Below are 115343 nucleotides of genomic sequence, written 5' to 3' on the forward strand. Positions count from 1 at the left end.
GCTCTTCAACTTTATTCTTAATACGACTCACTCGTTTTTTAGCCGTTCTGAAGTAATAAATCAGTAAATAGACGGTGTATACGAAAAAAATAAACCACATGAGCCAAATAATGGCTTTACTGATTGATTCGTCTGGATTCAGGGCAGTCCAAACACTCTGGATAGAAAATAAATCACCCATCTATGCGCATACCTTTAATTAAAGTTAAGACTTGGCGTTATGGTACTACATCGTCTTCAAAACAAGAGACATTCTCTTTTAGCCTATCTACAATGCTAGTAGGATGAATAGCAAAAGCAATTATTATAGAGGAAAGTATTAATGGCCATCGCAGATCGTTTGCCGTCACGTAGCAAACTCCTACGAATTGTCGAACACCCCGCCGTCAAAATTATCATGCCATTAATCATTGGTGTGATTGCTTTTTTTGTACTTCACAAACTAGCAAGTCATGTGAAATGGCAAGACGTTAAAACCGATCTGGCTGACACCCCTTTAAGTGCTCTACTGTTAGCACTACTGTGCACCTTACTCAGTTTTGTGGGTATCTCTTTCTATGATGCATTAGCCGTTCGATCGGTGGCGCCCGGAAAGGTACCGCCTCGTATTGCGGCGTTAGCCGGTGCAGCCGGTTATGGCGTCTCGGGATTACTCGGTTTTTCTTATCTAACTGGGACCTCCATTCGTTATCGCATTTACTCCTCTTTTGGTCTGGATCTAGCGGTGATTGCTGGTGTTATCGCGGTGTCATGGACGGGTTTTCTGTCTGGCATGATGTTCATTTTTGGTGGTTTACTTAGTTTTCACCCACGTGAGCAAGGCACAATGCTACCCATTTCGCCAAGTGTTGAAATAGCTCTAGGTATTTTACTTTTAGGGGCATTGCTGGTTTATTTTGTTTGGCTAGCCACAGGTTCACGCAGTGTCAAAGCGGGCGGTTTTCAGCTTTCCATGCCCAGCCTAAAAAACGGCGTTGCGCTAACGGGCGCTGGACTGCTTGATCTCACGGCCGCCGCCACCACACTGTATGTGCTTTTACCTGGCGATGTGGCGCAAAACCTGCCTTATTTCTTTACTGTTTATTTTGGTGCTATTGCTTTAGGCATCCTGAGTCACTCCCCTGGTGGCTTAGGGGTGTTTGAGGCCACGATGATTGCCGGCTTAGGCGCTGCTGGCCGCTCAGACGTGCTAGCCGCTCTACTCATCTACCGCGTAATTTACACCATACTGCCGTTTTTAGTAGCCACTGTTGGTCTCAGTGTGATGATGGCCCTCAGACGACGCGATACGCTGACAGGCGGTGCACAAGTGCTATGGCGTGCTTTCCGTCCAGTGATTTCACCGGTGGCAGCAGGCATAGCTCTGTTGGCAGGGGTGTTTTTACTAATTTCAGGTAATTTACCGGCTGAACAATCACACCTGCACCTGTTACGCGGCATGCTACCTCTTTCTTTCATTGAAGCCTCTCACTTAGTGAGCAGCATTGCCGGGCTACTATTAATTGTGATAGCTCGCGGTCTCTATAGAAAACTCCACCGCGCATGGGTGGTGGCGATGGCACTGATGGCGACTGGCTTTTTCGTCTCTCTACTAAAAGGGCTAGATTGGCAAGAATCTTTAATGATGTTAACTACACTCGCGATATTAGGCGTATTTCGTCCAGCTTTTTATAGAGTAGACAGCACCTCGATATTTCGACTAAACACAGCTTGGATTATTAGCCTTATTGTGCTTATGGTGGCGATATTTTGGATTGGCCTTTTTGCCTATTCCCATGTGCCATATCGTAATGAACTGTGGTGGGATTTCACTTGGCACGGCGATGCATCACGTTATTTACGCGCCAGTCTTGCGGTTGCCATTATCCTAGCGGTAATCGCTTTTAATTCCATCATAAGTAATAATAAATCCAGAACCAAGCCGCCTAAGGTAATTCCCGAAGCCGTAAGAAAACTGGTTGCAAGCAGTGAGTATGCAGAAGCCGGTATTGCTTTAACCGGAGATAAAACCTTTCTCATCGCTGAAGATGAAAGTGCTTTCATTGCATATGCTGATACCGGACGCTCATTGATTACTAAGGGAGATCCCGTAGGTAATCCCAAAGCAGGTCAAAAACTGATTTGGCAATTACGTGAATTAGCGGATCAACAGGGTAAACGCTGTGCTTTTTACGCGGTTTCATCTGACTATCTCCCCACTTTTCTGGATTTGGGCTTATCCATCCTCAAAATAGGGGAAGTAGCCAGAGTTAACTTGCAAGGTTTTACGTTAGATGGACCCAGCAAAAAAGATTTACGCCAAGCCCGAAATAGAGCTGCACGTGACGGCTATCAATTCGAACTGATTCCAGCGGCAGAACTAAACAGTACGATCATGCAAGAGCTACGCACCATTTCTGATGCTTGGTTAATCAACAAACACGGGGCAGAAAAAGGTTTTTCACTAGGCGCTTTTACTGAAGATTACCTCGCTAATTTCGATATTGCTGTCTTGCGCAGTAATATGGGCGAAATCGTCGCCTTCGCCAATCTTTTTAAAGGTGCTAATCAGCACGAACTGTCTCTGGATTTAATGCGCTATCGCCCCGGAGGGGCTAGCTTTGCCATGGATGCTTTGTTTGCAGAGCTCATGCTCTACGGTACTGAACAAGGCTATCAATGGTTCTCTTTGGGGGCAGCACCGTTTTCTGGCATAGAAAATCGCCAGCATGCCTCCCTCTGGAATCGCATTGGCGGCTTTGTGTACGAACACGGTGAACATTTCTATAACTTCGAAGGTTTGCGGGCCTTCAAAGAAAAAATGGGACCTGAGTGGACTCCCCATTACTTGGCCTGCCCTGGAGGCTTAGCCGCGCCGCAAATTCTTTATGAGGTCAATGTCTTGGTATCTGGCGGAATCCGCGGCTTAGCAAAATAGGATATAAATGAACCATGGTGATTTTACGCCTGCGGTTTACCGTCATCTTTCTCATAGTGATGTTAGCTGCTAATTTGCTGGCCGCTGGCCTAGGACAAGATTTACCGCATACCATGCTCAGAGACTGGGGAATAGGACATAATTCCCTACTTTCAGGGGAGGTCTTCAGGCTCCTCACCGGTACTTTTTTATCACATGATGCGGGAATGCTCCTGCGGCAATTTGTTTTTGCTGCTGTAGTAATAGGCTACACAGAATGGATGCGAGGCAGCATTCAAACCGCTCTGCTGTTTTTTGGGCTTGATATTGTAGGAACGCTATTACTTCTGGCGTGCGTAGGCTTAGCACAAGGAACGGGGCTGATAGACATTACAGCAATGAATGATGTGGGTATGTCTATAGGAGGTTTTGGACTAATTGGGCTAGCCATTACTAGATGGCGAAAAAAGTGGTTGCTATTGATCGTTATATTAGTAGCAATTACAGCCAAACTACTCATTGCACCTCATCTGCTGGCTGATGGCGGTCATGCGTTAGCAGTGGTTCTGGGTTTTGCTCTAGGAAATGCCAAATACGCGAACACTGACACCTTTTGATTTAGAAACAAAAACGCCACCTAAAGAGGTGGCGCTAAGCAGTTGATTTAACTAGATAATCTTGGTGGGCCCAGCTGGACTTGAACCAGCGACCAACGGATTATGAGTCCGCTGCTCTAACCAACTGAGCTATAGGCCCTACCCATTTTCTTAGCAAAGTCTAAACTTTGAAGCTAAGTAAAGAATATTATTATACCCTATAAATTATATTTTTGGCTAGTCATTTTTTATGACTTAAGAAAAAGCGCAGCATTTCCTGACTCGCGTCAGGACCTTTACCATCCGTATAACTACCTTGACTACTACCGCCTGACCACGCATGACCTGCACCATGAATTAGCCAGCTCTCTGCCAAGACCTTACCTTCTGTATCTGTAAAAATAGCTTGAGTATAATTATGACCATTTGAGACTGTATCCTGTCTAATTTCAGATGAAATAGCTTCTGGCGTATTTTCTTGCATGACCTGTTCTGCATTACTGGGGTGCACTGTACTGTCTTTATCCCCATGAAAAACAATAATAGGTATGGCATCTACACGTGCATTACGAACACTATATGGCTCTTTGGCACTCTTAGTATTGCCACTCATCGCGGCTAAAGCTGAAGGTAGATCGTGAGCGGCTTCATGAGGCAGACCGGAATGCACACCTACTGCAGCGTATAAATCAGGGTAAAGTGTAGCCATAATCACTGCCATGGCGCCCCCCGCTGATAAACCTGCCACATAAACACGACTCTCATCGACCGCGTATGTCTGTGTGATCTCATGAGTAATACCTGCAATAATGGAAGGTTCGCCTTGATCACGTTGCTGATCTATAGCGCTAAACCAATTCCAACACTTATTAACATTAGACATCTGTGACTGAGCAGGATATGCCACTAAGCAATTTTGCTCTTCTGCTAAGGAGTTCATACGCGTGCCAGCCGCAAAATCATCGGGATTTTGTGTGCAACCATGCAACATAACAATTAATGGCAAGGGCTGGCCTACATAACCACTTGGTACATAAAGCTTGTAATCCCTATTCCCAGCTTTGTTACTGTAAGACTTAGTTATAAATTGTCCAGTAGGTTCAGTGGTGGTATTTATCACTTTCGCTTCAACTTCAATTACATCCTCTACATCTACATCGGCATTTTTTTGTGATGTAACATTTTGGGGCTGCAAAGCCTCTTGAATGGCTGCGGTTGCCGCAGCTGGGCCTTGTGACATAAGCGTTTGAGTAGCTTCATGCATTTTTTTGAGCATTGATTCATTTATTTTCATGGAAAATATCCTTGAATGCTTAAGTGATGCGTCCTATTAAGGCAGCTTTCACTGCCGAGCTCGCGCGTAATGCTCCTAACACAGTCACCGACTCAATGGTAGCCATTGCTAAGGCCGGTGATACTTCTGGATCTATAGATGCTAAACCTAATACTTGGATCTGCAAACGTTCACCCGCAGCTTGTACCGCTTCTAAGTCTGCACGTGAATAATAGTGCATACCAAGCACTAAGCTTTTTCGAGCCACCGTTTGCCTCAGTTCTTCTGTGTGCTGATTTAACTGATTACGTATGGCGGTACGGATTAAATCTGTACGATTAGAATAAAAGCCTTCTTGAACAAGTAGATCAATATGCCCTAGATCAATGACTCCAACATTAATAGTGACTTTTTCACTATCACTCACTTTAAGCCTATTTTTTACTGTAGTCATTGCTTTTAGATCCTTTAATCCAGTCTGAAACCATCTATCTACCATCCATATGGAGTATCTTACTCCTAGTTCCGTTTAAAAGATAGGCGTTTTTTAAGCTCCGCTGCCATCATCTTAATATCCATCTCTTTACCCGGATTTTTCAAAGCAAACTCATACAAAATAGACACGTAGGCATTACCTAAGGCTTTGGTGATTGTCCCGGCCGTAGCTGCCGCAATGGTGCCGCCCGCTACTGAACCTATCCCCGGTATCATTTTCAACACCCCTGAAACAATGGTTCTGCCTACTACTGTGGCTCCTGAAGCCCCTATGGCAGACGTGACTAAGGTAGTTAAAGAATTAGTAGTAAACTCCATGCCAAAGGTAGAACCTATTTTCGCTATCATCGCCACCTGTATAGGCACTAAAGTGACAGCATCAGAAAAAGGAATAGGTGTAGCTGCAGCGGCGCTGGCTAAACTCATAGCTACATTAACTTCTTTTTGCGCTTGGTTTTTTTTTACTTCTAAGGCTTGTTTATGTTTAGTTGATAAGGCATTCGCATAGGCTTTTTGTTTAGCTTCCGGAACCACTTTACTCGTTTCAACAATAAGCGTATCAATACCCATAATGGGTAAAGTCTGATCAAACTCTTCGTAATATTCTTCTATAGCTCGTACCCGTACCACAGCACTCACTTGGGCGCCTAATTCGTCTTTGGTTTGCTCAAAGAAATCTCGATTTTGCTGTGTAAGCTGAAACTTAGTGAGCACTACGACTGTAGGAATATTGTGTTGCCTGAGTAATTTCAATAAATTTACTTCGGCCTCTTCTATGCGTAGTCCTTCAGCACTAATACACACCCACGCCACATGAATGTGCTCATCGGAATCAATAGAGCTATTTTTCTCATTCATGAGTGTTGTTAGCTCAGCTAAGACAGCGCTGTAATCTTCTAGTTCTAGCCCTTTAGTATCATAAATAGCTAAGGGCATGCCCTCTTTAGTGATTTTCTCTACGCCTTGGGTCACGGGCCGACCATGTCCCACCTTTGCTAACTCACTTCTAAAAACGGTATTGATCAGCGTACTTTTGCCTACACCGGTTTTACCTGCAATTAATATATTAATCTTACCCATACCTTTGAAATTGCTTTCAAGAGCTTGCTCAACTATATTGCTTAGGTCTTGATTTGCCATATTCATTATTTTCCCAAAAAAGAGACTCGGAGACTTATATGCCCATTCCCCTCATCATCATAGGCTTAGTACTTGCTATTGGCTCCCTCACTGGCGCTTATTGGATTGCAGAACTTGCTTGCGGCATGAACCCCACAGGTTGCACTACTGATGGTTTTACACTTTTTATTGATCTAATGACTTCTAAAGAAGGCTTGCTATTTTGGGCTCCAGCAGCTGCAGGTCTGGTATTTTTTCTCATGGGGCTTAGAGCCCGCACCACCTCTTGAAACACGTATAATACTGGTTGGCTTGGGCTCTAGCTCTATGTCAATTTAGTTATTAGGTTCTTTTCATTATACGACTATTGCTGCTTTAGACTGTATTTCTACTGGTGGCATGAGGATTGATCTATGCTTCGCGCTTTTTGGCTCGCCGCCTTTGTGGGCAATGTGTTGCTGGCTAATCTATTTTTAGACCATTTTATTGCTCTACCTTGGTTTGGTCTGTTTAGTGTGGGCTCTATTTTTTTTGCGGCCGCCTTCACGCTACGGGATCGCTTACACACCTATGGCTTGAGCACCGTCTATTTGGGTATTACCTTCGCTTTGATAATAAACACCATCTATGGAAAATGGATTGCCGAAATCAATTACCGGTTTATTTTAGCTTCATTTATCGCTATTTTAGGGAGTGAGCTGACTGACACGGCTATCTTTCAACGCCTACGTAATCATCATTGGGCCACACGCGTGTTTGGTAGCCATGCCATCAGCGTACCCGTAGACAGTGCGGCTTTCACCTTATTAGCATTTACCGGCATAATGAGCAGCTACGACATGGGACAAATTATTTTTGCCGACGTGATGGGTAAATACCTCATCATTATTTTAATCGCATGGCTCCCATACTTGGCTATTTTCTCTAAAAACACCCCTCAATATGACTAATTCAGACCACACTCAAGTCCCTATTAATGCCAAGCAACATACCTCACCCTATACCGGTGCAGTGCTTAAAGCCATTAATAATCCCAATCCCAGCATGCAAACGTGGCAAGAGCATCTAATTACCCTGCCAGAACTGTGTCCTGCATCAAAAAATCCGGGCTCAGGCTCCACGCTATTAATTAGCTACTACGCCCAACAGTTATTTCTGGAAGTCTTTTCCTTAAAAGATTATATTGATGCTTTCATTGGCCATTTGACTGTGCGCGATGTAGAGCAATTAACTCAAGCTGTTGCCGATGATTGTAGGCAACTCTTGCAACATGACGTTATTGTTAGAGGCAGCTTTGAGCTTCCTGCATTAGGACAACGTGTTAGCACTGAAGTGCGTACAGCTCAAAGTTCTTCTTAATTAGCCTTATTTATTTAGAATTTTTCACCATCACTTTGGAGTATTCGTTGATAACTTTAAGTCCGTTAAAACGACGTCTTTTATACGTTGTTGTGTTTGAGATTTTCGCTATTTTGTTTTCCACCTTAGTGCTTATGGTATTAAGCGGTGGTGACGCACAGGACTCCTTACCAGTAGCGATTATTATATCTACGGCCGCTGTGGCCTGGAATTATATTTATAATACGGGCTTTGAGTCGTGGGAGCGCCGCAAACAGATCATGACGCGCACCTTGCGTATACGTAGCCTTCACGCATTAGGCTTTGAGCTGGGGCTTTTTCTCTTTTGTTTACCTACTTATATGCTGTGGTATGGCGTGGGTGTGTGGGAGGCCATCTCTATGCAAATCGCTCTGCTTATCTTCTTTTTAATTTACACCTTTGTGTTTACGCTTATTTTCGATAAGATTTTCACTTTGCAGCACCAAGATCCCAACTTTTCTTAACAAGCTGAGATTAAAAATTACGATTTCCTTATTCTAATTACATATGATGAATAAACAAGTTTAGGAGAATAAGATGAAATCGAAATCAATCCGTTATTTAATAACTATTGCCATGATGCCTTTGGCTTTGTTAATGGGTGAAGCCGCTATAGCCGCTTCAGATAATACGACTAAAGCCAAAAGACCTTCTGAAGAAATGGCTAACAGCGGTGAGCAAAACAAAGATGCTTTTGAACAAGCCAGTGGCATGGAGCGTGACCAGCCTACCGGCCCAGACCCCACTCCAGGCGAAATGAAACAACAACAACCACACAACTCCAACATAGAGCAAGAAGTTAAAGAAGCTAAAAAGAAAGAAATGCAAGACCAAAAGTCTGAAGAAACCCCTCAGACTAAAGAAGAGGTTGAAAAGAAGTTGCAGGAAGAAGGAATTCCCCCTACAACGTCTAAGTAATCACTAACTCACTGTACTTCTTTGATCCATTCTCCGTAGCCAGCTTGCTCCATTTCAGCCAAAGGAATGAACCGCAAGCTGGCGCCGTTAATACAGTAGCGCAAACCTCCTCTATCTTGCGGGCCATCAGTAAACACATGACCTAAATGTGAATCTGCCCCTTGGCTGCGCACTTCTACCCGGCGCATATTAAAGCTGGTATCTATTTTTTCTGTAACGGCGCTGGAGACAATAGGCTGGACAAAACTTGGCCAACCGCACCCCGATTGATATTTGTCTCTAGAGCTAAATAAAGGCTCACCACTAACCACATCCACATATAGACCTGGCTCAAAGAGCTCGTCATATTCGTGGCTAAAGGCGCGCTCCGTGCCGTCTTGCTGTGTGACTTGATATTGCAAAGGACTCAGACTTTGCTTTAGAGTAGCTTCATCTGGCTTTTGATCTTTTGATACGATTTTTTTGCTTTTTCAGGCAAAGGCTCATCGGCTTTGCTTAGGTCTACATGGCAATAGCCGTTAGGGTTTTTCGCTAAATAATCTTGGTGGTATTCTTCAGCCACATAAAAATTGGCTAAGGGTTCATTTTCTACCACTATGGGCTTTTTATAGCTTTCTTGTAATTTAGCTAAAGCGGCTGCCACTATTTTTTGCTCTTCAGCATCAGTGGTGTACACGCCCGCTCTGTACTGTGTACCCCTATCATTACCCTGCTTATTTAAACTAGTAGGATCAATAATGCGGAAATAATACTGCAATAGATCGTCTAAGCTGATTTTATCAGGATTATAAGTCACTTTTACGGTTTCAGCATGTCCCGTATCCCTATAGATTACATCCTCATAACTCGGATTTGCCGTACGACCATTAGCGTAACCTGATACGGCATTTACAACGCCATCAATGCGTTCAAAATAGGCTTCTACGCCCCAAAAACAGCCACCCGCTAAATAAATAGTACGGCTATCTATAGGTATAGCGTCTTGGTTTGCTTTGGGCTGATAAAAAGTGCCTTTATATGTATTCAAATCGACCTCCGGATTTTCAATTAAAGCTAGGGCTTGTGCTTCATTTATGCTGCCTTTAATGACACGAGCTAAATTACCTTTGGCATCTAACAGGGCCCAACTCGGATAGGCCTTCACGCCTAAGGCTTTAACAATTTCCCCACTAGGATCAAGCAATACCGGTAGTTGCGGATAATCTAGGCCCGCGTACCACGCTTTAAAATCGGCTAAAGGCTGCTCACCTAATACACCCGGTGAAGCCAATGTGATTAAATTTATATCTTTAAACTTATTGCTTTGTACCCAGTCTTCTGTCTGAGCCAGCTCAGACAAACATAAAGGACACCAACTGGCCCACAGTTTGACCAGAGTGATTTTATTTTCATCTAAAACTCCAACTTTATCAATACCTTGAACGCTCTGCAGACGTTGGATCTGTTGATGCAAACTAGGTGTAGCTGCATAGGTTTTTACCCACGCATTTAGCAGTAAAGCCAGCATTACCGTCAACAGTACCATCATAGGCCAGCGCATAAATCGCAACATTATTTTCCCCTTGGTTCCTAGGATTATCTATTTATTATGACATGAGCCATCCACAGAACCAGAAATTTTCTGCTAACTGATATTACAATAGGTATACCACCTAACAAATAGTAATAGAGTAGCAAGGCAATGACACTTTCCGTTATACAAAATAAAGAACAGCAACGGCTACAGGCCTTGTGGGATTTAGAAATTCTTGACACACCCACTGACCCAACCTTTGACAATCTCACGCAGATTGCGCAAAGCCTATTTGAAGTTCCTATAGTACTTGTGTCTTTAGTAGATCAAAATAGACAATGGTTTAAATCTCACGTAGGGATAGATGCGTGTGAACTTTCCTTAGATGGCGCATTTTGTCCGCATGCACTGCAAGCCAACCAGCTATTTGTTGTTGAGGACGCCTTGCTTGATGCTCGATTCAAAAACAGTGTTTTGGTCACAGGAGCGCCCTATATTCGATTTTATGCTGGCGCCCCCTTACATACTGAATGCGGTTTAACCATAGGTACCTTATGCCTTATAGATACCAAACCTCGCCAGCTTAACGCTGTAGATAAACAGCGTCTCTCATTATTAGCACGTCAAGTAGAACAATTAATTTATTTGCATTTTCGTACCAAAGAGTTAGCCAAGCAAACCAAAAAAAGCGCCACCACTAACGCACGCTATGCCGCCATTATTGAAGGCGCAGCCGCTGGCATTGTGCGTATTGATGGTCACGGCACCATCTTGCAAGTAAATAACTCCGCTCTCACCATGATAGGCTACCAGCGCGAAGAGTTGCTTGGCCAAAACGTTAAAATCATCATGCCGGCCCGTTGGGGCAATCACCACGATGGGTATCTGGCGGCTTATCAAAAAACCGGAGAAAAGCGCATCATAGGCACAGGTCGTGAAGTGGAGGCTCTGCATAAAGATGGCACCCATATTCCCGTCCATTTGGCGGTGAGCGAAGTACTGTATGATGATAAACGCATTAGTCCTGAGAATCGTGAGTTTATTGGTATTTTATCTGACTTACGTGCCGTGGCATCCGCCCGCGAACGTGAGGCCCAAGAGCGCGCTTTATTAGAAGTACTACACCGGGGTTTAACTGATTATCATGCCCTATTGTCGGGTAATACACTTTGGGTATTTTTAAAAGAAGCGCTAAAAAACCTCACCAAAAGCGAATATGCGCTAATTGGTGAGGTTATCTGTAAAAACAACTCTTCTGTGTTGATGGTGCATGCGATCAGTGATTTATTTTGGCATCAACCGGCTAATCACACACATAAAGAACAGCTGGTTTTAACTTCTTCTACAGATCTATTAGGGCAAGTCTTTACCGCTGGGAAGGTGATTATTAATAATGCCATGACAGCCGACTTACAACCACAATCACTTCCGGCCAGTAGCCCTCCCTTAAGCCGTTACTTAGGTGTGCCAATTATTGATAGGGGCGAGGTAATTGGCATGTACGCCATTGCTAATGCGAATGAAGACTATGATGAGGAGCTCGTGCAATGGCTAAAACCTTTTACCTCTACCTGCGCCTTACTCATCAACCTCTACAGACAACTTAACGAGCAAAAACGCTTTACTGAAGAATTAAAAATTGCCCGTGATCAGGCTGAACAATCAAGCCAAGCCAAGACCGACTTTTTATCTTCTATGAGTCATGAGTTACGCACACCGCTCAACGCGATCTTAGGTTTTGCCCAGCTTTTATCCAATAGTAAACAAGGCTTAACGGAACGCCAACAACGTCAAGCGGGTCAAATCCTACGCAGTGGTACTCATTTACTCAATTTAATTAATGAGGTCTTAGATTTAGCCCGTATTGAATCTGGCCACACTCAAGTCTCTTTGGAAGAGGTGAACTTAAAAGAAATTATTGATGAAAGTCTAGAAATCATTAGCCCTTTAGCAACGGCACAAGAGTTACAACTTGAAGTAACTATTGATGAAAATCAAATCCATTTTGTACAAGCTGACTATACTCGATTAAAACAAATACTTATTAACCTTCTAAGCAACGCGGTTAAATATAATCGGCCACAAGGCAAGATATTCCTACGCTGTGAAGCCGAACAACACATTATGCACATTAGTGTGACTGATACAGGCATGGGTATAGAAAGCAGCCAGTTAAATGATTTATTCGAGCCATTTAATCGCTTAGGGGCTGAAGGCAGTGGTATTGAGGGCGCCGGAGTGGGTTTAGCACTGACTCGTAAATTAGCTAGACTTATGCATACTGATATTTCTGTTAAGTCCACTGTGGGTGAAGGCAGTTGTTTTACTTTCTCTTTGCCTATTATTACTACCCAAGCAGTGGGTTCGGAGTCTGCTTTTGTCAGCCAAAACATCTCCTCCTCCGAGTCTGCTTTACGCCATAAATATCAGGTCCTTTATATTGAAGACAACCCTGAAAACCAACGCTTAATGCAAGAAATATGTGATGAGTTTCCAGAAATTAACTTGCAATGTGTGAATAATGCGGAGGAAGGCTTTGAGATGGCTTGCTCTACCCCACCCCACCTCATTTTAATGGATATAGATTTACCCGGCATGAGCGGCTTTCAAGCCAAACGGCTGCTGCAACAAAACCCGCTCACCTCACATATACCGGTATTAGCTATCTCTGCTAGCTCAACCACTGATGAGTTACAACAAGCCAAAACATTGGGCTTTGTGGATTTTTATACCAAACCCTTTAACCTAGAAACCCTAGCCAAGCATATTAAACAAATTTTAATCAAACAGGACACCACTCCATGATAGCTCAAACCTTTCTATTTACTGATGCCGACATCTTGGTAGTAGATGATAATCCGGTCAATGTGGAGCTACTAATGGACTTATTAGAAGATGAGGGTTACACCCAAGTTGAAGGAATGACGGACCCGCTTCAAGTCACAGACCGAGTCTTAGCTAAGCAACCTGATCTGATTTTACTTGATATACGTATGCCAGGAATGAATGGTTTAGAGCTATTAGAAAAATTACACCGTGAGTTTGCAGAGCGCACCCCAGCCGTCATTGTATTAACCGCTCAAATTGATGAAGAGACACGCCATCAAGCATTGCGCTTAGGCGCTCAAGATTTCCTCACTAAACCGTTTAATCACACAGAAGCATTGCAACGCATAAACAATACTCTGCAATTACAACGTTTGATTAGTGACCGCACTCAACGTGCAGATTTGTTAGAAGAATTAGTTAAACAGCGCACCAAAGAGCTCGCTACGCTATCACGTCAAGACCCGGTGACCTCACTGCCTAATCGACACGTAATTATAGAAAAGCTCACACAATTAAAAAAAGAAAAAAAAGATACATTGGTCTTTTTTATTGCCCTAGAAGGTTTAGACGAAATTAGCCGACTGCACGATTACCGCATTACTGACCAGGTATTATGTGAGTTAGCTAAAAAAGTAGCTAAAAATACCTCTATTCCTTTGCACTTACTGGGCGTATGGAGTAGCAATAGGTGGGTGATTTTATGCGAAAGTGCGATTACAGAAGACCAAGCCGATGAGATTGCTCAAAAGCTATTAACCCTTATTGAAGCCCCTTTACACATAGACCAACTGCTACTCTATGTAAGAGCTCGTATAGGCATTAGCGCCACCTTAGGCGAGCGCTGTGCGGAGCAGATTATTCGCATGGCTGCGGTAGCGCTGCCAACTGCACACAGCTTATGGCAAGGCTACAGTCAAGAGTTGGAAAACATCCTTACACGCAGAATTCAAGTACGTGATGCCTTGCATCTAGCGGTAGACAGAAATGAATTTCATTTACTTTATCAACCTAAAATAGAAATTGCTACAGGAAGAATATGCGGGGCTGAGGCCTTATTGCGTTGGGAAAGTCCCACCTTGGGCCGCGTGATGCCCATGGAGTTTATTCCAGTAGCCGAAGCCAATGGCGACATTATCGCTATAGGAAAATGGGTGATTAGCCAAACTATTGCCGATCTCTTAGAGTGGCGCCGTCAAGAGCTAGTAGATCTTGATTTTTCGGTGGCCGTTAATGTGGCCAGCAAGCAGCTGATGCAACCCGACTTTGCTAGTTGGCTAATAAGCACGGTAGAAACAGCGGATTTAGAACCACAAGCCTTAGAAATTGAAGTCACTGAATCCGGAGTGATGACAGATATGCAGCTAGCAAAACATCAGCTGCAACATTTATCAGCTGCTGGTTTTAAAATCGCCATTGATGATTTTGGCACTGGTTACTCCTCTTTGGCTTATTTACGTACATTACCCATTTCCATCTTAAAAATAGACAGAGAGTTTATTCGTGAAATGCATAACAACTGCCAAGACCAACGCTTAACCAGTACTATTATTGATATGGCTAGACACTTTGAATTTAAAACCGTGGCCGAAGGCGTAGAAGAACCTGCGCAATTAGAACTGTTACGTACTATGGGCTGCGATAAAGTACAAGGCTTTATGTTTGCCCCTCCTGTAGATAAAAACACGCTTATGGGCCTCGTGAGCACAGGATTTCCCGCTTATGAAGGCATAGTTTAATATGCATTCCTCTTACCAAAACTCTAAATTTCATCCTCGTAACCTCCATACCGGTCAGTATGATTTTGAACGCTTGTACGCCGCTTACCCAGAACTTAAGCGCTATACGCGCCTCAACCCGGCTGGCCACTACACCATTGATTTCACCAACTCTACTGCAGTGAAGCTACTAAATGCCGCCATCTTAAAAACGGATTACGGCGTGAATTTCTGGGATATTCCACCTAATTATCTCTGCCCGCCTATCCCAGGTCGCGCTGATTATATTCATGTGGTAGCCGATATACTTGCCGACTTAAATCAAGGAACTATCCCCACAGGGCCCGCGTTACGTGTACTAGACATAGGTGTAGGTGCAAATGCTATTTACCCTTTATTGGGTCAAGCCGAGTATCAGTGGTCGTTTGTGGGCACAGACATTGATCTACAAGCCATTAAATCAGCACAGCAAATAATTAACAAAAATCAATTAAATCATGCTATTACTGTGCGTCATCAACCTCAAACGAAGCAGCTCTTTAGTCAGGTGATACTCCCTCAGGAGCATTTTGCCATTTCCATGTGCAACCCGCCCTTTTTTAGCTCTGCAGCACAAGCACAACAGCAAAATCAACGTAAATGGAAAAACTTAGGCAAAACTACTAAAGCGCGGAATTTTGGTGGTCAAAGCAATGAGCTATGGTGTGAAGGAGGTGAGGTAGCGTTTATTTGCCGTATGATTCAACAAAGCCGAAATACACCCCAAATAGCCTGCTTTACTACCTTAGTCTCGCGTGAAGCCAGCCTACGTGCTATTTATGCCGAATTAAAACGCATGGGTGCGAAGAAAGTACGCACCATAGATATGGCCCAAGGGCAGAAAAAAAGCCGCTGTGTAAGCTGGCAATTTATTTAATCAGATACGCTACGACCCGTGCCGTTGACCTTAAAGAGGGAAACAAGGCTTGCCCCATTAAAACCGGCCAACTCATACTGCGCCATCCATCAAAACTAAGTAGATTAAAACTGTCCTGATACTGTAAATTTGGGTGCCACCGTTCAAAAACCCTATCGTTATCTACACCAAACTTAAAATCTGCATGCGTAAAACGTACTGAATCATGCAAATACGTATGCTGGCTTAACCAAGAGCCAATCACATCAAAATGAATTTCAGCTCCAGAAAAACGAGCAGCTATGTCCTCAAATAGCTGTTTATTTTCTGCATAAGAAAAGTACATAAGCACCCCTTCTATAATAAATATAAAAGTGGCCTTAGGATGGTTTTTCAGCAATGTGTCCATCCACTCTGTGCTAAACATACAAGCAGGCAATAAATGTTCATTGCTTTCAGGATTTAATAAACCCTTTCTAAAAGCAATGACCTCAGGCACATCGATTTGATAAAAATGCGCTTTTTCTGCTTGAGCACCTAAACGCTGCCTGCGGGTATCTAAACCACAACCCAAATGAACGATAACGGGCTCACTATGCTGCTCTATGAACTGCCGCACAATGGCATCAAAATAAGAAGCGCGTATCACCACGCCTGTCATACTCATGGGCGCCAATTCAAATTTCTGAAAATCGTAATCAATACGTTGCACCAACTGTGCTGCACTTTTATCAATCAACAATGGCGGCACTTGTTGCTGTTCTCGTGCTCTAGCATAAAGCGGAATTAATAAGGTTTCACTCACCCTGTTTTCTGCTATGAGTAGCTTTTTTTGCTTCATATGTCTGTCTCCTCACACATACTGTCACACGCTTTACATTAAGCCAGCATGTTAAAATGTTGCTTTTGGTTTTATAATTAGGCAACTCGTATGTACACCCTTGCACTCCTACAAAAATCCGTACAAAAAAAACCGTATTTATGGGTTTGCTTTGCCATGATTGTAGGGGTAATGGGCACGGCTTTAGCTAGCCCTTTATATCCACTCTATCAGCAAGCATGGCAGTTAAATGCGGGTGATATAACTTTATTATACGTGGTATATATGGCTTCTGCCTTGAGCAGTCTCTTATTCTTAGGCCGTATTAGTGATCAGCAAGGTTTTGTTATTGTATTGCGCGGTGGTCTTATCGTGGTGAGTATTGGAATTTTATTTTCCGCCATCGCGTGGAGTTATTGGTCTTTTATGCTAAGCCGAGTTCTTATAGGCCTAGCCTCTAGCCTAATTGTTACCTCCGCCTCTATAGGTCTAAACAAATTAAATCGCTCCAAGGATTTGCAACGTGCCGCTGCTACCACCAGTTTACTCATTGCTTTTGGTTTTGGACTGGGCCCCCTATTAGGTGGGCTCATTGCGCAATGGGCAACCGCTCCTTTACGCAGCAGCTATTTGCCTTCAATTGTAATGGGTGTGCTTGCGATTTACTCAATGTTTATGTTGCCAGCTAAGGCCCATCGGCCGGAAACAAGCTCTAAAAGCACGACACCTAAGGCTTTTTGGCGCCCTAGTGTGCACATACCTACCGCTATGGCACGCGCTCCTTTTTTATTGGCTGCTGCCTCCGCTTTTACGGCTTTTGCCATGTTTAGCTTATTTGCTTCACTAGCACCTAGTTTTATGCATGATATGGTGCCTTGGCATGGCCCGGCTATAAGCGGTGTATCCATTAGCGTGATTTTATTTATGTCTTCTGCTTTTCAGCTGTTGGCTAGACGCTGGTCATTGAAATACAGTTTGATACTCGGCCTGTTGGCGTTTACTTTAAGCTGTATTTTATTAATCGCGAATTTACAGCATGCTTCGGTATGGATATTTAGCAGTGCCGTTTTATCTTTAGCTTTTGGACATGGCTTATGTTTAATTGCCGGTATGGGCATAGTAAATCGCGTCGCTTTGCCCGAACATCGATCAGCTACCACTTCAAGCTATTTAATCGTGGCCTATTTAGGCGCCATCTTACCTATTATTACCACTGGTTTTTTAGCAAACCAGCTTGGCCTACAAACGGCGTTAATTATATTTTGTATTACTCTGAGTTTACTGTGTATGACGTTAGTGTTTGTGGCTTGGTTAAAAGTGAAATTTCCTCCCTAAAAAACCGATTTTGCTAATAACTATACAAAGAACCTCAGTGGCGCTATTAGCGCGGCATAGGACAAGATATCAACAGCTTATTCACAAGGTTATCCACAGCTTTTGGGGATAACTTTAATGGCCATTTTAAGCCTAGTAAAAACCCTACATATCACATAATTAAAACCTTAAAAACAACCGGTTTTTTACTATTTAGGCGAATAAACCTCCACAAAAAACAAAAAAACCTATTTATAATCAATGTCTTACACAAAACACCACGATTTACAACTTGCAATGATTTATTTTTTGAAAATATGGAATGAAAATGTAATTACAATCAACAAAACAACTTGACAAAAAAGATATCCACTACTTTTCAACAAGTTAGCATGCGAATGTAAATTAACGACAAATACGATCAATTAAACTCGGCTCAGAGATAAATGGGTTTACGTTCCCTTGTACAGCTGCAATGCGTTGATTACGTACTTGTTCCCAACGATCTGGTGGATAAGTCTTCGCCCATACGCAGTACAATCTACGCTCTTGATTGCTAAGATTTAGATCATATTCATTAACCATATAGAAGGTTATACGGGCAATTTTACCGCGTACGTTTTCTGGTGGTTGCACTTTGCGGCCTTTGAAATCCACCAACATTTGACACTTGCCATACATGCTTTTATCTGGACCGGGATTACGTGTCCACACACTAAAACGGTAATTACTGCGGTCATTGTTTATTTCTCCAATGGCAGGCGTGAGATTATGCAGATCCCCTTCAGCTTTCGCATAAACGGGATCCGTTTTAGAGCAATTAGAGCGGCCGCCATTTTGCCAACATTGGCGCTGATGCCCAATGGCCCAAGCCGGGACCACATGCTCCCACTCAATGCGCCCAGCACGGCGTGGATCTTTACGTATACGGTAACCACAGGCGTTTAAATTCACCTTTTTACCTTCATAAGGACAACCACAATAAAAGGTAGTATTTAAACCATTGAAAATATCAGGCAAGACCTTTTTTGCCTGATAGAAATTACGATGCCCTACCTCGTTTTTTCGGCTAACGAGCTCAGAAGCAGAGCTAGAAAAAGCAAGCAGGGATAAAAAAGACAGAAAAAAAACAGATACAAGGCGTTTCATGGCCTATAGTGTAGCTCTAATTTTGATTAATGACGATATTTTGAACCCAATATTTATGTCCTCTTCTAAACAACTAGGCGCGATAGATACCATAGAGCCATTAATAACCCCTTACTTAGAAAAGGGACAAATAGATCCCATTATCATCCATCATAATGACACACCTTATGTAGTGAAATTTGCCCGTAAAGAAAAAGGCAGGCTGTGGCGTGAATGGAGCAGTGCCGCCGCTTGCTTTATTTTCTTTGGCGTTAGAGTTAGGCCACGCCTCTTACGTACAGGCGATATTCATTTCGAAGCTGAGCGTTTGCGTACTTTAAAAAATGTTGGTTTGCATGTGCCTAGCGTGTACACAGAAACAGCACAATATATGGTGATGGAGCATTGTGGTGAATCTATAGCACATGTATTAAAGCACACACCACACAACACCAAACGCCTCTATCAGATAATAGATAGCTTAATTGCGCTACACCTAGCTGGCCAATGGCATGGCGGAGCACAGATGCGTAATCTCACCATAAAAAACAATATAATTTACCGTATTGATTTTGAGGAGAACACAGGCAATGCTATGCCGTTAGCTATGGCACAAGCTTACGATGTGCTGCAATGCTTTAACTCTATTGCCCTACTTCTTAATGAAGATCTAGAGCTAGGTAGCACGTTACTTTGTTACTATTTTAAAAAAACACAAAATCCAGAAATAATGCGTTATTTAGAACGTACTAATCGCTGCTTTCAGGTGTTGCGTAAAGCCACGGTACTACTCAGTAAAAGACGAAAAAAATCTAAAGATGTACACCGTATTTTATATTTTGCGGATATTTTAACGATGAGCTTAGCCGCTACTACGACCACCCGCTGAATGATGCAAAAATAATAATAGTGGCTTTGCTTCATCTAATGCTGCCGCCATATCGTGCAAGGCATTTATAAGGAGCCTGTCTGCTACACGATCAGCCATTTGCACTAAAACGCGTTGGCATTGATCCGGGTAAAGATCAAAATCCATTAGCTCTTGCTGTATTTGCAAGCCTAACTGTTCATTTGCTGAGCCAACCGCAGTCAAACGGTGCCAAGCTATCACGCTGTAACCAAAATTAATCAATGCCAATAAGCCTTTGGGCGTTTGCGCCCCCATCCATTGCCAAAGACCTAGAGCATAACGCGCCATACGTGCACGCCAACGCGACACTTCTCGAGGGGGCCGTTGTTTAATGACACCATACACCTCATTCACTAGCTGCTGCAGCAACACCCGCGCCCACGGCTCTAAATGACGCGTTAACAGCACAAAACTAAGACCTATGAGGGCAGCACCTATAATAAAAGCCAGTGAACCTTGAACCACAGCCCCTAAAGATACTGCTGGCATACCGAACTGGCTAGCTAATAAAAAACACATGGTGCCATCTAAGGCTGGAATTTCTGTTTTAGGATGCGTGCGAGCTATACCACCTAGCACCATAAAAGGCAGGAGACTCCAAACCATCCAAACCGAATCCTGCAAATAAGGTTGTAGGCTAAGTCGATATAACCCTGCTAGCACGGAGCCTACCGCTACCCCTACAAGTAAATGACGTACATGTAAGTGCGGCTTCGGTAAAGAGCTAACAATTAACGAAAAAATACAAACCCCTGTAGCAGCTAACTCAACAGCTGTGCTTTGACTTAAATAGGTAGCTAAACCAGCACCAAAACCTAATGAGGCACATAAATAAGCATTGCGTTTAGCTGTAACCCAATCTCTGGCTGGTTTAAAGCGCCGTAAAGGCAACCCGCTGCGCCAAAAGGGGTATTTATTTGTAAATAATGCCTCTTCAGCCCGTTTCATCTGCCCTAATGCACGACGTAAACGCGCTAAGCTCACTTTATTGGGGAGGTCTTCGGGATCTTGTCTACGCAAACCTTCTATCGCTACGCCTTGCTTAAACTGCGCGCTAAAAGTTTGTAATTGTTTAATGGTGTGAGAGGAGATCTGTCTGCCGCGCTGTAATTGCGCTTTTAACTGGGCTGCCGCCGCAATGGTTTCTAAAGCAGAAAAAAGTAAAGCTTCTACATACGCATTGCGTTTATAACCATCAACCGAACCTGCTGCTGTGTACTCTGCTTGTGCCTCTAACTCTGCAATACGCATACTAAGCACTCGCAACATTTTTTCAATTTTAGGCTGCTTTTGTTCTGTTAAAAATAACACCGCCGTTTGTACGGTATCAGCCGCTACCTGTCTTACTTGCTGATAAAACTGCTGCCGTGGGTTTTTAGGCGTGCCCAAGCCAGTCAATACGGTACCCACTACGACCCCAATAAAGGTACTTTGAATACGTGCCCAAGCTAGCTCTAAACCCTGATCGGGTGATAGGAGTGCTGGCAAAACCACAACGGCTACGGTAATGCCTGATAACAGCACCATATAGCTACGCACACCTTGTATTACTTGTAGACTTCCTGCACTAATAAAAATGATAAGCGTCATGAGTAGCAGTTGCCATACTGCATGATCGGTGAGCAAAATCAACAAGCCCACCGCTGCCCCTATCACCGTACCCATAACACGATAAATGGCACGTTCAAGCAACAGACCACGCGTGGATTGCGCAATAACCCATACAGGCATAGCGGCCCAATAGGGATTATCCACACCCAATAACACAGCTAAGACAAAAGAAATCCAAGCAGAAAAAGCGAGCAATAAGGCGCGTTGTATGTTTGCTTTATGCTGTTGAAGAAACGCCATTTGTTAAATATTCATCCTTTAATTTCACGTAATTAGCCGCCGTATAAGTGAAATAGGATTTCTCTTTATCTGTTAGAGCTCGTACGGCTTTCACTGGGCTACCCACGTATAAATAACCACTTGCTAAGGTTTTACCGGGGGGTACTAAACTACCGGCACCAATAATAACTTCATCTTCTACTACCACGCCATCCATGATAATGGCGCCCATACCAACGAGAATACGACTACCTAGCGTGCAGCCATGCAATATGACTTTATGCCCCACAGTGACATCATCACCTAGAGTTAAAGGGAAACCGTCAGGACTAAATGGACCCGCATGCGTAATATGCAACACACTACCATCTTGAATGCTGCAACGCTGACCAATACGAATCCTATGCATATCGCCGCGAACCACAGCAGTTGGCCAAATGGAGCTATCATCACCTATTTGAACATCCCCAATCACCACGGCGGACGGATCAACCCAAACCTTATTGCCTAATTGGGGAGTATGTTTTCTAAAAGTACGTATATTTGACATCTATTACTCCTTTATCACCTTTACTTTAAAACCCATGGTATCCACAGCGACAATGCGCACCGCTTGCGATGCTTTGATAACCTCATCGCTATAAGCGCTAAAAGAGCTGTCTTCTAAGCGTATACGACCCTGACCCTGCACAAAATCTTCACTCGCCATAGCGGGGCGACCTACATAGCTTTCCAAACCTTGATTTAATGCGTGGGGATTTTTCTGACGACTTTGCTTTTGCCATGTGGCACCCAACAACACGGCAGCCGTTACACTAATGGCTAAAGCAATCAACTGCCAAGCTAAAGCGGCCCCAGGGAATACAAATAAAAACACCCCTACTCCCGCGGCACCCAAACCTATCCACATTAAAAAAGCGCCCGGTATTAAAATCTCTAATAACAGCAATAATAATGCTGCACTGAACCAATACCAATAAGAGTCAAAAACAGCACTGAATGTCATAAGGTTTAATAATTAAAAGATTAAGATTTAACTTGTGTGGCTTTAAGCAGCTCACTAATACCGGCTACAGCACCAGTAACTCCAGATGCTTCTAAGGGCATCAACACAAGTTTACTGTTTTCAGATTGGCCAATTTCTTGTAGCGCCTCTATGTATTTAACCCCAAGGAAATATTGTATGGCTTGCACATCCCCCGCTTGTATAGCTTCAGACACATCACGGGTAGCACGCGCCTCCGCTTCTGCTTGACGCTCACGGGCTTCAGCATTAAGAATGGCAGCTTGTTTCTCGCCTTCCGCTCTTAATACGGCAGCTTGGCGTGAACCTTCAGCTTGTAGAATCTCCGCTTCTTTATCGCCATTGGCCTTAGTGACCACAGCACGTCTATGGCGTTCAGCGGTCATTTGTAAATTCATGGCCTCTTGCAGCTCAATAGACATATTTAAATCGCGTATTTCAATGCGGGTGATTTTAATACCCCACGGCGAGGTAGCGGCATCAACAGCAACTAATAAGCGATCATTAATTTGTTCACGATTTGAAAGCATGTGGTCTAGTTCCATAGAACCTAATACAGAACGCAGATTCGTCGTAGTTAGGTTGACGATGGCATGCGTAAGATTATTTACCTGATAGGCGGCCTTAGGGGCATCTATGATGCGATAAAACACCACGCCATCAGCTGTAACTGCGGCATTATCTTTTGAAATAACCGTTTGGGCGGGCACATCTAAAACTGATTCCATCATAGAAAGTTTACTGCCTACCCTATCCATAAAAGGAATAATCAATCCCAACCCCGGCTCCAGGGTGCGGGTGTAACGCCCAAAACGCTCTATGGTCCATTGCTGCCCCTGTGGCACCACTTTGATACCAGCAAACACGATGGCAATAACAACTATGACCAATATGCCTGTAAACGACAATAATGCTTCCATGACTGAGCTTCCTTATCAAATATAGGCCAAAAAAGAGGCCGATAATAGATGGCTATTATCGGCCTATTCCTTATGAATTGCTATCTATTTAGAATCGATAAATAGATGCTAAACCAGAATCAGTAGGCATATATGAGCTAGGAATTACCATCACCTTACCGCCACGACGCAATGTCATTTCTGCTAAATCATCTAAAACATCCTCAGCATCCGGCGCTGAAAAGTCTTCTAGTAATTCAACCTGACGATTTTCACGATCTACGCGACCCGCAATGCGTTTGTCGGCATCAACTAGCAGCGTTGCTACACGTCCATCTAAAATAGCACCTAAAGTACGCTCTAGATCAGAGTTGGCAAGACCGGTACCATGTGCTTGATGAAAATCTGCCACAGCATCTTGTACACGTTTAGCTGCCACCGGCTCCATGAGTTCCCACGTTCTTTGACGCAATTGATCTACTGTCAACGAAGTAGGGTCAATACTCAAACCTTCTTCCACTAGGAAGTTATTATTTGACAGTTTGCGGAAAACCCCTTGGTACTCAGAAAGGGTCACCAGAATTAAAGGCAACTGACTGTGTTTACTTACGCGTTCGTGCACCGTTTTATCTATCACACGGAAAAAACGTTCTATATCAATTTCTACAGCATCACTTTTCCCACCATGACCATGATGCATAGCCATACCGGGTCTAGCAGCTGGCCCTAAGCCATAATTACCCACTTGCTGAAAAGGCTCTGTGAGTTCAGTGCCAATGGCTTTTTCTGCTGTATCTGGGAAGTCTGAACCAAAAACCATATGGTCTAAAGAATCACGATTACCTTCATAAAGCTGAATCTCAGAACGAGTTAGGCACAGTACTTGGTAACGATCTTCAGTTTGTGTTTGACGTAATAAAGGCTTGAGATGCCAAGAATCTGCTACCACAGCAAAGTCTGGTGTGGGACGTTGTAAATGATAGATTTTAAATTCGTCTTTATTCGTTAATATGGCAATACCATCTAAAGTATGCTGCCAAAAATCGGTATTTTCAGCTAAATCATGAAAAGGCTTGAGCAAAGACTCATATTCTTTAGCAGGATAAGTGCTCTGTAATGACGTCTCTAATTTTTTAACTAAGTTTTTATAACGAATGGGATCTTGGGCATTTTCGGGATGACTACGATGTGTAGACTGATACAAAGATAAACAAGGACCCTCTTGTTTATCTAATAATTTCTGAAAATCCTGAGGATTTAATTGATGCATAGTATCTCCTGCTTCATGTAAATATTATTTTTCGTGCGCTTTCGCGATGGCGGTAGTTAACACTCTATTTAACTGACGTACTGCTTCCGTAATGGCTAAATTAATATCATCCGCTCGATGTTCTGCACTAAGAGGTTTTAATCCGGCTGGACGGCCTTCAACCAAGCAGCGTTTATCTTTAGCGCCAGATTTGCCACTATTTAAATCTGAAAGATGAAGCTCTACTCGGGTTAAATGCTGACGCTGATGCTTAAGCTCTCGATTAACCACCTCTTCAGTACGCTCACGCAAAGCTGCTGTGTTTTCAATGTGATTGTCTGTATTTATTTGAATTTGCATACTGCACCTTTATTTATTAACGAATTAATCACATGACAGACTAGTGAGTAATTATTTACTGTCTGCTCTATCTATAAGCATACTACATGCATTTAATTTTTGTTTTGCGCTAGATCGTTATTTATTTGAATTTACCTTATTTGCCCTTAGCTTTCGATCATGAAGAAAATACTTTATATACTAGTAAAAACCCTAGTTGTATGTTACAATTAAGGATTAACCCAAATAAATAATAATTATAGGAGTTTAATTAGTATGTTTAAAAACATGTTGCCTCAAGAGGCCCAAGTATCACGCCGCAGCCCTTCACAAATGGATTCACATTTACGTGGCTCGGCATTTGCCCCTTTAGCAGTTGCTCTGCACTTAGCCAGTTTACGTTTAAAAAAATTAATTAATAAGCGCGCTAAGGCCTTGAAATCTAAAAATCTAGCTTAATATAGTAAAGACATACATCTGCTCTCCCTTTAAACGTCGCACTGCCCACTGCGACGTTTTTCTTTGGCTACTTCTAACTAAAAGGTATATTCGTTATGTCACAACCTACCGATAACTTTTGGCATCAACGCTTTAATCAAGACACCTACTTTTACGGCACTGAGCCTAATGATTTTTTACGCGAAAATATAACGGTACTGCCATCGCAAGGGCGTATTTTATCTATAGGGGAAGGTGAAGGTAGAAATGCTGTGTTTTTAGCTCAACACGGCTTTGAGGTGACGGCCATTGATGGCGCAGCATCTGGTTTAGAGAAAGCCAAAAAACTAGCAGAAAAACGCGGTGTGAGTATCAACACTCAATGCCTAGACTTAAAGGATTATGTTTTTGAAGAAGAAAAGTGGGATGGTATTATTGCTATTTTCTGCCATCTACCGCCGCTTTTACGCCAACAAGTGCACAAGCAAATCATAAAGGCCTTGAAGCCAAACGGTATTTTTTTACTTGAAGCATATCATCCACAGCAACTCAGTCTTAAAACCGGTGGCCCGGGAAATGTAGAGCTACTCTATGAGGTGAGCACTCTGCAGCAAGACTTCGAAGGGCTAAAGTTTTTATACGCCGAAGAAAAGCAACGCCCTATCAATGAGGGCGAAGGTCACAACGGCATTTCAGCCGTTGTACAGCTTATTGCAAAAAAGTAACTTATTGCCCTTGTATACGCTGTTGAACTTGTTGTTGTAGCGCCTGATCTTGCTGAATGGCCATGCTAATGCCGTTGTATTCTTCTACGCTAAGACCACCTGACTCTACAGCAGAAACCATTTTTTCATCCGCCTCACGCATGATGTTTTGACGTGCCGCATCGTCTTTTGCAGCCTGAAGTTTAGGCTGATAATCTGCTGCCACCAAAGCAACTTGTTGTGCCACCTTGGCATATTGATCTAATTGCTGAGAGCTAGGAGCTATCACTTGTGCGCCTGCAGAAGGTGTAGATTGCGTACTTTGGGCGTGTGCAATAGGGGCTGCTAAACCAAAACTAATGGCCAAAACTAATGGCTGCAGCGGCGATAAATGCTTTCATATTTTGGGGCATTCCAAGCCTCCTTATTAACAACTTCAAAGAACCTTCATCATCGGCAATTCTGAGCACGATCTCAAGTTTCATTCTGTTAGTTATTATGAAAGCCGAGGATTTAATTATAAAGAAACAGCCACACCTCAAGCCTAAGTGCTTGATGGGTGGCTGTTTTTATTACTTCGTGATTTATTAATAACTGATTACAAGTTATTTAATCTTCGGTTTTTTTATTACCGCTGAAATCACGTGGACGTAAAATATCAGGCTTTAAAAAGTCTTTATGACCCACGTTGTCGTGATCGCCTAAGATTTTGCCATTGTATTCTTGACCGTACATGCTGTGTTTATAGAAAGTGTCATTATAGAGCTGACGCGTTTCTTCTATATCACCTGTGTAACGCACGTCTTGAGGGCGCTCTTGGCTGTTTACGTATTGAGCAATATCCCAAGCGTCTTGCTCAGAAATGCTGTTGGGCTGACCCAAAGGCATATTGTGTCTAGTGAAAGACGCTAAGGTGTAAACACGGGAAATACCCGCCCCCCAATTATAAGAGTCATCACCCCACAGTGCAGGGAAAATCACCTCGCCATCGGTTACCTTACCGCCACCGTCTTCATTATGACAAACAGCACAGTTCGCTTCATAAGCCACTTTACCGCGGGCCGCATCTGGCTTTTCTGCCGGATCAGCTAAACGCGGGTAACCGCGACCATAGATTTTTTCTTTTGGAAACATAGGTACGCCAGTGGCTAACCATTGGTGATATAGCGTAAGTGCCAACATATCATCACTACCGTAGGCAGGCGGCTTACCATTCATGGAGTAAGTAAAGCACCCCACTAAACGCTCTTCGAGATTATTAACATGGCCGTTTTTACCACGATAAGCGGGTAAATCAACGGCTGCAGGCCATACTGGACCCGCAAAAGGCAGACGCCCTTCACCCATGTGACAGCTAGCACAGTTCATGTTGTTAAACACGTTTTCACCGCGTAACTGCTGAGTATTAATGAATAAATCATGGCCACGACGAATGGCTTCTTTCATCTTAGGATGCAAATCAGAAGCTTCTAAGTCTTCCATGGTCGGTGGTATATGAACGAGCTCATCATCTTTGGGAGCAGGTGCACCCGGAGCCATTTCGCTGATCTTAATACGCTCCTCTTCGGTAAGATCTGCACCCATCTTTGTTAGTTGAGCGTGCGCTCCAGTCGTGCCAAATAAAAAAGCACCAGAAATTGCTACCGGCAATAATTTTTTAAAAATTGTTTTCATTCCTAATCCCTTTATTTCTGATCTTGATCTACAGCAGGCTGTGAGGCCAACCATGCGGAAACCGCTTCGATATCACGATCGTCTAGACGGTCAGCAATCACTTTCATTAAGTTTTGCGGATCATTAGTGCGGGTGCCATTTTGCCAAGCAGTAATTTGTTGCGCAATATAACCAGGATGCTGACCAGCCAGCTCAGGGAAGGTGGATCCATTACCCTGGCTATCAATACCATGACAGGCATTACACGACACAATGTAACGATCCCAATCACCAACTAAGGCCAATTTCTTACCGTGCTCAAGCATTTCTTCACTTACATCAATGGGTGCAGCTTGGGTGGGTGTTAGGCTAGCGTAATAACTAGCGACATCAACGGTTTGCTCGTCATTAAGCATATTAGCAAAAGGCAGCATGGATGCGTTTTCACGCGTGCCGTTTTTAAATGCTGTTAATTGTGCAACGATGTAATCACGATCTAAACCCGCTAAACGTGGCCAGGACTCACCGCCTGGGATATTCATACCACTACCGTCTGCCTGATGACAGGCCACACAGGTAACAGCTGCGGTTTTACCGCGCTCAATTGCCTCAGGGTCTAGCTCTGTGGCGACTGCTGTTGACATGGCCGTAGAAAGACCAACCGCAGCCAACATACCGGCTAACGGTAACCGAGTAAAAAGAGTACGAGTCATAATAGATAAACTCTCAAAAGATAGCCAAAAAAACGCTAAATCGCGCCCCCTATAGCCCTAAATTCTATATGGTTATGAACAAATAACCAAATATTACATAGAATAAGGTGGTTTTTTTTGACTTTACTTCTCTTTTGAAGACTTTTCTATCCCCTTTTACTTATTTTTGTATTAATTCTCGTAATATTTCAATTTTGCTATCTACCCAATCAACCTCTTCACCCGTAGCACCTAATTGTTCTTTAAGTGACTCTAATAAAACTAAGCCTTGAGTGTAATTCTCTTTTTCTACAGCTGATTCGGCCATCAACATCAGCACATCTAGGTTGTTGGCTTCTAGTGCTTGCGCTTGTAACAAGAGCTCGTCGGGCTTACCCATAAGCAATTACCGCATCGGCATGACGCCCCATTACCCTATAACTACGCGCTAACATAAGCTGCTGTATTAGATTATCTGGCTCAGCTTGAGCTTTGGCTTCTAAGCTTTGAATTTGATCTAAAAACTGCCCTACATCACCCGTTTTCATTAAATTTTGAGCCGGATCAGGTACAGACTGGCCTAAATAAAAATACATACCAGCCGCTAACAACGGCACGACCAGCAACAGAGCTGTCCAGTGTTTAGCTTGTCGTTTAGCTACGGGCTTTGCGTGGGATCTTCACCTAAGTCTGCCATTTCTTGCACTAAGCGCTGATTAAGTTGTTGTAATTCCCATTCATACGTTTCTGTATCGATTTCATCACGCTCTTTGGCCTGCGACAACTCTACTAGAGCATGCTCATGCAACTGATAACGTTTTTGCCGTGCGTTTATACCGGCTTTTGTCTGCGCCGTTTGCGCGCGGGTTAAAAAATAAGCCATCACAGCAAGCACTGCCAACACAATGACAGCCATGTAAAAATACAACATTACTCTTGCTCCTGTTCAAACTCTTTTTTAATTTTCGCTAGCTCTTTTTCATAAGCCCTACTTACACTGGATGCTGTATCATCCTGAGTTGAGGTTTTCATTTTTTGTTTACGCACTAATTGCCACACCAACCAGCCACCTAAGCCAAATAAAATTAAAAAAGGCGCAATCCATAATAATAAGGTACGCCCTATGAAGGGTGGCTTATAAAGAATGAAATAGCCGTATCTATCGACCAAATAGCTTTTGATTTCTTCATCGGTTTTACCGGTATTAATTTGCGCGCGCACTTCTTGGCGTAAATCATCGGCTAGGCCCGCGGGCGACTCCGCTAAGGATTCGTTTTGACACACTAAACAACGCAACTCTTTACTGAGACGATTAAAACGTTGCTCAGCTTCTTGCGTGCTTATGCTTATTTCTGCTTGTACGGCAAATACAGGAAATAACAATAAAAAACTTAGTAATACTAAAGACATTGAACGAGACATGGTTTTCATTACTCCGCCCTCTCACGCTGCAACAAAGGCTTTAATGTCTTATTCACATCATCCATGGTTAGCGCTCCAGCAAAACGATGCAAAATTCGGTTATCGGCACTAATAATAAACGTTTCAGGCACCCCATACATGCCTAAATCTATACCAAACTTCCCTGGCCTATCTACCACCACCGTTTGATACGGACTGCCCCCTAATTTTCTAAGCCACTGTCTAGCCTCTAGGGGGTCATCTTTGTAATTTAATCCCACTAAGCGCAACTCGGGATCCGTACGCTGCCAATCAAGCAGCACGCCGTGCTCAGCCACACATGCCGTGCACCATGAAGCCCACACATTTAATACCCACGGCTCACCCGCGAGCTGTTCAGAGGTAATTTGCTCGGTGGGTTTTGCTAAATTAGGCAAAGAAAAGGCCGGCAGTGATTTATCAATTAACGCCGAGGGCAATTTACCCGGATCGCGGGTGAGGCCTATGCCTAAAAAAACCAATAGTACTAAAAGAAGAAGTAATGGAATAAAGCGCTTCATACTTGAACTGCCTTTTTATTCTTTATCTTTTTCTTTGAAGATAAGCGTGATCTATAACGGCGATCTGTCATGGACAAAAAAGCACCGAAGGCCATCAAAATAGAGCCATACCAAACCCAACCCATTAACGGCCTATAATAAAAACGTATAAGCCATGGACTGGTATTCAGATCATCGCCTAGCATTTCACCCATAGACACATACACATCCTCAAAAGGCGTGTGATAGAGCGAGGCTTCAGTCATGGGTAATTCACTAGAAACGTATTTACGTTTTTCAGGTTTAAGCCAATAAATGGCTTTACCGTTTTTGGTCACTAAAAAATGTGCCATTAAACTTTGATAATTTGGCCCTTGAATGGCTTCCAAATTTTTAAAAGTCAATTCATATCCGGCCACAGTAACGGTTTCATTCGGTGCCACTTTACGGTGCTCTTCACTGGCATACCCCGAAGCCCAGGCAGCGCCTAGTACAAATACACCCACACCTATGTGTGCGATATGCATACCTAGACAAGAGCGTGGCTGTTTGCGCAACGTGGTAAACCAACTGTGCTTATTACGCGTCAGCTTTACCCGTTTGAGTACATCATTTAAGGAGGTGAAAATAACCCAAAAAGCTAAGGCCGAAGCCACTGCCACCCCCCAACGCCATTCGGACATAATGAAAGGTAATACTGCACCCAACGCAATGGCAAGGAAGATTAAGATAAATAGACCACGCCCCGGATCAGTAGCAAAAGAATGCACCGAGGTAAGCACGCCGGAGCGCACAATAAACATGCCTAATAACGATAAGGAAAAAGTCAGAATCGCCAGCAATACCGTCCAACGTTTAAAACTACCGCGTTTTTCTGTAACGGCTAAAGAGTGCATTAGCGCTGTACCCATAACGCCACCTCTATTTATTTAACAGAGATGGCGTTATGTTTACAGCGCAAAGGCTGGTCTATGGTAATGGAATTTACTTACCTTCTAAGAAGGATTTGAGCTTATCAGCACGGCTTGGATGACGCAGCTTACGCAACGCTTTAGCTTCTATTTGACGAATACGCTCACGGGTAACATCAAACTGTTTACCCACTTCCTCTAGGGTTTGGTCTGTGCTCATTTCAATACCAAAGCGCATGCGCAACACTTTAGCCTCACGTGGTGTTAAGGAGTCCAGCACGTCTTTGACTACATCACGCATGGAGCCATGTAGAGCCGAATCAGAAGGTGAAACGGTATTCATGTCTTCAATAAAATCACCTAAATGGGAATCATCATCGTCACCGATGGGGGTTTCCATAGAAATAGGCTCTTTAGCAATTTTAAGTATATTACGTACGCGGTCTTCGGGCAGATCCATTTTTTGCGCTAAGGTAGCGGGATCGGGTTCTTCACCCGTTTCTTGCAAGATTTGACGATTAATACGATTAAGTTTATTAATGGTCTCAATCATATGCACGGGGATACGTATAGTACGTGCTTGGTCTGCAATAGAGCGCGTAATCGCTTGACGAATCCACCACGTGGCATACGTAGAGAATTTATACCCACGACGATACTCAAACTTGTCTACTGCTTTCATCAAACCAATATTACCTTCTTGAATAAGATCCAAGAACTGTAAACCACGGTTGGTGTATTTTTTAGCAATAGAAATCACCAAGCGTAAGTTGGCTTCCGTCATATCACGTTTAGCTTGACGTGCTTTGGCTTCACCATTAAGCATGCGTTTATTGGCTTCTTTTAAGTCAGGCAAGGGTAAAACGACGCTAGCTTGAATTTCTAATAGCTTTTCTTGAATTTCTTGAATAGCGGGCACATAGCGCTCTAGGGTTTCAGCATAAGGCGGATTAGCAGCTAATTCATCAAGCACCCAGTTTAAGTTGGTTTCATTACCTGGGAAGCTCTTAATAAAATGCGAGCGCGGCATCTTAATACGACGCACACAAATTTGCATAATCTCACGCTCTAAAGCGCGTACACCCGCCACACGCTCACGCATGGTATCAGCCAGCTTCTCTACCATTTTAGCGGTGAAGCGAATGCCGATGAACTCATCGTGAATGTTTTTCTTGGCCTCTATATATCCCGGACTGCGGTAGCCTTCAGATTCAAAAGCAACGCGCATTTTATCAAACCACTCTTGGATGATGTCGAACTTTTTCAGTGATTTGATGCGTAGGTTTTCAATTTGCTTGCTGCTCATGGCGCCAGCAGGACCTTCATCATCTTCGTCTCTGACACCTGATCCAGCGTAATCTTCACCTTCATCATCAATCAGGCCATCAACCACATCATCAATTTCCATGGTGCCTTCACGCACCTCATTGATATAGGCTAGCACCTCATTCACTGTAGTAGGACAAGCCGAAATTGCCATTACCATGGCTTTAAGGCCATCTTCAATACGCTTGGCAATTTCAATCTCACCCTCACGCGTGAGCAAATCTACCGTCCCCATTTCACGCATGTACATACGCACCGGGTCAGTAGTACGGCCAAAATCAGAATCCACCGTAGTTAGCGCCGCTTCAGCCTCATCCTCAACGTCATCATCAGCAGATGCCAAGGGAGCATTTTCACTCATGAGTAAAGTTTCAGCATCGGGCGCCTGGTCGTAAACCATAATTCCCATATCAGTGAAAGTACCAATAATGGTTTCTATGGCTTCAGCATCGACTAAATCGTCTGGTAAGTGGTCATTAATTTCACTATAGGTTAAGTAACCACGCCCTTTACCCAGTTTAATTAAGGCTTTTAAGCGCTCACGACGTGCTTCTTGCTCGTCAGGCGTTAACTGACCACGACCTCCAAATACATCCCGAGCTCCACCGCGTTTGCTACCTTTTTTTGCCGGTTTAATCTCTGGGATGTACTCCTCGTTATCATGATTTTCATCGTCATCAAAAGCGCTGGTCTTGGCTGGACGCCCACGACGTGCAACGGGGACTGCTTTCTTCGCCGCTTTTTTGACAGCCTTTTTAGCCACAGCCTTTTTAGCAGCTTTCTTTGCTGCCTTTTTGGCTGCCTTCTTCGCTACGGCTGCAGACTCTTCTTCACTTGCTTCAGCCGCCACTTTTTTCACGGCTTTTTTCGCCACCGCTTTTTTTACCACGGTTTTTTTGGCGGCGGCTTTTTTAGCCACCACTTTTTTGGCGGCTTTTTTGACGGTTTTTTTCACTGATTTTTTTGCTGCTGTGGTTGTGCTCGTTTTTGATTCCGTGGCATCAATGCTTACAGAAGTGCTGTCTGCATCATCTGCAGAGGCAGCCATCGTCACAGAACGAGTTGTAGTATTATTGCCAGTCGATTGAGTCATATTGAATCCCATGGACCTAAACACCATAACGGTGTAAATAGAGATAAATGCTACAGCAATATTGCTTTCAATAAAAAAATGAGCCGATACAGCGATGTTGACGTTATATAGATTTAATCCTTGGTATGTTCAACAAGGCCGCAATAGTAACAACACGCATGTACCAGCAGGTATTTATCATTTATTTATTAAAGCTTGCTGTGAGCATTCCTTAAAATGAAATATTTTACTGCAGTTAAGACGAAGGCGCAGCAGTTAACTGCGCCATGCGCCGAGTTAGATCTTGATAGCGCTGCCTAGAGGCGGCATCAGGTAACCCGGCAGCAATTAAACTGGATTGCTCTTGTTTAATTGCCTCTAACTGTATTTTTCGCAGCGCATCATCCCACTCCCCTTTAGGGTTTGGGAGCTCTTCTTGCTGCAGTAACTCCGTTGAGAGCCCTTCTAACACGTGAGCTAAATCGGAATCAGAGTCTACCACTTCTAGCAACGCCCCAATATGTTGAGATTGCGTATCATTAGCCAAAGCAATTAACTCTTGTACTAATACTAAGGTGGGGCTTTGTACGATAATTTCAAGCGCTTCATGATCTAAGTCTTGTGCTAGATGTGGATAAGCCGCTAATAATTTAAGCAACTGCTTTGCTATAGGCGTTACTGTGTGCGCTTTATTTGTCTTTTTGGTAGGGGCGTACGTCTGCTCGTAATCAGCCGGTGGCATTGCCACATCCCAAGGGGGCGGCTCTGGCATAGTCGCTGCTACCCGTGCTTGCACAGGCTCTGCTGATGCTGCATATTTTTTTTGTGCTGCACTGGCTTGCATCAGCCGCAGCTGCAGTTCGTCATACGTTAAACGTACTAATTGCGCAAACTCTTGCTCTATCTGGAAGCTTAAGGTGCAATCTGGTAAGCTTTGTAGTAACGGTATGGCCTCATGCACACAGGCTGCACGTCCTTCGGCTTCATTCATAGCATGACGTGAAGCCAGCTCATCAAGCATAAAACGCGACAAAGCGGCCGACTCTTTAGCTTGCTGTCTAAACGCATCTGCGCCAAACTCTGCCACATAGGAATCCGGGTCATGCTCAGCGGGTAAAAACAAAAACCGCATAGACACATCATCACGCAGTTGTGGCAAACACGTAGTGAGTGCTCGCCAAGCGGCGCGGCGCCCAGCGGCATCTCCATCAAAACAAAACACAATGCGATCACTAGCGCGCATTAAATGGCGAATATGAAACTCGGTGGTTGCCGTACCTAAGGTGGCTACTGCATTATTTAACCCTTGATTGGCCAGCGCCACCACGTCCATATAACCTTCTACTACCGTTACAAACCCTTCGCTACGTATGCCTTGTCGGTTTTCCCATAAGCCATATAACTCATGGCTTTTAGAAAACAATGGCGTCTCAGGTGAATTAAGGTATTTGGGTTCACCCGCCCCAATAAGACGGCCGCCAAAACCCACCACCTCCCCTTTACGGCTGCGGATAGGAAACATCAAACGCGCTCTGAATCGATCGTAACGGCGGCCGTCATCGGCTTCAATCACTAAGCCAGATTCCACTAACACCGCTTCTTCATAATTGGGAAATACGCGTTTGAGGTCGTGACGATCCGCATTAGCCCAACCTAAGCCAAAACGACTTGCTGTTTGAGCTGATAGACCACGTTGAGTAATGTAATTTTGAGCCGGTTCGTAGCGTGCCAGCTGACGCAAATAATGTTCTTGCGCGGTGTCTAGAATCTGCTGATGTATAGAGCGCTGCTCTTTACGTTGCTGATCTTGTTCACGCTGACGAGGAGACCGATTGGATTCAGGAACCGTTAAGCCAACTTCATTTGCTAAGGAGCGAACGGCTTCAGGAAAAGTGGCACCTGTATGCGCCATCAAAAAGCTAATGGCACTACCATGCGCACTGCAGCCAAAGCAATGATAAAACTGCTTAGATGGGCTGACGGTAAAAGAAGGAGATTTCTCGTTATGAAAGGGACATAGGCCAATGAGATTGGCCCCACCCTTGCGTAACTGTACGTAGCGCCCTACGACATCTGCGATATCTACACGCGCTAGTAACTCCTGAATAAAAGATTCAGGTATCAATACATACGCGGAGGCAATTGCTGGCTACGGATACGCTTATAGTGACGTTTTACCGCGGCAGCGTGTTTACGTTTGCGCTCAGCAGTGGGCTTCTCGTAGAATTCACGTGAACGTAATTCTGTTAAAAGACCGGTTTTTTCAATGGTGCGCTTAAAGCGACGCATTGCGACCTCAAAAGGTTCGTTTTCTTTCAGGCGAACAGTTGTCATATAAATCAATTACCTTTTATTTGCAATTACAATGGTATGGTATTAAACCATAAATAGTAGCATGAATTAGCCTGCTTAGTCAAAATAAACACGGCAATCAGCTACTATTCTGAGGTTTTTCCTTTACGAATCCACGCCTCTAATTGATGCGGACGCAAGCTGTCATACTCTTCAAAAGGCTGATGAATCCAAGGATTTGTAGGTAATTGATCTACGTAATAGTCAGGTTCTACTTCCGAGTGCCCTTTCCACCACAGTACGCCAGTGCGCAATTCAGTAATAGCAGGAAATTGCGTGCGTAAATGATCTCGTACCCGCTTAAAAGTTAAGCCGGTATCCACCATATCATCGAGCAATAACACATTCCCATCTAAGGTGCCGCGCGTAATGGTTATAAACTGCGCAATGTCTAAAGCGCCTTGTTGCGTGCCTGCGGCTTCGCGATAGCTGCTGGTAGCTAATATGCCTAAAGGCACATCATAAATGCGTGAAATCACATCACCTACTCGCATGCCACCACGAGCCAAACACACGATCTTATCAAATTTCCAACCGGACTCGTGTATTTGCCATGCTAAACGCTCGATGAGCTCGTTGTATTCTTGCCAGTTAACCCAGAGGTCGCTGTCTGTATTTGAAGGTAGGTTCATAGCGATTTAAACGATTAATTATTTACTAAAAGGGTCACGCAACACAATGGTTTCGTTACGATCAGGACCTGTGGATACCATATCAATAGGCACCTCACAAACCTCAGCAATGCGCTCTAAGTAGCGACGGGCATTAATGGGCAGCTTATCGTACTCAGTGACGCCTACGGTGGAATCTGTCCAGCCGGGCATTTCCTCTAGCACGGGCTCCGCCTCAGCCACGGCATGCGCGCCGGGAGGCAACACATCAAGGAATTGACCTTTATAACGATAACCCACACCAATTTTAATGGTATCTAAGCCATCAAGCACATCAAGTTTAGTTACACATAACCCATTGATACCATTTAACATGACGGAACGCTTCATGGCCGCGCCATCAAACCAACCACAACGACGCGCCCTGCCTGTAACCGAACCAAACTCTTTACCTACTTCAGCTAAACGCGCCCCGGTCTCATCATGTAACTCTGTAGGGAATGGACCTGCACCCACACGGGTAATGTAACACTTAGCAATACCCAATACGTAGCTTAACTGCTGGGGGCCAACCCCTGCACCCGCCGAAGCCGCGCCCGCAATACAGTTGCTACTGGTCACGAAAGGATAGGTGCCGTGATCGATGTCTAGAAGTGCCCCTTGAGCCCCTTCAAACAGTAATTTATGCTCGGCCTTCGCTGCTTGATAAAGTTTATTGCTCACATCAGCCACCATGGGTTTCAGCTCTTCAGCGAAAACAGCGGCTTGCTCTAGTACCGTATCAGCACACACGGGCTCAGCATCTAAATACTGCGTAAGCACAAAGTTATGATAATCCAATATCTCGAGGAGCTTTTCTTTGAACACATCCATATCGTATAAATCTTGGACGCGTAAAGCACGACGAGCTACTTTATCTTCATAAGCAGGGCCAATGCCACGACCCGTAGTACCGATGCGTTTATCATCACTTTTTTTGGCCTCACGCGCCTGATCTAAGGCAATGTGATAGGGCAAAATAAGCGGACAGGCTTCAGAAATCTTGAGACGCTCGCGTACATTAATACCCACGCTCTCTAACTCTTTAATTTCAGAAAGTAAGGCCTCAGGCGATAGCACTACGCCGTTACCTATATAGCAGGTGACGTGATCATGCATAATTCCAGAAGGAATTAAACGTAGTACTGTTTTTTGACCGTTTATCCATAAGGTATGACCTGCATTATGACCGCCTTGAAAGCGTACTACGCCTTGGGCAGACTCTGCGAGCCAATCAACGATCTTTCCTTTACCTTCGTCACCCCACTGGGTGCCGATCACCACAATGTTTTTATTCATGTTACGTATCAATTTAATAAGGGCCGCATGTATCTGGCCTGTTAGTAGCTAAAAACTCGAAAAATGTAAAAATACACTACCACTATACAGTCAATGACTGCACTTGCCATTCACCATTCTGTAGTACCAGTTCCCTATCTATATGGAACTCGTCTAGCTCTGGAGATTGACCAGGTAGCATTTGAATTACGATCTCACCAGACTCACGCAAACTGTGTAACTTAGTTTGTAAAGCAACGTCAGTGCCCCAAGGGGCTCGTATAGCGCGGATGGTTTGTGCTGCTGCTAAACCTGCTGACAACTTGCGCAGGTCCATACTAAAACCCGTAGCTGGCCTATCACGGCCATAGGCTTTACCTACACCATCATAACGCCCACCACGTACTAAAGCGTCATGCCAACCATCAGCATAAATGCAAAAGACCACACCTGTATGATAACTTGAGCTACCACCCATATCAGCTAAATCTATGGTTAATACTGGCACATCCAGGTAATCAACTACCGTTTGTAATTGATCTAGGGCCTGCGTAATGGTGTCTAAACTGGGTAAAACTTGTCTGGCTTTGGCGATCACTTCGGTGGCATCGCCATACAAGGTGCAAAGCGTCAGTAATGCTTGGATACTTTTGGGCTCACAGCCTTGTACTTTTTGCTGCAACTCGCGCAAACTTGGAATATCTTTAGCGCTGAGCAAATCAAAAATGTCTTCGGTATACGGTATTAAGGCCGCATCCGCTTGAATAATGGCATGCCCAATAGCAGGCAGATTTAAATCTAAACGCGTTTTATTTACACCTACCTTACGGATACTGGCTAAGGCTAGTTGGATAATTTCTATATCAGCCTCTACCCCTGCATAACCAAAAATCTCAGCGCCTATTTGCAATAACTCACGGTCTGCCAATAGACCCTGCGGACGAGCATGCAGCACCGAACCACAGTAACACAGGCGCGTAACGGTATGGCGATTGAGTAGATGCGCATCAATACGCGCTACTTGCGGTGTCATGTCTGCGCGTACACCCATGGTGCGGCCAGACAGCTGATCTACCACCTTAGTGGTACGTAAATTTAGCTTAGAGCCAGAAACGGCCTGCAAAGATTCTAAGTACTCAACTAATGGAGGGGCCACTAACTCGAACCCATACGTACGGTATAGATCAAGCAAGTAACGGCGCAGCTCTTCAATACGACGAGCCTCGGCAGGCAAAATATCTGCCAAGCTTTCTGGTAGTAACCAATTAGACATACAAATAGCTTCGTTTTTCTCTAGGTAAAGGCAGTGCAATAAAAAAGCGACTTGGGGCGTAAGCCCACCAAGCCGCTTGCGATATGGAGTAAAAACTTACACGTTAGTATAAACGAATCAAGGTGAAATGACCATCACCCTGACTCGTAATTGCTACTAATCTATTTTATTCCAGTAATTAAAGAAGTCAGACTCTGGGCTAATAACAAGAATGTCATTGTCAGACTTAAATGCATTACGGTACGCCTCTAAGCTACGGTAAAAACGATAAAATTCGGGGTTTTTACTATACGCTTGGGCATAAATATCCGCGGCTTGAGCTTCACCCACACCTCGAATGCCTTCGGCCTCAGCGTAAGCGTTAGCAATCAACTCAGAACGTTCGCGGTCAGCTTCAGCGCGAATACGCTCGCTTTCAGCCGCACCCGTAGCACGCAAACGATTGGCTTCTTGTTTACGCTCAGCTTCCATGCGTCTATAAACGGATTCAGAAATCTCAGGAGTGAAGTCAATACGGCGTAAGCGCACATCAACCACGGCCACACCTAAAGACTTAGCACGTTTTTGAACGGACTCTAACACTTCACGCATAATTTCATCACGTTCATCAGACACCACTTCTTTTACGGTACGCACGTTAACAGCGGCGTTTAAAGCATCGCGAATTTGCGCTTGTAAACGCTCAATCGCACCGCGATCAGAGGCCCCAAAGGTAACGTAAAACAAGCGCGGATCATCAATACGCCACTTGACGTACGAGTCAATCAGCAGATTTTTCTTCTCTGCCGTTTGAATACGTTCTGGATCTTTGGCCTCAATGGTTTGTAGACGCTTATCTAAAAACACCACGTTTTGAAAAGGTGGCGGCAATTTAAAATGCAGACCAGGCTCACTAATACTTTCTTTAACCTCACCCAAAGCAAACACCAGCGCGAAATCACGCTCTTTAACCTCAAATAAGGTAGTAGACAATACCGCTAGAGCAATAGCTAAAGCGATCAGAGCAGGAAACAGACGTTGCATCATGACCTCCTAGCGGGCATAAGGTGAATAAGGGTTAGACAAATTACCCACATCACTACTGCTAGGGATGGTGGTAGGCGCATTAGTACGTGAGCTGGTAGACGAAGACTTAGCTGCTGACTCAGAGGCTGCGGATGTGGCGGCAGCATGAGGGGCTTCAGAGCTCGTGTTTTGACTACGTCCACTCACAGTTTTAGACACCTGATCTAAGGGTAGGTACAACATATTGTTATTCTTACTATCAACCAATACTTTACTGGTGTTAGCTAAAATTTCCTCAAAAGTGGTGATATACAAGCGATCACGCATCAACTCTGGGGCCTTCACGTACTCAGCAACGATGCTATCAAAACGCGCACCATCACCCGTGGCATCACCCACCACCTTGGCTTTATACCCTTCGGCTTGCTGTATCATACGTGCCACTTGACCTTGGGCTTCAGGCAATATCTTATTCGCATAAGCATTCCCTTCGTTAATTTGACGCTCACGGTCTTGCCCAGCCTTAACGGCATCATCAAAGGCTGCTTGTACTTGCTCTGGGGGTTGCACGTTTTGAATAGCAACCGTGCTAATTTGAATACCGGTTTTATAGCGATCAAGAATACTTTGTGCCAACTGATGCACCTCAGAGGCTACTTCTGTACGCCCCGAATACAGCACGAAATCCATGGGTTTTCTACCCACAATTTCACGCATAGCGGTTTCAGCCGACTGGCGTACGGATTCGTCTGGGTCTACCGTATTAAAGAGATAATCAGGTGCGCCCGTTTGCAGTAAACGATACTGCACAACGTATTGCACTTCTACAATACTTTCATCTGCCGTAAGCATTAAGGCTTCGGTAGGCACTTTATTGCGAGAATTACCACGGTAACCCACTTCAAAAGTACGTAACTGTGCAATGTTTACGTCTTCATTGGCCTCAATAGGCGCGGGTAAACGCCACTGCAGACCTGGATTTAAGGTTTTAGTGTATGCGCCAAAACGAGTCACTACAGATACCTGCCCTTCTTGGACAATCATAAAACCCGTAGAAAGCCAAAAGCCCACTATGAGTATTAACAATCCTAGAAAGAGCTTGGGTGATCCTTTGGGTAGTTTTACTGGCGGCCGCCCACCACCTGTGGGCGGCCGTTGACCACCCCCTTTATTGCCTTTATTACCAAACATGGCACCCAAGCGTTTATTGAAGTCGCTCCATACCTCATCGAGGTCTGGGGGCCCATCTTGATTTTCGGGACGACGGGGCGGTTGATTTTTATCACCACTACTTTTATTGCCGTCTCGACCCCAACCGGGATCATTTAAATTATAAATTCTCGTCATGGAACGTATTACTTTCCAGTGTTTGACTTGACTCAACAATAGCTGTGCGTAAGTCATCTAAACCGGCTCTATCTAGAGCACTGACAAAGACTCGCACCACGTGACCTTTTTCATCGCGCTCTATACGGGGCGAAAGGCCTGCAGAGTCAATCTTATTGTAGACCAAAATAGTCGGAACCTGATCTGCGCCTATATCAGCGAGGACCTTGTTGACTTCGTGAACTTGTTCATCTTTTTGCGGACTAGATGCATCCACCACATGCAAGAGCAAATCGGCATGCACCGTCTCTTCAAGTGTAGCGCGGAATGCAGCAATCAGTGTAGGGGGTAAATCACGGATAAACCCAACGGTGTCCGAAATAACCACTTGCCCCGTACCTTCTATCCAAACACGACGTGTGGTGGTGTCTAAGGTAGCAAACAATTGATCAGCTATATAGGCTTCTGCGCGTGTTAAGGCATTAAATAACGTGGATTTACCGGCGTTAGTATAACCAACCAAAGAGACGTTTAATGTATTACCACGCATGCGTGCTCTGCGTTGAGTTTGGCGTTGGCGATTAAGCTTGGCTAAGCGCTCACGTAGTTTACGTACTCTAGAGCCTATAACCCGCCTATCTAATTCTAGCTGCGACTCACCTGGCCCGCGTACCCCTATTCCACCCTGCTGCTGCTCTAAGTCTGTCCACATACGCGTTAAACGTGAAGACAAATGCTGCAATTGAGCTAACTCTACTTGAACCTTACCTTCATGACTTTGTGCACGCAAAGCAAAAATATCAAGTATGAGTAAAACGCGATCTACTACTCTGCACTTAAACTCACGCTCTAAGTTGCGTTGCTGGGCGGGACTTAAAGGCTGATCAAAAAGCACAATATCCACCTCATGCTCTTGCGCTATAAGCACTGCCTCTTGGAGCTTACCTTTACCAATAAATAACGCGGCATCAGGTCTATCACGATTCACCACCACGGTATCGACGATTTGGGCACCAGCACCTTGCGCTAGCATCTGAAACTCTTCTGCATGCGCCGCGTAGTCTAAGCTGCCCATATTTACGCTAATAATTAACGCTTTCATAGGCAACCCAAACGTAAAAAGAAATGCCCGCTAGACATATAAAATGTCTGAGCGGGTGCTGTATGCAAAGAGATAATTGACAATTTATTCAGTGTCTTCGTCCGATTTTAAATTGACAGGACGTGCTGGTACTACCGTGGAAATAGCGTGCTTATACACCATTTGGGTAACGGTGTTACGTAGTAAGACAACGTACTGATCAAAAGATTCAATTTGGCCCTGCAATTTAATACCGTTCACAAGGTATATAGAAACAGGGATATGTTCCTTGCGTAGGGCGTTTAAAAACGGGTCTTGTAATATCTGCCCTTTGTTACTCATTGGCGAGACTCCAAATATGTTGTTATGTTATTTAAATTTATAGCTTTTTTATTTTAATCTATTAAATCTATTTTACTAGATATAACGCGTAATGCTGCTACTAGTGTAGCGCATTGTTCAGGTGTACCTACGGTTATACGTAAAAATTGCTCAATTCTGGGTTGCTGAAAATGACGAACTAACACCCCGCGCTCTCTCAACCCTTGATATATATCAATTCCAGCCAGTGTTTTATGACGTGCAAAAACAAAATTTGTTTTCGATGGTAAAACCATAAAACCCAGGTCTTGTAAGTCTTTTGTCAGCTTTTCACGACTTTGCATAATAGCATGGCGCTTCGCATCAAAATACGACTGGTCTTGGATCGCGGCTAAAGCCCCTGCTTGAGCTAAGGTATCCAAAGGATAAGAGTTAAAGCTGTCTTTGACACGTTGTAAACCTGCCACAATTTCTGCACTAGCCACCGCATAACCCACTCTTAAACCTGCCAACGCATACGACTTTGACAAGGTGCGTATAACTACAATGTTGTTATAGTCATTAAGCAGTGCCAAAGCAGAATCCGCACCAAAATCTACGTAAGCCTCATCAACCACTACTGCGGAATCAGGATTCGCTTCGGCAATAGTGGCAATGTCTGCTAAACACAAAGCCAGACCAGTAGGCGCATTGGGATTAGCAAAAATGATCGCCGCTGGTGCAATGGCACGTGGCTTGGTGTAATCCGCCACCTTAATGCTGAAGTCTTCAGACAAAGGCTGAATTTCTACCGGCACTTTGAAAAAGGCGCTGTAGGTATTATAGAAACTATAGCTAATGTCTGGCATTAATACGGGACGACCTGCCCGTAAAAATAGCGTATTAAATATATGCGCTAATACCTCGTCTGAGCCATTTCCTAAAAATACTTGATTTGTATTTACACCGTGTAGCTTAGCTATGGCTTGAGCTAATACACCGCTATCTGCGGCTGGATATAAACGTAAACTATCATTATTTACAGCTGTGATGGCTTCAAACACCTTAGGTGACGGCCCATAAGCATGCTCATTTGTATTGAGCTTTAGTAGCTTTTCAGTGGGTTGCTCACCCGGTACGTAAGGCTGCAATGCCTGAATATGATCACTCCAAAATCGACTCAAAGAGCTCTCCTAAACATAGGGGTTATGTGATGACTTTAACTCTACGCGCAAGGGCGTACCTTCTAAATCAAAGGCCTCACGCACTTGCCCTTCTAAATAGCGCTTATAACTGGCAGACACCCCATCTAAGCCTGAGCCATGCACAATCACAATAGGCGGATTTTGACCACCTTGGTGCGCATAACGCATTCTGGGTCTAAATATACCTTGACGTGGAGGCTGTTGCTGTTCAACGGCATCGTGAATAACACGCGTGAGTTTAGGCGTAGACATACGTCTAAAGGCGGCTGCATGCGCACTTTTCACTGCGCGCATAACGTGATTAATGCCTTGACCTTTTAAAGCAGAAATAGTTTGCACTTTAGCAAAATCCAAAAAGCGTAATTTACGTGCATATTCGCGCTTGGCCCATTCACGTTTGTAGCTGTCTAGGTCATCCCATTTATTAATCGCTACCACCACGGCACGGCCTGTTTCTAAAACAAAACCGGCAATACTGGCATCTTGATCGGAAATCTCTGTAGACGCATCTAGCATTAAAAGCACTACGTTTGCCGCCTCAATAGCCTGCAAGGTTTTAATGACAGAAAATTTCTCAATAGTTTCAAATACTCTACCACGCTTACGTAGACCTGCCGTATCAATTAAGGTATAAGGCGTACCCTTGTAATCAAACTCAATCTCAATGGCATCACGTGTGGTGCCAGGCTTATCAAAGGCAATGACGCGCTCTTCTCCCATAAGGGAGTTAATAAAAGTGGACTTACCTACATTTGGGCGTCCTACTACGGCTAGTTTAATACGGTGCTCGTGTGCTGCTTCTGGAGCCTCCGGATCAAACTCAAGCGTTTCTTCGGGCTCGCTTTCAGGGATATGAGCCAAAGCCGCCTCAATGAGCTCTCCTACACCATCACCATGGGAGGCAGATATTAAAAAGGACTCACCTAAGCCTAACTCATGAAACTCTAGACCAGCCGTGCCATAACGCATACCTTCGGCTTTGTTAATAGCTAGCAACACGGGCTGACCGCTACGACGCAATAAATTAGCGATGTCGTAATCAAGACGATTTAAACCTTCACGGGCATCTACAAGGAAAATAATCACGTCAGACTCGGCAATTGCTTGTTCCGTTTGACGTGCCATTTCACGCACTATGCCCTCTTTTACTACCGGCTCAAAACCTCCGGTATCTACCACCAGATAAGGACGCCCTCCCATGCGACCTTCACCGTAATGGCGGTCACGCGTTAAGCCGGGCAAATCGGCCACAAGGGCTTGCCTAGAGCGAGTTAAACGATTAAATAAGGTGGACTTCCCCACATTGGCACGGCCAACAATGGTAACCACTGGTTTAAAAGCAAAGCTTGTCAATTGATATCAACCAATACTAAATTGCCATTACCGCTTTGAGCTAACACCCCATACTGGGTGGCAACTAATGGCGAAACAACAGCACCCGAACCGATACGTACACGCCCTAAAAGGCGGCCGTCGCTGCGGGAAAGAAAATGAATATACCCTTCGTAATCGCCTACCGCTAGTTGATTACTAATGGCTGCCGGACCAGACAATTTGCGGTTCCGTAAACCTTCTTGCGACCAAATGGTAGCCCCATCACTTAAAGAAAAGGCTGTCACCACATCACGTTGATTAGAGCCAAATAGCAGCTGACCATCTGTGGTTATACCGGTGGTAGTAGAGTAATCTTGCGCCCAAACAGGAAAGCCCCCTTGGCTTACGTCAAAACACACAATACGCCCTTGATAGGAAGAGCCACATAATAAAGGACCAGCTGCTACTGGGGCGCCCACCACATCATTAATACGCTCTAGATCCGTGGCACCTCTAGACTGCGACACGATGCCTTCCCATTGCACAGCACCCGTTTGTCCATCAATAATCATTAGACGGCCATTGGGCATACCTGCAATCACCATGCCATCAAAGATTTCCATCTTGATATTGGTCTTTAATGCTAACGCAGGACCTGGACGTTGCAAACTCCAAATAATCTCACCATTCCGAGCATCAAAAGCTTGGATACGGTAATCAGAGCTACGCACAACTACAATGCCATCGCTTACTGCTGGTGGCACATTAATTTCACTACTAGCTTGCGCCTCCCACAGCTTATTCCCTGCATTATCATAGGCAATCAACGAGCCATCGGGGCTTGCTACTGCTATCACATTCCCATCTGTACCTACCCCTGCTGATAATCGTTTGGCTACGGTTTTAGACCAGCTCACCTGACCTGTTTGTAAATTAATTTTGCTAAGCTGACCAGATGGGGTGGCGGCATAAGCACTCTCTCCGGCTACAGCTGGGATAAAGGCAAAGCCTGACCCTTTACCTATTGAAGTAGACCAGCGTACCTTAGCATTGGTTTGTGCTTCGTACTCAGCTAAGGGCTCGGGCTCAAAGCGCGGGTTTTTATCTGCAAACAAAGAGCAAGCACTAAGCGCTGCTAAACTGAAAGCAGCTACAGCAAGTTTAAGGGATTGTTTATTCAGTAGCAGGGCCATGTGTTACTCCTTAGTTATTTTATCTGCGCTTAGAGCATCTAGTTTTAACTGCACGATTTGAGTATAAGCCAAGCCATTTAGTGCGACTAAGGCTTGCTGCCACTCGGTCTGCGCCTGATCAAGCTCACCTTGGGCATAGTAAATATCCCCCCGTCTATCGGCATACAAGCCTTTAAAGGCGGCACTAGGTGCTTGAATTTGCTCAAGGGCATTTTTATAATCCGCCTGCTCAAGCAATACGCCGGCTAAACGTAACTTCGCCACATCTGTAATAGCAGACTCCGTACTGTTTTTTACTAACCATTGCAGTTGTTCTTTTGCTGCTTCTAAATCACCTTGCTGCATAAGCGCTTGAGCAGCAATCAGCACCGCACGATTTGTATAGGCCGATTGGCGGTAATCGGTGCGTAAAACCTCACTAGCTGCCAGTATGCGCGTCTTAGATTCCTCTGAGTTTTGTGTGGCTGCAACTTCTAAGGCCTCAAAATACCCCATGGCTTTGGTGGCTTGATGCTGCTCATACCATTGATAGCCCCGCCAACCCAACACTGACACCGCAAACAACACAGCTAAAACTATAATTTTGGTGCCGTTTTTATCCCACCAATCTTTAATGGCGTCTAGCTTTTCCTGTTCTTCTACATCATATGCCATAGTAATTATTAAACCTTTGATTGCAAATAGGTAGCCAGTTGATCAAATGCGATGCTTTGCTGTGGCTGCTCAGCATCATCGGCACGCAGCCATTTCACACTAGCAGAACGCGCTTGGATTTCATTCTCGCCTAAAATAACAGCTACTACGGCACCACTGGCATCCGCACGCCTGAACTGTGACTTAAAACCCCTAGAACCTGCATGCACTAACACATCTAAGCCTGCGTCGCGTAACTGCTCTGCCAAAATCATGGCTTGACGTTGAGCTGCATCACCTTGATGCGTCATATATACCTGACATTCAGGCACCGGATCCGGCTCTTGGTCTTGCTGGCAAAGATCTAAAAGACGCTCTATACCAATAGCAAAACCCGTGGCTGGTGCTGGCTTACCTCCCAACACTTCCATCAAGCCATCATAACGGCCACCGCCACATACTGTGCCTTGAGCACCAAGGCGATCTGTAACCCACTCAAATACTGTGAGATTATAGTAATCCAACCCCCGCACCATACGAGGATTTAAGGTGTAGCTAATTCCCGCATCATCTAATCGTGCACATACACCTTCATAGTGAGCTAAGGATTCAGCACCTAAATAATCAAAAAGTTTAGGCGCATTATTTGCCATCTCTTGCATAGCAGGATTTTTCGTATCTAAAACGCGTAATGGGTTCACATACATACGACGTTTGGCTTCTTCATCTAATACATCTGTATGTTGCTCTAAATACGTAATTAACGCCTCACGATGCGCAGCACGCTCATCCGGTTGACCTAAAGAGTTAATTTCTAAGCGTATATCATTTAGACGGAGTATTTTCCATAAACGTGCCAGCATAATAATATGCTCAGCGTCTATATCTGGACCTGGCAAACCTAGTGCTTCTACGTCTATTTGGTGAAACTGTCTAAATCTGCCGCGCTGCGGTCTTTCATGTCTAAACACCGGACCAATACTATAAACGCGATGCGGTCTATCATAAAGCATATTATGCTCTATACAAGCGCGTACTATGCCCGCAGTAAACTCTGGGCGCATGGTGAGTTTGTCATCATTTAACGCATCGGTAAAAGAGTACATTTCTTTTTCTACAATATCGGTAACCTCACCAATGCCACGCGCAAATAACTGCGTGTATTCCAACACCGGGGTACGCATATTGCGGTAACCATAACTGGCCACCCATTGACGCACGACTTGTTCTAACTGCTCCCACTGGGCACTTTCCCCGGGAAGTATATCCTTCATGCCTGTTAGGCCACGAAGTTTTTGCACAGACTTCGACTTCGACATATCTATCTCTTCTTAACTAGGAAGCGTACCGTTTTTGTACGTAATCGAGCACCATTTGTTGAAACTCTTGAGCAATGGTCTCGCCTTTTAAGGTCACCACACGCTCACCATCCACATAGACCGGAGCGGCTGGGGTTTCACCTGTGCCAGGCAAACTAATACCTATATCAGCATGACGGCTTTCACCAGGACCATTAACCACACAGCCCATGACCGCCACATTCATATTTTCTACGCCCGGATATTGATCACGCCATGTAGGCATTTGCTCACGTAAATAGGCTTGAATATCATTGGCTAACTCTTGAAATACCGTGCTGCTGGTACGACCACAACCCGGACAAGCCACCACCATAGGGGTAAAGGCTCGTAACCCCATGGTTTGTAGAATCTCTTGAGCCACCACCACTTCTTGACGTCTATCTCCACCGGGCTCCGGTGTCAAGGAAATACGTATAGTATCGCCAATCCCTTGCTGTAACAATACGGACAAGGCCGCCGTGGAAGCCACTATGCCTTTACTACCCATACCTGCCTCTGTAAGCCCTAGATGTAAGGGATAATCACAACGAGCAGATAAATCTTGGTACACCGTGATGAGGTCTTGTACATGACTGACTTTGCAGGACAAAACAATGGCATTGGGATCTAAGCCTAACTGTTCAGCACGTTGCGCATTACTAATAGCGGAGACCACTAAGGCTTCACGCATAACGGCTTGCGCTTCCCATGGCTGACTACGTGCGGCATTTTGATCCATCATCTTTGCCATCAGCTCATGGTCTAGGCTGCCCCAGTTTACCCCTATACGTACGGGTTTATTGTATTTAGCGGCCACGGCAATCATTTGCGCGAAATTATCATCTCTACGTTTACCGCCCCCCATATTACCGGGATTAATGCGGTACTTAGACAGGGCTTGCGCGCATTCAGGATAATCAGTCAGCAATTTATGGCCGTTATAGTGGAAATCGCCCACCAAGGGTACATCCACCCCCATACGATCTAATTGCTCACGGATCAACGGTACTTCTTTGGCTGCAGCCGGTGTATTAACAGTAATACGCACTAACTCCGACCCTGCCTGTGCCAGCGCTTTAACCTGAATCGCCGTATCAATAGCTAGCTCGGTATCTGTGTTTGTCATGGATTGCACCACTACCGGGGCGCCACCACCTATGAGCACTCGATTAGCGCCCCAACTAACGGCTACGCTACGAGTTGGCTTACGGTTTGCTGCCCCTACGGGCAGTGCTGCACGACCAGAAGCCGCAAAATCAAATAAGTCACTCATGATCAAAACTCTTTTAGCCAATCAAAAATCAACCAGTTTTCGGGAATCCACCCCTGATCTAATGCATAAAACAAGGCGACGAACAACAAGGCGGCAATAACAATAAGCCAGCCCCAAGAACGGGGTGCTGTATCAGAATATAAAGGCATATCGGTATCACTCCAGTCCGCGCCTTTGCGTACATCTCTATTTACACTGCTGGGGGGGCGTGAGCCTTGATTTGCAGCCTCTAGCATGTCTAACAGGACGTTTTCATCGGTTTCTAAATAACGCGCATAGCTTTGCACCATCCAGCGCAAAGGCACTCCACTAGGCAAGGCCGCCCAGTCTTCTTGCTCTAAAGCTTTCAGCTGTAATACGGAGTATTTAATACGAGCGGACACATCGTTATAACTTAAACCGCGTGCTTGGCGTAACTCGGCGACAAAAACACCTATCTGACTGGATGGATTGGAGGGGGTAGACTCTAGCTCTGCACTAGAGGGAGATGAACTCATGCTCGCTCCGGTTGAATCATTATGGTTCCCTGCTGAGGTAGGCGTTCGCGAATACGGGTACGGTCTCGAATATCACCCGCTAACTGACCACAAGCGGCGTCAATATCGTCACCGCGCGTTTTACGTACTGTAGTTACCACACCACCATCTTGTAGACGTTGGGCAAAATCACGCACCACATTTTGTGGTGAACGTTTTAAGCCTGATTGAGGGAAAGGGTTAAAAGGAATAAGGTTGAATTTACACCGCACCTGCTTAGCAATTTCAAGTAACTGCGCAGCATGCTCAGGCTGGTCATTAATACCATCGAGCATAATATATTCAAAAGTGATGAAATCACGAGGCGCATGCTGCAAATAATTATTACATGATGCAATTAACTCGCGTAAAGGATGTTTGCGGTTTAAAGGCACTAATTGATCGCGCAGCTCATCATTAGGCGCATGCAGTGAGACCGCTAATGCCACCGGGCAGTCTCGCGCTAAACGGTCCATCATGGGTACTACCCCGGAGGTAGAAACTGTGACACGCCTTCTGGATAAGCCATAAGCATTATCGTCCAGCATTAAGCGCAATGACGTGAGAACCTGATCGTAATTTAACAATGGCTCACCCATGCCCATAAACACCACGTTAGTCACATAACGGTCATCAATAATGGGCTGAGGATTATCACCTACTCGTGCTGCGGTTGGGTCCTTACGAAGCTCATCACGAGCGAACCACAACTGGCCTATAATTTCTGCGGCAGTTAAATTACGATTAAAGCCTTGGTAGCCCGTAGAACAAAATGGACACGCCACGGTACACCCTGCTTGGCTAGATATACATAAAGTGCCGCGCTCCTCTTCGGGAATATACACGGCCTCTACGGAATTATTTTGGCCTACATCAAATAGCCACTTACGGGTTCCGTCCGCAGAGCGTTGCTCAAGATGCGCGCTAGGGGCGCAAATTGAGCAACGCTCTGCCAACTGCTCTCTAAAGCCACGCGCCAAATCGGTCATGGCCTCGAAATCAGCCTCCCCCCGTTGGTGAATCCAACGTTGAAGCTGCTTAGCGCGAAAAGGCTTGTTTCCCCATTGGGCAACAAGCTCTATTAGCTGTTCGGGCGTGTAACCCATGATATTCGTACGAGTTTCTGACATAATGATTTGATGTGCTTTGAGAGCAATTAGGAATTAGCGGCTGTGAACTTCTGTTTCAGCAAAGAAATAGGCAATTTCAGCAGCAGCTGTTTCAGGTGCATCGGATCCGTGTACGGCATTGGCATCAATGCTTTCAGCAAAATCTGCACGAATGGTACCGGCTTCGGCTTCTTTGGGGTTTGTGGCCCCCATGAGCTCACGGTTTTTAGCGATAGCGTTTTCGCCCTCTAGCACTTGTACAAATACCGGACCGGAGATCATGAACTCCACTAGATCGTTAAAGAAAGGACGCTCTTTGTGTACGGCGTAGAAACCTTCAGCTTCAGCGCGTGATAGCTGCACTAAACGGGCCGCAGCAATAGTTAGACCAGCTGCCTCGAAGCGGGCAACAATTTGACCGATAGCGTTTTTAGCAACCGCATCAGGTTTAATAATAGATAGAGTACGTTCAATAGCCATGTAAAATCCTAGTATAAACAAAAATGGTGTTGTGATTGCCTCAGGCATCACAACAATGACAAAACGGGTTTGATATTTTTTACTTAGCCAAGTATTTTAACATGCCTACAGCTTCGTGCTGCACGTTAAGATATTGCTTTTCAACTTATAATTTTTAAATGACCAATTCTTCCAACACCACCCAACTCGATCAGCTTGCAAAAAGCTTTGAACCGCAAGATATTGAAAACCAGCGTTATGCTCAGTGGGAGCAAGCTGGCCTTTTTTCTAGTGGCCAGCATGTAACGGCTGCAGATGGTTCTAGTTCGCCTTTTGTCATCCAGTGCCCCCCACCTAATGTCACGGGCACGCTACATATGGGTCACGCCTTTAACCAAACCATTATGGATGGTTTAGCGCGCTACCATCGCATGAAAGGCTATGATACGGCATTTATTCCTGGCACAGACCACGCTGGCATTGCCACGCAAATTGTGGTGGAACGCCAGCTAGAAGAACAAAACGTTTCCCGCCATGATTTAGGCCGTGAACGCTTTGTGGAAAAAGTGTGGGAATGGAAAGAAGAGTCCGGCAATGCCATTACCCAACAAGTCCGCCGCCTAGGCTCATCGTGTGACTGGGAGCGTGAATATTTCACCATGGATAAAAACCTGAGCCGTGGCGTAGCGGAAAGCTTTGTGCGCCTCTACGAGCAAGGGTTAATTTATCGTGGTAAGCGTTTGGTTAACTGGGACCCAGTACTAGGTACGGCAGTATCCGACTTAGAAGTGGAAAGCACCGAAGAGCAAGGCCATCTTTGGGAGATTCGCTACCCCTTAACGGAAGCCAGCGGCGACTTAACGCACTTGGTAGTCGCCACCACTCGTCCTGAAACCATGTTGGGTGATGTGGCCTTAATGGTACACCCTGAAGACGAGCGTTACAAACATCTGATTGGTAAAACCGCCACCCTACCCCTAGTAGGCCGGGAGATACCTATTATTGCTGATGATTACGTAGATCAAGAATTTGGTACTGGCGTAGTAAAAGTCACACCTGCCCATGATTTTAATGACTATGCCGTAGGCGAGCGCCATGGCTTAGAGAAAATCAGCATTCTGAGTTTAGATGCCAAAATCAATGACAATGCGCCTGAGAAATACCGAGGCATGGATAGATTCGATGCGCGTAAACAAATCGTCACAGACTTAGAAGCCATCGATGCCCTGCAAAGCATTAAACCCCACACTTTAATGGTGCCACGGGGCGATCGCACTAATACGGTGATTGAACCCATGCTGACAGACCAGTGGTTTGTGGCTATGAGTAAACCGGCTCCTGCAGACAGTTTAAATCCAGGCAAAAGCATTACCGAAGTGGCCTTAGAGGTAGTAGCGAATGGCCAAGTTAAATTTGTACCGGAAAACTGGACCACCACTTACAATCAGTGGCTGAACAACATTCAGGACTGGTGTATTTCCCGTCAACTGTGGTGGGGGCATCAAATCCCTGCCTGGTACGCAGAAAACGGTGAAATCATTGTGGCGCGTAATGAAGCTGAAGCTCAAGAAAAAGCCGCTGCCGCGGGTATTACTGGGCCACTGCGCCGCGATGAAGATGTCTTAGACACGTGGTTTTCTTCCGCCTTAGTGCCTTTTACCGATTTAGGCTGGCCAGAAAAAACACCTGATCTTGCCAAATATTTACCCTCCAGTGTGCTGGTAACTGGTTTTGATATTATTTTCTTCTGGGTAGCCCGTATGGTGATGATGAGTATGCACATGACCGGCCAAATCCCTTTCCATACCGTTTATGTACACGGCTTAGTGTGCGATATGGAAGGCAAGAAAATGAGTAAGTCACGCGGTAACACCATTGACCCCGTGGATCTAATTGATGGCATTGACCTTGAAGGCTTGGTGAAAAAACGCACCTTTGGGCTCATGAATCCCAGACAAGCTGACAGTATTGCTAAACAAACGCGCAAAGATTTCCCAGATGGCATACCCATGTACGGCACAGACGCCTTGCGCTTTACCATGGCCGCTTATGCCACCTTAGGGCGCAATATCAACTTCGATTTAAAGCGTTGTGAAGGTTACCGTAATTTTAACAATAAATTATGGAACGCTACGCGTTACGTGTTAATGAATACCGAAGCCCAGCAGCCATTCATGCAGCCGTGTGCTGCCACGCAGTTTTCTGCTGCTGATAACTGGATTCGCAGCCAACTACAACGTTTAATTCAATCCGTAGAACGCAACTTTGCCGAATATCGTTTTGATAATATTGCTAATGCTATTTATCACTTTGTTTGGGATGAGTACTGCGACTGGTATTTGGAAATGGCAAAGGTGCAGCTGCAACAAGGCAATGCGGCCCAACAGCTCGCCACACGCCGCACCTTACTGGAAGTTTTAGAAACCGTACTGCGTTTAGCGCACCCTATTATTCCTTTTATTACCGAGGAATTATGGCAAAAGGTTTCTATTGTTGCCGCCAAGCGCTCTGAGGGTGAAGAAGTCAGCATCAGCGTACAACCTTATCCTACCGCGCAATTACATCGCCTAGACGAAGACGCCGAAAAGCAAGTCTCGGAACTTAAAGCCCAAGTGGTTGCCATTCGCGCTCTACGTAGTGAAATGGGCTTACAGCCCGCCGAACGTGTACCGCTACTAGCGCAAGGTAACACCGAAATGCTGCAGCGCAACACTCCTTACCTCAAAGCCTTAGCCAAGCTTGCTGAAGTGGAATTGCACGAAGCCCTACCCGATTTAGGTGCGCCAGTACAAGTGGTAGGCACCACTCAGCTGATGCTGCATGTAGAAATTGACGTGGAGGCCGAAACCGCCCGCTTAAACAAAGAGATTGAGCGTTTAAACGGTGAAATCGCCAAAGCCACCGGCAAGCTCAGCAACGCTGGCTTCGTAGAACGCGCACCTGCGGCGGTAGTAGAGCAAGAGCGTGAACGTCTGGCTGGTTTTACGCAGACCCTGGAGAAGGTGGAGCAGCAGTTGGCCCGCCTGTAGGTATTGGGCCATGCCCAATACATGGGGGCACAGGCAATACTCCGGCGGGTGGTTCGATGATTAGATCGGGCGTGGCCCGATCTCTACGGGGGAGTTGGTTGCGGTGGTGGCGCTATCACCAGTAGGTATTGGGCCATGCCCAATACTCACCCTTCTTTGCCCTTTAATCACCTAAAAACTCTATAAGTAAAACCCCTGACTTGCCAGTCGGTTAGTGATAGCGGTACTTTGAATTTGAATGACTAAAATCAAAAATTTAATTTCATAGGACGCACACAGAATGCATTATTCTGCACTAAAGAAAACCGCTCTTGCTCTCAGCATAATTCTAACCAGTTCAGTGGCTTTTTCAATAAATGCCTCTACTACCAATCTAGATCCTGTATCACCTACATCTGTGGAAATTAAAAGAGATTCATACGGTGTACCACATGTTTTTGCGGATAATACTTATGGATTATTTTATGGGTATGGATATGCAGTAGCACAAGACAGACTATTTCAAATAGATATGTCACGCCGATCATTTACCGGCAGAACTGCTGAAGTACTAGGAGCAGGAGATAATAATGAATATTTAAATTATGATATTTCCGTACGGAAAAACTTCACGCCCGCCTCCATTCAAAAACAAATTAATGCTTTAACTGAAGATGAGCTCGCCATCTTTGAAGGATATGCAGCCGGTTTTAATGCTTACCTAGAAAAAGTAAAGCAAAACCCAAATTTACTGCCTAAGGAATATATAGACTTCGACTTTGACCCTACCCCCTTAACTAGTTTTGATGTGATTATGATTTGGGTAGGTTCAATGGCAAACCGTTTCTCCGATATTAACCTTGAAGTTAGTGCCTTACATTTACTGCAAGACTTGGAAAAACAACACGGCAAAGAAAAAGGGCAAGCTATTTTTAATGAGCTACGTTGGATTAATGATCCTAAATCCCCTACCACAGTGCCTGCTTCTAGCCCTCTATCTCTGCAAAATCACACAGTCCACTCAATATCTTTAGCCGAAGTTTCAAATACGGCTCTAGAAAAAATACAAGTTAGACAGCAACAATCTTGGGGAGGCTTAGGTCCTGACTTTTCACCTAAGGCCAGTAACTTATGGGCAACCCAACCTCATCGAGTTAAAGAAAACGCCACCATCTTAATTAATGGTCCACAATTTGGCTGGTATAATCCGAGCTACACGTACGGCATTGGATTGCATGGTGCAGGGTTTAATGTAGTTGGAAATACACCATTTGCATATCCCATTATTTTATTTGGCACAAATAGCAACATCGCTTGGGGTGCTACTGCAGGCCCCCAAGATGTAGTTGATATTTATCAAGAGCAATTACATCCGACTAATAACCATCAGTATTTCTTCGAGGGTAAATACCACCCTATGCAAGAACGTAAAGAACGCATACATGTTCGGGGCCAAGATGAAGACACTATTATTTCCGTCTGGAGTACCTCACACGGCTTGATCACGGATTTTGATGAAGAAAATCAAGTTGCCTATAGTAAAAAACGTAGCTGGGATGGTTACGAGGTGCAATCCTTATTAGCCTGGTTAAATGTAGCAAAAGCTCAAAACTGGGATGATTTCTTAACTCAAGCAGAAAAGATGGCTATCACCATTAACTGGTACTACGCTGACAAAAATGGCAATATTGGCTATGTATCACCGGGCTACTTACCTAAAAGACCTGTCAATCAAGATATACGCATTCCCGCCAAAGGTGATGGCTCTATGGAGTGGGAAGGTATACTAGATTTTGAAGCCATTCCTAAGGCCTACAATCCGAACCAAGGTTACTTAAGTAATTGGAATAATAAACCTAGTCCAGATAAAACAAATACCGATACCTATTTTTGGTCCTACGGCGATAGAGTTAATGAATTAAACGTACAGTACGATGAAAAAGAACAGTTCAGTCTAAAAGAATTATGGGATTTTAATAAAACAGCCTCATACCAAGATGTAAACTGGCGTTATTTTTCTCCCCATCTAGAAAAAGTACAATCACAACTCCCACGCACTAGTCCCGCCTATGCCATGACCGAAAAACTAATAAGTTGGGATGGCTCCGAAACCGATAAAAAAGGCAATAATGCCGATGCAGGTAGAGTGATTTTCAAAACATGGTTAGAAGAGATGTATCAACTTCTATTAGCTCCCATAATACCTAAAGCACATCAACCGGCTTACACCCAAACTGGCTTTATGACAGCAGAAGGCCCTAACCCGGGCTCAACCAACTTAAGCATGGGAACTAAGGTGTTACTACGTGCTTTAGACCTAGAAGCTAACCCTGAGCCCGGTCGTTACTCTATATTTGAAGATACTAACCCTTTAGACGCTATGCAGCTTGCTCTAGAAAACACTTATGCTCGCCTAAGTAAAGAACAAGGTGAAGAGATTAGCGCATGGACTCTACCAACCTCTGTGCACCGTTTTAACTCAAACATGTTTACGGGTACCCCGCAAACCATTAAAAACAATACGTTCGAATTCACAGGTTATCAAAACCGAGGTACAGAAAATAACCGTATTGTTTTTACAAAGAATGCCGTTGAATTTTGTGATGCAATGCCTCCCGGGCAAAGTGGCTTCATAGGCCGCGATGGAAAACGGAGTCCTCATTATGAAGATCAACTAAAAATGTATGAGAATTTTGAATGTAAAAACGTCGCCACAGAGCTTGATGTTATTAATCAAGAAATGACTGAACATACTATTTTAATAATAAAAAATTAAACCATGCTGGGAATATTAGGTATTGCCTGATATTTATATTTTCAACCCCGCCAAAAACGCCTCATCCCACTTAGTCAACAAGCCCTTTTTACGGGCTTTATGAATTAAGTCAGGACGGCGTTGGGCCGTGAGACGTAAGGATTGTTCACGGCGCCAGCGGTCTATGTTTTTGTGATTGCCAGATTTTAAAACACCAGGAATGGCTTGATTTTTATAGACTTCGGGACGTGTGTAATGCGGACTATCTAAGAGGCCGTCTAGGCCTGTATGAAAAGAATCAAAAGTGGCAGAGTGTTTATCATTAAGCACTCCTGGCAATAAGCGTACCACGCTATCAATGATAGCCAAGGCAGCGATTTCGCCACCTGATAATACAAAATCACCTATAGACACCTCATGCGTAACACGGGCGTCTATGAAACGTTGATCTATGCCTTCATAACGGCCACAAATAATTACAGCCCCTTCCCCTTCCGCCCACTCTTGAGCCATAGCTTGATTAAAGCGACGGCCTGTGGGGCTCATTAATACTACGGGCAGATCAGAAGCGGTACCACGAGCTGCTAAGGCTTCATCTAAGGCAGCATCTAGCGGCTCAGCTAACATCACCATACCGGGACCACCCCCATAAGGACGGCCATCTACCGTACGGTGCGTATCATGCGTGTAATCGCGAGGGTTCCAGCAGTGTAAATCCCAGATGCCTTTATGGCGCGCACGCGCATTGATCCCATTATCAATAAAGGGAGCAAACATCTCAGGAAATAGAGTGAGTACGTCGAAACGCATTAATTAAATAAACTTAAGCGTTATCTACAGGCCAAGAGCTATGAATCAGTTTGGCATCGGTATCTACGCTATGCACATAAGCTTCTACAAAGGGCACCATTTCTACTATGGGCCTCTCTTTAGTATCAGAATGCGCGACAAACTGGGCCTGATCGTTTAGAGAACCGGTGTGTAATTCGAGCACGGCGTGAGCACCATTATCAAATACATTAACCACTTTCCCTACCAACACGGACTGGCCATTATGGTCACCATACAACAAGCAGTCAATCAAATCGACCCAGTAATGCTCGTCTTCGTCAGCGGCAGGAAAATCCGCACGCGAAACCCAAACAGTATGCGCTTTAAGCTTTTCGGCTGGATCACGATTATCAAAACCCTGAAACAGCGCTACAACAGTAGCACTGTGAGGACGGGAATTAACAACCGTATATAACTGCGCCGGAGCAGTTTTTAAGCTACGTGACCTGTTGGGAGGTACGGGAGCTCGGAGCCACCAGTTTTTAGCAGTGAGTAAAACGTCGGCCTCGGCAGAGTAAGGTTGCACCTTAACCCAACCGCGTAAACCATAGGCAGACAGCACACGTCCCACCTCGATAAGATCATCGGGGAATTCTATGCTGTGCTCTGGTATGGACATGATGACGCTTTAACCTCTGATAACGAACTAATTAATTAAGCAGCAGCAGCTTGAGCTTTAGTATGCTCTTTAACTAAACGTGCTACAGCAGGAGAAAGCTGAGCACCGTTATCTACCCAGTATTGGATACGGTCTAATTGTAGACGCAGGTTTTCTTGGCCTTCGCCACCTACAGGATTGTAGAAACCTAAACGCTCGATGAAGCGACCATCGCGACGGACGCTAGAATCGGCGGCTACTACAGTATAAAATGGACGCTTCTTGGAGCCACCACGGGCTAGGCGAACTATCACCATTGATAATCCCTTCCTTAAAAGATAATTATATAAATAGATTAAACAGCAAACGAAACATTTTACCACTAAGACGCGCTTAGCGGAAACTGTTAACCTATTTTACACAATTTGCGCAACAAATAGGCAACAGTTTCAAAAGCAGGAACTCAACGACGACGTAAATAATGAATTAAGGCGTCATTATGGGGGTGCTGGGCCAATAAGGTATTACCTGTTTGCTCAGCAAACGCATAGAAGTCATCTTTAGCGTGGGCATCGGTGGTGATGACTTTTACCACCTGCCCGCTTTGCAGTGTAGCTAAGGCTTTTTTAGTGCGCAGTATAGGCATAGGACATGTGAGGCCACTGGCATCTACTTCGGCATCAAAAGAGATTTCTTTTGTCATGGCATTATCCTTAGTTATCTTCAAGTTTAGATTCAACCCACGGCTGTACGGACTGTAAAGCCGCAGCTAATGCCGACTCATCTGAGCCGCCACCCATAGCCATATCAGGTCTGCCGCCCCCTTTACCCCCCACTTGACCAGCAACCAAACCCACTAATTCTCCAGCTTTAATGCCAGGATTTAAGTCTTTGGTCACACCAGCGACTAAGCTGATTTTGCCGTCTTTGGTCGTAGCCAATAGCACCACGGCGGATTGCAGCTTATCTTTTAGTTGATCAACGGTGGTACGTAGCGATTTTGGATCTGCCCCTGACACATTGGTTGCCAACAATTTAACTCCACCTGTGAGCTCTAGCGCTTGAGCGGCTAAATCTTGACCTGCAGAGGAGGCCAGTTTGTCTTTAAGCTGATCGCGCTCCCGCTCTAGCTCACGCAGTTGTGTTTGCAATTGAGTTAAGCGATCAGTGATTTTTTCAGGCTGAGTACGCAAAGCGGCCGCAGCTTGCTGTAATGTTTTCTCGTGCTCTTGCACCCATTTCAAGGCATTTTCACCAGTAATGGCTTCTACACGGCGTACGCCAGCGGCTACACCGCCTTCGGAAACAATTTTAAATAAACCAATGTCTCCGGTGCGCTGTACGTGCGTTCCACCACATAATTCACGGGAAAAGCCAATGTCTAATACACGAACCTCGTCTTCGTATTTCTCACCAAACAAAGCCACAGCACCGCCTGTTATTGCTGCGTCGTACGACATATGCTGTGTTGCCACCGGCTGATTGGCTAATACTTCCGCATTAACAATGTGTTCAACTTGTGCTATTTGCTCTGCACTCATCGCGCCATCGTGAGTGAAATCAAAACGGGTTTTTTCAGCATCCACCAGTGAACCACGCTGTTGTACGTGATCTCCTAATACCTCTCGTAAAGCTTTATGCATAAGGTGAGTGGCGGAGTGATTACGAATGGTGTGCTGACGATGCGTTTTATCCACTTCGGCGTTAACGGCAGTACCTACAGACAAGGTGCCCGCCTCTACGGTGCCTTGATGACCAAATACATTAGGTTGTATTTTTTGCGTATCAGCTACCACAAAACGAGCCTCAGAGCTGCTAAGGTGACCCGTATCGCCCACTTGCCCACCGGATTCAGCGTAGAAGGGAGTCACATCTAACACCACTACGGCTTCTTGACCGGCTGCAACCGTATCTACGGCCGAACCATCCACATATAAAGCGGTGATAGTCGCTTGACTGCTTAAGTGCTCATAGCCTTCGAACTGTGTTTCTACGCCTTCATAGCGTAAATCAGCAGCCACTTTAAATTTGCCAGAGGCTCTAGCCATTTCACGCTGACGATTCATGGCTTGCTCAAAGCCATCAAGATCTACCTCTACATCGCGCTCCCTACAAATATCTGCCGTTAAATCTACGGGAAAACCGTAAGTGTCGTACAAAGTGAATAAAGTCTGACCATCTAAAACCCCTTTAGCAGGTAATGCGGCTAAAGCAGATTCTAAAATTTTCATGCCGTGCTCAAGAGTCTCACGGAAACGCGCTTCTTCTTGCTGCAAAATTTGCTCAATACGGGCTTGGTTTTGTACTAGCTCAGGGTAAGCGTCACCCATCTCTTGTGCTAAGGCAGCCACTAATTGATAAAAAAACGAGTTATTTTGCCCTAAATTATACCCATGACGTAGGGCTCTACGCACAATACGGCGCAACACATAACCTCGGCCTTCATTGCTAGGAATAACACCATCAATAATTAAAAAAGCACAGGCACGAATGTGATCCGCAATCACCTTTAAAGAATCATGAGTAAGGTCTGTGGTGTTTGTGGCCTTAGCGGCTGCTTTTATAAGATGCTGAAAGAGATCAATCTCATAATTAGAATGCACTTGCTGTAATACAGCGGCCACACGCTCTAAACCCATACCAGTATCTACACAGGGCTTAGGAAGCGGATGCAAGGTGCCATCTGCATCGCGGTCATATTGCATAAAAACCAAGTTCCAGATTTCTATGTATCTGTCACCATCTTCTTCGGCTGAACCTGGCACACCACCCCAAACGCTAGGGCCATGGTCATAAAAAATTTCAGAGCTAGGGCCACACGGACCCGTATCGGCCATTTGCCAGAAGTTATCAGACTGGTAACGCCCGCCCTTATCGCCAATGCGAATAATACGTTCAGCTGGCACACCTATTTGCTGATGCCAGATATCAAAGGCTTCATCGTCTTCTATATAAACCGTGACCCACAACTTTTCTGCAGGCAGACCATACACTTGCGTTAAAAGCTCCCACGCATATTTTATGGCATCTTCTTTGAAATAATCACCAAAGCTAAAATTACCTAGCATTTCAAAAAAGGTATGATGGCGCGCCGTATAGCCCACGTTTTCTAAGTCATTGTGTTTACCTCCAGCGCGTACGCAACGCTGTGAAGAGGTGGCACGCTGATACGGTCGGCTTTCTTTGCCCGTAAACACATCTTTAAATTGCACCATGCCCGCATTAGTAAATAACAACGTGGGATCATTAGTAGGAATTAAAGAAGAAGAGGGCACAATTTCATGGCCGCGCTCTTGGAAAAAAGATAAGTACTTCTGACGAATTTCGGATGTTTTCATTGACAGCAGAGCGAGAAAAATAAGTAATAGCTTATTATAGTAACTGTTGTCTTAAATACCTAACTTTCTCAATACATGCCGTCTCATTGCCACGACTTTGTCCAGCTCAACATCCATATAACTGTAAAGTAGCACGCGTCTCAACGGGATAAATATCAAGCAAGCGGCTTTTAGTACCGGCATTACAAGCACAGACTTTAGTAATAGGATTACGCCCTACACAGCTTCTGTTGCTGGGGGTACTTTCAAGAGATAAAAAATACCCGCCAGCATGGAGAGGAAGGCTTTTACCCCATAAGAGCTCAAACATTCGCCTTAGGGTTAAAGGCTCCACTATAGCGAGCTCTGGCTCTAGATCTACACTCTGAGCTGCCGCACGAATCCACTTTCCTTCTTCACAAACTAATAAGCCTTGTTTGTCATCACCCCGGGTAACTGCACCAACAGGAGCACAGCTGGTATTGGGGCTTTCCGTATGGGGTAACAATAAATAGCGCCCCGCAGAGAGATCCTGATCGGAATGAATATTGCCCGCAGCATCTAGATCTGTTTGGAAATGAGGGTTTGTATCAGGGTCCAGTTGCGCATAAGCGGCCGTTTCAGAGCTGGTACTTGCTAAAAGCGCTACCGTTCCTACAGGCAATGTCTGGCCAAAGTTATGAGCGCTGTTTTCCAAATGTAGCCGCCCCCCACTCAACCAACCACTATGTTGCGGACTCACTATAAGCCCTTCGCCTGCGGTTTTCTGACGCCAGTGTGCCACAACCTCAGCGTTAAATGTGCCTTTTTTATTGAGTAAAGGCTGCTCTGTATAAATCACCCCATGCACATGACAAGCACCTTCGGAGCACGGCTCTTCCTGCAACAAACGGATAACAACCTTATTTTTTTCAGGATAGGCAGCGGATAAAAAACCTTCCGCTTTTAAATCACTTACGGTCACCGTCAGATTTATACCCTCTGTTGTGATTAACTCCTTATGAGCATCTAAATAATGCTGCACACCTTTTTGCACTCCTAACATCCAACTAGCGAGTTCTTCGGTTTGTAGTTTATCTGCCCGTTTCTGCAGATACGACACACTACCCGCAGCGATCAATATGAGTAAAAATAAAGCAATGGTGACTTCTAGCAATAGAGAGCCGTGCTGTTTGTGCATGAGGTTTTCCTTTTTATATGCTCAGCAAGCTAAGCCACAATAAACTCAAAGGTATTTACATCTCCTTTTTTGCACTGCTGTCTGGTATTTATAGCGCTATAAGAAATAGTGTCATCTTTCACATAAACCTCTTCCACCTTAATGCTGCTCGCTACTCGCTGTAACACTGAGGCTAAACCCGGGCAAGCTGAATGGTGCACCTTATCAAAGGTTATTTTTAACTGCGAACCCTCCTCTTGGGCCGTTAAGACCACTTCACCATTTTTACCTAAACCATGCAAAATACGGGTAGAGTTATTTTGACTATCCACATTAAACACCGTTGAGTCATCGAGTTGATCAATAAAATATTGATTGTTCACTGAGTTATAGGGCTTTTCTTCAAAAACAGGGGTGTTTACCGTATGGCTTACCACAAAACGAGCCACTCCTTCCCCCACTTTAGGAACTCTATTTTCAATTACAAAGCCATTTATAGCCGGAATGCCAATAATGGCGAGTAACAACACAATGGCACTTACCACTGACACTTCTATAAGCGATAATCCGCGCTGTTTACGGTTTTTATCTACAGCAATCATTACTTTCTCCTCAAAACTAGCCATCTATTAATAATTCGTTAATTTGCATACATCATCAATAAAGCTTGTCTTAATTCATCAATCACCACATAGTGCCAACCTCCTATTAGCAGTAATGCTGTTACACAACCTAATAAAACAACCCAACGCCACACTTGTGCCTGTAGCGGTAAGCGCCTAGCTAACACCGCATGCAAACGCAAGGTGGTTAAATGCAAAGCTTTAGTTAAACCTTGGCTCAGCTCCATATCAGCTAAAAACCACACTAAATCTTTAGTCAGTAAGCCCACATCAAAGCTGTAAGCTCCTGTTTCACCCTGCATAATTTTTTTCTGTATGTGTTCTAAGTGATGACGTAACCAAGGGTTGGGACTAGTTTGCATAAGCTGCAAGGCTTGCGCTAAGCGAAGCTGCTGCGAGGCGTTTTGTAGTAATAAGCTCAGCAGCACCAGCATGCGTAACGCCTGTAATGATTTATAACTTCGCCATGGCTCCAACACATCTAAATAACGACGCCAACGTCCGCTATAACGTGATAGCGAAACCACTATTAAAAATAGTAATAAAACCAGGCTTAGCACTATCCAAAGACCATAGTGCTGCGTGAACTGTGACCAGGAAAATAATCGCTGGGCATGTGGCCCATACAACTCTTCCGGTACGGCATAAAAAGTTTGTTGTAGCTGCGGTACCGTAAACCAAGGTATTAAAAACAACATGGCTGATAATAAAATCACCGCAAAAATCACTGGCCAAAAAAGTTGTACCAATAAGCCTTTAAATTGTTTTTGTTCTTCTAATTGTTGCGCTAAGGTATTTAATGCTTGCAATAAAGCTTGGTCACCATGATCTTGGCTAATTTTTATTAACAACCACGCATCCGCGCTCAATACATGTCGCAAAGTAAGTGCTAAATTACCGCCATTTTGTTGATATTGGCTTAGCCAATACGCGGCAAGCCGCCCCCTATAATGACGACGACCATAACGTTGCGCATCGGCAGCAAATATAGAGCGCACCGTGTATTGACCTTGGGTGCCTTGTAAAAGCTGACTAACATAAAGAAAATAATCAGCCTGCTGCTTTTTAAACTCCCACTCATCAAAAAAACGCAAGATTTTTGCGCCATAATTACGCATCTAAACTCTCCAGATGTAGGGTTTTCCAAACTGGCGTACTAAATAGGGAGAAATAAGCTTCTACATCAAAAGGATCTATCAAGCCCCGCATGCTTTGCGCCAAAGCACTACTACGAATATCGGGCCACTTGGCCTCATCTAATACCTGCTGCAGCTGAGATTGTTGTCTAAGACTGGACAAATAATTTGGCACCCGTGCTGGGTCTAATATCTCGGCACAAACAATGCGCCCTTGCCAGCCGCGCAACTCGCTCACTTCTGCTTGAGCGCATTGCCCACACCCATACGGATTTCGTATCCGCATACCCTCTACGCCCTGCCGGCCTACTAATTGCTCTAATCGCTCTAACCACTGCTGAACTGTGCACCCCTTGTACAAATGCAAGCTCACATAAGCAGGAAAAGCACGCATAGACAACAAAGGCAACGCACAATGCGTACATAATTTAGGTAACAAACACTGATGCACTATTAACCGCAGCACTCCCGGTGCAGCTAATAAGTCCATAGACACGGCAATAAAATCGGAATTAAGACGGGCAGGCACCAAACAGGCACTATTTGCATGCACCGTGGTGTAAAGACGCACACCAGAGGACGATAAATCAGTAAAAGCTCTGCCCGTTTCCACATCACGTATCTCCCCTAAAAGCACATCGCTCATAGCAGAACGTTTTAAGGCTCTGAGCTTAGTGGCAAAGGCATCATGCGAAGTCTGGTTTAGATCACGACTCAGTGACACCTGCACCGCATTGGGTATGAGGTACTCAACGGGGTCTTCAATACTGATCACCTTTCTCCAGGCAGGCAAAGAGGAAACCAAAGAAGCCAAAGTGGTAGATTTACCGGAGCCTACTGCTCCAGAAAAAATAATGGCACCGCCATCGCTGGAGGCAGCCTGTTGTAATAACCGCTGCTGGGCGGGTAAATAACCCAATTGCTCTAAAGTGGGTAAGGCTTGGCTGGCGTCACGTCGCAATATACGTAAACACACACTAGGCCCAAACTCAGCCGCTAAAGCTCCCCAGCGCAACATAATGGCTTGACCTGCAATGTCACAAGACAGACTGCCTTGTTGTTCTTTATAAGGATCAAAAACCGCTCCATTCCCACCCCGTATATTCATCCATGCCACTGACAACATATCTTGTAAAAACTGCGTACTAATGCCTTGATATTTCAAAGGACAAATATAACGACCCGCTATAGAGAATCGCACCTCTGACAATTCTTTTTCTATAAAGATATTTAGATGTATATCACTGGCTTGATTTTGTACTCCCCACTGCACAATATCTAAAAATGCATTAAATAAATCCGCCTGTGACCAAGGGGCGGCATGACTCACCCCTAACCGCCCTATCGCATTGACATGAAGCGTCGGATCGCGTATGAGCTCAAGCAATAAAGTCACGCTTAATATGTATCGGGCAGGTTGAGCTAAAACATAACCTTGAGACTGAATACGCACTGCCAAGGCTTGTATGGCATCCCCAACGGCTTGTTCCGCTACGGCAAAAATCGCCACACTTTGATCTGCCAAAAGCACAGGGCATAATCGGCTAGCTGATTCGCCTAAATTAAACTCATATGCCAGCACCTGTTGTAATGCCGGCTGCAATCGTTGAATATCTTGCTGACTGCTTATGTGTAATGGTTGCTCGCCTAAATCCAATGGCCTAGTTAATACCGGTTGGGGTTCTTTTAAACGGGTGATAAATCGTTTTAGCATTAAAAACTCCTTATTTTCTTAGGGTGATACGCACGCATCAAAATGCTGTTCTTTATGCGCCAAACGCACACAACGACTTGATATTTCCAAAAGCCGTAATTGACTACGGCCTTGAGGATCTCCCATAGGCCAGCTTTGCCCTCGTAGATATAAATATCTTTCCCCTCTAAAACTCACCTCCGCGATCAAACGTGGACCTACGCCATACACCGCACGCAGTTCTAAATCAGGTCCAACATAACTTGGCACCTTGGATGTCTTAACTGGTGTCGTTTTGGCAGTTTTTGGTGTTTGCAATAGTTGATTTTCCGCAGCAATAAGATCGCGTACTAATTGTTGCTGTTCGACTAAGCTCTGCGCGTTATGTATCTCTGCTTGCAACGGCATCAGGCTGTACAAAAAAAGGCTTACTCCCAGCCCAAACCTTAACCCTTGTTGCCTATATGGCTTAATCTCGTACATAAATCACCCCCCGCACACTGGCTTGTAAAGCACTGCTTTTTAATGAGGCTTGGCGCTGTGGTTGATGCGTTAAAGACACCTGCTGCCAATGCAGCGCCTCGTCTAAATCCACCAATAATGGCAAAGAACGTAAAGGCCCCTCAAAACGTAAAACTTGAGAGAAAATAGGCGTATATTGACTCTGCGCTGGAATGGTTGAGACCACCATAGCCGGCTCAGCTAGGGTCAACGTGTTAAAAGCTGGGCGTATAGGCTGCAACTGACTTAACAACTGCAAACGCACTTGTTCAGCACTACGCCATCCACCTCTAGCACTGAGAAAATCAATGCGATTTTCTAATACAACCGACTGCATAGTGACTTCTTTGATTTGCCAGTTTTCTGGAAGTAGTGACTCGATTTGCATGGCAGTTGCTTGATGATTCATGGCACCATAGTGCACCTGACATGCCCAGTGCTCAGCTGCCTTTCTCACCTCACAATTAACTCGTTGCAACTGCCAATCCTGTAACTGTAAAGGGATTTTCTCCCAACTTAAAAGTAGTTGCCTTAGGGCATCTTTGCCATTAGTTTGTAGTTTTTTTTGCTGCCAAACCAGCAAATAAGGATCCACCTTTGGCTCAGCGGCTACCGCCACAGGAGTAGGTTCAATTCGCCACCAATACAATGCCCCTAAAGCGACGCAAAATAGAAATAAAGGGCGCCAAGATAGGGTTCTTACTGGATGCAAAGTCGCTTTTTGTAAAGCATGGGTAGCAATCAAAGCGAGAAAGTCTGCTAAAGCACTCACTTGCTCAGCGTAAGAGAGCTCAGGGTACTGTTGCGCCAAAGAATGTAATGCCGCTTGCGCGGCTTTTTCATCATCAAACAACACATCACCCAAACTCATGGGTGTGCCCTCATGCACCACTGCTAACCAATACAAGCCTTCATTGAGTTGATAAATGCTGGCATGCCAGCCCTTAGGATATAAAAAGGCATAGCACACTGCCGCAGCATAAATGGGCGTCTTATTAGGTCTGCAACTATAAGACAAGCCTAAACTCATAAAAGTCTGACCCGCTATCACCCATGATTTAGCTTTTTGGCGTTTCGTAACTAGCTTAATGTGCTGAGGCTTAACTTGGCCAGATATAGGCTGCCATTTCAAGCCAAAAATCAGATGCTGAGACCCAAAGTCATAGATTTTCTCCTGCAACATTAAAACCCCTCCTCAACTTGTGCGGTGATAATGATTAAGGTGCGTAAATGCTGTTGCTTAATACTGTTGCCGCCCCCAAAAAACAAAGGCATACCCGGGTTTAAACGGCGCTCGTTGCTTTCTTGTTCATTACGATCAAAACCAGAGATAACCAAAGGCTGACCAGGGCGTAACAATACCTGTTGTACTGTTCCCGAGCCCTCAATGGTGACTTGCTGTACCTGCATACCTTGCTCAGAGCTACCTACTGTTAGGCTTTTTAAGGGTTGAGCAATGGTGTTGTCGTACGCCACTGACAACAGCACCTGTCCGTCATCTTGTATATCAGGAACTAAGGTCAACACCGAGCCTACTGTTTCTTCTTTTTGACTTAAACTGACTGCATTAGTGGTAATACCCGTACCCGAGGTATAAGGAGTGGTTTCTACCTTATCTACATAACTAAATGTGGTACGTAAGGCGTGGGTAACAGGACGACGATTCAAACTCATTACAGGCATGCTGTGTCTACGTACTACTTTTGCTACCTCACCTATAGCTTTCATAAAAGCTTCAGTCTGGCTAAATGGCCCTTGTTGAATGGTGGCTCCTACTTGCTGCAGCGCAGTACTTCCTATACCTCCTATAGTCGCTGATGCTGCCACCCGGGCGCTATTAAAGATAATATTCCAGTCCAGATTTAGCTCAGCTTGGCTACTTGCGGCCAAAGTCACCTCTTCAAACACTAAACGCACGCGCCGAGTTAGGGCTTGATTTTCCCGCTGAATAAAGCGTTCTATTTGCTCTAATACATAAGGCGTATCACTCACCACGATGGTATTGCTGCCACCTGCCTGTGCCACCACGCGTCCCGCTTGTGTCATAAACAATGACAAACGCTCTTTTAAATTACCTAATTCATCACTGACTTTTTGTTGTAACTGTGTACCCGATTGACTCTCAAAACCTCCTTGAGCCTCTTTGGGAGTGCTGCCTACGCTGGCGTGACTAGAAGCCTCTAAAGACAAGGCTCGTACTTGGAAGGAGCGTGTTTCTATTTTATAAAAATCAAGGAATTCGCCTTCATACCGCCAATACACATCAAAAAAAGCACTGATTTTATCTAAACTTTTAGACAACGCTTCCGGTGGACCGGCTAAACGCAGCCGTCTTTGATTAAGTTGCGTATTAATTATTGAACTACTGTCTGCGTTAGCTCTGGGTAAAAAGGCTTCTGCTGCTAATAAGGCCTCTGGCTGCACCCGCACGGGAATTTGAGTGGCAAGAGTAATTCGCTCGGCAATTTCATCTAACAATAACCCTTGACCTTGAAACATGAGCGTAGTGGCCACACTCGCCTGTAAGGCAGGAGGTAAGCGCACTTCTTTAGCCAAAGGCAGAGCTCCACCCACTACCCAAGGCTGTGCTATTTCTTGAACCGGTATACGGGCTGGGTTTGTTGTGCGTTCAGCAAAATGCTGTTGAATTTGTGTTGTTTTTTGTACTTCTTGTTTATAGCCCTCGCGCATTTGCAAAATTTGATCCGTCAGCTGACAAGCCCCTAAATTCAATGTGCACACCAAAACAAGCAATAATCGATAAGCCATAGCACTAGCCTTGCGATAGATAAGAAGTGGCAGCCGCCGGGTCACAATGCTGTGCTAATGGAATCACCCGCATCACTTTATTGCTATATAAACACGCCTGCAAAGGTCTAGCACCTAAGGCCGTACTGCGCATCAGTTGGGTTACAGCATCATTGAAATCAGCACTAAATAAAGCCGAGGACACAATGGGCAAATCTATTTCAACTTCCCAATGTTGATCATTAAACACCCAGCCTTCACGCTGTGCCCAACGTTTTAAAGCTTGGCGCATCGTGCCATCATCAGGTGCTACACCATATTTCAGTTCATTGAGCTCCAAGGCAAAGCTTTGGACTGACTCAGGGATGACTTCAATTAATTCTTCTTCTAAGGCTTCTTCTGTATTTAAAGGCGTTTGCAAGGCAGAAGATAAAATAGGCGCCTGATAGAACGCTTTAGCTTCTAAGGCAGCTCCTCTAAAAAGTAGCTCATGCCAATTGCCCTTAATCACTACATAGGGCTCAGCGTGTTTATAACTGAGAGGAATTTGACGACCTTTATCTACTGCGAAAATAGCAGGAATTGCTTGAGCTACCTCAAACTGTAACCACAGCTGATCATTTGTACTAAAGATCTGTAAGGGCGCCACTTCACGCGCTCCCGATAAACGCCAATTAAAATCAAACTGTTCAGCACTTTCTTGATGAGTACGCATAAATGAAAATGTCTGTGCCCAGGAATGCGTATGCTCACACCCACTCAGTAATAAACTTAACGCCGTTGCCAGCAATAATGCTTTTCCCATGCCTACCTCCAAAAAAAATAGCACTCAATCCATCTGAGTGCTATCTTGCAGGTATTAGGCAGGTCTGCCTAGATTGTATTTATACGCGGATTTTTTTATCCTACGAAGGCTATGTTATTTTTGTTGCATCAATTTATTCGCTTCCGTAGCTGCAGTTTTAAGCGCCGTCACCGCGGGCTGATTACCTTCTAAGGCTCGGGTTAAGGTGTTATTAAAAACTGCGCGGATTTGATGATAATTATTTACCTTAAAACCACGTGTTGTACTTTCAGGCTTTTGACCATACACCGCCACTAAATCTCGCCACTGGCCTAGATGCTTATAGTATCCTGCATCAGTCGCATTAAAAGCCTCATGCGTTAAAGGTAAAAAACCCGTCTGCTGATACCATTTAGCGGCATTATTGGTTTGAGCTAACCAACTCATAAATGCCACACTGGCCTTATCTTGCTCAGCGCTATGTCCTTTAGTAAGCCATAAACCCGACCCACTTACAAAGGGGTTACCAGGAGTTTTTGTGATTTGAGGGTAGTAAGGAATACCACTGACCGCAAAATCCAGTTTTTTATGTGATTCGAAATCGCCTAAATTGCCTGAATTAGACAAAAAGACCGCACATTCACCATTCGCAAACCGCTTAGGGGACTGAGGGCCCATGGAAGGATGCACCATAATTTCGCTACGCACCCAACTAATCATAGTAGATAAATGGCGAATATACATGATGTCAAAGTCAAACCCAGCAGGGGCGCCTTTACCTGTACCGGGATAAAACTGTTTGTTTACAGCGGCTAAGTTTTCTAAATTAATAGAAACGGGCTGGTCTGAGGTTAGAGGACAATAACGCGTGCCGTTATTGGCAATAGTCACTAGCTGATCCTGTAGCTCATACCATGATCTAGAGGGTTGCTCAGGTTTTAAGCCAGCTTTTTTAAATGCCTCAATGTTGTAATACATCACAGGAATTTCTGCCATAAAAGGCAAGGCAACTAATTGTCCTTTGCTGTTATGCATGAAATTATTATCAGCTGGCAAAAACCATTTCACATTTTTAATGGGATCTTTGGCTAAAGCCTGATTTAGAGGCCAGACATAAGGACGTGTAGCTACATCATCTAAACCTGACACCTCCGGCAGCTGCACAATATTTGGACGTTCTTTATCGGGCGTTAAACTTAAGGTAGCATCTAAGTCTTCATTGCTATCAAAGGCACGCGCTTGTACACGTACTCCTTCTTTATTTTCTTTATTAAACGCCTTAACCAGTTCCTCAAATACTTGTTTATTATGATTGTTAAGGCTATACCAAACTTGAATATCCGTGGCTGACCAAGCGGTAGATGAAAATGCCACCCCAGCTAATGTGGCTAATAAGGTGCGCCCTACACGTTTAGGCGTCAATAAAGAGGATGTATTCATAAGCCCTTCATGTAAAAAATGGAATTTAATTATGAAATTATGCACTATAGTACAACGGTTTATCGTTGTACTACGAGATTTATCACAAGTTGACGCACTTTTTTAAGTGGCTGCAAGGTCTGCTTCTGAAGTAAAGGCATCGGCGTAAAATACCGCCTCATCTAAGCCACACTGCGCTACAAAATCTCGCTGTGCATTTTCAACCATGGCAGGTGCTCCACACGCATACACCTCAAAACCAGACAAATCTGGCAGATCTTCCATCACGGCGTGATGCACAAAACCGGTGCGTCCCGTCCAGCTGTCTTCGGCTAAAGCATCTGATACCACTGGTACAAAACTAAAGTTAGGCAAGGTTTGGGCCCACTGCTCGGCTTGCTCCATCATATAAATATCTTTGGGTCTACGTCCGCCCCAATAAAAATGAATTTCACGCTGTATGTTCTGTGCTTGCATATGTTCAATAATCGCCTTAATGGGCGCAAATCCCGTGCCACTGGCTAAGAAAACCAATGGTTTATTACTCTCTTCTCGTAAAAAGAAAGAACCCATGGGCCCTTCAGTACGTAGCATAGCCCGCTCTTTCATGGCAGGCTCTGTAGCACCAAACACATAATCAGTAAAGGCACCACCAGGCAAATGACGAATATGCAATTCAATCTGGTTGTTTTCATGAGGGGGATTTGCCATAGAGTAACTGCGCTTACGGCCATCTTTTAGAATTACATCTATGTAATGGCCGGCATAATAATTTACCGGCTGACTTGCTGGCAGTTGTAACACCAAACGCATCACATCATCCGTTAAAGCATCCATCTGTATCACTCTAGCGGGCATCTTGCGCACTTGAATGTCTGTGACTAAACGAGCTTGTGGTGACTCAATCCGCATATCTGATGTAGGACAGGCTTGGCACATTAAAGTGTAGCCTTCTTCTAACTCATGCTGCTCTAAAATATGCTCAGGTGCTTCACCTGCCTCATACTCACCCGTTAACACCTTACCTTTACACGTAGAGCAACCACCCCCTCTGCAGCTATAAGGCAACATCACATCAGCGGCAAGCGCTGCATCCAGGACATTTTGGCCAGGCTCTACTTCAAAGCTTAAGCCTGATGGTTCCACAACAACTTTAAAACTCATTTTCTTATTCCACTTCTATAATTGCCGCCGTTAATACGGCTTGGGTTATTTTACGTTCCAGCGCTTTACCTTTACGCGCACGTCTGCCTTTGTAGTTTTCTAAAAGGCTGCCTTTAAGCTCCCAATCAATTTGACGACGTCTGTTGATGCCAGAGATCACAAACCCCACTTCACTACTGGTAGCCCATTGACTGAGCGTATCACCCTCATCTAAATCCATTAATTTTGTACCACGCCCACCACCGCTTAGCTCACGCAGCTCGGAGAGTTCTATGACTAAAAAACGCCCTTTAGCGCTTAATAGAGCCAATAAGGTATGCGTAGGATCCACATAGCAAGGTTTTAGCAAAGTGTCTTGATCCGTTAGTCTTATAAATTGCTTACCTGCTCGTTGACGTGTAGACATGTCTTTAAGCTGGGTGATAAAACCATAGCCGCTTTGGGCCCCTAACAACAGTTTTTGTTGGGGTGCGCCCGCCACCAAATGGCTAACAGTGGTACCGCTATTAATTTCAGCTAAAGCCGTAATAGGTTGGCCATCGCCACGCGCTGAAGGTAAATCAGCTGCAGGTACAGTATAAACGCGGCCATCATCCCCTAAAGCAATAAGCTCATCAGTACTACGACATTCCCGAGCGTCGTAATAACTGTCCCCACTTTTGAAATGGATTTGTTGAGCGTCATGGCCATGACCTTGGCGTCTGCGTAGCCAGCCTTGTTGCGACATAATAATAGTTATGGGTTCATCCACGACACGGCTTTCTAAGATGGCACGCTCAGCCTCTTGAATTAACGTACGACGTGCATCGGCGAACTGTTTAGTATCGCTTTCTATTTCTTTTATGAGTAAGCGCTTAAAGGCGGCTTTACTTTTAAGCAGTCTTTCTAATGCGGCTTGCTCTTTGCGCTGCTTGACTAACTCTTGCTCAATTTTAAAACCTTCTAAACGTGCTAACTGGCGTAGGCGCATTTCTAAAATGTCTTCTGCCTGACGCTCAGACAGAATAAAGCGCTCCATGATGGCCTCTTTAGGCTCATCCGCATCACGAATAGTTTGTATGACCGCATCCACATCTAAATAGACGGTCATACGCCCTTCGAGCACATGAATACGATCATTTACCTTATCTAAACGAAACTGACTACGTTTACGTACCGTTTCTGCTCTAAAAACCAACCACTCTTCCAGCATTTGCCGCAAAGTACGTTGCCCAGGACGACCATCTATACCAATACTTACTAAGTTTAGACTTACGTTACCCTCCATACTGGTTTGCGCGAGTAAAGTAGTAATGAACTCACCCCTATCGATGCGACTAGACTTAGGTTCAAACACCAAACGGATAGGGTCATCCTTACCGGATTCATCTCGTACCGTATCCAATAGACCAAGCAATAAGGCACGCGTCTGCTGCTGCTCTGCCGTAAGTACTTTACGGCCAGCGCGTATACGCGGATTAGTTTTTTCTTCGATCTCTTCGAGTATTTTTTGTGTGGACGCGCCCGGCGGTAACTCATTGACTACTAATTGCCACTGCCCACGTGCTAGCTCTTCAATTTCCCAACGTGCTCGTACTTTAATGGAGCCTCTACCCTGACTATATACTTGCTGAATTTCAGAAGCAGAAGAAATAATCTGCCCGCCCCCCGGAAAATCAGGCCCTTGTATGCAATCATAAAGCGCAGCATCCTCAACATTAGGATCCTCTAGTAGCGCAATACAAGCGGCAGCCACTTCGCCCAAATTATGCGGTGGTATTTCAGTAGCCATCCCTACCGCAATACCTGAGGCGCCATTAAGCAAAGCAATAGGTAAACGCGCTGGTAACAGCACCGGTTCTTTTTGAGAACCGTCGTAGTTGGCTTCAAAATCCACCGTACCTTCGTTTAACTCACCTAATAGTAAATTAGCAAATGGCGTTAAACGCGCCTCGGTATAGCGCATAGCTGCTGCATTATCACCATCTCTAGAACCAAAGTTTCCTTGACCTTCTACTAGGGGATACCGCAGTACAAAACTTTGCGCCATACGTACCATAGCGTCATAAGCTGCCTGATCACCGTGTGGGTGATATTTACCTAACACATCACCCACCACACGTGCCGATTTAACCGGTTTAGCACCAGCCGCTAAGCCCATGGCGTTCATGGCATATAAAATACGACGCTGTACCGGTTTTTGACCGTCTGTCACATCAGGTAAAGCACGCCCTTTAACAACTGAAACAGCATAGTCTAAATAGGCCTGTTCTGCATATTGCCCTAAGGTGATGACGTCATCATCAGTCGGGTCTGTTATAGCGGATGCCTCTTGGACACCCGATGCAAACAAATGAGATTGCATTGTTATTTCCTGCAGTAAAAAGTAAATCAAATGTCTACGTCGGCTAAGTTACCTTTAATCTCTAACCACTGGCGCCGTTGTGCTGCTTCGCCTCGTGCCATCAACATATTAAACATATCTTTTGTGCCCTCTACCCCTAAACGCCCATATAAAACAGGCATTAAACGTCGAGTATCAGGATTCATGGTGGTGTCCCATAGCTGCTCGGCACTCATTTCACCTAGACCTTTAAAACGGCTAATAGACCACGTATCTTCTCGTACTTTTTCTTTACGTAATTTATCTATAGCGATTTCCAGCTCAGCTTGGTCCAAGCAGTACACCTTACGTGCTGGGCGCTTAGCTACCGCAGGCACATCTAGCCTAAATAACGGTGGGCGAGCAACAAAAATGTGACCCGCTTGGATCAATGCAGGGAAATGACGAAAAAATAAAGTTAATAATAAAACTTGAATATGCGAACCATCCACATCGGCATCAGACAAAATACAAATCTTGCCATAACGTAAAGCAGACAAATCCGGCATGTCATGTATGGTATGCGGATCTACACCTATGGCAACCGATATGTCATGAATTTCTTGGTTTGCAAACAACCGGTCTTGATCCACTTCCCATGAGTTCAGCACCTTACCACGCAACGGTAAAATAGCCTGAAAAGACTTATCTCTACCCATTTTAGCGGAACCACCTGCAGAATCACCTTCCACCAAGAAAAGCTCAGTACGACTGACATCATGCGATTCACAGTCCGTTAATTTACCCGGTAGCACCGCTACCCCTGAGCTTTTACGCTTTTCTACTCGTTGGGTAGAGCGCACACGAGCTTGGGCATGGCGAATCACTAAATCAGCGAGCTTTTTACCGGCATCCACTTCTGCATTTAAATGTAGCTCTAGGGCATTGCGCACAAAGGTGCTAATCATACGCACCGCATCACGGCTATTTAAACGCTCTTTAATTTGTCCTTGAAACTGCGGATCTAAAATCTTTGCTGAAAGCACAAAACTCACACGAGAAAACACATCCTCTGGCAATAAGCGCAACCCTTTAGGCAACAAACTATGAAGCTCAGCAAAGCTTTTAACGGCTTGATACAAGCCATCACGTAAACCGGCCTCATGCGTACCACCAGCTGAGGTGGAAATGAGGTTAACAAAGGATTCACGTACTACTGGACCATCAAGTGTCCACCCTACGACCCATTCTGCTCCTTCCCCCTGTGCGTAATTTTCATCTTCTGCCGTGGCAAACTGGACCCCTAAAAACAGAGGAATAACTAACTCTTGATCATATAAGGCCTCTTGTAAATAACCGCTTAAACCAGACTCATAACACCAATCAATTTTCTCATTCGTTTTTTCATTGATTAATGTGATGGTTGTACCCCCTAACAAAACCGCTTTGCTACGTAAAGCATGTTTTAAGTCAGCTAAAGGAATAACATCGCTATCAAAATATTGGGTATCTGGCCACGCTCTTACTGAGGTACCTGTTCTGCGCTTAGCTGCTGTACCCGCTATGTGCAACGGTTCTAACAGATTGCCATCTGCAAAAGTGATTTGATGAATTTCACCCTGACGCCATACCTGTACTTCTAAACGTGTAGACAAGGCATTCGTCACAGAAACGCCTACGCCGTGCAAGCCCCCGGAAAAAGCATACGCTCCTCCTTCTTTTTTATCGAACTTACCGCCCGCATGTAAGCGGGTAAAAACTAGCTCTACTACAGGTGCATTTTCTTCAGGGTGCATACCCACAGGGATACCGCGGCCATCGTCCATAACAGAGATACTTTTGTCTTTGTGTAAGGTGACGGTTATTTGCTTGGCGTAATTCGCAAGCGCTTCATCGGCTGCATTATCAATAACCTCTTGTATAATATGCAAAGGGTTATCAGTGCGGGTATACATTCCCGGACGCTGGCGTACTGGCTCTAGGCCTTTTAGTACCCGAATTGATGATTCATCGTAATTGGATTTAGACACTCTCTAATCTCATCGTTATCAATCGCTAAAAGCTCTATTTTACGAACTCTACGCTCAAACTCCTAATTTCAAACACTAAAATTGTAATTGTGCGTAATGGCATGCTGTAGATAAAGCACAACAAAGCCCCTGCCAGTTTGTGCTATGTCCTCGCCATCTCGTATAGTGTATTTATTCATTTATTTTTTTATAGATAAAACAACATCATGAGCCAAAAAATTAAAAACGTATCCGACGCGTCTTTTGCCGAAGACGTCTTACAGTCAGGCCAACCCGTATTGGTTGATTACTGGGCAGCTTGGTGTGGCCCATGTAAAGCTATAGCACCCATACTAGAAGAAATTGCTGAACAATACGGTGATCGTGTTACAGTAGCCAAACTTAACGTAGATGAAAACCCTGAAACCGCTGCTAAATTCGGTATTCGTGGTATACCTACACTTATGTTGTTTAAAGATGGTCAGCCTACTGAAACTAAAGTTGGTGCGCTATCTAAAACACAATTACAAGAGTTTCTTGACTCCTCCTTATAAACCACAATTTCCGCGCGAGCCTACTCTTGGCTCGCCGCCGTTGGCTGATTCCCTTCTTTTCATCTCATGCACCTCAACGAACTAAAAGCTCTGCACGTCTCGCAGCTGCTAGAAATGGCTGCAAGCCTCGACATCGACAACGCTAGTCGCCTGCGCAAACAAGAATTGATGTTTGCTATTATGAAAAAACGCGCTAAACAAGGCGAACAAATTTTTGGTGATGGCGTACTTGAAGTATTGCCTGATGGTTTTGGCTTTTTACGCTCGCCCGAAACCTCCTACCTTGCTAGCACCGATGATATTTATATCTCCCCTTCACAAATTCGGCGCTTTAACTTACACACTGGAGATTCCATTGAAGGTGAAGTTCGCACCCCTAAAGACGGTGAGCGTTACTTTGCTTTAGTTAAAGTCGATAAAGTGAATGGCATGCAGCCCGAGAAAATCAAACATAGAATTATGTTTGAAAACCTCACGCCCCTGCACCCTAATCAACCCATGCGCTTAGAGCGTGATATTAAAAGCGAAGAAAACATTACCGGACGCATACTGGACATCTTTGCGCCCATAGGTAAAGGTCAACGTGCTCTGATTGTAGCCAGCCCAAAATCGGGTAAAACCGTCATGATGCAGCACATGGCGCAAGCTATTACCACTAATAACCCGGATGCCATTCTTATCGTGTTGTTGGTAGATGAGCGCCCTGAAGAAGTTACAGAAATGCAGCGTACGGTACGCGGTGAAGTGGTAGCCTCTACTTTTGATGAGCCTGCTACGCGCCACGTACAAGTCGCTGAAATGGTGATTGAAAAAGCCAAGCGCTTAGTGGAGCTTAAAAAAGATGTGGTCATTTTATTAGATTCCATCACTAGGCTCGCTCGGGCTTATAACACCGTAGTGCCCTCCTCTGGTAAGGTACTAACAGGTGGGGTAGATGCCAATGCTCTACAGCGTCCTAAACGCTTTTTTGGGGCCGCTCGCAATCTTGAAGAAGGTGGCTCGTTAACCATTATTGGCACCGCTCTCATAGAAACAGGCAGCCGCATGGATGAAGTGATTTACGAAGAGTTCAAAGGTACTGGTAACTCTGAAATTCACTTAGAACGTCGTTTAGCTGAAAAACGCATGTATCCCGCTATTAATCTGAACAAAACCAGCACGCGCCGTGAGGAGTTATTAATTAAACCTGAACTACTTCAAAAAATATGGGTATTACGCAAGTTTATCCATGATATGGATGAGGTGGATGCCATGGATTTCATTCTCGATAAAATCCGCGCTACGAAAAATAATGATGAATTTTTCGAGATGATGAAAAAATAATTCAAAAAAATAGTACATAATATAAATAAGCCTCTATGAAGTGATATAGAGGCTTATTTATTTTCTACACAGGATCTACACATGAAATCCTCTACTACCCTCACCCTTACACAGTTTCTTCAGCATTTGCAGCAACGTGACCCCCAACAGGCAGAATTTCTCCAAGCCACTCAAGAAGTCTATCAAAGCCTGTGGCCTTTTATAGAAAAACATCCTGAATATGCGGAAATGGGACTCTTAGAGCGTCTAGCTGAGCCCGATCGTATTTTTCAATTTCGTATCACGTGGGTAGATGATAAAGGCAAGGTTCAGGTTAATAGAGGTTTTAGGGTGCAGCATAATAATGCTATAGGCCCCTATAAAGGCGGTATGCGCTTTCACCCTTCAGTCAATCAATCGATTCTCAAGTTTTTAGCCTTTGAACAAACCTTTAAAAATGCCCTCACTACGCTACCCATGGGCGGTGGTAAAGGCGGTGCTGACTTTGACCCTAAAGGTAAAACCGACTTAGAGATCATGCGTTTTTGCCAAGCTTTCATTACTGAGCTGTACCATCACATTGGTGCCAATATTGATGTGCCCGCTGGTGATATAGGCGTAGGAGGCCGGGAAGTGGGCTATATGGCGGGCATGATGAAAAAACTTACACACTCCGCAGAGTGTGTATTGACCGGCAAAGGTTTTGATTTTGGTGGCAGTTTTATACGCCCTGAAGCCACGGGCTACGGCTTGATTTACTTTGTTTCTGAAATGCTGGCAAAAGAAAACAAAAGCTTAGAAGGCATGCGTGTTTCTGTTTCTGGCGCCGGTAATGTAGCGCAGTACGCTGTGCAAAAATGCCTAGAGCTAGGGGCTAAAGTTCTGACTATGTCTGACTCCACCGGTACGCTCTATGATGAGGCGGGGTTTACTTCGGAAAAGTTAGCCTTGCTCATGGAATACAAAAACCAACAACGGGGTTCTTTGCAAGATTACGCCGCACTCACTAAGGCGACGTTTTTTGCTGGCGAAAGGCCTTGGCATATACCAGTGGATATTGCCTTACCTTGTGCAGTACAAAATGAATTAGATCTCAATGATGCCAAACAACTGATTGCTAATGGGGTGCTCTGTGTGGCTGAAGGCGCCAATATGCCAACCACCCTGGCTGCCATAGAAGCCTTAGAGAAGGCAAAAATACTCTATGCCCCCGGCAAGGCTAGCAATGCAGGGGGCGTGGCCGTTTCGGGCTTAGAAATGTGTCAAGGTGCACAGCGCTTGCAGTGGCCTGCCCATGATGTGGACAGTCAATTACAGAAAATTATGGTGCGTATTCATGAAAGCTGTATGCAATATGGCCAACAGACGGACAAATCTATTAATTACGTAGAAGGTGCAAATATTGCTGGTTTTGTAAAAGTGGCTAATGCTATGTTGGCACAAGGTGTGTACTAATTATTTTACCAAAATGCGCGGAAAACCTCGTTGCTTAGGGCGAGGAAGATGTCAATGAAGCTCAGGTTCTGTGGGTTTTAGTTTAACCTCGTTGGTCTCAAACTGATCCCACGAACCTTTTAGCTGGTATTGTACTGTCATGGCTTTGGCTAAGGGGTCTTTAAACAATAGCTGTGTAACAAAAGCGCCTATGCCCACCACAGGGTTTAAGGCAATGCCGGCGGCAATGGCTGCTCCACTCATATCTACATTGGGTACTACTAAAGCCCGCAAATCTAGTTGCTCGGAGTCAATATCCGTATCCCCTTCAATCACAATAGTACCTGCCGGACCCACCACTCTAAAGTTATTGGTGCTTAAACGTTGCTGTTTTAAGTCCACGCGTCCTTTCATATCATCAAAGGGAAAACCGTCTTTTAACAATCCGCGTATATCAAAATCCAAACGCGACAAACGTGATAACGATTGCAAAGATAAAAACTCTAACACTTTGGCCGCGCGTGAATTAATTTGATCAATGCGACCTTCATAAAGGTCTAAATCTATGGTGGCGTCTAAAGTATCTAATTTGGTGCTCCATGGGAAATTCAACCATTGTACTTTTGAGTGTACGGAACCCCTACCTTCCGCTAACACCTCTTTGATTCCTATGTACTTCAGCAGCTCACCTGCCTGCTCACTTTGCGCTTGAGCGGTTAACGTTAGACCGCGTTCTATTCCGCTTTGCTGTAATACTCCTGTAGCATTCACATCTCCATGTGGGGTTTGTAGTGATAAATGAGGAATCTGCCAACCGCCTGCGGCCTCTGCTTGTTTTACGCCTTCTAACTGTAGAGCACCTAATTGCCATTGCTGCCAACGTAAATCTTCTATAGTCAGCATTAAATCAGGTAGGTCTAATTCAAAATCCCCCACCTCCATCACATCTTCACTATAGAAATCGGTGTGGAGTTTAGTGGGGGCCCAGTGCACACGTTGTAGCTTTGCCACTACCTCTCCGAGTACGTCACCCTTAGCATCTGCTTGCCACTGTACCGTCCCTGCCACTGGCGTGGCGCTAATATCAGCGCGCCACTTATGCACTTCATTTTGATGCATAGTATAGGTAAGCGCCCCCAGAGAGTGGTTAAACAATATGGCCTGATTCGATTTGAGACGGAATTGCCTTAAATCTTGCAGCATGGAGGTACTTTCAACCTTGACGGTAGTTGTACCTTTCAAGGTGCTCTGCACTTCTCGCCACGCATCAATATCTAAATTATCTTGTTGTATATCGATGACAAAACCTTTTTTTTCCGTTGGTAACTGGGGGAGTGGTTGCTGCCAACTTAAACTGCCATGACTAAACAACCGGCTATTTGCTTTATTTTCTATTAATTGCATTTGCAGCTTATTATCTAATTGCAATTGCAACTGATGCACATTGACATCATGCGCTTGCCAAATAAACTTTAGAGGCATGACCGTTTCCGCCGACTTAGTCAAAGGCAGCGGTAAAGTAGACTGCACACCTTTTAAGTCTGTGTTGCCTTGAGCATAAAACTGATCTTTAGCATCAAAGCCCACTTGTAATTGATAGGCAAAGTCACCTGTTAAATAAGCGTCAATCACCGCTATATCTGTGTGTTTGCGCAAGGCATTAAGCTGCGCTTGACCCCGCAAATTCAACATTTTTCCAGCTGGCCCCACTTCGTCTTGTATAACTACAACACCACCTAACCAATGCGCCTTGAGCTCTTCGGCACGAGCCCCCTGCTCACTAAAATGCAAACGTCCCGTAACCCCGTCTAATGGAGGTAAAAAAGGGAAAAGCTGTACCGTATTATCTGCAAAATCAATACTACCTTTAACTTCAATATCATCTTCATTTTCTAGATTAATACGCAAATCCAAAGGCACTTGCCACTGCCCAGTAGCCGTACTGTGAGTAAACGTATGATCTAGTAAAGCGCCTAAATCTGTATGCGACATTAAGCCTAAATACGCTTGAGCTGCGCCTGCAGTTTGTCCTTGTACAGTTAATATGGGCTCATCAGCATCCAGATTCTCAATATGGACTTCAATGTGTTTTGCTTGAACAGCATCTTTACCATTTGGCTTTAACACAGCATGAGCGTTACGAATCCACAGGCCATTGTCGCGTAGTAGTAAGTCCCCACTAGCTTTTTCAAGTTTAGGCCAGCCCATTTCCCCCGGATTCGGTAGATAATAATCAATATCCACATCTGTAAAAGCCCCCCCTATGTAAAACAAACCACCTTGACTTTTCTTATAAGGAAAGTCCTGCCAGTTTCCTTTGAGGCGTAGTGTGGCCTCGGGAACTACCCCTTTTACTAAAGCATGTTCTAGCCACTCCACTACATCAACCGTAATATCAGGCATAGGCATATAACTATATAAGCGATTGATTTGCACATCATTCAACGAACCGAACAAGTCAAACTGCCCTAAAGATAAATCCATACCTTTAGGTGTCCAAGAGCCATGAAGCTGCGCTTGTACATCATTGTTTTTAACCATCAGTTGTTGTATTTGAATGCTGCCTTCTTGGTCCGCTGTTTGGCGTTCTGCCATAAGGCTCAACTCATCAACATGCATATCAGCAGCAAATAGCGAGGAATTCTGTAAAACGAGCTGCTTGCCAGTTACCTCAAGCTTGAAGGCTCCTGACTGCAAACGTTCACCTAAGGGTGTTTTATCCGCAAAAACTTTAAAGTCTTGCCAAGGGGCTGCTGCAAACACACGAAAAGAGCGTGCTTTCATCTGAGCTCCGTCTGCTAATTGCCAAACGCCGTTGTAGATGCGGGTATCCATACTCAGGTGATGGATTTGACTGTGTTGCAACTGCAACCAAAATTGAGTGTCTAAGGTAGCCTGATTGAGCTCTATGGGTAAATCCATCCATTGACGCCAAACAGCCGGACTAAGTCCATTAAATTGGGCATATACCATGCCCTCTAATTGGTGCTGCTTTATGCCAGCTCGCGTAAACTCACCCCGTAATTGCACACTTTGTTCTAATTCAGCCTGTAAAGAGGCGGCTAAATCCACATGTAATGCCGTGTGACTAAACTGCATCACTCCATTCACGTGATTTATTTTTAAGGGTGCACTTCGACGGATTTGATCATGCCACACTAACTGAGCATTTTTAAGTTCTATACGTTCTTGTAGCTCTAACCAACTGATAAAACCACGGCTTATTTCGGTATTATCGCTCCCTTCACTTGACTGCTCAGTTAAATGAATTTTTTGCTCTGCATCACGCCATAAATCCAAACGCAACCCTTCAATACGTAAGTAAGAGAAGGCGAATTGGCGACTCCACCAACTTTGCCACTTTAAACGTGCCACGATAGAAGGAATATATAACTGTTGCGACTGCAGCCCTTCTTTTTGTCGGTTTTGAAGACGTAAATCCTCTATTTGTAATTGCGGCACTACGCCTTGCCATTGCGCGCTCAGTTTACCAATTTGTACTTCACTGTCTGTGGCCACACTTAACGCTTGCTCAAGGGGCACACGCCACTGATCAATGGTTGGTAATAGCCAATAGCGTATTCCTAGCACTACAATGACTACAAGTATATACAGCACGAGAACGGCGCGTCCTAGCCAACGGAGTAACGGCTTCATCTTTTATCTTTTTTAGGTTTTATCTGCATAGTAATCATGGATCTTAAAAGCACAGTCAAATGGTCTGGAGCCTTGCGCAGACAACTTTCAGCCACTCCGGATTTTGCTGAATGGCTTCAAGAACACAGCAAAAGCGAGCTCAATGCCAATACAATTCAGCGCTGGTTTACCGAACTTAGACCCATACAGGCTCAAAATAAGCAAAACCCATCACAAGCCGAAGAGTTTCTAAAGCAGCAATTACGTCTATTACGGCGTAGGGTGTTTTTCACCTTAATGTTGCGCGATGTAAGTCAACGATCAAGTTTAGCCGAAGTTGGCTCTGCCATGAGTTATTTAGCAGATTTGAGTGTGAGCAAAGCTTACGAACTTATCAGTAGAACAATGGCTAGCGCACATGGTGCGCCTCTCGATCCTACCACCGGAGCCCCACTAGAAATGCTAATTATTGCAATGGGGAAATGGGGAGGTTGTGAGCTCAACGTCTCCTCAGACATAGACTTAATTACGCTGTATCCCGAGGATGGCGAAACCACAGGCCCACGCCCCCGCAGCCATCACGAATACTTTGGTCGCCTTACACAGCGTATGCTGCCTATTTTGTCGCAAACCAATGCTTTTGGTCAGGTATTTAGAACCGATTTACGTTTACGTCCCGATGGTGATGTGGGTCCCTTATCTTGGAGCTTAAAAGCTTTAGAAAATTACTTTTTGCAACAAGGTCGTGAATGGGAACGTTATGCGTGGATTAAAGGTAGAGCTCTAGATTTAAAAAGCCATGAACATAGCCAACCACAAGCCGCTCAAGAGCGCATAGAAAACTTGCGTATCCCTTTTGTTTATAGAAAATACTTCGATTTTGATGCACTTGCAGCCTTACGGGAACTGCGTGAACGCATACGCCAAGACTGGCATCGTAAAGTCATTGCCAAAGATAGCTTGGAAAGTAAACACAATATCAAGTTGGGCGATGGGGGTATTCGTGAAATTGAATTTGTAGTGCAACTTAATCAGCTCATACGCGGTGGACGCTGGCCTTCTTTGCAACAACAAAATCTTCATGCTGCCGTACAAGCCCAGGTGCAAGCCGATTTAATGGATGAAAGCCTAGCACACGCATTATTAAAAGCTTATGAGTTTTTACGCCGCACGGAGCATTTTTTACAATATCACAATGATGAACAAACCCATCTGCTTCCCACCGAGGCAAACACTTACGCCGCCTTGGCCGATGCCATGGGCATGACAAGCACAAACTTCAGCGCAGAGCTCACGACTCATAGAGAGTGTGTACAGCAAACATTTCAAGATGCTTTTAGACTTGCAGGGGTGGAAAAAAAGACCTCCTCTCTTACCACTGTCGCTCCCCCTATCACTCCCATAAGCTCTCAGACCACCGAAACAGTGACAACCGATGTGCTCGAAGAACAAAGCCAGCAATTAATTAGTAGCAGCCGTATACAACGTCTACCAACTCATAGTTTAGAACGTCTGAAAAAGCTTTTACCTTTATTTAGAGAAGCCGCATTACACAATGATGACCCTATAGAAACTAATAAACGCACTCATGCCATTATTGAGCAAATTGCCAGCCGTAGCGCCTACCTTGCTTTATTATTAGAGTATCCGGTCACTATAGAGCGTTTGACTAAAATGGCAGGAGCCAGCCCTTGGGCTACCCACTATTTAAGCCAATATCCGTTGGTTCTCGATAGTTTAATTGAATGGCAATCCCTTATGGAAACGCCTGATTTTGAAGCGCTAGCCGAGCAACTTCACATTGAGTTAGATGCTTGTTTACTCGCAAATGGCCAAGCCGACATAGAAAACCAAATGAATTTGATGCGCGATTTGCAGCATCAAGTTAGCTTTCAATTATTAGCCCAAGATTTAGAAGGTCAACTTACCGTTGAAACCTTAGCTGATCAACTCTCGGCCTTGGCCGATATGCTCTTAGCAGAAACTATTCACAGAACTTGGCCTTTAGCTAACCCTAAACATAGCGGATCCAGCCTCCCAGAACCCCATTTTGCCGTGGTGGCTTATGGTAAATTAGGCGGTAAAGAATTGGGTTACGCTTCCGATTTGGATTTGGTTTTTTTATACGATGATCCTGATCAAGCCGCTGTAGAGCGCTATGTGCGTTTAGGCAGACGCATGGTCTCTTGGCTTACCACATTAACCTCTTCGGGGCGCATGTACGAAGTGGATATGCGCTTACGCCCTGATGGTGATGCTGGACTCATTGCGGTTTCTATAGAGGGTTTTGAGAAATATCAAAGCCAGCACGCCTGGAGCTGGGAACATCAAGCCATTACACGCGCTCGTTTTGTAGCTGGTGATACACAAATAGGAGCCCGTTTTGAGAAGGTGCGCCAAGACATTCTGTTACAGAAACGTGAACCTCATCTCTTTAAAAAAGAAGTCATTGCCATGCGTGAAAAAATTGCGGCTGCTCACCCAAACTCCAGTGATTTATTTGATATCAAACACGATAGAGGTGGCATGGTAGATATTGAGTTTATTACACAATATCTTGTGCTATGTTATGCTCATAAACACCCTGCTTTATTAAATAATTTGGGTAATATCGCTTTATTAGGGATTGCAGCTAAACAGCAGCTCATACCGCCCACGCTTAGCGATGAGGCCATCCGTGCCTATAGACTCTTTAGACGTTATCAACACAACTTACGCCTGCAGGGTGCCACCGTAGCACGTCTACCTACAGCCCAAGTCCAAACCCAACGAGATGCCGTATTAGCTTTATGGCACGCCGTAATGATTTAATTTTGCTATGACAAACTCGACTTCTACTCGCCCTGTATTAACTGCTCCTAATAACAGCAAAAAACTACTACTGCACTCTTGCTGTGCGCCTTGCTCTGGCGAAGTCATGGAAGCCATTGCCGCCTCAGGCATTGAGTACACCATTTTTTTCTATAACCCAAATATTCACCCCATCCGTGAATACGAAATTCGTAAAGAAGAAAATATTCGTTTTGCTGAAAAACACAACATCCCTTTTGTGGATGCCGACTACGATACTGAAAACTGGTTTAAACGCGTAAAAGGTATGGAGCATGAACCAGAACGCGGTATTCGATGCACAGAGTGTTTTGATATGCGCTTTGAGCGTACTGCTTTATATGCTTACGAAAATGGCTTTGAAACCATTACTAGCTGTTTGGCGATTTCACGCTGGAAAGACTTAAAACAAATTAATGCCAGCGGTGAGCGCGCCGCCGCCCGTTACCCAGGTATGACTTACTGGACGTATAATTGGCGTAAAGGCGGGGGCTCACAGCGTATGTTAGAGATCAGCAAAGAAGAAAACTTTTACCAGCAAGAATACTGTGGCTGTGTTTACTCTTTGCGTGATACTAACAATTGGCGCATGGCCAATGGCCGTAAGCGTATTGAGTTTGGCGTTAAATTTTATGGTTTAAATGATACTCACACGCTAAAAAATCAAACGCCTAAATAACGCTCCCATAAGCTGCGATCAGCCCCTAACGCCTCTGAGTCACCCTGCCAAACCACCACACCTTTTTCTAAAATAATGTGGTGGTCTGCTAGCTTCATGAGGCGTATAACGTATTTATCAATAATAAGAATAGTTTGCCCTTGCGCTCTTAATATATCCAAACATTGCCAAATCTCTTCACGAATTTTGGGTGCTAAGCCTTCTGAGGCCTCGTCTAATATGAGTAGTTTAGGATTTGTAACTAAAGCCCGCCCAATCGCTAACATTTGCTGCTCGCCACCTGAGAGCTGATTTCCCATATTATTTTGACGCTCGCGTAAACGCGGAAAAAATTCAAAGACTTTTTCAGGCGTCCATTTATGTTGACTATCAGGATTACGATTAGCCACGAAAGCAGTTAAATGCTCTTTAACCGTAAGATTAGGGAAGCAGTGGCGCCCCTCTGGCACAATAGCAATGCCTGCACGCGCTATTTTATCTGATGACCAACCATTAATCTGCTGACCATCAAACTGCACCGAGCCCCCCTTTATGGGCAGCATACCCAAGATAGTCTTTAAAAGTGTGCTTTTACCCATACCATTACGGCCTAAAACCGTGACCACTTGCCCTGCTTTAATGCCTAAATCCACACCAAACAACACTTGGCTAGCACCATAACCTCCTTCAAGCTGCTGAGTTTGTAATATCATGCCGCTGCCTCCGTCTCTTCATCACCTAAATACGCATTTTTAACATCTGGGTTATTGCGTATTTCTTCAGTAGTACCTGATGCAATCACTTTACCTGAGACAAGCACAGTAATGCGATCGGCTAACCTAAAGACGGCCTGCATATCATGCTCCACTAACAACATAGCTGCCTTACCGCGTAATGACTCAATGAGCTCTGTAAGGCGCAGGCTTTCATCAGGCCCCATACCCGCCATAGGCTCATCAAGAAACATCACACTAGGATTAGCAGCTAAAGACAAAGCAAACTCAATCTTGCGTTGCTCGCCATGAGGTAAATTACAAGCCTGCACAGACCACAAACTACGGTCTATGGCGCACTCTTCAGCCAATTGTTTTGCTTTTACTATAAGCTCAGTTTCACTATCACGCGCTCGCCAAAAACGGTAACTACTGCCCGATGCCGCCTGCACAGCTAAGATTAAATTTTCTAGTACAGTGTACTGACTAAAAATATTAGTCACTTGAAAAGATCTAGCTAAACCCGCCGCTACACGTTGATGCGCTTTTAAGGCCGTAATATTATTGCCTTTTAAAAACAATTGCCCACTATCCGGTTTTAAAGTACCTGCTAAAAGATGAATTAAAGTAGACTTACCTGCACCATTCGGGCCAATAAGACCGTGTATTTCTCCCTCTAGCAACTCTATAGACACACCATTGGTGGCATGCAGAGCACCAAACCGCTTATGCAAATCTTGGGATTTAAAAACCACCTTAGCTGTTGTCATAGACCGCCTTCTTTTTATCAAACAAAGCTGCTAGGCCTTTAGGCGCAGCAAACACTACAATGAGAAGCAAAATACCTAGCGGCAAGTGCCAGAACTCAGTCCAGCTACGTAATACCTCTTCGAGTACCAACATCACCGCTGCACCAGCTACCCCCCCAAACATTAACCCCATACCCCCTACTAACACCATAATGAGCAAGTCAGCAGACTGTGTCCAGTGCATCAAACTGGGGGAAACGAAAAGGTTATGATTAGCCAATAAGGCACCCGCTAAACCCATCAAACCACCACTCATGCTGTAGGCCATTAACTGAATGCCATACACCGGATAGCCCAAGGCTTGCATACGACTCGCGTTTTCTCGGGAACCCATCAGAGCGTGACCAAATCTAGATTCAATAATTTTTTTAAAGAATAAAAAGGCCACTACCACTACAAACAGCACCACATAATAAAACTGCAAGTCACTGCCTAAATCTAAGAACGGTAGAGATGAATGCTCATATAAATTCATACCGTCCTCCCCCCCGTACTGACGTAAAGAGATAAAGAGGTAATAAATCATTTGTGCAAAAGCTAGGGTGATCATAATGAAATACACCCCTCGGGTACGTAAAGAGATAGCACCCGTTACAAAAGCCAATAAAGCCGAAAGCACCATCGCTAAAGGCCACACAATAAAGGCGGAGTAGATTTCAAAATCAGCCATTATGCCTACCGCATAGGCGCCTGCTCCAAAGAACGCTGCATGCCCTAAAGCTACTAAACCGCCATAACCTAATACTAGGTTTAAAGCACTAGCAGCTAAAGCAAAAATAAGAATGCGACGCACAAAGGAGATGTAAAACTCAAAACCAAACATCGGCGCAATTAACGGAAAAGCAATAAGAGCTAATAGGGCCAAGCCCACTAAAATACGTGTTCTGGTCATGTTAGCCTCGTGCTGGGAAAAGTCCGGCCGGCTTAACCACTAGTATCACCGCCATCAATAAGTAAATAGACATTGCCGCTATAGTGGGCCCTACGCTAGAGGCCACATCAGCGGGAAATACCGTACGTAGTAAAGTGGGTAAAAAAGCTCTACCAGCGGTATCTACCATACCGACTAACAAAGCGCCCACAAAAGCCCCACGTATAGAACCAATCCCGCCTATAACGATACACACCAAGACTAAAATAAGTATGTCTTCACCCATGCCTATTTGCACAGCATTAATGGGCCCTAACATAGCCCCCGCCAATGCAGCCAATGCAGCTCCTAGCGTAAAAATACCTAAGAACAAAATAGGAACTCGCACACCCATGAGGGTAGCCATTTGACGGTTGGAGGCCCCGGCTCGTACGAGTACACCCGCACGCGTACGGGTAACAAAGGCGTATAAAGCCACAGCCATTACTAAACCCACCGCAATAATCATTAATCTAAAGGCGGGATATAAAAAACCGGGCAAAATCTCAATAGGGCCGGACAAAGCTGCAGGCATATTGAGCATCATGGGCGCTGGGCCCCATATCATTTTCACTAGATCATTAGAGATTAAAATCACTGCATAAGTACCTAAAACTTGAGCTAAGTGATCTCGTACCACTAATCTACGCATCAAAAGCAGTTCTAAAATAATACCCACTACTGCAGTCACACCCACTGCAACTAATACTGCCAATGTAAATGAGCCTGTGCGTTGCATGGTTTCAGCGGCCACATACGCTCCCCCCATATAGAGGGAGCCATGTGCCAAGTTCATGATATCCATGATGCCAAAGACCAAAGTTAGCCCTGCAGCAATCAAAAACAACATCAAACCAAACTGTAAACCATTTAACAGCTGCTCTGAAATAAGAATGAGCGACATCCTGTTAAGTACCTTTTGTTTATAATTGTGAATTTTGTGTTAAAGCTGAAAAACAAACACTCTTGTTATTTCATTTTGCACTCATCCACATACACATCTTGATAATCATCAAAAATAGTTTCAACCAAACGGTTTGTTAACACGCCATCTTCATCACGCTCTACTACACGTAAATAATAAGGCTGTATGGGAAAGTTATTGGTGCCGTAAGAGAAATCACCGCGCACGGATTCGTAATTAGCAGATTTTAAAGCTGCTAATACCGCCTCACGATCTTTAACATTGCCATCAACTTGAGCCGCGGCAGCATCCATCGCCATAATGGCATCATAAGCTTGGGCAGCATAAACAGAAGGATAACGATTGTCGTACTCTGCGCGGAAAGCTTCTACGAATTTTTTATTGGCAGGGACATCTAAATCATGAGCCCACTGTGCTGTATTAAACATGCCTTCAATAGGATCGCCTACGGCTTGAATAATATCGCTATCGCCAGAGAATCCTGGACCGATTAAAACAATATCTTCATTTAATCCCGCTGATACAAACTGTTTAATAAAGTTAATCCCCATGCCGCCGGGTAAGAAAAAGAACACGGCCTCAGGTTTATTTTCTCGAACTTGCGCTAGCTCAGCCGCGTAATCAATTTGCCCCAATTTGGTATAAATCTCTTGGCTAGGTGTTTTACCATAACCCCGTTTAAACCCATTTAGCGCATCTTTACCTGCAGGATAATCAGGCGCTAGTATAAATACCTTTTCATAGTTCCGATCTGATGCTGCTTTACCTGCCGCTTCATGAAAAGCATCATTTTGGTAAGAAACCCCAAAAAAGTAAGGATTACACTGTTTACCAGCTAATTGACTAGGGCCCGGGTTTGCCGTGAGAAAAGGAATTTCTGCTTTAAACAAAGCGGGTCCTACGGCCAAAGCCACGTTAGAACCAACGGGACCGGTAAAGAAATCAATTTTATCTCGCTGAATATAACGGTTAACTAATTGACGGGCTTGATCTGGATTACCACCCATATCTTGTTGTAAGAACTCAGCTGGGTAACCGCCTAACTGCCCATCTAATTGTTTAATGGCTAAATTTAAACCGTCACGAATCTCTGCCCCTACGGCTGCAAATGGCCCGGAGTTATCATTGGCTATGCCCACTTTTATGGGGTCTGCAGTGGCTAAAGCTGGCCCCATGCTAACGGCAGCTAAGGCTAAAGTAGCAAGAAAGTTTTTCATTTTGTCTCCTAATTTATTATTTAACTATGATTAGTTTAGTTGTAAATCATTTTTATACCAACAAGGGATATTACCTACATCACTCTCTTTGACAACAAAAAAACCCCGCCGTAGCGGGGTTAGAAAGCACACTAAAAATAAATTATTTTTTGAACACAAAATCATCTGCAGTGAAATCCACATGCACGGTATCTCCGTCTGCAAATTCACCTTGTAAAATAGCCTTGGCTACTGGATTTTCAATGTACTGCTGGATAGCGCGCTTCAAAGGACGAGCACCAAACAACGGATCAAAACCTACCTTCGCTACCTCAGCTAAAGCGGCTTCGCTCACCTCTAAACCTAAATCTCTATCCGCTAAACGTTCACTCAAACGCTGCAGCTGAATATTGGCAATAGATTGAATGTGTTTTGTATCTAAAGAGTGGAATACCACCACTTCGTCAATACGATTTAAAAACTCAGGACGGAAAGCGGTTTTTACCTCTTCCCACACCATGGCCTTTATTTCTTCATACGGTTCAGCATGCATACGCTGAATATGCTGCGAGCCCAGATTAGACGTCATGATAATAACTGTATTACGGAAATCTACCGTACGCCCTTGGCCATCAGTAAGGCGTCCATCATCTAATACTTGTAGCAACACGTTAAACACATCAGGGTGTGCTTTCTCTACCTCATCCAGCAAGATTACACTGTACGGTTTGCGGCGCACGGCTTCGGTTAAATACCCTCCCTGCTCATAACCCACATAGCCTGGAGGCGCTCCGATTAAACGAGCCACGGAATGCTTTTCCATAAATTCCGACATATCAATACGAATTAAATGATCTTCGGAATCAAAAAGAAAGCCAGCCAGCGCTTTCGTTAATTCGGTTTTACCCACACCCGTAGGTCCTAAGAATAAGAACGAGCCATAAGGACGATCCGGATCAGCTAAACCTGCTCTAGAGCGACGTATGGCATCTGCCACTAAGGTAACGGCTTCACTTTGCCCTACAACGCGCTGATGGAGATGCGATTCCATTTGCAGTAACTTCTCCCGCTCACCTTGCATCATACGAGCCACTGGAATACCGGTAGCCCGTGATACCACTTCGGCAATCTCTTCCACACCTACCTGGGTACGTAATAGCTTTGGACGCTCATTGGCTTCGTCAGCTTGCTCTTTGTTTTGCTCAGCAGATTTCAAGCGCTCTTCCAACTGTGGGAGTTTGCCATATTGCAATTCAGCCAACTGCTCAAACTGCCCCTTGCGTTGAAATTCTGCCATCTCTGCACGTAAAACCTCAATTTCTTCTTTAATGGCTTGCGTGCCCTGAACGGCTGCTTTTTCTGCTTTCCAGATTTGATCAAAATCATCATACTGACGCTGCAAGGAAGTCAACTCATCCTCAATGGCTTGTAGGCGTTTTTTGGAAGCATCGTCCTCTTCTTTTTTAACGGCCTCACGTTCAATTTTAAGCTGAATCATACGCCTATCTAGCTTATCCATGACCTCAGGCTTGGAGTCAATTTCCATACGAATACGCGCTGCAGCCTCATCGATAAGGTCAATGGCTTTGTCAGGTAAAAAGCGATCGGTAATATAACGATTAGACAACTCAGCAGCCGCCACAATGGCAGGGTCTGTAATCGCCACACCATGGTGCAGTTCATAACGCTCCTGCAAACCTCGTAAAATAGCAATGGTGGACGGCACGTCAGGCTCTTCTACCTGTACACGTTGGAAGCGGCGCTCTAAGGCGGCATCTTTTTCAATGTACTGCCTATACTCATCTAAGGTAGTAGCACCAATACAATGAATTTCACCCCGTGCTAGAGCAGGTTTCAACATATTACCTGCATCCATGGCACCATCGGCTTTACCTGCACCCACTACCATGTGAATTTCATCAATGAAAAGAATGGTTTGGCCTTCATCTTGAGCTAGCTCTTTAAGCACCGCTTTAAGACGTTCTTCAAACTCACCGCGGAATTTAGCACCCGCTAATAACGCGGCTAAATCTAAGACTAAAAGACGTTTACCTTTCAGATTTTCTGGTACTTCATTATTAACAATACGCTGCGCTAAACCTTCTACAATGGCTGTTTTACCTACCCCTGGTTCTCCTATTAGCACTGGATTATTTTTCGTGCGGCGTTGTAATATTTGAATGGATCTACGGATCTCATCATCACGTCCAATAACCGGGTCTAGCTTACCTAAGCGAGCGCGTTCTGTTAGATCGGTAGTGTATTTAGATAAAGCCTCGCGATTCGACTCACCTTCAGGATCAGTCACGTTGGCTCCACCACGCACTGCATCTATAGCAGCCTCTAATGCTTTTTCTTGTAAACCCGTATCGCGTAATATCTGGCCAATACGTCCTTTGTCTTTGGCCATGGCTAATAAAAATAACTCGCTAGCTATATAGCTATCACCACGTTGGGTAGCATCCTTATCAGCTTGTGCTAGAGCACGTTGTAATTCTGCACTAATACGCAAATTACTTTCGTCGCCCTCTACCTGTGGTAAAGCAGCCAAATAATTGGTGAGTTCATTTTTAAGGCGCGGCACAGCAGCGCCCGCACGAGCGAGTAAACTTGTAGAGCCTGAATCCGTTTCATCTAACAAGGCCATCAAAACGTGAGCGGGCTCTATATATGCATGCTTACCCTGCATCGCTAGCGTTTGTGCTGTACCTAGCGCCATTTGAAACTGTGTGGTTAGTTTATCTATACGCATAAAATCGATACCTATAAAAGTGCACTTTACTACGTGCTTAATCTATTTGAATTACTTTATAAATACGGCCAAAGAGCTATTTTTCAAGTTTAAACCAAGTATCATTAGTATAGGCAATGGTTATGAAAAGCAGAAAACGCTACAATTAACTTTGATTTGCCTCAAGGCAATGTCTCTTTACTGGCCGGAAATCTTCCTCATTATGCAAAAACGTATTCCTGTTACCGCTGAATCCATGCGTTGCTCTACCTGTATGTTAAGCGCGCTTTGTCTACCTTTAGGTATGCCCGCCCCAGAGCTCAATCAACTCGATGAGCTCGTAGAAGAGCGTATTCGTCTACCCAAAGGTAATGCCTTATTTCAGTTAGGTGATAAGGTGGAAGCGGTGTACGCGCTGCGCTCGGGCAGCATCAAAACTCAGCTCGAAGATGCTACGGGCCAAGTGCAAATTACTGGTTTTTTATTACCAGGTGAAATAGTAGGCATGGATGGGCTTTTAAATAATCGTCAAGTTTCACAAGCCGTCGCCCTAGAAGACAGCGAGGTTTGTGTGATGCGCTTAGATGACTTTGATCGGTTATCTCTAGAGTTACCTATGCTACAAACCCAATTACGTCGCCTTATGAGTAAAGAGATTAACCGCGCTCATAGTATTATGCTGACGCTAGGCGCTTTACGCTCTGAACAGCGTTTAGCCGCCTTTTTACTCAGTTTGTCTGATCGCTTAACGGCTTTAGGTTACTCACCGTATGAGTTCATATTGCGTATGAGCCGTGAAGAAATTGGCAATTTTCTCGGTTTAACCTTAGAAACCGTAAGCCGTTTATTTTCACGCTTTGCACGTGAAGGCTTATTAAAAATACAACAACGGGAAGTTAAATTGCTTAATCTTCCCGCTTTACATGCTTTAGCCGGTACGGAGTGCCCCACCCATTCTTATTAATTAATCATTACTGATTACTGGCAGCACTGGTATTGGTGCTGCTCTCAGTAGAAGCCGTGGGCGCTTCAATTTTTTTATTTTCCTCTGTTTGCGTTTGTATTTGCTTTTCAGTTGGCAAAATCTGTAGCCCACGTTTATAGGCACCGCCTATTAATGGTTCATCAAAGTGGTTAAACGCCAGATAGATAGTATAAAAACAAGCTACCATCACAATAGCAGGGCCAGCCATTAGGATCCAAGGCCAAGGCTCTTTATACCACGGCTGCGTGTCTTCTCTTAGCGCGGAACGCATAATCAGACTCCTTTATTGAGGAATATAGAAATTAGTGGTATCTACCGCCTCGGATTGGCTGCTGTTTTCACCGGAAGCAATTTTGGCATGGATTTTAATCTCATGCATGCTTCCCGTAGATAAACCACTATCATAGGGAATTTGTACCACTACGGGTATTTGCTCAGTCGTGGCCGCAGGTAAAACGAATTCACTCTGTTTGTTATCTGCACGTAAAATTTTAATATCGCTAATACCATCTGCTGACAATTGAATAGTCACAGGGGTTTCAGCCGTATTTGCTAACTGCAAACGATACACGTTTTCAATTAAGCCACCCGGTACTTCACGTCCTAATAATCCACGATCACGGAGAATATTCATTTTCAAGGTGTCTCGGGTAAACATGGAAAATAGTAATACAGCGGTTATTACAACTAAAATGCCGGTATAGACCAATATACGTGGGCGGATTGCGCGTTTGCGTGCTTGCTTTTGCGTGAGGCGTTCACTAATGGCATTACCCGAGGTGTAGCGTATCAAATCTGGCTCGTAACCCATTTTGTCCATTACTTGATTACAGACGTCTACGCAGGCCCCACAACCAATACACATGTATTGGAGACCTTCACGTATATCAATACCTGTAGGACAGACCTGTACACATAAACTGCAATTTATACAGTCACCCATGCCTTCGGCTTTATGGTCTACTTTTTTAGAACGAGCACCTCGTGGCTCACCACGCACATAATCATAGCTTACTACAAAGGTATCATCATCAACCATTACGCTTTGAAAACGCGCATAAGGACAGGCATATCTACAGATGGATTCGCGTAAAAAACCAGCAAAACTTAAAGTAGCACCACCATAAAGGAAAAACCAAAACCACTGCCAAGGCCCTAGGGTGAAGGCCATAAAATGAGCGGGTAATTCACGAATGGGGGCAAAATAACCAATAAAGGTAAAACCCGTCCAAGCAGAAAACAGAATCCATAAGCCATGTTTGGTGAATTTCAGACGAATTTTTTTCGCGTTCCAAGGCTGCTCGTCTAAACGAATACGAGCAACACGATCCCCTTCCACCTTACGCTCTATCCACATCATGATTTGTGTATAAACCGTTTGTGGACAGGCATAACCACAAAATAATCGCCCTGCTACTGCGGTAAATAAAAATAACGCATAAGCAGAAATGATAAGCAGTATGGTCAAATAAATAATGTCTTGAGGCCATAAAACCATACCAAATAAGTAGAATTTTCTGGCCCCAAGATCAAACAACACGGCTTGACGCCCGTTCCACTCTAACCAAGGCAATCCAAAAAAGAGGATTTGTGTTAGATAAATCATTAAGATACGAATTCTATCGAATGTACCTTTAACGGAACGAGCGTAAATTTTACCGTGCCCATCGGCTAGGATTTTTTCCAATTGTGGTGAAACTCGGTCCGTCTGATTTTTAGTCAGTCGAGGCGGCTGCCAAGCCGGTACCTCGGTTTTTTCTTGACCGTTTTCAGAGGGTTTGTGATTTTCACTACTCATGATACTTAACCTTTTGCCGTGGAAATAATGAACTACAAGTTATAGAGCAACTCGTTTAGTTTACTTTACTTCACTTCACTTGGCTTTATTCTCGATGTTCATTATTAGAAAGTCCCCATACCCAGCCCGCTAATACACGAATTTGCTCAGGTGTGAGTACGTCTTTTTGTGCTGGCATTTTATTGTTACGACCATTCATAATGCCGTACACAATTTCAGCTTCAGAACTGCCGTACAACCACGTGTTATCTGTTAGGTTAGGAGCCCCTAGCATTTGATTACCTGTACCGTCTGCTTGGTGACAGGCAATACAATACTGATCGTACAGTTTTTTACCTGGTACTACCTGTGTTTGATCATGTGACAAATCATTCATAGAACGCACAAACTGCGCAAGCTGCGATGCTTCTGTAGGATTCATCATGGCACTATGCGGTGGCATAATACCGTTGCGGCCATTTGTAATGGTGTGAATAATTTGCTCTGGCTCACCACCCCATAACCACGCTGTATCGGTGAGGTTAGGGAAAGACGGGCTGCCTTGAGCATCAGAGCCATGACATTGTGCACAGTTATTTAAAAATAAACGCTGACCAATGATTCTGGCTTCATCGTCTGTAGCGATTTTCTCAATAGGCATTTCTGCATATTTTGCAAACACAGGTTGCACCTTAGCTTCCATCGCTGCTCTATCTGCCTGTACCTCTTTGGCTGAGGTGGTATTTAACAATCCTTTAAAAGTACCTAGACCTGGATAAAGCACCCAATAACCCAACGCAATAATGGTGAGTATTAAGAACATAGAAACCCACCAACGTGGTAGTGGCGTATCGTATTCCGTAATGCCATCCCACTCATGGCCTGTGTCATGTATGACCTCGCCTTTTTTAGCTTGGCCTTTCATTTGGCTGAACAAAACATATAGACAGAAGACCACCCCACCTAAGGAGATGGTCGTAATCCAAATGCTCCAACCTGAATTGAAGAAATCACTCATTTGAACCCTCAGCTTTCTGCTTTTTGATCTCCTCTTCCTCATCGGGGAGATCGAAAGGCAGCATAGATGAATCATAGTTGGCTTTGGACCGGCCTTTAGACCAAGCCCAAAACACTATTCCTAAAAAGGTAATTAAGGCTAGCGCGGTAACAATACCATTTAAAATGCCAACCATTAATAACCCCCTTCCGCCACCGCAGCCTCAGCTGCCGCACGACCTTGAACCCCTAAACCTTGTAAGTAAGCCACTAGTGCATCTTCTTCGGTTTTACCTACTAACGCCTTAGGCGCATTCTCAATTTGCTCATCAGTGTAAGGCACACCTAGCTGACGTAATACTTCCATACGTCTTTGTACGTTTTCACCTTCTACTGAGTTATGCTGCAACCAAGAATAAGCAGGCATATTGGATTCGCGCACCACATCGCGAGGGTTACGTAAGTGAATACGATGCCATTCGTCAGTGTAACGCTCACCTACACGAGCCAAATCTGGGCCTGTACGCTTGGATCCCCATAAGAAGGGGTGATCATAAACCGACTCACCCGCTAAAGAATAAGGACCGTAACGACGTACTTCAGACTCCAGCATACGAATTTGTTGGGAGTGACAACCCACACAACCTTCACGGATGTAGATGTCACGACCAATCAAATTCAAAGGCTCGTAAGGAGTTACACCTTCAGTTGGCGTAGTTGTAGAGTGTTGGAAAAACAAAGGCACAATTTGTACCAACCCGGCCATCGAAATCACGATGAGGGTACAAATCATCAAAAGGCCTACGTTCGTTTCCAGCGTAGCATGCGAAAAAAACTTTTTCTTCTCATTAGACATTGATCTATCCCTTAACCTGCAGCCACTTCGGCAGGACCGACTAAGCTAGGTTTACGAGCGCCTGGGTTTTTCAAAGGTACAACTGGGTTGACACGTACCTGACCTTGTATAGTCATGAGGGTGTTAACCAACATTAGCACTGCACCAGACCAGAACATTAAACCACCTAAGGCACGAATTGCATAGAACGGGTAAGTGGCTTTAACACCTTCTACAAAGCTGTACACCAACATACCGTCTTCACCGGTCGCACGCCACATTAGGCCTTGCATCACACCAGAAATCCACATGGCTGAAATATACAAGACCACACCTAGCGTAGCGAGCCAAAAATGCAGCTCTACCCATTTAGGTCTCGCCATAGCAGCACGGCCATACAAGCGAGGAATCATGTAATAAAGTGAACCAAAGGTAACCATAGCAACCCAACCCAGCGCACCAGAGTGAACGTGACCTACAGTCCAGTCTGTGTAGTGGGATAAGGAGTTAACCGTACGAATCGCCATCATGGAACCTTCAAAGGTAGACATACCGTAGAAGGACACCGCTACCACTAGGAATTTCAGGATAGGATCTGTGCGTAAACGATGCCAAGCACCAGATAAGGTCATAATACCGTTAATCATACCGCCCCATGAAGGTGCAAGTAGAATCAACGAAAACGCCATAGCCAAAGACTGAGTCCAGTCAGGTAATGAGGTGTAATGTAAATGGTGGCCACCCGCCCACATATACGTAAATGCCAAGGCCCAAAAGTGCACAATGGATAAACGATATGAATAAATAGGACGCTCAGCTTGTTTAGGCACAAAGTAATACATCATGCCCAAAAAGCTAGTGGTAAGAAAGAAACCTACGGCATTATGGCCATACCACCACTGCACCATGGCGTCTTGTACCCCTGAATACGCGGAATAAGACTTCCACATCGATACGGGAAGCTCCATGTTATTAAAGATGTGCAAGACAGCAATAACAATAATAAACGCACCAAAGAACCAGTTAGCTACATAAATATGCTTAACACGACGCTTAACTAACGTTCCGAAAAACACAATCATGTAACTGACCCAAACAGCTAAGACGAGTAAGTCAATAGGCCACTCAAGCTCGGCGTATTCTTTACTGCTAGTAAAGCCTTGAGGCAGAGTCAGTAAAGCCCCTACCATGGCTAGCTGCCAACCCCAAAACGTGAAAGCCGCTAGACCGCCTGCAAACAAACGCGTTTGACAGGTACGCTGTGCTACGTAATAAGACGTGGCAAAAAGTGCACTACCACCAAAGGCAAAAATCACCAAGTTTGTATGTAATGGACGAATACGTCCATACGTAAACCATGGCGTCTCAAAGTTTAATTCAGGCCAAATTAGCTGTAGGGCGATGATTAAACCAACCCCCATACCAACCACAGCCCACACTACAGACATAACGGTAAACTGTCTTACCACTCCGTAGTTGAAGACTTCGGCTTCGGCCTGTTTTCCGACCACTGCGGAATTTCCGACCACTTCGGAAGTACCCATTTGCTTCCCCTATTTTAACAAATGTTAATACAATCTAATAACCGAGCGGTATTTGCCCACTGCTCAGATTATTAAGTGTAATACCTATAACTTCAAAAACAACAAAAACGTGTAGTTAGCCATACAGTTCAACCATATAGCTAACTCTATAAGACAAATGGCTCTAGCCTCAACCTTAATGCTTATTAGGGTCTTCGCTAGTGCTATCGTCATCTTTAAGTATGGACTCTCCGGCTTCATTCGTGTCTTCGAATTGACCAGAAAAGATTGCCCACCATAACGCCACTGCAATAAACAGCACAAATAAAATAGACAGTGGAATGAGTAAATACATAGATGCCAACATAATTACCCTATTGCACTATTTACCATTTGTGCGGCTTGTTTAGAGCGCCGTCTATAGATGCGCCACGAATTATACGCAACTATTAATGAGGATACCAACATAGATATGGCAGCAACCCACGGTGCTACTAGCCCTATTGCTGCCAAAGGCGTCATTAACAGATGCCACGCAATAGAGCCATACAGATTTTGTTTGGAAATAGATGTGGTGCGCCCTTCTATGGATAATAAATCATTTTTAGCTTCAGGCGGCTGTACGCTAATACCCGCCTGGGCTGAAGCCACTGCTGTAGGCACCGCCATAGAAAGCGCACAAGGACAGCTCATCACAAATAAAGCCACTACCACAGCAAGGGCAAAAGCCGGTTTATAATAAAACCAAACGAAGCCTAACACCACAGCAAGTACGACTTGTATGAGTACAAACCAAAACGCCAGCTTATTTGAATAGGTAGTTAACTTAACGCGTAACGCTTCAAGCTGTTTATAGGCCGCGCCCTGCGATATAGATTGACGAGCGCAAAGCTCCAAATAACGCGCAGTGAGCAAAAATGCCACGAACATAGTGACAGAATCAAAGTAAACCTCACCTTGGCCTGTCCAAGTAGTGTACACACTAGGCACAAAGGCAACTATAATACCTAAAGCCACCGGCACATCCATCCCCACTCTTGCTTTGCTTAAACTATCCCATGCTCCTTTCCATATAGGAATAGCGCAATACATCATGACTGGCGCAGTCAACAAAAGCGCAGTCCAATTCATTAAATAAATAGCACTGTCTAATGTTTCTAAGGTATCTGGCTGCATGCTGTCTGAGCGTAAGTACCCAGGAAATGCTAAAGTCATTACTTGCATCATCATGAGCCACGCTAAACCCAAACGCGCCAGCATACGACGCCGTTGCATACGGTCTGCAGGAGAAACATCAGCAGGAATGGTAAAAATAGAATAAGCGCGCATAAGAAGCATTATACTATAACAAAAAGAAATATAGCTTCAACAACTCATCCATACGACCCCACTTTATTGCATTTATTCAGAAAATCAGGCGCCGCTGCCTCACACCAGATTAAATCCGCATACCACTACCTCTTCACATTGTAATTATGCCAAACTCCTTTCCAACGTGGATTCTCTGCCCATTCTCTTTGTAATTCGCGGATAGCTTTTTCATAATATAGAAACATAATCATGAGTACTTATATAGAAACAAGTCCACAGCTTCCTTTAGGTCAAGCTGTCTCTTATCCAACACAATATGACTCCAGTCTCTTATTTGCCATCGCTCGTCAACCTAACCGCCTTGATTTGAACATCCCTCAGGCTTGGTATGGTGCTGATATCTGGTATGCCTATGAGATTTCGTGGCTAAACCCAAAAGGAAAGCCTATGGTCGCAGTAGGTCGTTTTAGCGTGCCCTGGAATAGCCCTAACTTGATCGAATCTAAATCGTTTAAATTATATTTAAACTCCTTCAATCAAAGCCAGTTTGAAAACGTGGACGCTGTCAAAAAATGCATGGAAAAAGATTTAAGTACGGTAGCAGAGGCAGCAGTTACTGTGTCTTTATTTAATCTGGAACCCTATAACGGGCCTATGATGGGTCCCTTAGAAGGCACAGTCATAGATGAGCTGGATATTTTGGTAAACGAATATAAACCTACGCCTGAACTCTTGCACTGCAAAATGAACGGCACTGAAGTAAATGAAGTCTTGGTATCGCATTTACTGAAATCAAACTGCCCTGTCACGGGCCAACCTGATTGGGCTACCGTACAGATTAGCTATACAGGACCGCAAATAGATGCTGAGGCTCTGTTACGTTATATTATTTCATTTAGGGAACACACCGGTTTCCATGAGCACTGTGTAGAGCGTATTTATTGTGACATTATGACGTATTGCCAACCCAAGCAATTAGCGGTTATAGCCCGCTATACTCGCAGAGGGGGCTTAGACATTAACCCGTGGCGTAGCAGCCATGACATCAAATTAGCGGATATCCGAACGGTGCGACAGTGATGTCTGTGCTGCATGAGCTACAGCTAAAGCTAGCAAGGCCGATATCACAAACGCTACCGCAGCTCCTACCCATGGTCCTGAAGTAAAGTTAGCATCTACCATATAACCAAAAATCATAGGTGCCGTCGATGCGCCTACATCCATCCCGGAATACACAAGACCATACACCGTGCCTGTGGCCCCTTTGGGGGCTACACGTCGGATCAACATATCTCGTGAAGGTGCTGCAATTCCAGAAAAAAACCCGGCTCCCACAATCAAAAACATAGCCACATACGCTCCGACTATATTAAATGCTAACAACAGCATACAAAGCCCAGCCAAACAAAAAGCGAGAAAAATAATTCGTTCTGTTTTTGCTGTGGCGCCTGCTAAAAATCCACCGGCCGCCATACCCAAGGCCGCTGCAATCATGTAAGCGGATAAGGTGGAACCGGCCATGATTTGAGATAAGCCATACAGAGAGGTAAATAGAGGGATGGTGTAATTTTGAACGGCAGACAAGGCCATGGAACCAAAGGCAAAAAAGAAAAACGCACCCCATAGGGCCGGTTTCTTTGTCAATATCAGTAACGTACTCACTATACTTTGCTGACTTAAATCCGAGCTCTCTGATGCAGTACTAGCAACGGGCTGCACCCGCCCCCATAATTCACGCTGCCAAACCGCTAAAATAAGAATAATCGTAATTAAGGCTGCCACCGCAAAGAGCGCTACCCGCCAATTAAACATAGCACTAATAGTGGTAATAAATACGGGGGCTAAAGCCCAACCCACATTTCCAGTAAGCCCATGCACACTAAAAGCATGCCCTAATCGTGGCGCACTGATCTGATGATTAATAATGAAATAATCTACCGGATGGAAAACAGAATTACCCGCTCCACCTATTAATGCCGCGCACACCAACCAACCATAACTGGGCGCAAGAGCCAGCATAAGGGCAGATAAAATAAAGGCCCCCAAACCAAAAAACATCACTGGTGAGGGTCCTATACGGTCTACGATAAACCCTGATGAGGCTTGGCCCACTCCTGAGAGTAAAAAGAAACAGGTAACTAAAAAACCCAGTTCTAAAAAATCATAACCAAAATCACGATTTAAATAGAAAAACAGAGTAGGTAAAATCAGTTGAAAAAAGTGTGAGCTGGCATGCACTACGCCCAATAAGGAAATAGTGGGCCAATCTTTATTGGTGTTCATTATTTATTTATAAATCAAAATCAATTAACTGCGTTTTTGTATTTCAGGCCAGGCTTTACGTAAATAGTAAAACATAGACCAAACGGTTAAGATGGCTGCCACCATAATCAAGACCAAACCAGCCCAACGCGTAGAAACACCATAAAGGTCTTGGTAATACAACAAGCATGGAATAGCCACCATTTGGGCGGCTGTTTTAAATTTACCTAGCCAACTCACTGCCACACTGGCGCTAGCTCCAATTTGTGCCATCCACTCTCGCAGTGCTGAGATAGTGATTTCTCGGCCAATGATGATGAAAGCAATCACACCGTCTACCCGGCCTATACTTAATAAAATCAACAAAGCAGCAGCCACCATGAGCTTATCTGCCACTGGATCTAAAAAAGCTCCAAAGGCCGACGTTTGATTCCATTTACGCGCTAACCAACCATCAAACCAGTCCGTGAGCGCCGCAATGATAAATATAATGGCGGCAATAGTATCTCGTAATGGTTCAGCTAACCAGCTATGCGGCACATAATACAAAAATAAAATAAGAGGAATTAACAGGATGCGTAACCACGTCAGAGCAATAGGCAAATTAAAGGGCATAGTTAAACCAATAAATGAATAGCGCCAAAGCGCGATTACTTAGCGTAACGCAAAATAGATGCGTTCTGCTAGGGCAGCAGAAATTCCTTCCACCGCAGCCAAATCATCAATGCTGGCATTCGCTACGCCAGCCAATCCCCCAAAACGGGTTAGAAGACGCTGCCTACGTTTAGGCCCTACACCTGCTATGTCTTCTAGACGGGAAACATTTCGGGTCTTAGCGCGCCTAGCTCGCATACCGGTAATTGCAAAACGATGGGCCTCATCACGTATCTCAGCTACTAGCATCAATGCAGCAGAATTAACCCCCAAAGCCACCTCTGGGCGTTCATCAGCAAAAAAAAGTGTTTCTAATCCCACTTTACGCCCTTCACCTTTGGCCACGCCTACTAACACACTTTGATCTAACCCCAAGTTTGCAAACACGGTTTTTGCTGTATTTAACTGCCCTTTGCCGCCATCAATTAACACCACATCAGGCAACGAAGCTAAGCCTTCAGCTACCCGCTCAAAACGACGCTGTAGCACTTGGCGCATAGCGGCATAATCATCACCTTCAATAATTCCAGCGATATTGTAGCGTCTATACAACGATGGCTGCATGGCGTGTTCTTTATAAACCACGCATGACGCTTGGGTCGCTTCGCCTGAGGTATGACTAATATCAAAAGCTTCAACATGCAGTTTTTCTAAACTCTCCGCATCGGTGTCTAAACCTAACAACTCGGCTAAGGCTAAAGTGCGGGCTGCGCGACTCATGGATTCATTTAATAAACGATTTAAAGCAATTTCCGCATTAGCTTGCGCTTGTTCTAACCAGCTTTTACGCACTCCTTGTGGCCGAGTAATAAGGCGAGTTTTCATACCCGTTTGCTCTGCCAACATAGTGAGTAACTCTTCATCTTTGATAGGGTGGGTACTAATGAGTATAGGAGGTAAGGGACGCTCTATGTAATGCTGACTCACAAAAGCCTCTAACACCTGAGTTAAATTTATATCTTTAGTTTGACTAGGAAAAAAAGCTCTATCACCTAAATGACGCCCCCCACGCACCATCGCTAAATTTACGCAAACACGCCCCCCAGCTGCCACCAAAGCAATAATATCCGCCTCTTCATGGCTCTGATTTTCCATGTTTTGTTGTTGCAATAAGGCCGCTAAGGCTTTCATTTGATCACGTAACACGGCAGCCTGCTCAAAATCTAAGTTTTCAGAGGCCTCTACCATACGTTTTTCAATTTGCCCCAAAACGCCGGAGGCATCACCATCTAAAAATTGCTGCGCTCTTTTCACATCGGCTAAATAATCCTCCTGGCTAATAAGATCCACACACGGTGCTGAACAGCGGCGAATCTGATGTAATAAGCAGGGCCGCGAGCGATTAGCATAGACACCATCTTCACAACTACGTAATCGAAACACGCGTTGCAATATTTGTAGACTTTCGCGCACAGCCCCCGAATTAGGGTATGGACCGTAAAATTGTCCGGGCTGATTGGTATTGCCCCTAAAGTACGCAATGCGGGGGATTTCATGCGCACTAAACATTAAATAGGGATAAGATTTATCATCCCTGAAAAGGATGTTGTAGCGTGGCTGTAAGCGCTTAATGAGATTATTTTCTAAAATTAATGCTTCAGCCTCAGAGCGCGTTACGGTGGTCTCAATACGCACTATTTGCTTAACCATTTGTGCAATACGCGGACTACTGAGATTTTTTTGAAAATACGAAGACACGCGCTTTTTTAAGTCGCGTGCCTTCCCTACGTACAGCACCTCATCAGCGGCGTTTATATGTCTATAAACACCGGGTAAATTAGGTAACTGGCGTAGAAAAGTAGTCAGATCGAAGTTGCTGGGCGTGTTGGTAATGCTCATCGTTTTGTAAAGCGTCCCACCCTAAGGCTGGATCAAGAGGATGCAAATGCTGAAGACGTTGTAAGGACTCGGTAGACATCTGCCATTGTAGTTTATTTAATAACTCATCGGCTAAATCAGGCCGGTTGCAAACTAAAACCATATCACAACCCGCCGCTAAGGCTGCCTCTGCGCGTGCGGTAATATCACCTGCTACTGCCGCCCCTTCCATAGTGAGATCATCAGAAAACACCATGCCGTTATAGGCTAAGGCTTGGCGTAATACGCGTTGAATCCAGTATGGTGAAAATCCAGCAGGTTTATCATCTATATTTGGATAAATAACATGTGCTGGCATCACTGCTTGAATTACCGTACCCCCTAACCAGCCATAAGGCGCAGCATCATTATCCAAGATGGTTTCTAAGTCTCGGTTATCGATGGGAATTTCATGGTGTGAATCGGCTTCTACTGCTCCATGGCCCGGGAAATGTTTGCCACACGCCGCCATCCCCGCTTGTTGTAAACCATGTGCTAAGGCTTCAGCCAAACGTGCTACGGTTTGAGGTTTAGAATGAAAGGCTCGATTTCCTATGACTTCACTGCATTCATAATCCAAATCTAATACCGGTGTAAAGCTCAGGTCTACTCCACAGGCTCGTAACTCAGACGCTAATATATAACCCACCGCATTTGCCATCTTTACTGCTAAAGACGGATCACTATCCCATAGATGACCTAAGTCACGCATAGCAGGTAAGTGTGTAAACCCATCACTAATAAAGCGCTGCACGCGCCCCCCTTCATGGTCTACAGCGATCAATAAATCAGGCTGCCTTGCGGCTCGAATTTCAGCGCATAGCTGCTGTAGCTGCTGCCTATTTTTATAATTTCGCGCAAATAAAATCACCCCCCCCACTAAAGGATGCTGTAAACGTTTTCTTTCTTGCTCTGTCAGGGTATATCCTTCTACGTCGACCATAACGGGGCCGGGTGCAAGCTGTTGATCTGTCACTTTTATTTTTCCTTATTCACTTATTGGACGATGACGACTCAACCACAGCAAAGGCCATAACTAAATCCGACTCATCTGTTAGGGTGATATGCGCCGCCCCAAAACGACTCTCATACCACCCCTTCAACTCACCACTAAGAACCACTGTGGGCTTACCACTAGGTGCATTTAATGTTTGCATACGTGACCACGTCATAGGCATACGCATCCCTAAACCTATGGCTTTAGAGAAGGCTTCTTTAGCCGTAAAGCGCGTTGCTAAGAAACGGTATCCGCGTTGGGGGTCACGTGCATAGCGGCGTGCAAAAATTTCTTTTTCTTGCTCCCCTAAAATACGATCTAAAAAACGCGCACCAAAACGCGCATATGCCCGTTCAATACGGGAAACATACATAATATCAGTTCCTATACCTGCAATGGCAGTCACACTATTTCCTCTTCGTTTTTGCTATTTAACTTAATTTAATGAAATGCTCACGATAATGCTTCAACTCATCTATAGACTCATAGATATCCGCTAAAGCCTCATGCTTACTTTGCTTAATGAAACTTTTAGCCACCTCAGGCTTCCAACGTAAGGCTAGCTCTTTGAGCGTACTCACATCTAAGTTTCTATAATGAAAAAACTGTTCAAATCGTGGCATATATAAATGCATAAAACGGCGATCTTGGCTGATAGTATTACCACAAAGGGGGGATTTACCAGCTGGTACATGTTTTTTTAGAAAGTCGAGTAGAATATCTTCAGCCTCTGACTCCGTTAAAGTAGACGCTTTTACTTTGTCGATTAAACCACTACGGCCATGGGTGCCTTTATTCCAATTATCCATTGCATCTAAAAGTGCATCACTTTGATGAATAACGAGTACAGGGCCTTCGGCTACCACGGTTAAATCAGCTTCAGTAACCACTACGGCTACTTCTATAATGCGTTCTTTATTTGGGTCCAGACCAGTCATTTCCATGTCTAGCCATACAAGGCGTTGATCCTTGACTGTCATTACGATTTATCCTTTATAAATAAAATAAGTTAGGCACTGCCCTATGACATTGCTTGTATTGTTTGTTACTTTTCTGTTTGCAGATCTCAGTATACGCAGCTATTTAGCGATGCGCCAAATTCGTCATGTGCGCGCACATAGAAACCAAGTGCCTAACGAGTTCAGCCATTATATTAATTTACGCAGCCACCAACGCGCTGCTGACTACACAGTTGCTCGCACTCAATTTGCTTTTTTAGAAACCACCACAGAAGCAGTGCTACTTATTGCTTTGACCTTATTAGGTGGATTGCAGTGGTTAAACATTTTTTGGGCACGTCACATTGATCACGAGTTGGTACGCCAACTCTTATTAATAGGAAGTGTGTTTGGCATTACGGGTTTAGTGCAACTCCCTTTTAGCCTATGGCGCATCTTTAAACTAGAGCAACGTTTTGGTTTTAACCGCATGAGCTTAAGACTATTTGTCAGTGATCAAATTAAAGGACTACTGGTAGGAATAATACTCGGACTGCCTTTGCTCAGTGCTGTGCTTTGGCTCATGAGTACCGCGGGCAATACCTGGCCATGGTGGGCCTGGGGTATATGGGTAAGTTTTAGTCTATTTGTAATGTGGCTATTTCCAAGCGTGATAGCGCCTTTATTTAATAAATTTAAACCCTTAGAACGTGCAAGCCTTAAAAAACGTATTGATGCCTTAACTAAACGCTGTGGTTTTAGCTTAGATGGGCTATTTGTGATGGATGGCTCCAAGCGCTCAGCCCATGGAAATGCTTACTTTACCGGCATAGGTCGTCATAAACGCATTGTTTTTTTTGATACGCTTTTAAATAAACTTAACGATGAGGAAATTGAAGCCGTCTTAGCGCATGAATTAGGCCATTTTAAATATCGCCATATCCTGAAACGTATGCTCATTTCCTTTGCTATGGCACTGGGTTTTTTCTTATTACTAGGCTGGCTCTCACAACAAGTTTGGTTTTATAGCAATTTAGGCGTTATGCCTTTACTAGGGCGCGCTAACGACGGCTTAGCCTTGGTTTTGTTCTTTTTAACTATGCCCGTATTTACGTTTTGGGTAAGTCCGGTATTTAGTTACCTATCACGCAAAGACGAGTATCAAGCCGACGCCTATGCGGCCAAACAAAGTGCCCCAGAACATTTAGTGCAAGCCTTATTAAAGCTCTATGATGATAATGCGGCTACCCTAACCCCTGATCCCTTGCATTCAGCGTATTATGATAGCCACCCACCCGCTATACAGCGCGTTCAATTTTTACAAAAACTCTATGAAGCGTACTAAACCCCATCGACTTAATGTTAGCTCTGAACCACAACCTATACCCTCTCACAAAGCGCAAATAATCTCCGCTCATGGCAGGCATTATTTTGCAGAACTCGAGGATGGTGAGATTATTAAATGTTTTCCTCGGGGGAAACGAGGGGGTGTTTGTGTGGGCGACTGGATAGATATCAGTACCAAAGCTAGCGGCGCCACTATAGAAAGACTGCATGAGCGCCGTAATCTGCTGTATAGATCTGATGAGGTGCGCAGTAAACAGTTTGCTGCCAATATAGATCAGCTATTGATTGTATTAGCTTCGGAACCTATGTTTTCTGAGGATTTAACGGGCCGTGCCTTAGTAGCCGCTGGCACAGCAGGTATAGAACCCATTATCTTACTCAATAAAGCAGATTTACCCTCAGTAGATTTAGCTAGACAACGTCTACAGCCCTTAGCTGACTTAGGAGTGCAGATTATAGAAACCAATGCCATGGATGCAGCCCACGTACAAGCGCAACTCGCTGATCTACTTAAAGACAAAACCAGCTTGCTCTTAGGCCAAAGCGCCATGGGTAAATCCACCTTACTTAATGCATTAGTACCAGAAGCCCAAGCACATACCCAAGCACACTCAGTGGCTTTAGGAGCGGGGCGTCATACCACCACTAGCACTAAGCTCTACCACATTCCAAATAGCACCGGGAAAATTATTGATTCGCCCGGATTTCAAAGCTTTGGCTTAGCTCACCTCAGTGCAGAAGATATTGTGCAGGGTTTTAGTGAGTTTCATGATGCCATCACCCATTGTCGTTTTTATAATTGTACTCATCGTCATGAGCCAGGTTGTGGTGTAGTTGCCGCCGTAGAAGCCGGTGTTATACATCCCGATCGCCACGCTTTCTATAAACGCCTCTTAGCAGAGCTAGAAAGTTTACCTAAATATTAAAGACTGCGGGTTAATTATTAAGCTTTATTTGTTGTGAAGCGGCAAATAAATAATGATAAAAATTACGTATTACTGCTGCGGTAGCACCCCAAATGAAATAACCATTCCAACTTATAGAAAAATAATGACGCAGATCACTACCTTTGATTTGTAAGCGCTGCAAACGATGATTTCGAGGGTCCATTAATACCGCAAGCGGCACCTCAAACACTTGAGCTACCTCAGACGCACACGGGGCGATAGAAAAACCCTCTTTGACTAAACCTATAATGGGGCGCATGGCATAACGGGTAGCAATAATAATAGGGTGCTCACCTAAAGGCTGTATATAACCGGGGGCAATCCCCACCTCTTCGTACGTTTCTCTGAGAGCAGTGTGTGTGGCGTTATTGTCACTTAAGTCTATACGCCCCCCAGGAAAGCAAACTTGACCAGGATGAGAGGGTAGATGCCCTGCACGCCGTGTGAATAAAACAGTTAATCCCTGCTCGCGCTGTACTAAAGGCATACATACCGCTGAAGGTATATGCTTTGGATAATAATCAAACTCTGGCACGATTAAATTACCCAGCAAAGGCTCAGCCCCCCACTCTATCTCATGATTAAAACTAGCCTGTATAAAAGCGGGACTTAAATACGGTGCCGTAATAGTAGGCAAAGGGGGAATATCGATAAAAGGCTGTGTTTGAGGATCAAAGCCCAAACTCACTGCCTCAATGCGTGATAATTCAGTCTCAGTAGTCATACTCGAAGAAGACATGCGTTGATTCACCCTTGATTAACTATAAAAAAAGCACCCATTCGGGTGCTTTTTAAGTCACATAACAAATAATAACTAAAACATTATTTTGCTATGTTTCTGCGTACTAACTTTTCTTTAATACGTGCAGATTTACCCGAACGATTACGTAAATAGTACAGTTTAGCACGACGTACCGCACCACGACGCTTCACTTCAATGCTAGCAATTTGGGTGGAAAACAACTGAAAAGTACGTTCTATGGATTCACCAGAAGAGATTTTACGCACAATAAAAGAAGAATTGAGACCACGATTACGCTTAGCAATTACTACGCCTTCATAAGCCTGCACACGACTGCGTGTACCCTCAACCACTTTTACGTTTACCACTACGCTGTCACCGGGATTAAACTCCGGACGAGGCGCTATAGCGGTAATACGCTCCATCTCTTCTTGCTCTAAGATATCAATAATATTCACAATAAGCTCCAAATGCATCTTACACGGGCAACGAAATTGTTTTTAAATAAGCCCGCCAGAGGATGAACCCGTAATAATACCGCCTTATGAGCGCTTAAACAACCATTTATTAAACCAACGTGTGCGTATTTGTGCACGTTGATAGTTTTGGTACATTTCAAGTGCACTTTTTTGCGCTAATAAAGGATTAGCTCTACAGCGCAAAACATAATGAGCAAAAGATAAATTTCGCATACGCACTCCAGTATAGATAACAATATTACCTATACTGTATATCCATACAGCTTTTTATGCAAACACTTGTGCTCCATCGATAATGGTGCTGCTGTGCATAGTTACTCGCGGTAAGATATGTGCCGCATAAAATATAGCAGTTTGCATTTTTTGTTGGGAAAACTCATCTGTTGTATTTACACATACTAAAGCCGCTTTGGCCATTTGCCAGCCACCTAACAGCACGCCTGACAGCATTAAGAATGGCACACTGCCCACATACACGGCCTGTGGATTTTGCTGCTGATGAAAGGTTAATAACGCACCAATGGCTGCACGATAGGCTTCACACGCTTCTTTTAATCGAGCTGCTATATGCAGTAATTTCGCACTATCGATCTGTGCTTCTAACTCAGCAATCGTGCCTTCGATTTGTTCCGCTATGATCAAAGCTACCTTCGCTTTATCACGTAATAACTTACGCCCAATTAAATCATTAGCCTGAATGGCGGTAGTGCCCTCATAAATAGAAAATACTCGACTATCACGCATATATTGTGTGACGCCTGTTTCTTCTATGTACCCCATACCACCATGCACTTGCAGGGCCAAAGAACTCACTTCATTGACCATTTCTGTGGCAAATCCTTTTACGATGGGCACATAAAACTCATACTGTGCTTGATAGTACTCACGCTGGGCTGGTTCAGGGCTTTTAAGCGCCATGTCTTTAAACCACGCAGCTTGATAACTAAAAGCCCGTGTGCCTTCGGTTAAACCTCGCATGATTTGCAACATACGTATCACATCAGGATGCTGTGAAATAGCAACAGGCGGCTGCAGTTCACGCTGTAAATCTACTCCTTGTTTACGTTCCTTTGCATAGGTTTGTGCACTACCTAATGCCCGATCCGCTACACCTAGAGCTTGCATAGCAATAGCATAACGGGCGGCATTCATCGTGATAAACATGTACTCCAAACCTCGATTTAGCTCACCTATCAAATACCCCACCGCTCCTGGTCCTACATCGCCCTGATTGCTGCCATACACCATCACCGCCGTAGGGCTGCCATGCAAACCCAGCTTATGTTCTAAAGAAGCGCAATGCACGTCATTACGAGTGCCTTCGCGGTAAGCCCCTTGATCTTGTACTAAATACTTAGGCACAATAAATAACGATAAACCGTTAATCCCAGCTGGTGCCCCAGGGGTACGTGCCAAAACCAAATGAATAATGTTTTCCGCTAAATCATGATCACCATAAGAGATAAATATTTTTTCACCCTGTAATTTATAGGAGCCATCGTCTTGAGGCGTAGCCATGCATTTCACCTGCGACAAATCTGAACCCGCCTGCGATTCAGTGAGGTTCATGGTGCCAGTCCAACGTCCTTCTAACATAGCGGGAAGATATTGCGCTTTTTGTTCCGGCGTAGCCGCCTCGGCAAATGTTTCAATAACGGAGTCTGATAACAATGTGCAAAGAGCAAAGGCCGCACTCGCCGCATTCATATTCTCTTGAAAAATAGCCCCTACAAGCTTTGGTAGAGCTTGACCCCCAATATCCGCA

The 115343-nt window shown here is 44.6% G+C and carries 108 protein-coding genes, 1 tRNA gene and 1 pseudogene (2 of these 110 only partly in view); 25 read left to right on the forward strand and 85 right to left on the reverse strand.

Going from position 1 to position 115343, the window contains the following annotated elements; all coding sequences use genetic code 11:
- Nucleotides 1-181: the beginning of an anti-phage ZorAB system protein ZorA gene (zorA, locus tag AC2UZJ_RS00770; protein ID WP_486948213.1), read on the reverse strand. The gene continues 1055 nt to the left of window position 1, outside the view; the window shows 181 of its 1236 coding nt (coding positions 1-181); the start codon lies at nucleotides 179-181; its stop codon lies beyond the left edge, outside the window.
- A 141-nt stretch (nucleotides 182-322) separates the two neighbouring features.
- Between zorA and mprF the strand changes: the two genes are divergently transcribed.
- The gene (mprF, locus tag AC2UZJ_RS00775; RefSeq protein WP_486948214.1) at nucleotides 323-2917 is read left to right on the forward strand and encodes a bifunctional lysylphosphatidylglycerol flippase/synthetase MprF; all 2595 of its coding nucleotides are present in this window, start codon (nucleotides 323-325) and stop codon (nucleotides 2915-2917) included.
- A 14-nt stretch (nucleotides 2918-2931) separates the two neighbouring features.
- Complete coding sequence (locus AC2UZJ_RS00780) at nucleotides 2932-3513, forward strand: hypothetical protein (RefSeq protein ID WP_486948215.1); 582 nt, start codon at nucleotides 2932-2934, stop codon at nucleotides 3511-3513.
- Between the two features lie 62 nt (nucleotides 3514-3575).
- On the opposite strand, the gene AC2UZJ_RS00785 is transcribed toward AC2UZJ_RS00780, so the two are convergent.
- From AC2UZJ_RS00785 to AC2UZJ_RS00800, 4 genes are all read right to left on the reverse strand, one after another.
- A tRNA-Ile gene (locus AC2UZJ_RS00785) sits at nucleotides 3576-3652 on the reverse strand.
- Between the two features lie 81 nt (nucleotides 3653-3733).
- The gene (locus AC2UZJ_RS00790) at nucleotides 3734-4786 is read right to left on the reverse strand and encodes an extracellular catalytic domain type 1 short-chain-length polyhydroxyalkanoate depolymerase (RefSeq protein ID WP_486948216.1); all 1053 of its coding nucleotides are present in this window, start codon (nucleotides 4784-4786) and stop codon (nucleotides 3734-3736) included.
- Nucleotides 4787-4805: 19 nt separating this feature from the next.
- Nucleotides 4806-5219, reverse strand: coding sequence for a CopG family transcriptional regulator (locus AC2UZJ_RS00795; RefSeq protein ID WP_486948217.1), 414 nt, complete (start codon nucleotides 5217-5219; stop codon nucleotides 4806-4808).
- 65 nt (nucleotides 5220-5284) lie between these two features.
- Complete coding sequence (locus tag AC2UZJ_RS00800; RefSeq protein WP_486948218.1) at nucleotides 5285-6400, reverse strand: YcjF family protein; 1116 nt, start codon at nucleotides 6398-6400, stop codon at nucleotides 5285-5287.
- A 38-nt stretch (nucleotides 6401-6438) separates the two neighbouring features.
- Here AC2UZJ_RS00800 and AC2UZJ_RS00805 point away from each other — a divergent pair, with 38 nt between their 5' ends.
- The 5 genes from AC2UZJ_RS00805 to AC2UZJ_RS00825 all read left to right on the forward strand — a co-directional run bounded on the left by AC2UZJ_RS00805 (nucleotide 6439) and on the right by AC2UZJ_RS00825 (nucleotide 8677).
- Nucleotides 6439-6669, forward strand: coding sequence for a hypothetical protein (locus tag AC2UZJ_RS00805; RefSeq protein ID WP_486948219.1), 231 nt, complete (start codon nucleotides 6439-6441; stop codon nucleotides 6667-6669).
- 123 nt (nucleotides 6670-6792) lie between these two features.
- Nucleotides 6793-7329: a VUT family protein gene (locus AC2UZJ_RS00810; protein ID WP_486948220.1), complete on the forward strand. Its 537-nt coding sequence runs from the start codon at nucleotides 6793-6795 to the stop codon at nucleotides 7327-7329.
- The gene (locus AC2UZJ_RS00815) at nucleotides 7322-7738 is read left to right on the forward strand and encodes a hypothetical protein (protein WP_486948221.1); all 417 of its coding nucleotides are present in this window, start codon (nucleotides 7322-7324) and stop codon (nucleotides 7736-7738) included. The genes AC2UZJ_RS00810 and AC2UZJ_RS00815 overlap by 8 nt, the downstream gene beginning before the upstream one ends.
- 47 nt (nucleotides 7739-7785) lie before the next feature.
- Nucleotides 7786-8223, forward strand: coding sequence for a PACE efflux transporter (locus AC2UZJ_RS00820; protein ID WP_486948222.1), 438 nt, complete (start codon nucleotides 7786-7788; stop codon nucleotides 8221-8223).
- Between the two features lie 73 nt (nucleotides 8224-8296).
- Nucleotides 8297-8677 (forward strand): hypothetical protein, encoded by a 381-nt coding sequence (locus AC2UZJ_RS00825; RefSeq protein WP_486948223.1) that lies wholly within the window; start codon nucleotides 8297-8299, stop codon nucleotides 8675-8677.
- Nucleotides 8678-8685: 8 nt separating this feature from the next.
- Here the strand turns inward: AC2UZJ_RS00825 and msrB are convergent, their stop codons facing one another.
- Both msrB and msrAB read right to left on the reverse strand, forming a co-directional pair.
- Nucleotides 8686-9078, reverse strand: a complete 393-nt coding sequence (gene msrB / locus AC2UZJ_RS00830) for a peptide-methionine (R)-S-oxide reductase MsrB (RefSeq protein WP_486948224.1) — start codon at nucleotides 9076-9078, stop codon at nucleotides 8686-8688.
- Nucleotides 9079-9095: 17 nt separating this feature from the next.
- Nucleotides 9096-10229 carry a bifunctional peptide-methionine (S)-S-oxide reductase MsrA/peptide-methionine (R)-S-oxide reductase MsrB gene (msrAB, locus tag AC2UZJ_RS00835; protein ID WP_486948225.1) on the reverse strand — a complete coding sequence of 378 codons (1134 nt, stop codon included), beginning with the start codon at nucleotides 10227-10229 and terminating at the stop codon, nucleotides 9096-9098.
- A gap of 129 nt (nucleotides 10230-10358) precedes the next feature.
- Between msrAB and AC2UZJ_RS00840 the strand changes: the two genes are divergently transcribed.
- The 3 genes from AC2UZJ_RS00840 to rlmF are packed head-to-tail and all read left to right on the forward strand — an operon-like array spanning nucleotide 10359 to nucleotide 15650.
- Complete coding sequence (locus AC2UZJ_RS00840; protein WP_486948226.1) at nucleotides 10359-12995, forward strand: hybrid sensor histidine kinase/response regulator; 2637 nt, start codon at nucleotides 10359-10361, stop codon at nucleotides 12993-12995.
- Complete coding sequence (locus AC2UZJ_RS00845) at nucleotides 12992-14755, forward strand: putative bifunctional diguanylate cyclase/phosphodiesterase (RefSeq protein WP_486948227.1); 1764 nt, start codon at nucleotides 12992-12994, stop codon at nucleotides 14753-14755. The genes AC2UZJ_RS00840 and AC2UZJ_RS00845 overlap by 4 nt, the downstream gene beginning before the upstream one ends.
- A gap of 1 nt (nucleotide 14756) precedes the next feature.
- A complete protein-coding gene (gene rlmF / locus AC2UZJ_RS00850; RefSeq protein ID WP_486948228.1) occupies nucleotides 14757-15650 on the forward strand; it encodes a 23S rRNA (adenine(1618)-N(6))-methyltransferase RlmF in 894 nt (297 codons plus the stop codon).
- Here the strand turns inward: rlmF and AC2UZJ_RS00855 are convergent.
- Complete coding sequence (locus AC2UZJ_RS00855) at nucleotides 15643-16470, reverse strand: class I SAM-dependent methyltransferase (RefSeq protein ID WP_486948229.1); 828 nt, start codon at nucleotides 16468-16470, stop codon at nucleotides 15643-15645. The genes rlmF and AC2UZJ_RS00855 overlap by 8 nt on opposite strands.
- A 90-nt stretch (nucleotides 16471-16560) precedes the next feature.
- Here AC2UZJ_RS00855 and AC2UZJ_RS00860 point away from each other — a divergent pair, with 90 nt between their 5' ends.
- Nucleotides 16561-17784: an MFS transporter gene (locus AC2UZJ_RS00860; protein WP_486948230.1), complete on the forward strand. Its 1224-nt coding sequence runs from the start codon at nucleotides 16561-16563 to the stop codon at nucleotides 17782-17784.
- Nucleotides 17785-18168: 384 nt separating this feature from the next.
- Here AC2UZJ_RS00860 and AC2UZJ_RS00865 read toward each other — a convergent pair whose 3' ends face one another.
- Nucleotides 18169-18912, reverse strand: coding sequence for an endonuclease (locus tag AC2UZJ_RS00865; protein WP_486948231.1), 744 nt, complete (start codon nucleotides 18910-18912; stop codon nucleotides 18169-18171).
- On the opposite strand from AC2UZJ_RS00865, the gene AC2UZJ_RS00870 reads away from it, so the two are divergent.
- On the forward strand, nucleotides 18911-19780 hold the full coding sequence (locus AC2UZJ_RS00870; RefSeq protein WP_486948232.1) for a BUD32 family EKC/KEOPS complex subunit: 870 nt from the start codon (nucleotides 18911-18913) through the stop codon (nucleotides 19778-19780). The genes AC2UZJ_RS00865 and AC2UZJ_RS00870 overlap by 2 nt on opposite strands.
- Here the strand turns inward: AC2UZJ_RS00870 and AC2UZJ_RS00875 are convergent.
- The 6 genes from AC2UZJ_RS00875 to AC2UZJ_RS00900 all read right to left on the reverse strand — a co-directional run bounded on the left by AC2UZJ_RS00875 (nucleotide 19754) and on the right by AC2UZJ_RS00900 (nucleotide 25163).
- Nucleotides 19754-21652 carry an FUSC family protein gene (locus AC2UZJ_RS00875; protein WP_486948233.1) on the reverse strand — a complete coding sequence of 633 codons (1899 nt, stop codon included), beginning with the start codon at nucleotides 21650-21652 and terminating at the stop codon, nucleotides 19754-19756. The genes AC2UZJ_RS00870 and AC2UZJ_RS00875 overlap by 27 nt on opposite strands.
- Nucleotides 21630-22181 carry a gamma carbonic anhydrase family protein gene (locus AC2UZJ_RS00880; RefSeq protein ID WP_486948234.1) on the reverse strand — a complete coding sequence of 184 codons (552 nt, stop codon included), beginning with the start codon at nucleotides 22179-22181 and terminating at the stop codon, nucleotides 21630-21632. Before AC2UZJ_RS00880 ends, AC2UZJ_RS00875 begins: the two co-directional genes overlap by 23 nt.
- Nucleotides 22182-22184: 3 nt before the next feature.
- Nucleotides 22185-22637: an NfeD family protein gene (locus tag AC2UZJ_RS00885; RefSeq protein WP_486948235.1), complete on the reverse strand. Its 453-nt coding sequence runs from the start codon at nucleotides 22635-22637 to the stop codon at nucleotides 22185-22187.
- A 20-nt stretch (nucleotides 22638-22657) separates the two neighbouring features.
- Nucleotides 22658-23575 (reverse strand): SPFH domain-containing protein, encoded by a 918-nt coding sequence (locus AC2UZJ_RS00890; RefSeq protein WP_486948236.1) that lies wholly within the window; start codon nucleotides 23573-23575, stop codon nucleotides 22658-22660.
- Between the two features lie 88 nt (nucleotides 23576-23663).
- The gene (locus tag AC2UZJ_RS00895; protein WP_486948237.1) at nucleotides 23664-24824 is read right to left on the reverse strand and encodes a baeRF3 domain-containing protein; all 1161 of its coding nucleotides are present in this window, start codon (nucleotides 24822-24824) and stop codon (nucleotides 23664-23666) included.
- Between the two features lie 24 nt (nucleotides 24825-24848).
- Entirely contained in the window at nucleotides 24849-25163 is a 315-nt protein-coding gene (locus tag AC2UZJ_RS00900; RefSeq protein WP_486948238.1) for an HPF/RaiA family ribosome-associated protein, read from the reverse strand.
- Nucleotides 25164-25418: 255 nt separating this feature from the next.
- Between AC2UZJ_RS00900 and AC2UZJ_RS00905 the strand changes: the two genes are divergently transcribed.
- Together AC2UZJ_RS00905 and AC2UZJ_RS00910 are read left to right on the forward strand one after the other, a co-directional pair.
- Nucleotides 25419-25601 carry a hypothetical protein gene (locus AC2UZJ_RS00905; protein WP_486948239.1) on the forward strand — a complete coding sequence of 61 codons (183 nt, stop codon included), beginning with the start codon at nucleotides 25419-25421 and terminating at the stop codon, nucleotides 25599-25601.
- A 95-nt stretch (nucleotides 25602-25696) separates the two neighbouring features.
- Nucleotides 25697-26305 (forward strand): class I SAM-dependent methyltransferase, encoded by a 609-nt coding sequence (locus AC2UZJ_RS00910; RefSeq protein WP_486948240.1) that lies wholly within the window; start codon nucleotides 25697-25699, stop codon nucleotides 26303-26305.
- A 1-nt stretch (nucleotide 26306) separates the two neighbouring features.
- Here AC2UZJ_RS00910 and AC2UZJ_RS00915 read toward each other — a convergent pair whose 3' ends face one another.
- The 28 genes and pseudogenes from AC2UZJ_RS00915 to ndk form a co-directional block, all read right to left on the reverse strand.
- The gene (locus tag AC2UZJ_RS00915; RefSeq protein ID WP_486948241.1) at nucleotides 26307-26651 is read right to left on the reverse strand and encodes a DUF4168 domain-containing protein; all 345 of its coding nucleotides are present in this window, start codon (nucleotides 26649-26651) and stop codon (nucleotides 26307-26309) included.
- A gap of 242 nt (nucleotides 26652-26893) precedes the next feature.
- Nucleotides 26894-27958: a c-type cytochrome gene (locus AC2UZJ_RS00920; RefSeq protein ID WP_486948242.1), complete on the reverse strand. Its 1065-nt coding sequence runs from the start codon at nucleotides 27956-27958 to the stop codon at nucleotides 26894-26896.
- 11 nt (nucleotides 27959-27969) lie between these two features.
- Nucleotides 27970-28650, reverse strand: a complete 681-nt coding sequence (locus AC2UZJ_RS00925; RefSeq protein WP_486948243.1) for a c-type cytochrome — start codon at nucleotides 28648-28650, stop codon at nucleotides 27970-27972.
- A gap of 160 nt (nucleotides 28651-28810) precedes the next feature.
- The gene (locus tag AC2UZJ_RS00930) at nucleotides 28811-29029 is read right to left on the reverse strand and encodes a hypothetical protein (RefSeq protein WP_486948244.1); all 219 of its coding nucleotides are present in this window, start codon (nucleotides 29027-29029) and stop codon (nucleotides 28811-28813) included.
- Nucleotides 29022-29225: a hypothetical protein gene (locus AC2UZJ_RS00935; RefSeq protein WP_486948245.1), complete on the reverse strand. Its 204-nt coding sequence runs from the start codon at nucleotides 29223-29225 to the stop codon at nucleotides 29022-29024. The genes AC2UZJ_RS00930 and AC2UZJ_RS00935 overlap by 8 nt, the downstream gene beginning before the upstream one ends.
- A gap of 62 nt (nucleotides 29226-29287) precedes the next feature.
- Nucleotides 29288-29560, reverse strand: coding sequence for a hypothetical protein (locus tag AC2UZJ_RS00940; RefSeq protein WP_486948246.1), 273 nt, complete (start codon nucleotides 29558-29560; stop codon nucleotides 29288-29290).
- On the reverse strand, nucleotides 29560-30060 hold the full coding sequence (locus tag AC2UZJ_RS00945) for a cytochrome c-type biogenesis protein (RefSeq protein WP_486948247.1): 501 nt from the start codon (nucleotides 30058-30060) through the stop codon (nucleotides 29560-29562). Before AC2UZJ_RS00945 ends, AC2UZJ_RS00940 begins: the two co-directional genes overlap by 1 nt.
- On the reverse strand, nucleotides 30060-30590 hold the full coding sequence (locus AC2UZJ_RS00950) for a DsbE family thiol:disulfide interchange protein (RefSeq protein ID WP_486948248.1): 531 nt from the start codon (nucleotides 30588-30590) through the stop codon (nucleotides 30060-30062). The genes AC2UZJ_RS00945 and AC2UZJ_RS00950 overlap by 1 nt, the downstream gene beginning before the upstream one ends.
- Nucleotides 30587-31483, reverse strand: a pseudogene (locus AC2UZJ_RS00955) (cytochrome c-type biogenesis CcmF C-terminal domain-containing protein); the annotation flags it as partial. The gene AC2UZJ_RS00950 and the pseudogene AC2UZJ_RS00955, both read right to left, overlap by 4 nt.
- 70 nt (nucleotides 31484-31553) lie before the next feature.
- Nucleotides 31554-33854 (reverse strand): RNA polymerase sigma factor RpoD, encoded by a 2301-nt coding sequence (gene rpoD / locus AC2UZJ_RS00960; RefSeq protein WP_486948574.1) that lies wholly within the window; start codon nucleotides 33852-33854, stop codon nucleotides 31554-31556.
- 280 nt (nucleotides 33855-34134) lie between these two features.
- The gene (gene dnaG / locus AC2UZJ_RS00965) at nucleotides 34135-36003 is read right to left on the reverse strand and encodes a DNA primase (RefSeq protein WP_486948249.1); all 1869 of its coding nucleotides are present in this window, start codon (nucleotides 36001-36003) and stop codon (nucleotides 34135-34137) included.
- Nucleotides 36000-36212 carry a 30S ribosomal protein S21 gene (gene rpsU / locus AC2UZJ_RS00970; RefSeq protein ID WP_486948250.1) on the reverse strand — a complete coding sequence of 71 codons (213 nt, stop codon included), beginning with the start codon at nucleotides 36210-36212 and terminating at the stop codon, nucleotides 36000-36002. The genes dnaG and rpsU overlap by 4 nt, the downstream gene beginning before the upstream one ends.
- Nucleotides 36213-36316: 104 nt before the next feature.
- Entirely contained in the window at nucleotides 36317-36862 is a 546-nt protein-coding gene (locus tag AC2UZJ_RS00975; RefSeq protein ID WP_486948251.1) for a phosphoribosyltransferase, read from the reverse strand.
- An 18-nt stretch (nucleotides 36863-36880) separates the two neighbouring features.
- Nucleotides 36881-38179, reverse strand: a complete 1299-nt coding sequence (locus tag AC2UZJ_RS00980) for an adenylosuccinate synthase (protein WP_486948252.1) — start codon at nucleotides 38177-38179, stop codon at nucleotides 36881-36883.
- Nucleotides 38180-38261: 82 nt separating this feature from the next.
- Nucleotides 38262-39431: an ATP phosphoribosyltransferase regulatory subunit gene (locus tag AC2UZJ_RS00985; protein ID WP_486948253.1), complete on the reverse strand. Its 1170-nt coding sequence runs from the start codon at nucleotides 39429-39431 to the stop codon at nucleotides 38262-38264.
- A gap of 156 nt (nucleotides 39432-39587) precedes the next feature.
- Entirely contained in the window at nucleotides 39588-40454 is an 867-nt protein-coding gene (hflC, locus tag AC2UZJ_RS00990; RefSeq protein WP_486948575.1) for a protease modulator HflC, read from the reverse strand.
- Between the two features lie 9 nt (nucleotides 40455-40463).
- Nucleotides 40464-41792, reverse strand: coding sequence for an FtsH protease activity modulator HflK (gene hflK, locus AC2UZJ_RS00995; RefSeq protein WP_486948576.1), 1329 nt, complete (start codon nucleotides 41790-41792; stop codon nucleotides 40464-40466).
- Nucleotides 41767-42864: a GTPase HflX gene (gene hflX, locus AC2UZJ_RS01000; protein WP_486948254.1), complete on the reverse strand. Its 1098-nt coding sequence runs from the start codon at nucleotides 42862-42864 to the stop codon at nucleotides 41767-41769. Before hflX ends, hflK begins: the two co-directional genes overlap by 26 nt.
- 84 nt (nucleotides 42865-42948) lie before the next feature.
- The gene (gene hfq / locus AC2UZJ_RS01005) at nucleotides 42949-43185 is read right to left on the reverse strand and encodes an RNA chaperone Hfq (RefSeq protein WP_486948255.1); all 237 of its coding nucleotides are present in this window, start codon (nucleotides 43183-43185) and stop codon (nucleotides 42949-42951) included.
- Nucleotides 43186-43238: 53 nt separating this feature from the next.
- Nucleotides 43239-44327, reverse strand: a complete 1089-nt coding sequence (gene hisC, locus AC2UZJ_RS01010; RefSeq protein WP_486948256.1) for a histidinol-phosphate transaminase — start codon at nucleotides 44325-44327, stop codon at nucleotides 43239-43241.
- Nucleotides 44328-44336: 9 nt separating this feature from the next.
- Nucleotides 44337-45701 (reverse strand): ribosome biogenesis GTPase Der, encoded by a 1365-nt coding sequence (gene der / locus AC2UZJ_RS01015; RefSeq protein WP_486948257.1) that lies wholly within the window; start codon nucleotides 45699-45701, stop codon nucleotides 44337-44339.
- On the reverse strand, nucleotides 45698-46855 hold the full coding sequence (gene bamB, locus AC2UZJ_RS01020; RefSeq protein WP_486948258.1) for an outer membrane protein assembly factor BamB: 1158 nt from the start codon (nucleotides 46853-46855) through the stop codon (nucleotides 45698-45700). The genes der and bamB overlap by 4 nt, the downstream gene beginning before the upstream one ends.
- 3 nt (nucleotides 46856-46858) lie before the next feature.
- Nucleotides 46859-47509: a YfgM family protein gene (locus tag AC2UZJ_RS01025; protein ID WP_486948259.1), complete on the reverse strand. Its 651-nt coding sequence runs from the start codon at nucleotides 47507-47509 to the stop codon at nucleotides 46859-46861.
- Nucleotides 47510-47517: 8 nt separating this feature from the next.
- Entirely contained in the window at nucleotides 47518-48807 is a 1290-nt protein-coding gene (hisS, locus tag AC2UZJ_RS01030) for a histidine--tRNA ligase (protein WP_486948260.1), read from the reverse strand.
- 16 nt (nucleotides 48808-48823) lie between these two features.
- Nucleotides 48824-50101 carry a flavodoxin-dependent (E)-4-hydroxy-3-methylbut-2-enyl-diphosphate synthase gene (ispG, locus tag AC2UZJ_RS01035; RefSeq protein WP_486948261.1) on the reverse strand — a complete coding sequence of 426 codons (1278 nt, stop codon included), beginning with the start codon at nucleotides 50099-50101 and terminating at the stop codon, nucleotides 48824-48826.
- A 2-nt stretch (nucleotides 50102-50103) separates the two neighbouring features.
- On the reverse strand, nucleotides 50104-50598 hold the full coding sequence (locus tag AC2UZJ_RS01040) for a helix-turn-helix domain-containing protein (RefSeq protein ID WP_486948262.1): 495 nt from the start codon (nucleotides 50596-50598) through the stop codon (nucleotides 50104-50106).
- Nucleotides 50595-51746, reverse strand: coding sequence for a dual-specificity RNA methyltransferase RlmN (gene rlmN / locus AC2UZJ_RS01045; RefSeq protein WP_486948263.1), 1152 nt, complete (start codon nucleotides 51744-51746; stop codon nucleotides 50595-50597). Before rlmN ends, AC2UZJ_RS01040 begins: the two co-directional genes overlap by 4 nt.
- 33 nt (nucleotides 51747-51779) lie before the next feature.
- Nucleotides 51780-52205, reverse strand: a complete 426-nt coding sequence (gene ndk, locus AC2UZJ_RS01050) for a nucleoside-diphosphate kinase (RefSeq protein WP_486948264.1) — start codon at nucleotides 52203-52205, stop codon at nucleotides 51780-51782.
- Nucleotides 52206-52363: 158 nt separating this feature from the next.
- Between ndk and AC2UZJ_RS01055 the strand changes: the two genes are divergently transcribed.
- Together AC2UZJ_RS01055 and AC2UZJ_RS01060 are read left to right on the forward strand one after the other, a co-directional pair.
- Nucleotides 52364-55213, forward strand: coding sequence for a valine--tRNA ligase (locus AC2UZJ_RS01055; protein WP_486948265.1), 2850 nt, complete (start codon nucleotides 52364-52366; stop codon nucleotides 55211-55213).
- 280 nt (nucleotides 55214-55493) lie between these two features.
- Nucleotides 55494-57968: a penicillin acylase family protein gene (locus AC2UZJ_RS01060; RefSeq protein WP_486948266.1), complete on the forward strand. Its 2475-nt coding sequence runs from the start codon at nucleotides 55494-55496 to the stop codon at nucleotides 57966-57968.
- Between the two features lie 33 nt (nucleotides 57969-58001).
- Here the strand turns inward: AC2UZJ_RS01060 and trmD are convergent, their stop codons facing one another.
- From trmD to AC2UZJ_RS01145, 17 genes are all read right to left on the reverse strand, one after another.
- Complete coding sequence (gene trmD / locus AC2UZJ_RS01065) at nucleotides 58002-58757, reverse strand: tRNA (guanosine(37)-N1)-methyltransferase TrmD (RefSeq protein WP_486948267.1); 756 nt, start codon at nucleotides 58755-58757, stop codon at nucleotides 58002-58004.
- 13 nt (nucleotides 58758-58770) lie between these two features.
- Nucleotides 58771-59397, reverse strand: a complete 627-nt coding sequence (rimM, locus tag AC2UZJ_RS01070) for a ribosome maturation factor RimM (RefSeq protein WP_486948268.1) — start codon at nucleotides 59395-59397, stop codon at nucleotides 58771-58773.
- Between the two features lie 35 nt (nucleotides 59398-59432).
- Entirely contained in the window at nucleotides 59433-59693 is a 261-nt protein-coding gene (gene rpsP / locus AC2UZJ_RS01075; RefSeq protein ID WP_486948269.1) for a 30S ribosomal protein S16, read from the reverse strand.
- Between the two features lie 146 nt (nucleotides 59694-59839).
- A complete protein-coding gene (locus AC2UZJ_RS01080; RefSeq protein ID WP_486948270.1) occupies nucleotides 59840-60079 on the reverse strand; it encodes a sulfurtransferase TusA family protein in 240 nt (79 codons plus the stop codon).
- A 10-nt stretch (nucleotides 60080-60089) separates the two neighbouring features.
- The gene (alaS, locus tag AC2UZJ_RS01085; RefSeq protein ID WP_486948271.1) at nucleotides 60090-62714 is read right to left on the reverse strand and encodes an alanine--tRNA ligase; all 2625 of its coding nucleotides are present in this window, start codon (nucleotides 62712-62714) and stop codon (nucleotides 60090-60092) included.
- A gap of 106 nt (nucleotides 62715-62820) precedes the next feature.
- Nucleotides 62821-63873, reverse strand: coding sequence for a hypothetical protein (locus AC2UZJ_RS01090; protein WP_486948272.1), 1053 nt, complete (start codon nucleotides 63871-63873; stop codon nucleotides 62821-62823).
- A gap of 29 nt (nucleotides 63874-63902) precedes the next feature.
- Nucleotides 63903-64454 (reverse strand): type II secretion system protein, encoded by a 552-nt coding sequence (locus tag AC2UZJ_RS01095; RefSeq protein WP_486948273.1) that lies wholly within the window; start codon nucleotides 64452-64454, stop codon nucleotides 63903-63905.
- Between the two features lie 38 nt (nucleotides 64455-64492).
- On the reverse strand, nucleotides 64493-65593 hold the full coding sequence (locus tag AC2UZJ_RS01100) for a hypothetical protein (RefSeq protein ID WP_486948274.1): 1101 nt from the start codon (nucleotides 65591-65593) through the stop codon (nucleotides 64493-64495).
- Nucleotides 65586-67325, reverse strand: coding sequence for an ATPase, T2SS/T4P/T4SS family (locus AC2UZJ_RS01105; protein WP_486948275.1), 1740 nt, complete (start codon nucleotides 67323-67325; stop codon nucleotides 65586-65588). The genes AC2UZJ_RS01100 and AC2UZJ_RS01105 overlap by 8 nt, the downstream gene beginning before the upstream one ends.
- Nucleotides 67326-67343: 18 nt before the next feature.
- Entirely contained in the window at nucleotides 67344-67712 is a 369-nt protein-coding gene (locus AC2UZJ_RS01110) for a hypothetical protein (protein WP_486948276.1), read from the reverse strand.
- A 61-nt stretch (nucleotides 67713-67773) separates the two neighbouring features.
- Nucleotides 67774-68988 carry a type IV pilus inner membrane component PilO gene (locus AC2UZJ_RS01115; protein WP_486948277.1) on the reverse strand — a complete coding sequence of 405 codons (1215 nt, stop codon included), beginning with the start codon at nucleotides 68986-68988 and terminating at the stop codon, nucleotides 67774-67776.
- Complete coding sequence (locus AC2UZJ_RS01120) at nucleotides 68988-70574, reverse strand: type II secretion system protein GspD (protein WP_486948278.1); 1587 nt, start codon at nucleotides 70572-70574, stop codon at nucleotides 68988-68990. Before AC2UZJ_RS01120 ends, AC2UZJ_RS01115 begins: the two co-directional genes overlap by 1 nt.
- A gap of 4 nt (nucleotides 70575-70578) precedes the next feature.
- Nucleotides 70579-71358 (reverse strand): TrbG/VirB9 family P-type conjugative transfer protein, encoded by a 780-nt coding sequence (locus AC2UZJ_RS01125; RefSeq protein WP_486948279.1) that lies wholly within the window; start codon nucleotides 71356-71358, stop codon nucleotides 70579-70581.
- A 114-nt stretch (nucleotides 71359-71472) separates the two neighbouring features.
- Nucleotides 71473-72777, reverse strand: coding sequence for an extracellular solute-binding protein (locus AC2UZJ_RS01130; protein ID WP_486948280.1), 1305 nt, complete (start codon nucleotides 72775-72777; stop codon nucleotides 71473-71475).
- 102 nt (nucleotides 72778-72879) lie between these two features.
- On the reverse strand, nucleotides 72880-73920 hold the full coding sequence (locus AC2UZJ_RS01135; RefSeq protein WP_486948281.1) for a CDP-6-deoxy-delta-3,4-glucoseen reductase: 1041 nt from the start codon (nucleotides 73918-73920) through the stop codon (nucleotides 72880-72882).
- Nucleotides 73921-73924: 4 nt separating this feature from the next.
- Nucleotides 73925-76264: a DNA topoisomerase IV subunit A gene (gene parC / locus AC2UZJ_RS01140; protein WP_486948282.1), complete on the reverse strand. Its 2340-nt coding sequence runs from the start codon at nucleotides 76262-76264 to the stop codon at nucleotides 73925-73927.
- Nucleotides 76265-76290: 26 nt separating this feature from the next.
- The gene (locus AC2UZJ_RS01145; RefSeq protein WP_486948283.1) at nucleotides 76291-78252 is read right to left on the reverse strand and encodes a DNA topoisomerase IV subunit B; all 1962 of its coding nucleotides are present in this window, start codon (nucleotides 78250-78252) and stop codon (nucleotides 76291-76293) included.
- 206 nt (nucleotides 78253-78458) lie between these two features.
- Here AC2UZJ_RS01145 and trxA point away from each other — a divergent pair, with 206 nt between their 5' ends.
- The 3 genes from trxA (at nucleotide 78459) to gdhA (ending at nucleotide 81542) form a co-directional block, all read left to right on the forward strand.
- A complete protein-coding gene (gene trxA / locus AC2UZJ_RS01150) occupies nucleotides 78459-78785 on the forward strand; it encodes a thioredoxin TrxA (protein WP_486948284.1) in 327 nt (108 codons plus the stop codon).
- 66 nt (nucleotides 78786-78851) lie between these two features.
- Entirely contained in the window at nucleotides 78852-80108 is a 1257-nt protein-coding gene (rho, locus tag AC2UZJ_RS01155; RefSeq protein WP_486948285.1) for a transcription termination factor Rho, read from the forward strand.
- 81 nt (nucleotides 80109-80189) lie between these two features.
- Complete coding sequence (gene gdhA, locus AC2UZJ_RS01160) at nucleotides 80190-81542, forward strand: NADP-specific glutamate dehydrogenase (RefSeq protein ID WP_486948286.1); 1353 nt, start codon at nucleotides 80190-80192, stop codon at nucleotides 81540-81542.
- A 51-nt stretch (nucleotides 81543-81593) separates the two neighbouring features.
- Here the strand turns inward: gdhA and AC2UZJ_RS01165 are convergent, their stop codons facing one another.
- Nucleotides 81594-85178 carry a YhdP family phospholipid transporter gene (locus tag AC2UZJ_RS01165; RefSeq protein WP_486948287.1) on the reverse strand — a complete coding sequence of 1195 codons (3585 nt, stop codon included), beginning with the start codon at nucleotides 85176-85178 and terminating at the stop codon, nucleotides 81594-81596.
- Nucleotides 85179-85214: 36 nt separating this feature from the next.
- Here AC2UZJ_RS01165 and glnE point away from each other — a divergent pair, with 36 nt between their 5' ends.
- Together glnE and AC2UZJ_RS01175 are read left to right on the forward strand one after the other, a co-directional pair.
- A complete protein-coding gene (glnE, locus tag AC2UZJ_RS01170) occupies nucleotides 85215-87968 on the forward strand; it encodes a bifunctional [glutamate--ammonia ligase]-adenylyl-L-tyrosine phosphorylase/[glutamate--ammonia-ligase] adenylyltransferase (protein WP_486948288.1) in 2754 nt (917 codons plus the stop codon).
- A 7-nt stretch (nucleotides 87969-87975) separates the two neighbouring features.
- On the forward strand, nucleotides 87976-88665 hold the full coding sequence (locus AC2UZJ_RS01175; RefSeq protein WP_486948289.1) for an epoxyqueuosine reductase QueH: 690 nt from the start codon (nucleotides 87976-87978) through the stop codon (nucleotides 88663-88665).
- Here the strand turns inward: AC2UZJ_RS01175 and AC2UZJ_RS01180 are convergent.
- The 6 genes from AC2UZJ_RS01180 to clpB form a co-directional block, all read right to left on the reverse strand.
- The gene (locus AC2UZJ_RS01180; RefSeq protein ID WP_486948290.1) at nucleotides 88650-89357 is read right to left on the reverse strand and encodes an ABC transporter ATP-binding protein; all 708 of its coding nucleotides are present in this window, start codon (nucleotides 89355-89357) and stop codon (nucleotides 88650-88652) included. The two genes, AC2UZJ_RS01175 and AC2UZJ_RS01180, sit on opposite strands and share 16 nt — an antisense overlap.
- Entirely contained in the window at nucleotides 89354-90127 is a 774-nt protein-coding gene (locus tag AC2UZJ_RS01185; protein WP_486948291.1) for an ABC transporter ATP-binding protein, read from the reverse strand. The genes AC2UZJ_RS01180 and AC2UZJ_RS01185 overlap by 4 nt, the downstream gene beginning before the upstream one ends.
- Nucleotides 90114-91058, reverse strand: coding sequence for a branched-chain amino acid ABC transporter permease (locus tag AC2UZJ_RS01190; protein ID WP_486948292.1), 945 nt, complete (start codon nucleotides 91056-91058; stop codon nucleotides 90114-90116). The genes AC2UZJ_RS01185 and AC2UZJ_RS01190 overlap by 14 nt, the downstream gene beginning before the upstream one ends.
- Before the next feature lies 1 nt (nucleotide 91059).
- Nucleotides 91060-91980: a branched-chain amino acid ABC transporter permease gene (locus AC2UZJ_RS01195; RefSeq protein ID WP_486948293.1), complete on the reverse strand. Its 921-nt coding sequence runs from the start codon at nucleotides 91978-91980 to the stop codon at nucleotides 91060-91062.
- 65 nt (nucleotides 91981-92045) lie between these two features.
- Complete coding sequence (locus AC2UZJ_RS01200) at nucleotides 92046-93218, reverse strand: ABC transporter substrate-binding protein (RefSeq protein ID WP_486948294.1); 1173 nt, start codon at nucleotides 93216-93218, stop codon at nucleotides 92046-92048.
- A gap of 142 nt (nucleotides 93219-93360) precedes the next feature.
- Nucleotides 93361-95949 (reverse strand): ATP-dependent chaperone ClpB, encoded by a 2589-nt coding sequence (clpB, locus tag AC2UZJ_RS01205; RefSeq protein WP_486948295.1) that lies wholly within the window; start codon nucleotides 95947-95949, stop codon nucleotides 93361-93363.
- A gap of 202 nt (nucleotides 95950-96151) precedes the next feature.
- Between clpB and AC2UZJ_RS01210 the strand changes: the two genes are divergently transcribed.
- Nucleotides 96152-96892, forward strand: a complete 741-nt coding sequence (locus tag AC2UZJ_RS01210; protein WP_486948577.1) for a helix-turn-helix domain-containing protein — start codon at nucleotides 96152-96154, stop codon at nucleotides 96890-96892.
- A 7-nt stretch (nucleotides 96893-96899) separates the two neighbouring features.
- Here AC2UZJ_RS01210 and AC2UZJ_RS01215 read toward each other — a convergent pair whose 3' ends face one another.
- The 8 genes from AC2UZJ_RS01215 to AC2UZJ_RS01250 form a co-directional block, all read right to left on the reverse strand.
- Nucleotides 96900-97184 carry a FixH family protein gene (locus tag AC2UZJ_RS01215; RefSeq protein ID WP_486948296.1) on the reverse strand — a complete coding sequence of 95 codons (285 nt, stop codon included), beginning with the start codon at nucleotides 97182-97184 and terminating at the stop codon, nucleotides 96900-96902.
- A gap of 12 nt (nucleotides 97185-97196) precedes the next feature.
- Complete coding sequence (ccoG, locus tag AC2UZJ_RS01220; RefSeq protein WP_486948297.1) at nucleotides 97197-98711, reverse strand: cytochrome c oxidase accessory protein CcoG; 1515 nt, start codon at nucleotides 98709-98711, stop codon at nucleotides 97197-97199.
- An 85-nt stretch (nucleotides 98712-98796) separates the two neighbouring features.
- Nucleotides 98797-99708 (reverse strand): cytochrome-c oxidase, cbb3-type subunit III, encoded by a 912-nt coding sequence (ccoP, locus tag AC2UZJ_RS01225; RefSeq protein ID WP_486948298.1) that lies wholly within the window; start codon nucleotides 99706-99708, stop codon nucleotides 98797-98799.
- Entirely contained in the window at nucleotides 99701-99883 is a 183-nt protein-coding gene (locus AC2UZJ_RS01230; protein ID WP_486948299.1) for a cbb3-type cytochrome oxidase subunit 3, read from the reverse strand. The genes ccoP and AC2UZJ_RS01230 overlap by 8 nt, the downstream gene beginning before the upstream one ends.
- Entirely contained in the window at nucleotides 99883-100542 is a 660-nt protein-coding gene (gene ccoO / locus AC2UZJ_RS01235) for a cytochrome-c oxidase, cbb3-type subunit II (protein WP_486948300.1), read from the reverse strand. The genes AC2UZJ_RS01230 and ccoO overlap by 1 nt, the downstream gene beginning before the upstream one ends.
- Nucleotides 100543-100553: 11 nt before the next feature.
- A complete protein-coding gene (ccoN, locus tag AC2UZJ_RS01240) occupies nucleotides 100554-102065 on the reverse strand; it encodes a cytochrome-c oxidase, cbb3-type subunit I (RefSeq protein WP_486948301.1) in 1512 nt (503 codons plus the stop codon).
- A gap of 175 nt (nucleotides 102066-102240) precedes the next feature.
- Nucleotides 102241-102411: a cbb3-type cytochrome oxidase assembly protein CcoS gene (ccoS, locus tag AC2UZJ_RS01245; protein WP_486948302.1), complete on the reverse strand. Its 171-nt coding sequence runs from the start codon at nucleotides 102409-102411 to the stop codon at nucleotides 102241-102243.
- A 2-nt stretch (nucleotides 102412-102413) separates the two neighbouring features.
- Nucleotides 102414-103373 carry a hypothetical protein gene (locus AC2UZJ_RS01250; RefSeq protein ID WP_486948303.1) on the reverse strand — a complete coding sequence of 320 codons (960 nt, stop codon included), beginning with the start codon at nucleotides 103371-103373 and terminating at the stop codon, nucleotides 102414-102416.
- 231 nt (nucleotides 103374-103604) lie between these two features.
- Between AC2UZJ_RS01250 and queF the strand changes: the two genes are divergently transcribed.
- A complete protein-coding gene (gene queF / locus AC2UZJ_RS01255) occupies nucleotides 103605-104435 on the forward strand; it encodes an NADPH-dependent 7-cyano-7-deazaguanine reductase QueF (RefSeq protein ID WP_486948304.1) in 831 nt (276 codons plus the stop codon).
- Here queF and AC2UZJ_RS01260 read toward each other — a convergent pair.
- From AC2UZJ_RS01260 to orn, 6 genes are read right to left on the reverse strand one after another with little or no spacing between them, the layout of a single operon-like run.
- A complete protein-coding gene (locus tag AC2UZJ_RS01260) occupies nucleotides 104406-105638 on the reverse strand; it encodes an MFS transporter (protein WP_486948305.1) in 1233 nt (410 codons plus the stop codon). The two genes, queF and AC2UZJ_RS01260, sit on opposite strands and share 30 nt — an antisense overlap.
- A gap of 24 nt (nucleotides 105639-105662) precedes the next feature.
- Complete coding sequence (pgsA, locus tag AC2UZJ_RS01265; protein WP_486948306.1) at nucleotides 105663-106232, reverse strand: CDP-diacylglycerol--glycerol-3-phosphate 3-phosphatidyltransferase; 570 nt, start codon at nucleotides 106230-106232, stop codon at nucleotides 105663-105665.
- 39 nt (nucleotides 106233-106271) lie between these two features.
- Nucleotides 106272-108110 carry an excinuclease ABC subunit UvrC gene (uvrC, locus tag AC2UZJ_RS01270; protein ID WP_486948307.1) on the reverse strand — a complete coding sequence of 613 codons (1839 nt, stop codon included), beginning with the start codon at nucleotides 108108-108110 and terminating at the stop codon, nucleotides 106272-106274.
- Nucleotides 108049-109071: a beta-N-acetylhexosaminidase gene (gene nagZ / locus AC2UZJ_RS01275; protein ID WP_486948578.1), complete on the reverse strand. Its 1023-nt coding sequence runs from the start codon at nucleotides 109069-109071 to the stop codon at nucleotides 108049-108051. Before nagZ ends, uvrC begins: the two co-directional genes overlap by 62 nt.
- Nucleotides 109072-109120: 49 nt before the next feature.
- On the reverse strand, nucleotides 109121-109531 hold the full coding sequence (gene acpS, locus AC2UZJ_RS01280) for a holo-ACP synthase (RefSeq protein WP_486948308.1): 411 nt from the start codon (nucleotides 109529-109531) through the stop codon (nucleotides 109121-109123).
- A gap of 25 nt (nucleotides 109532-109556) precedes the next feature.
- On the reverse strand, nucleotides 109557-110105 hold the full coding sequence (orn, locus tag AC2UZJ_RS01285) for an oligoribonuclease (protein WP_486948309.1): 549 nt from the start codon (nucleotides 110103-110105) through the stop codon (nucleotides 109557-109559).
- 43 nt (nucleotides 110106-110148) lie between these two features.
- On the opposite strand from orn, the gene AC2UZJ_RS01290 reads away from it, so the two are divergent.
- Nucleotides 110149-111408 (forward strand): M48 family metallopeptidase, encoded by a 1260-nt coding sequence (locus AC2UZJ_RS01290; RefSeq protein WP_486948310.1) that lies wholly within the window; start codon nucleotides 110149-110151, stop codon nucleotides 111406-111408.
- A gap of 37 nt (nucleotides 111409-111445) precedes the next feature.
- Nucleotides 111446-112336, forward strand: coding sequence for a ribosome small subunit-dependent GTPase A (rsgA, locus tag AC2UZJ_RS01295; RefSeq protein ID WP_486948579.1), 891 nt, complete (start codon nucleotides 111446-111448; stop codon nucleotides 112334-112336).
- 10 nt (nucleotides 112337-112346) lie between these two features.
- Here rsgA and AC2UZJ_RS01300 read toward each other — a convergent pair whose 3' ends face one another.
- The 4 genes from AC2UZJ_RS01300 to AC2UZJ_RS01315 form a co-directional block, all read right to left on the reverse strand.
- The gene (locus tag AC2UZJ_RS01300; protein WP_486948311.1) at nucleotides 112347-113096 is read right to left on the reverse strand and encodes an NUDIX hydrolase; all 750 of its coding nucleotides are present in this window, start codon (nucleotides 113094-113096) and stop codon (nucleotides 112347-112349) included.
- 83 nt (nucleotides 113097-113179) lie between these two features.
- Entirely contained in the window at nucleotides 113180-113557 is a 378-nt protein-coding gene (gene rplS, locus AC2UZJ_RS01305; protein ID WP_486948312.1) for a 50S ribosomal protein L19, read from the reverse strand.
- Between the two features lie 84 nt (nucleotides 113558-113641).
- Nucleotides 113642-113791: a hypothetical protein gene (locus AC2UZJ_RS01310; protein WP_486948313.1), complete on the reverse strand. Its 150-nt coding sequence runs from the start codon at nucleotides 113789-113791 to the stop codon at nucleotides 113642-113644.
- 54 nt (nucleotides 113792-113845) lie between these two features.
- Nucleotides 113846-115343, reverse strand: partial view of an acyl-CoA dehydrogenase gene (locus tag AC2UZJ_RS01315; RefSeq protein WP_486948314.1) — the 3' portion only. Its footprint extends 284 nt past the window's final position; the window shows 1498 of its 1782 coding nt (coding positions 285-1782); its start codon lies beyond the right edge, outside the window; its stop codon occupies nucleotides 113846-113848.

Source organism: Paenalcaligenes sp. DL 309 (genome assembly GCF_057475285.1).

What these genes read in the sequence shown, in the direction of transcription:
- mprF (WP_486948214.1), top strand. Translation starts at nt 323, where the DNA reads ATGGCCATCGCAGATCGTTTGCCGTCACGTAGCAAACTCCTACGAATT.
- AC2UZJ_RS00780 (WP_486948215.1), top strand. Translation starts at nt 2,932, where the DNA reads ATGGTGATTTTACGCCTGCGGTTTACCGTCATCTTTCTCATAGTGATG.
- AC2UZJ_RS00790 (WP_486948216.1), bottom strand. Translation starts at nt 4,786, where the DNA reads ATGAAAATAAATGAATCAATGCTCAAAAAAATGCATGAAGCTACTCAA.
- AC2UZJ_RS00795 (WP_486948217.1), bottom strand. Translation starts at nt 5,219, where the DNA reads ATGACTACAGTAAAAAATAGGCTTAAAGTGAGTGATAGTGAAAAAGTC.
- AC2UZJ_RS00800 (WP_486948218.1), bottom strand. Translation starts at nt 6,400, where the DNA reads ATGGCAAATCAAGACCTAAGCAATATAGTTGAGCAAGCTCTTGAAAGC.
- AC2UZJ_RS00805 (WP_486948219.1), top strand. Translation starts at nt 6,439, where the DNA reads ATGCCCATTCCCCTCATCATCATAGGCTTAGTACTTGCTATTGGCTCC.
- AC2UZJ_RS00810 (WP_486948220.1), top strand. Translation starts at nt 6,793, where the DNA reads ATGCTTCGCGCTTTTTGGCTCGCCGCCTTTGTGGGCAATGTGTTGCTG.
- AC2UZJ_RS00815 (WP_486948221.1), top strand. Translation starts at nt 7,322, where the DNA reads ATGACTAATTCAGACCACACTCAAGTCCCTATTAATGCCAAGCAACAT.
- AC2UZJ_RS00825 (WP_486948223.1), top strand. Translation starts at nt 8,297, where the DNA reads ATGAAATCGAAATCAATCCGTTATTTAATAACTATTGCCATGATGCCT.
- msrAB (WP_486948225.1), bottom strand. Translation starts at nt 10,229, where the DNA reads ATGTTGCGATTTATGCGCTGGCCTATGATGGTACTGTTGACGGTAATG.
- AC2UZJ_RS00840 (WP_486948226.1), top strand. Translation starts at nt 10,359, where the DNA reads ATGACACTTTCCGTTATACAAAATAAAGAACAGCAACGGCTACAGGCC.
- AC2UZJ_RS00845 (WP_486948227.1), top strand. Translation starts at nt 12,992, where the DNA reads ATGATAGCTCAAACCTTTCTATTTACTGATGCCGACATCTTGGTAGTA.
- rlmF (WP_486948228.1), top strand. Translation starts at nt 14,757, where the DNA reads ATGCATTCCTCTTACCAAAACTCTAAATTTCATCCTCGTAACCTCCAT.
- AC2UZJ_RS00855 (WP_486948229.1), bottom strand. Translation starts at nt 16,470, where the DNA reads ATGAAGCAAAAAAAGCTACTCATAGCAGAAAACAGGGTGAGTGAAACC.
- AC2UZJ_RS00860 (WP_486948230.1), top strand. Translation starts at nt 16,561, where the DNA reads ATGTACACCCTTGCACTCCTACAAAAATCCGTACAAAAAAAACCGTAT.
- AC2UZJ_RS00870 (WP_486948232.1), top strand. Translation starts at nt 18,911, where the DNA reads ATGGCCTATAGTGTAGCTCTAATTTTGATTAATGACGATATTTTGAAC.
- AC2UZJ_RS00865 (WP_486948231.1), bottom strand. Translation starts at nt 18,912, where the DNA reads ATGAAACGCCTTGTATCTGTTTTTTTTCTGTCTTTTTTATCCCTGCTT.
- AC2UZJ_RS00875 (WP_486948233.1), bottom strand. Translation starts at nt 21,652, where the DNA reads ATGGCGTTTCTTCAACAGCATAAAGCAAACATACAACGCGCCTTATTG.
- AC2UZJ_RS00880 (WP_486948234.1), bottom strand. Translation starts at nt 22,181, where the DNA reads ATGTCAAATATACGTACTTTTAGAAAACATACTCCCCAATTAGGCAAT.
- AC2UZJ_RS00885 (WP_486948235.1), bottom strand. Translation starts at nt 22,637, where the DNA reads ATGACATTCAGTGCTGTTTTTGACTCTTATTGGTATTGGTTCAGTGCA.
- AC2UZJ_RS00890 (WP_486948236.1), bottom strand. Translation starts at nt 23,575, where the DNA reads ATGGAAGCATTATTGTCGTTTACAGGCATATTGGTCATAGTTGTTATT.
- AC2UZJ_RS00895 (WP_486948237.1), bottom strand. Translation starts at nt 24,824, where the DNA reads ATGCATCAATTAAATCCTCAGGATTTTCAGAAATTATTAGATAAACAA.
- AC2UZJ_RS00900 (WP_486948238.1), bottom strand. Translation starts at nt 25,163, where the DNA reads ATGCAAATTCAAATAAATACAGACAATCACATTGAAAACACAGCAGCT.
- AC2UZJ_RS00905 (WP_486948239.1), top strand. Translation starts at nt 25,419, where the DNA reads ATGTTTAAAAACATGTTGCCTCAAGAGGCCCAAGTATCACGCCGCAGC.
- AC2UZJ_RS00910 (WP_486948240.1), top strand. Translation starts at nt 25,697, where the DNA reads ATGTCACAACCTACCGATAACTTTTGGCATCAACGCTTTAATCAAGAC.
- AC2UZJ_RS00920 (WP_486948242.1), bottom strand. Translation starts at nt 27,958, where the DNA reads ATGAAAACAATTTTTAAAAAATTATTGCCGGTAGCAATTTCTGGTGCT.
- AC2UZJ_RS00925 (WP_486948243.1), bottom strand. Translation starts at nt 28,650, where the DNA reads ATGACTCGTACTCTTTTTACTCGGTTACCGTTAGCCGGTATGTTGGCT.
- AC2UZJ_RS00930 (WP_486948244.1), bottom strand. Translation starts at nt 29,029, where the DNA reads ATGGGTAAGCCCGACGAGCTCTTGTTACAAGCGCAAGCACTAGAAGCC.
- AC2UZJ_RS00935 (WP_486948245.1), bottom strand. Translation starts at nt 29,225, where the DNA reads ATGTATTTTTATTTAGGCCAGTCTGTACCTGATCCGGCTCAAAATTTA.
- AC2UZJ_RS00940 (WP_486948246.1), bottom strand. Translation starts at nt 29,560, where the DNA reads ATGTTGTATTTTTACATGGCTGTCATTGTGTTGGCAGTGCTTGCTGTG.
- AC2UZJ_RS00945 (WP_486948247.1), bottom strand. Translation starts at nt 30,060, where the DNA reads ATGAAAACCATGTCTCGTTCAATGTCTTTAGTATTACTAAGTTTTTTA.
- AC2UZJ_RS00950 (WP_486948248.1), bottom strand. Translation starts at nt 30,590, where the DNA reads ATGAAGCGCTTTATTCCATTACTTCTTCTTTTAGTACTATTGGTTTTT.
- rpoD (WP_486948574.1), bottom strand. Translation starts at nt 33,854, where the DNA reads ATGGCTGCCTCTGCAGATGATGCAGACAGCACTTCTGTAAGCATTGAT.
- rpsU (WP_486948250.1), bottom strand. Translation starts at nt 36,212, where the DNA reads ATGACAACTGTTCGCCTGAAAGAAAACGAACCTTTTGAGGTCGCAATG.
- AC2UZJ_RS00975 (WP_486948251.1), bottom strand. Translation starts at nt 36,862, where the DNA reads ATGAACCTACCTTCAAATACAGACAGCGACCTCTGGGTTAACTGGCAA.
- AC2UZJ_RS00980 (WP_486948252.1), bottom strand. Translation starts at nt 38,179, where the DNA reads ATGAATAAAAACATTGTGGTGATCGGCACCCAGTGGGGTGACGAAGGT.
- AC2UZJ_RS00985 (WP_486948253.1), bottom strand. Translation starts at nt 39,431, where the DNA reads ATGTCTAATTGGTTACTACCAGAAAGCTTGGCAGATATTTTGCCTGCC.
- hflC (WP_486948575.1), bottom strand. Translation starts at nt 40,454, where the DNA reads ATGCAACGTCTGTTTCCTGCTCTGATCGCTTTAGCTATTGCTCTAGCG.
- hflX (WP_486948254.1), bottom strand. Translation starts at nt 42,864, where the DNA reads ATGAAAGCGTTAATTATTAGCGTAAATATGGGCAGCTTAGACTACGCG.
- hfq (WP_486948255.1), bottom strand. Translation starts at nt 43,185, where the DNA reads ATGAGTAACAAAGGGCAGATATTACAAGACCCGTTTTTAAACGCCCTA.
- bamB (WP_486948258.1), bottom strand. Translation starts at nt 46,855, where the DNA reads ATGGCCCTGCTACTGAATAAACAATCCCTTAAACTTGCTGTAGCTGCT.
- AC2UZJ_RS01025 (WP_486948259.1), bottom strand. Translation starts at nt 47,509, where the DNA reads ATGGCATATGATGTAGAAGAACAGGAAAAGCTAGACGCCATTAAAGAT.
- hisS (WP_486948260.1), bottom strand. Translation starts at nt 48,807, where the DNA reads ATGTCGAAGTCGAAGTCTGTGCAAAAACTTCGTGGCCTAACAGGCATG.
- ispG (WP_486948261.1), bottom strand. Translation starts at nt 50,101, where the DNA reads ATGAGTGACTTATTTGATTTTGCGGCTTCTGGTCGTGCAGCACTGCCC.
- AC2UZJ_RS01040 (WP_486948262.1), bottom strand. Translation starts at nt 50,598, where the DNA reads ATGAGTTCATCTCCCTCTAGTGCAGAGCTAGAGTCTACCCCCTCCAAT.
- rlmN (WP_486948263.1), bottom strand. Translation starts at nt 51,746, where the DNA reads ATGTCAGAAACTCGTACGAATATCATGGGTTACACGCCCGAACAGCTA.
- ndk (WP_486948264.1), bottom strand. Translation starts at nt 52,205, where the DNA reads ATGGCTATTGAACGTACTCTATCTATTATTAAACCTGATGCGGTTGCT.
- AC2UZJ_RS01055 (WP_486948265.1), top strand. Translation starts at nt 52,364, where the DNA reads ATGACCAATTCTTCCAACACCACCCAACTCGATCAGCTTGCAAAAAGC.
- AC2UZJ_RS01060 (WP_486948266.1), top strand. Translation starts at nt 55,494, where the DNA reads ATGCATTATTCTGCACTAAAGAAAACCGCTCTTGCTCTCAGCATAATT.
- trmD (WP_486948267.1), bottom strand. Translation starts at nt 58,757, where the DNA reads ATGCGTTTCGACGTACTCACTCTATTTCCTGAGATGTTTGCTCCCTTT.
- rimM (WP_486948268.1), bottom strand. Translation starts at nt 59,397, where the DNA reads ATGTCCATACCAGAGCACAGCATAGAATTCCCCGATGATCTTATCGAG.
- rpsP (WP_486948269.1), bottom strand. Translation starts at nt 59,693, where the DNA reads ATGGTGATAGTTCGCCTAGCCCGTGGTGGCTCCAAGAAGCGTCCATTT.
- AC2UZJ_RS01080 (WP_486948270.1), bottom strand. Translation starts at nt 60,079, where the DNA reads ATGACAAAAGAAATCTCTTTTGATGCCGAAGTAGATGCCAGTGGCCTC.
- alaS (WP_486948271.1), bottom strand. Translation starts at nt 62,714, where the DNA reads ATGAAAACATCCGAAATTCGTCAGAAGTACTTATCTTTTTTCCAAGAG.
- AC2UZJ_RS01090 (WP_486948272.1), bottom strand. Translation starts at nt 63,873, where the DNA reads ATGCACAAACAGCACGGCTCTCTATTGCTAGAAGTCACCATTGCTTTA.
- AC2UZJ_RS01095 (WP_486948273.1), bottom strand. Translation starts at nt 64,454, where the DNA reads ATGATTGCTGTAGATAAAAACCGTAAACAGCGCGGATTATCGCTTATA.
- AC2UZJ_RS01100 (WP_486948274.1), bottom strand. Translation starts at nt 65,593, where the DNA reads ATGCGTAATTATGGCGCAAAAATCTTGCGTTTTTTTGATGAGTGGGAG.
- AC2UZJ_RS01105 (WP_486948275.1), bottom strand. Translation starts at nt 67,325, where the DNA reads ATGCTAAAACGATTTATCACCCGTTTAAAAGAACCCCAACCGGTATTA.
- AC2UZJ_RS01110 (WP_486948276.1), bottom strand. Translation starts at nt 67,712, where the DNA reads ATGCCGTTGCAAGCAGAGATACATAACGCGCAGAGCTTAGTCGAACAG.
- AC2UZJ_RS01115 (WP_486948277.1), bottom strand. Translation starts at nt 68,988, where the DNA reads ATGTTGCAGGAGAAAATCTATGACTTTGGGTCTCAGCATCTGATTTTT.
- AC2UZJ_RS01120 (WP_486948278.1), bottom strand. Translation starts at nt 70,574, where the DNA reads ATGGCTTATCGATTATTGCTTGTTTTGGTGTGCACATTGAATTTAGGG.
- AC2UZJ_RS01125 (WP_486948279.1), bottom strand. Translation starts at nt 71,358, where the DNA reads ATGGGAAAAGCATTATTGCTGGCAACGGCGTTAAGTTTATTACTGAGT.
- AC2UZJ_RS01130 (WP_486948280.1), bottom strand. Translation starts at nt 72,777, where the DNA reads ATGAATACATCCTCTTTATTGACGCCTAAACGTGTAGGGCGCACCTTA.
- AC2UZJ_RS01135 (WP_486948281.1), bottom strand. Translation starts at nt 73,920, where the DNA reads ATGAGTTTTAAAGTTGTTGTGGAACCATCAGGCTTAAGCTTTGAAGTA.
- parC (WP_486948282.1), bottom strand. Translation starts at nt 76,264, where the DNA reads ATGCAATCTCATTTGTTTGCATCGGGTGTCCAAGAGGCATCCGCTATA.
- trxA (WP_486948284.1), top strand. Translation starts at nt 78,459, where the DNA reads ATGAGCCAAAAAATTAAAAACGTATCCGACGCGTCTTTTGCCGAAGAC.
- rho (WP_486948285.1), top strand. Translation starts at nt 78,852, where the DNA reads ATGCACCTCAACGAACTAAAAGCTCTGCACGTCTCGCAGCTGCTAGAA.
- gdhA (WP_486948286.1), top strand. Translation starts at nt 80,190, where the DNA reads ATGAAATCCTCTACTACCCTCACCCTTACACAGTTTCTTCAGCATTTG.
- AC2UZJ_RS01165 (WP_486948287.1), bottom strand. Translation starts at nt 85,178, where the DNA reads ATGAAGCCGTTACTCCGTTGGCTAGGACGCGCCGTTCTCGTGCTGTAT.
- glnE (WP_486948288.1), top strand. Translation starts at nt 85,215, where the DNA reads ATGGATCTTAAAAGCACAGTCAAATGGTCTGGAGCCTTGCGCAGACAA.
- AC2UZJ_RS01175 (WP_486948289.1), top strand. Translation starts at nt 87,976, where the DNA reads ATGACAAACTCGACTTCTACTCGCCCTGTATTAACTGCTCCTAATAAC.
- AC2UZJ_RS01180 (WP_486948290.1), bottom strand. Translation starts at nt 89,357, where the DNA reads ATGATATTACAAACTCAGCAGCTTGAAGGAGGTTATGGTGCTAGCCAA.
- AC2UZJ_RS01185 (WP_486948291.1), bottom strand. Translation starts at nt 90,127, where the DNA reads ATGACAACAGCTAAGGTGGTTTTTAAATCCCAAGATTTGCATAAGCGG.
- AC2UZJ_RS01190 (WP_486948292.1), bottom strand. Translation starts at nt 91,058, where the DNA reads ATGACCAGAACACGTATTTTAGTGGGCTTGGCCCTATTAGCTCTTATT.
- AC2UZJ_RS01195 (WP_486948293.1), bottom strand. Translation starts at nt 91,980, where the DNA reads ATGTCGCTCATTCTTATTTCAGAGCAGCTGTTAAATGGTTTACAGTTT.
- AC2UZJ_RS01200 (WP_486948294.1), bottom strand. Translation starts at nt 93,218, where the DNA reads ATGAAAAACTTTCTTGCTACTTTAGCCTTAGCTGCCGTTAGCATGGGG.
- clpB (WP_486948295.1), bottom strand. Translation starts at nt 95,949, where the DNA reads ATGCGTATAGATAAACTAACCACACAGTTTCAAATGGCGCTAGGTACA.
- AC2UZJ_RS01210 (WP_486948577.1), top strand. Translation starts at nt 96,152, where the DNA reads ATGCAAAAACGTATTCCTGTTACCGCTGAATCCATGCGTTGCTCTACC.
- AC2UZJ_RS01215 (WP_486948296.1), bottom strand. Translation starts at nt 97,184, where the DNA reads ATGCGTTCCGCGCTAAGAGAAGACACGCAGCCGTGGTATAAAGAGCCT.
- ccoG (WP_486948297.1), bottom strand. Translation starts at nt 98,711, where the DNA reads ATGAGTAGTGAAAATCACAAACCCTCTGAAAACGGTCAAGAAAAAACC.
- ccoP (WP_486948298.1), bottom strand. Translation starts at nt 99,708, where the DNA reads ATGAGTGATTTCTTCAATTCAGGTTGGAGCATTTGGATTACGACCATC.
- AC2UZJ_RS01230 (WP_486948299.1), bottom strand. Translation starts at nt 99,883, where the DNA reads ATGGTTGGCATTTTAAATGGTATTGTTACCGCGCTAGCCTTAATTACC.
- ccoO (WP_486948300.1), bottom strand. Translation starts at nt 100,542, where the DNA reads ATGTCTAATGAGAAGAAAAAGTTTTTTTCGCATGCTACGCTGGAAACG.
- ccoN (WP_486948301.1), bottom strand. Translation starts at nt 102,065, where the DNA reads ATGGGTACTTCCGAAGTGGTCGGAAATTCCGCAGTGGTCGGAAAACAG.
- ccoS (WP_486948302.1), bottom strand. Translation starts at nt 102,411, where the DNA reads ATGTTGGCATCTATGTATTTACTCATTCCACTGTCTATTTTATTTGTG.
- AC2UZJ_RS01250 (WP_486948303.1), bottom strand. Translation starts at nt 103,373, where the DNA reads ATGCGCGCTTATTCTATTTTTACCATTCCTGCTGATGTTTCTCCTGCA.
- queF (WP_486948304.1), top strand. Translation starts at nt 103,605, where the DNA reads ATGAGTACTTATATAGAAACAAGTCCACAGCTTCCTTTAGGTCAAGCT.
- AC2UZJ_RS01260 (WP_486948305.1), bottom strand. Translation starts at nt 105,638, where the DNA reads ATGAACACCAATAAAGATTGGCCCACTATTTCCTTATTGGGCGTAGTG.
- pgsA (WP_486948306.1), bottom strand. Translation starts at nt 106,232, where the DNA reads ATGCCCTTTAATTTGCCTATTGCTCTGACGTGGTTACGCATCCTGTTA.
- uvrC (WP_486948307.1), bottom strand. Translation starts at nt 108,110, where the DNA reads ATGAGCATTACCAACACGCCCAGCAACTTCGATCTGACTACTTTTCTA.
- nagZ (WP_486948578.1), bottom strand. Translation starts at nt 109,071, where the DNA reads ATGGTCGACGTAGAAGGATATACCCTGACAGAGCAAGAAAGAAAACGT.
- orn (WP_486948309.1), bottom strand. Translation starts at nt 110,105, where the DNA reads ATGACAGTCAAGGATCAACGCCTTGTATGGCTAGACATGGAAATGACT.
- AC2UZJ_RS01290 (WP_486948310.1), top strand. Translation starts at nt 110,149, where the DNA reads ATGACATTGCTTGTATTGTTTGTTACTTTTCTGTTTGCAGATCTCAGT.
- AC2UZJ_RS01300 (WP_486948311.1), bottom strand. Translation starts at nt 113,096, where the DNA reads ATGTCTTCTTCGAGTATGACTACTGAGACTGAATTATCACGCATTGAG.
- AC2UZJ_RS01310 (WP_486948313.1), bottom strand. Translation starts at nt 113,791, where the DNA reads ATGCGAAATTTATCTTTTGCTCATTATGTTTTGCGCTGTAGAGCTAAT.